Source organism: Klenkia soli (assembly GCF_900103975.1).
GTDB classification, from domain to species: domain Bacteria; phylum Actinomycetota; class Actinomycetes; order Mycobacteriales; family Geodermatophilaceae; genus Klenkia; species Klenkia soli.
Genome location: NZ_FNIR01000004.1, coordinates 228,160 through 342,486, shown reverse-complemented (window position 1 = coordinate 342,486; position 114,327 = coordinate 228,160). Strand labels below are relative to the sequence as shown.

Below are 114,327 nucleotides of genomic sequence, written 5' to 3'. Positions count from 1 at the left end.
TCGCCTTGCGCGGGATGTAGGGCTCGGCGACCTGGCCCATCGTGATGGCGGTCTGCACCCGGGTCTCGATGCCGGCCTTCTCGCAGAAGTCCTGCAGGGCCAGGCAGTTCATGACCGTGCCCAGCATGCCCATGTAGTCGGCGTGGCCGCGGTCCATGCCGGCCTGGGAGAGCTCGGCGCCGCGGAAGAAGTTGCCGCCGCCGACGACGATCGCGACCTGGGTGCCGGAACCCACCACGGTGCCCAGCTGCTCGGCGATGTCGCGGATGATGGCCGGGTCGACCCCGACGCCACCGCCGCCGAAGGCCTCGCCGGAGAGCTTGAGCAGCACCCGGTCGTAGCCACCGGGCCCGGCGGCCTTGAAGGCGGTGGGGGCCGAGAGCGGCAGTGCGGGGGTCTGGGTCACGAGGGTCCTCTCGGGGTGGTCTTCCGGTGATACTGCCCGACCGGGGCCGGACAGACCTCCGGCCCCGTCCCTCCGTGGAGAGACGGGGCCGGAGTGCGTGTCAGGACTGACCGACCTCGAAGCGGGCGAAGCGGTCGACGGTCAGGCCGGCCTCGTCGATGACCTGCTTCACCGTGCGCTTGGGCTCGGTGATCGAGGGCTGCTCGAGGAGCACGAAGTCCTTGAAGTAGGAGTTGACCCGACCCTCGACGATCTTGGTGATCGCCTGCTCGGGCTTGCCCTCCTCCTTCGCGGTCTGCTCGGCGACGCGGCGCTCGGTCTCGATGGTCTCGGCCGGCACCTCGTCCCGGGTGAGGAAGCGCGGACGGGCGGCGGCGATGTGCATCGCCAGCGACCGAGCGGCGTCCTCGGAACCGGCCGAGTACTGCACCGCGACACCGATGGCCGGGGGCAGGTCGGTGGACCGCTTGTGCAGGTAGGTCGCGGTCGGGCCGTCGAAGGACGTGAACCGGGACAGCACCAGCTTCTCGCCGATGCGGGCGGACTCGCCCTCGACCAGCTTCTCGACGGTCTGGCCGTCGACCTCGGTGGCCAGCAGCGCGGCGGCGTCGGCCGGCTTGGTCTCCAGCGCGATGTCCATGAGCCGCTCGGCCAGGGCCGAGAAGTCCTTGTTCTTCGCGACGAAGTCGGTCTCGCAGTCGAGCTCGAGCAGCGCGCGGTCGCGGCTGACGACCAGGCCGTTGGTCGTGGAGCGCTCCAGGCGCTTGCCGACGTCCTTGGCGCCCTTGACGCGCAGGATCTCGATGGCCTTGTCGTAGTCGCCGTCGGACTCGGTCAGGGCCTTCTTGCAGTCCATCATGCCGGCGCCGGTGGCGTCGCGCAGACGCTTGACGTCGGTCGCTGTGACAGCAGCCATGTCAGTTCCTCTTCTCTGGGAATGGTGGGGACACGCCGCGGCGCCGCCGTCCGACCCCGGGGGACGGACGGCGGCGCCGTCGGGTCACGCCTGGGTGGTGCTGGTCTCCGCGGGGGCCTCGGCGGCAGGGGCCTCGGCAGCGGGAGCCTCGGCAGCGGGGGCCTCGGCCGGGACCGAGCTGTCGGCCGGCGCGGCGGCGTCGGCGCCCTGACCACCGGTCAGCAGCTCCTTCTCCCAGTCGGCCAGCGGCTCGGCGTCGGCGGCGGCCGGCGCAGCGCCGTCCTCACCGCGACCGGCGTTGGCCTGCGCGGCCGAGCGGGCCATGAGGCCCTCGGCGACGGCGTCGGCGATGACCCGGGTCAGCAGGGCGGCGCTGCGGATGGCGTCGTCGTTGCCCGGGATCTTGTAGTCGACCTCGTCGGGGTCGCAGTTGGTGTCCAGGATCGCGACGACGGGGATGCCCAGCTTGCGGGCCTCGCCGACGGCGATGTGCTCCTTCTTGGTGTCCACGACCCAGACGGCGCTGGGGACCTTCTTCATGTCGCGGATACCGCCGAGGGAGCGCTCCAGCTTGGCCTTCTCGCGGGAGAGGACCAGCTGCTCCTTCTTGGACAGGCTGACCAGCGAACCGGTCTGCTCGAGGTCCTCGAGCTCCTTGAGGCGCTCCAGCCGCTTGTAGACGGTCTGGAAGTTGGTGAGCATGCCGCCCAGCCAGCGCTGGTTCACGTAGGGCATGCCGACACGGGTCGCCTGCTCGGCGATGACCTCCTGCGCCTGGCGCTTGGTCCCGATGAACATGATCGAACCGCCGTGGGCGACGGTCTGCTTCACGAACTCGTAGGCCTGGTCGATGTAGCCCAGCGTCTGCTGGATGTCGATGATGTAGATGCCGTTGCGCTCGGTGAAGATGAAGCGCTTCATCTTCGGGTTCCAGCGACGGGTCTGGTGCCCGAAGTGGACCCCGCTGTCGAGCAGGTTCTTCATGCTGACGACTGCCACGTGGCGCCGCCTCTCTGTGTGCACGCGCGGCACCCGGCCGAGGCCGGTCCACCACGCTGTCTCGGTTGTCGCGGGCACCGGGTGGTGCACCGCCCTGGCGTCCTGAACGGGCCACTCCCCCGCCGGAGCGGGACCGAGGTGGCATCCGCCCCACCGCGTGGCGGTGGGAGGAGGACGCGCGAAGTCGACCGGTCGCGAGACCGGTCGCGGGCACGAGCATACGCGCCCGTCGGGACCGGCCGACCGCGGTCCTCCACAACCCGGCCTCCGTCCACAGATCGCCCCGGTGGCCACCGTCGGGGCCGGGCCGGCGGCAGGGTGCGGGGATGACCGTGCTGCGCTTGTTTCTGCTGGCCGTGCTCACCGGTGCTGCGCTCACCGGCGCCGCTCCTCCGGCCGTCGCCACGCCGGCCGCCCCCGTCGGGCTGTACGACTGGCCGCTGACGGGTACGCCGCCGGTGACCCGCGCGTTCGACCCGCCGGACACCGTCTACGGCCCGGGGCACCGGGGCGTCGACCTGGCCGGGTCGGCCGGAGCACCCGTGCTCGCCGCCGGCACCGGTGTGGTGGCCTTCGCCGGCCTGGTCGCCGGCCGGCCGGTGGTGAGCGTCGACCACCCCGACGGCGTGCGGACGACCTACGAGCCCGTGCAGTCCGCGGTCGCGGCGGGGCAGGCGGTGGCGCGGGGCACGCCGGTCGGGGTGCTGCTCGCCGGGCACGGGGGCTGCCCGGCCGACGCCTGCCTGCACTGGGGCGCCCGGGTCGGGGAGACCTACCTCGACCCGCTGACCCTGCTCACTCCCCCGCGGGTGCGCCTGCTGCCGTGGAGCTGAGCGGGGTCCCCTGGTGGAACCACAGCTGCCAGCCCCCCGGCGTGCGCCGCCAGAGGGAACTGCGGAAGGCGGTGGCCCCGTCGACCGTGCTCCGGTAGGTCAGGTGGACGACGTCGCCGGCCAGGCACTCGCCCCGCACCTCGTCGACGACGACCTCGGCACCGGCCAGGGACAGGTCCTGGGCGAGCGCCTCGACCATCTCCGACCGGCTCCACCGGCGCCCGGAGCGGCCGACCTCCACGAACCCCGGGTGCAGCAACTCCTCCACCCTGGCGCGCGAGGAGCGGACCGCCGGGTCCAGCAGCGCGAGCTCGCCCTCGACCGCGGCGGTGACCCCGTCGTCGTCCGCCTCGGCCGGGACCACGGCGTCAGGCGATGTCGGCGAGCTTGGTGCGCAGGTGCAGCACGGCCTTGGTGTGCAGCTGGCAGATGCGGCTCTCGGTCACCCCGAGCACCCGGCCGATCTCGGCCAGGGTCAGGCCCTCGAAGTAGTAGAGGCTGACGACGACCTTCTCGCGGTCGGGCAGCTGCTCGACCGCGCGGGCCAGCAGCTGGCGGGCCTCGCCGTGCTCGGCCATCGCCTGCGGGTCCAGCGCGGAGGTGTCCTTGAGGGTGTCGACCAGGCGCGGGGCACCGCCCTCGTCGTCGCCCAGGAGTTCGTCGAGCGCGACCACGTTGACCAGCGACAGCTGACCGAGGAACTTGCGGATCTCCTCGACGTCGACGCCCATCGCGTCGGCGACCTCGCTGTCGGTGGGGCTGCGCTGGAGCGTGGTCTCCAAGGACGCGACCGTGCGCTCGAACTCACGGGCCTTCATGCGGACCGAGCGCGGGATCCAGTCGGTGGAGCGGAGCTCGTCGATGATCGCGCCGCGGATGCGGGCCATCGCGTAGCTCTCGAACTTGACCTCGCGAGAGGGCTCGTAGCGGCTGATCGCGTCGATCAGGCCGAAGGTGCCGTAGGAGACCAGGTCGGCCTGCTCGACGTGCGCGGGCAGGCCGGAGCCGACCCGCCCGGCCACGTACTTGACCAGCGGGGCGTAGTGCAGGATCAGCCGGTCACGCAGTCCGGCGTCCCGGTCGTCGACGTAGCGGGCCCACAGGTCGGCCACCGCCGCGTCCGCGGCGGTCTTCGCCTGGTCGGCGTCCACGTCGGCCCCTCCCACCCGGGCCTCAGCCACGCGAGCACTCCCCTGCCGTGCCGATCGTCCCCGTCACCGTGTGCTCCTCCTCAGGCCCGTGGATGGGCGGCCGCGTGGACCGCCCGGAGCCGCTCGACCGTCACGTGCGTGTAGATCTGCGTCGTCGCGAGGCTAGCGTGACCCAACAGCTCCTGGACCGAGCGCAGGTCCGCGCCGCCCTCCAGCACGTGCGTGGCGGCGGAGTGCCGCAACCCGTGCGGGCCCAGCTCGGGCGCCCCGGGCACCGCCGCGGTGGCCGCGTGCACCACCCGGCGGATCTCGCGGGGGTCGATCCGCGCCCCGCGCACGCCCAGCAGCAGGGCCGGGCCGCTGCCGGCGCGGGCCAGCACGGGGCGGCCGGCGTCCAGCCACCGCCGCAGGGCCGCCTCGGCCGGCACGCCGAAGGGCACGCTGCGCTCCTTGCGCCCCTTGCCCAGCACGCGGAGCAACCGGCGACCGTGGTCGACGTCGTCGAGGTCCAGGCCGACCAGCTCGGCCACCCGGACGCCGCTGGCGTACAGCAGGTCGACGACCAGGGCGTCGCGCAGCGCCACCGCGGCGGCCTCGGTCGACGCGTCGTCGGGGAGGGTGCGCGGCACCTCGGCGACGGACCGGGCCTGGTCGGCGGTGAGCACGTCGGGCAGCGTGCGGTGCGCGCGCGGGCTGGCCAACCGCAGGCCGACGTCCTCGGAGGTCAGCCCCGTGCGGCGCAGGTGCGCGGTGAACCCCCGCGCCGACGCCGCCCGGCGGGCGGTGGTGGACCGGCCGTCGCCACGGGTGCGCCCGAGCGCCAGCCAGCTGCGCAGGACGGCCAGGTCGAGGTCGGCCACGCGGGTGCCGCCGAGCCGGACCAGGTGGTCCAGGAGGGACACCACGTCCCCGGTGTAGGCCCGGACGGTGTGCTCGGACAGGTCGCGGCCGGCGACGAGGTGCTCCACCCACGCCTCCAGCGGCTCGGCCAGCGCCGCCGGCAGCGCCGCACGGGCCTGCGCGGTCCGGCTGGTCATGGCCCGAGACTGCGGGAGGGTGGCACAGCTGGTCAATCGTCCACGCCGGGCACGGCACCCCCTCGTGCACGAGCCACCAGGCTGCCGGGTGACCTCGCCCGCCCACGGTCACGCACCGTGCGGCTGGGGCTGCGGCCGGGCAACGCGCCAGCCCGTCGGGGTGCGCTCGACCAGGCCGTGCAGCTCCAGCACGGGGAGCACCCGCAGCGCGTCCAGCTCGGCACAGCCGGCGACGGCCGCCAGTCGTTCCGGCGGGACCCCCGTGCGCACCGGGCAGGCGTCCAGCACCCGACGCGCGACGTCGGACAGGTCGTCGCGCACGTCGGCGGGGCGGGGCGGCGGCCCGGCCAGGTCCACCCCGAACCGGCCCACCGCCTCGAGCACCTCGGCCGCCGAGGTCACCACCTGCACGTCGCGCTCGGACCGCAGGAGCTGGTGCACCCCGACGCTGGTCGCCGCGGTCACCGGACCAGGCACCGCCATGACCGGCCGACCGAGGTCGAGTGCTCGTTTCGCGGTGGCCAGGGAGCCCGAGCGGGCCGCGGCCTCCACCACCACGGTGCCCTGCGCCAACGCCGCGATGAGCCGGTTGCGCACCAGGAACCGGTGCCCCAGCGGCGCGCAGCCCGGTGGCGACTCGCTCACCACCAGACCGTCCTCGAGGATGCGGGCGATGAGCCGCGCGTTGCCCTGCGGGTAGGCCCGGTCGACGCCGCAGGCGAGCACCGCCACGGTGGGTGCACCGGCGGCGAGGGCACCGCGGTGGGCCGCGGCGTCGATGCCGGTCGCGGCGCCGGAGACCGTGGTCCACCCCCGGGTGGCCAGACCGGCGGAGAGGTCGCCCGCCACGTGGTCGCCGTACTGCGTGCTGGCCCGCGACCCCACGACGGCGACCGAGCGGTCGACCAGCTCGTCGAGGCGGGGGCCGCCGCGCACCCACAGCGCCAGCGGGGGCACGAGCGCCGTGGTGCGGTCGGTGGAGCCGTGGCGGTGCTGGGCCACGGTGAGGCAGTGCAGGGCGGCCCGCGGCCACTCGGCGTCCTCGGGCACCACGAGCCGGGCACCGGCGCGGGCCGCGACCGCGAGGTCGGCCAGGCTCTGGTCCGTGCCGGACCTCCGACCGGCACGACGGCGGACCCCGGCCGGTGCGGTGCCGGCGACCAGGGCCCGCACCGCGGCCACCGGTCCGGAGCGCTCGACCCACCGGACCACCTCGCCGTCCCCGGGTTCGAACGTGCGCGAGAGCCAGGCCCGCGCGCGACGGACCAGTTCGGGATCGGCCGGGTCGCCGGCGACGGCCGCGGCCAACGACCCGGTCGGGGCGCTCACGCGGCGGCCCCCGCCAACCGCAGTCCGAGTGCCTCGGCGACCTCCTCGGGCCCGGGGACCACGCGGCCGGCCAGGTCGGCGAGGGTCCAGGACACCCGCACCACCCGGTCCATGCCCCGCACGGACAGCGCGCCGCGTTCCAGGGCCCGCTCGGCCAGCGCCAGCGCGGCCCGGGGCACCGGCCAGCGCTCGCGCAGCAGCCGACCGGGCACCTCCGCGCTCGTGGCCAGGCCCGTGCCGGCCAACCGCTCGCCCGCGGCCGCCCGCGCCGCGCGCACCCGTTCGGCGACCACCGCCGTGGACTCCGGCACGGTGAGCCCGTCGAGCCAGGCGGCGCGGGTGACCGGGGGCAGCTGCACGCGCAGGTCGACCCGGTCGAGGAGCGGGCCCGAGAGCCGGGCCTGGTAGCGGCGGCGCTCGAGCGAGCCGCAGGTGCACGCCGCGTCACCGGCTGGTGAGGCGCACGGGCACGGGTTGGCGGCCAGCACCAGCTGAGCGCGGCACGGGAACGTCGCAGACCCGTGGGCACGGTGGATCGTCACCGTGCCCCGCTCCAGGGGCTGGCGCAGCGTGTCCAGCACGGTGCGCGGGAACTCCGGTGCCTCGTCGATGAACAGCACGCCGCCGTGAGCGCGCGACAGCGACCCCGGGCGGATCTGGCCCGAGCCGCCCCCCACCAGGCTGACCGCCGACGCGGAGTGGTGCGGGGCCTCGAACGGCGGTCGCCGGATCAGCGGTGACCCCGGCGGCAGGGCCCCGGCGACGGAGGCCACCGCGGTGACCTCGGTGGCCACCTGGTCGGTGAGCAGCGGGAGCAGACCGGGCAACCGCTCGGCCAGCATGGTCTTGCCGGCCCCGGGTGGGCCGGTGAGGAGCAGGTGGTGCCCGCCGGCGGCGGCCACCTCGATGGCCCGCCGACCGGTCGCCTGGCCCACCACGTCGGCGAGGTCGGGCCCGGGCGGGAGGGGCGGCGGCGGGCTCGGCCGGTGCGCGGACAACCTGGCCCCGGACCGCCGGAGGTGCTCGACGACGTCACCGAGGTGCTCGGCGGCCAGCACGGTCACGTCGGGCACCAGGGCCGCCTCGGCTGCGTTCGCGGCGGGCACGACGACGGTGCCGAACCCCGCGGCCCGCGCGGCCAGCACCCCGGGCAGCACCCCCCGCACGGCGCGCAGCGACCCGTCGAGCCCGACCTCGCCCAGGAAGACCGGGCGGTCCACCTCGCGCAGCGCCAGCCGACCGGTGGCGGCCAGCGCCGCGACCGCGAGGGCCAGGTCGAACCCGGCGCCCTGCTTCGGCATGGCCGCCGGGGACAGCGAGATGGTGACCCGACCGTCGGGGAAGCTCCACCCGCAGCGGCGCACCGCGGCCCGGACGCGGTCGACGGACTGCCGCACCACGGCGTCGGGCAGCCCGACGAGGGCCAGGGCCGGCGCGCCCGGGGCGTCGTCGACCGCGACCTCGACCAGCGCTCCGGTCACGCCCACGAGACCCACGGACCAGGTGCGGGCCTGCGCCATCAGAACGCCCCGCGCAGGTGCTGCACGGTCGTGTGCCCGGCCACCACGAGCACGCCGACGACGTCGAAGCGCAGCCGCGCCGCGTGCTCGTCGTGGGCGGCGAGCCACCGGCCGGCCAGCTGCCTGAGCCGGGCCTGCTTGCTCGGGGTGACCGCCTGGAGCGGGGTGCCGTAACCGGTGCCCGAGCGGGTCTTCACCTCGCAGAACACCAGCACGTCGTGCTCACGGGCGACGACGTCGAGCTCACCGCGACCCGACCGCCAGTTGCGGTCGAGCACGGTGAGCCCGGCGGCGGTGAGGTGGTCGACGGCGATCTGCTCGCCGCGGGCGCCGAGCTCGGCGCGCCGGCCGGCAGGGGTGGTGGGGGTCGGGTGCACCGCCCCACCGTGGTCCTGCGCGGCGCGATGCGGGGCTGTCGCCGTCCATCTGTGGACGGCGAGCCCCGGTGTGGACGACGACCAGCACCACCGCCGGCGACCTGCTAGGGCATCAGGTGATGCGCGGGTTCTCCGGCAGCTCGAGGTCGGGCTTGTCCAGCTCCTCGACGTTGACGTCCTTGAACGTCACGACCCGCACGTTCTTCACGAACCTGGCCGGGCGGTACATGTCCCACACCCAGGCATCGGAGAGCTTGAGCTCGAAGTAGACCTCGCCGCCGGCCTCCCGCACCTGCAGGTCGACCGAGTTGGCCAGGTAGAACCGCCGCTCGGTCTCCACCACGTAGGAGAACTGGCGGACGATGTCCTTGTACTCCCGGTAGAGCTGCAGCTCCATCTCGGTCTCGTACTTCTCGAGGTCCTCGGTGCTCATCGGGAGATCTCCACGCGCGTCGGGGACTGGTGCACGGGGCCATCATCGTCCATCCCGGCGGCGGAGACGCGCGCGGCGTGCGCGTCACGGGCGCGGGCCACGTTGACGAACCGGTGCCGGTGCTCGGGGCAGGGCCCGAAGCGGTCCAGCCGGGCGGTGTGCAGGTCGGTGATGTAGCCCTTGTGCACGTCGAAGTCGTAGTGCGGGAAGCGGCCGTGCAGGTCGACCATCATCGCGTCCCGGGTGACCTTGGCCAGCACCGACGCAGCGGCCACGCAGGCGGCCACGCGGTCGCCCTTCCACACCGCGAGGGTGGGCTGCACCAGCCCCGGCACGGGGAAACCGTCGGTGAGCACGTAGTCCGGGCTGACCTGCAGCGTGCCCACCGCCCGGCGGAGCGCCTCGATGTTCGTCACGTGCATGCCCCGCTCGTCGAGCTCGGGGACGTCGACGACCACCACCGACCACGCCACGGCCCGCTCGACCACCTCGGCGTAGACCCGCTCACGGGCGGCCGCGGTGAGCAGCTTGGAGTCGGCCAGCCCCGGCACCCTCCCCCGCCGTCCGGCCGGCAGGATGCAGGCCGCCGCCACCAGCGGACCGGCGCAGGCGCCGCGCCCGGCCTCGTCGGCACCGGCGACGGCGCTGAACCCGCGACGACGCAGCGAGCCCTCCATGGACCAGAGGGCGTCGGCGGGGCGGGACGGAGCAGGCATCGCCCGTCGAGCCTACGACGTGTCACGGGCCGGCCCCCGGACGACGGGGACCGGCCCGGGGGTCGGTGGGAGTGCGGGCGGGGCGCCGAGGAGGCGGACGCCCCGCCCGCACGGGTCGGGGGTCAGACGCCGGCGGTCTCCACCTCGGTGGCCACCTCGGCGACGTGGCCGTGGGAGCAGGTGCAGCCGCCGCCGTTGCGGGCCGAGAGGACCAGCGAGACGGCGTGCGCCCGGTCACGGGCACCCAGCTTGCGCAGGATCGCCTTGACGTGGCTCTTCACGGTGTCCTCGCTGATGAACAGGTTGCGGCCGATGGCCCGGTTGCTCTGGCCCTGGATCAGCTCGTCGAGCACGTCGGACTCGCGGCGGGTCAGCGGCACCGAGGGGGTGAGCTCCTTGGCGACGGGGACCTCGCTGGGCTCGACCCGGCGGATCTGCGGGTCGACCACGGTGCGGCCGGCGCGGGCGGCCAGCACCGACCAGCCGAGCAGGGTGGGCGAGGTGTTCATGAGCAGGTAGCCGCGGATGCCGGCGGCGAGCGCCTCGTTGACCACCGCGGGGTCCTCGGAGGTGGCCAGGGCGACGATCGCGACGCGGGGGTACCGGCGGCGGAGGTCGCGGCACACGTTGAGGGTGGCGGCGCGGCCGGCACCGAGCTCGACGACGACGGCGTCGGGGCGGGCGGACTCGACCAGGGTCAGCGCCCGGCGCAGCTCGCCGGGGACGCCGACGGCCTGCATGCCGGCGGTCTCGTTGATCATGCTGACCAGGCCACGGCGCAGGACCGGGGCGTCGGCGAGCAGCAGAACGCGGGTGACGCCGCGGGTCGTTCCGGCCGGGGTGCTGGACATTGCAGTTCCTTCGTTCGGGTTCGATGACGACAAATGCTTCATCGACTCACCCGACGGAGTGCTTGAACACTTCCTGATGATTTCTTCTGCGTCCCACCAGGAACATGCTGCGCCATTCCGGGAATGGCGCAGCGGTGTTCATCCGCGCCGGCGTCGACGCCAGGCCGTGACCGGCACGGCCCCACCCAGTCCCAGCAGGAGCGGGGCCACCGCGACGACGTCGCCCTGCAGCCCCGCCCCCTGCGCCTGCTGCGGCTGGATGTCGGGGCTGTCCAGGAAGGTGAACCGGCTGAACGGCCACACGATCACCGACGCCTTGCCGATCACGTCGTCGACCGCGATCGTGCCCGAGTACTGGTCGGACACGTGGGAGCGGGAGTCCGCGGAGGCCGACCGGTGGTCGCCCATCACCCAGAGCCGCCCCTCGGGCACGGTCACCGGCGCGAACGAGCGCGACTCCAGCGGGGTGTTCTCGTAGATGTAGGGCTCGTCGAGCGGCTGCCCGTCGACCGTGATCCGGCCCTGGTCGTCGCAGCACATGACCGTCTGGCCCCCGGTGGCGATGACCCGCTTGACGTAGTCGTCCTCGCTGGGCGGGGCGACCCCGATGGCCCGGCCGAGGAACAGGGCCGCCGAGGAGAACCAGTTGGTCGGCTCGCTGACCTCGACCTCGGGGGTCCAGGTGTCCGGCCCCTGGAACACCACGACGTCGCCGGGCTGCGGGTCGGAGAACCAGTACGGGGGCTTGGTCACCAGCACCCGGTCGCCGGTGCAGCCGGTGCACCCGTGCAGCGTCGTCTCCATCGACCCCGAGGGGATGAAGAACGCCTGCACGAGGAACGTCTTGACCAGCAGGGCCAGCACGAACGCCACCACCAGCAGGATCGGCAGCTCCTTGAGCAGCGACCCCTTCTTCTGCTCGTCGCGGTCGCGGCGGCGGGCCCGGCGGGAGAACCGGCTGACCCTGACCTCGTCGTCACCGCCCTCGGCGCGGTGCCCGGCGGTGTCGTCGTCGGCGGGCCCGGTAGGCCGGTCGGTGCTCATCGCCGGTCAGCGTACGGTCCGGCCCTGCCGCGCCCCCGGGACGCAGAACGGCCCGGCTGCGTGTCGCAACCGGGCCGTGCTGTGAGCGGTGGGTCAGCGCGAGACGGCCTCGCGGACCTCGCGCTTCTCCTTGATCTTGGCGGCCTTGCCGCGCAGGTCGCGCAGGTAGTAGAGCTTGGCCCGACGGACGTCACCGCGGGTCAGCACCTCGATCTGCTCGACGACCGGGGTGTGCACCGGGAAGGTGCGCTCCACGCCCACGCCGAAGCTGACCTTGCGCACGGTGAAGGTCTCGCGGATGCCGCCGCCCTGGCGACGCAGGATGACGCCCTGGAAGACCTGGATGCGCGAGCGGGTGCCCTCGATGACCCGCACGTGCACCTTCACGGTGTCCCCGGGGCGGAAGTCGGGGATGTCGTCGCGCAGCGACTCGGCGTCGAGGGCGTCCAGGGTGTTCATCGCAGCAGTCCTCAGTCCTAGCGGTGTCTGTTCTCGGGCTGCTCGCCGGGCGCGCAGCGGCCTCGGCAGGTGATCCGGGGAACCGCGCTCGATGCAGAGCGGCAGCAGCAGCGTCCTATCGTGCCACACCGGGCGGTGCGGGGAAGCAGCGGGCCTGTGATGTCAGCCGGCGACCACGCGCGGCGGGCCGGCCCACGGGGCGGCCAGCACGTCGGGCAGCAGGTCGGCGAGGTCTGTGGGGGCGAAGGGCACGGCCGCCCCGGCCACCTCCTCGACGCTCCACCAGCGGTGCGGCTCGTCGGCCAGCACCTCGAGCTCGGTGCGGGCACCCGGGTCGACGACGTGCTCGACGTCGCGGAGGACGAAGAACGTCTCGCGGCTGTCGATCTCCTGGTCGCCGAACCGACCCACGTGCCGGCGCAGCCACACCGGGCCCTCCAGCGCCGACGGCGGGACCACCAGGCCCACCTCCTCGGCGAGCTCGCGCGCGGCGGCCTCGCGCAGGGACTCGCCCTCCTCGACCCCGCCGCCGGGGGTGGCCCAGAACAGGACGTCGCCCGGGACGGCGTCCGGCCCCGTGAGCCTGGCACCGAGCAGCAGCACCCGGCCCTCGGGCGAGAGCACCAGCACCCGCGCCGTGGGTCGGACCCACGCCGTCACGCGTCGGCGTCCAGCGCCGCCCGGTCGGCGGCGGTCAGCTCGACCCCGGCCAGCAGGTCGGGACGACGGTCGGCCGTGCGCCGGATCGACTCGGCGCGCCGCCACCGGGCGATCGCGGCGTGGTCACCGGACAGCAGCACCGGGGGCACCTCGTGGCCCTGCCACACGGCCGGCCGGGTGTACGAGGGGCCCTCGAGCAGGCCGTCGGCGTGCGAGTCGAACTCCACGGACTCGGCGTTGCCGACGACGCCGGGGATCAGCCGGGTGACCGCCTCGACCATCACCAGGACGGCGGACTCACCGCCGGCCAGCACGTAGTCGCCGATGCTGACCTCCGACACGGGGCCGTGCTCGGCGGCCGCGTCGGCGACCCGCTGGTCGATGCCCTCGTAGCGCCCGCAGGCGAACACCAGGCCCGGTTCGGTGGCCCACCGCGCGGCGACGGCCTGCGTGAACGGGCGCCCGGCCGGGGTGGGGACGACGAGCCGGGTGCCCGGCGGGCGGACCTCGGCCAGCGCCCGACCCCAGGGCTCGGGGCGCAGCACCATGCCGGGGCCACCGCCGTAGGGGCTGTCGTCGACGGTGCGGTGCACGTCGTCGGTCCAGCGGCGGAGGTCGTGCACGCCGACCTCGACCAGCCCCTTGGCCGCGGCCTTGCCCAGCAGCGCCTGCCCCAGCGGGGTCAGGTACTCGGGGAAGATCGTGAGGACGTCGATCCTCACAGCTCGAGCAGCCCCTCGGGCGGGGTGATGACCAGGTGCCCGGCGACGAGGTCGACGGTGGGCACGATGGCGGTGACGAAGGGCACCAGCAGGTCGTGGGTGCCCGGCCGGCGCACGACCAGCAGCTCGGCGGCGTCGTGCCGGACCCCGGACACGGTGCCCACGACCGTGCCGTCGGTCAGCTGGACGGCCAGGCCGACCAGCTGGTGGTCGTAGAAGGAGTCGTCCTCGAGCTCGGGGAGATCGGCGACCTCGACCACGAGCAGGGTGTTGCGCAGGGCGTCGGCGGCCTGCCGGTCCCCGACCCCGGCGATGCGCAGGAGGAGGGTGCCCGAGTGCCACTTGACCGACTCGACGGTCAGCGGGCCGCGCTCGGCCGGCTCGGTGGCCAGCACGGCGCCCGCGGTGAAGCGGCGGTCGGGGTCGTCGGTGCGCACCTCGACGGTCACCTCACCGCGGACACCGTGGGGCCGGCCGATGCGGCCGACCACCACGGTGTCCGGTGGGGTGCCCTGCGGGCGCGGGGTGGTGCTCAGCGCCCGTCGGTGTCGACGACGTCGACCCGCAGGCCGCGTCCGCCGACACCGGTCATGACCTGGCGCAGCGCCTTGGCGGTGCGCCCGCCCCGACCGATGACCTTGCCGAGGTCCTCGGGGTTCACCCGGACCTCGAGGGTCTTGCCGCGCCGGCCCTCGATCAGGTCGACGGCGACGTCGTCGGGGTTGTCGACGATGCCCTTGACCAGGTGCTCGAGCGCCTCTTCGAGCACTGGTTACTCGGCAGCCGGGGTCTCGGCCGCGGGGGCCTCGGAGGACTCGTCGGCCTTCTCCTCGGCCTTGGGGGCGGCCTTCTTCTTCGGGGTGGTGGCACCGGCAGCCGGCTCGTCGGCGGCGGCGCGGGCGGCCTCCTCGTAGGCAGCCTTCTTGTCGGGCTTGGGGGCCGCGACCTTCATCGGGGCCGGGGCCGGCTCGCCCTTGAACTTCTGCCAGTCACCGGTCACGCGCAGGATCGCGGCGACGGCCTCGGTCGGCTGGGCGCCGACACCGAGCCAGTAGGCGGCGCGGTCGGCGTCGACCTCGATGAAGGAGGGGTCCTCCTTGGGGTGGTACTTGCCGATGGTCTCGATCGACCGGCCGTCGCGCTTGGTGCGGGCGTCGGCGACGACGATGCGGTAGTACGGCGCGCGCATCTTGCCGAGACGCATGAGCTTGATCTTGGTGGCCACGGTGTGTGGTGTGCTCCTCGTACGAGATTCGTGGGTGCCCGCCCCGACCGACGTGTGGGGTTGCGTCCGGGGGCGGTGCGGCTGGACACGCTCGTCGACGGTGAGAGGGCCGCCGGAGTCACGTGTTCGACCGCTCATCATGCCAGACGACGACAGGACGCCGGACGCTGCTGCCGGTCGCCGGCTGACCGCGGCGGCGGGCTACCCGCGGACGGCGGCGAGGACGGCGGCGGCGGCGCCGTCGACCGGGATCTCCTCGCGCTCGCCGGTGGCCCGGTCCCGCAGCTCGAGGACGCCGTCGACCAGGCCGCGGCCCACCGTGACGATGGTCGGCATGCCGAGCAGCTCGGCGTCCTTGAACTTCACGCCGGGGCTGACCTTCGGGCGGTCGTCGTAGAGCACGGTGAGCCCGGCGGCGACCAGTTCCTCGGAGAGCGCGCGGGCGGCCTCGAAGACGGCGGCGTCCTTGCCGGTGGCCACCACGTGCACGTCGGCCGGGGCGACCGCGCGCGGCCAGACCAGGCCCAGCTCGTCGTGGGTGGACTCGGCGATGGCGGCCACCGCGCGGGAGACCCCGACGCCGTAGGAGCCCATGGTCACCGTGACCAGCTTGCCGTTCTCGTCGAGCACCTTCAGGTCCAGCGCCTCGGCGAACTTGCGGCCCAGCGCGAACACGTGGCCCATCTCGACCCCGCGGGCCAGCTCCAGCGGACCCGACCCGTCCGGGGCGGGGTCACCGGCGCGCACCTCGGCGGCCTCGATGGTGCCGTCCCAGGTGAAGTCGCGCCCGGCGGTCAGGTCGAAGACGTGCTTGCCGGGCTCGTTGGCCCCCGTGATCCAGCGCGTGCCGGGCACCACGCGGGGGTCGACCAGGTACCGGATGCCCGACGCGGAGTCCGACCCCAGCGCCTGCGGCCCGATGTACCCCTTGACCAGCGCGGGGTGGGCGGCGAAGTCGGTGAAGGGCTCCACCTCCGCCGGGTGCACGACCGCCTCCAGCCGCTTGGCGTCGACCTCGCGGTCGCCGGGCAGACCGATGACCAGCGGCTCCGCGGTCCCGTCGGGGTGCCGCAGCTGGACGACGACGTTCTTCAGCGTGCTCGCCGCGGTGTAGCCGGCGTCCGGGAAGCGCTCGACGGCCACGGCCACCAGGGTGTCGATGGTCGGTGTGTCGGGGGTGTCCTCGACGTGCGCGGCGGGCAGGCCCTCGAGCGGGATCGGGTCGGGGACGACGGTGGTGACCGCCTCGACGTTGGCCGCGTAGCCGCCGGCCGAGCGCACGAAGGTGTCCTCGCCGATCGGGGTGGGGGTGAGGAACTCCTCGGACCGCGATCCGCCCATCGCCCCCGACATCGCCGAGACGATCACGTAGTCCAGGCCCAGCCGGTCGAAGATCCGGGTGTAGGCCTCGCGGTGGGCGGTGTACGAGCGCTCCTGGCCGGCGTCGTCGACGTCGAAGCTGTAGCTGTCCTTCATCACGAACTCGCGTGTGCGGAACAGCCCGGCCCGGGGCCGCGCCTCGTCCCGGTACTTGGTCTGGATCTGGTACAGCGAGAGCGGCAGGTCCTTGTACGAGCCGTAGAGGTCCTTCACCAGGAGCGTGAACATCTCCTCGTGGGTGGGGCCGAGCAGGAAGTCCGCACCCTTGCGGTCCTTGAGCCGGAAGATGTTGTCGCCGTACTCGGTCCAGCGGCCAGTCGCCTCGTAGGGCTCACGGGGCAGCAGGGCCGGGAAGTGGACCTCCTGCGCGCCCATCGCGTCCATCTCCTCGCGGACGATGCGCTCGACGTTGCGCAGCACCCGCCAGCCCAGCGGCAGCCAGGTGAAGCCACCGGGCGCGGCGCGCCGGATGTAGCCGGCGCGGGCGAGCAGGCGGTGGCTGGGGACCTCGGCGTCGGCCGGGTCGTCCCGGAGGGTGCGCACGAACAGGGTGGACATCGTCAGGAGCACGGGCGACATCCTCCCAGCCGTGGCCCGGGGGCCGGCCACCGGTTTCCCCGCCGCTCTCAGAGGTAGCGCTCCAGGAGCGCCGCGGTCCCGCGCAGCTCGTCCGCGGCCCCGGACGACCCGGCGGCGGCCAGCTGGTCGGCTGCGGCCAGCCGCTCGTCGCGCTCGGCCCGGAGGACCGCGACGACGTCGGCCGCGCTCAGCACCCGCCGCGGCGCCTCGGTTGCTCCCACCCCGGTGACCGCGCCTGCGACGGGCCCGTCAGCGGCGGGCCGACCGGCCTCCCGCACCGGGACGGACTCCGCGTTGGCCACCGCGCCCAGCGCTGCCCGCAGCACCGCCGTCGTGGTCCGGTCACGGGCCCGCATCGCGGCCGTCAGGTCCGCCCGCATCCACGCCACGAGGTCGTCCACGCCCTCACCATCGCAACGGGACGACGGGGAGGATGCCGGGATGGACCTGCCCCAGCAGCTGACCCCGGCGACGACCCTGCGCCGGGCACGGGTGGACGACGTCCCGGCCCTCGTGGCGCTGCTGGCCGACGACCCGCTGGGCAGCACCCGGGAGTCACCGGCCGACCTGCGCCCCTACCTGGACGCGTTCGCCGAGGTCGACGCCGACCCGGCGCACCTGCTGGTGGTGGTGCAGGCCGATGGCGGCGTGGTCGGCACCCTGCAGCTGACGGTGCTGCCCGGGCTGTCCCGGGGCGGCACCCGGCGGGCGCAGGTGGAGGCCGTCCGCGTGCACCGGGACCACCGGGGAGCCGGACTCGGCGCCGCCCTGGTGGGCTGGGCGGTCGAGGAGGCCGGACGGCGGGGCTGCGGCCTGGTCCAGCTGACCAGCGACGCGCAGCGGTCCGACGCCCACCGCTTCTACGAACGCCTGGGCTTCGCCCCCACCCACACCGGCTTCAAGCTCGAGCTGCCCGGTTGACCATCACCCGCGGGCGGTGACCACCCGGCCGCGGAGGAGCGTCAGCTGCGGCCGCGCCAGGGCGTCGAGGTCGGCCCGCGGGTCGGCGTCGTAGACGACCAGGTCCGCCGGGGCGCCCTCGACCAGGCCGGGCAGACCCAGCCACGCCCGTGCCGCCCACGAACCGGCGGCCAGCGCTGCCTCGCGGGGCAGACCGGCGGCGTGCAGCGCGCGGATCTCGTCGGCGATCACCCCGTGGTCGATGCCGCCGCCGGCGTCGGTGCCGGCGAACACCGGCACCCCCGCCTCGTACGCCGCGCGCACCACCGCCCCCGAGGAGGCGTGCAGGCGCCGCATCGTGGAGGCGTACTGCGGGAACTTGGCCTCGCCCGCCTCGGCGAACCCCGGGAAGTTCTCGACGTTCACCAGCGTGGGGACGACGGCGGTGCCGCGCGCCGCCATCTCGCCGACCAGCTCCTCGGTCAGGCCGGTGCCGTGCTCGACGCAGTCGATGCCCGCGCGGATCAACCCCGGCAGCGCATCGGTGCCGAAGGTGTGCGCGGTGACCCGGGCACCCTCGGCGTGCGCGGCGTCGATCGCGGCGACCAGGACGTCGTCGGGCCACAGCGGGCCGAGGTCGCCGGCACCCCGGTCGATCCAGTCGCCGACCAGCTTCACCCAGCCGTCTCCGCGGCGGGCCTGGGTGCGCACCTCGTCGACCAGGTCGGCCGGCTCGACCTCGACGGCGAGCCCGGGGATGTAGCGGCGGGTGCGGGCCACGTGCCGGCCGGCGCGCAGGATCCGCGGCAGGTCGGGCTCGTCGTCCAGGGCCCGGGTGTCGACCGGCGAGCCGCAGTCGCGCAGCAGGAGCACGCCGGCGTCGCGCTCGACGAGGGCCTGCTCGCGCGCGGCCGCGAGGTCCGCGACGTGGCCGCCGCCGCGGGCGATGCCGACGTGGCAGTGCGCGTCCACCAGCCCCGGCAGCACGAAGCCGCTGCGCGAGACCGTCTCGGCCCCCGGAACCGGTTCGAAGGTGATCCGGCCCTCGTGCACCCACAGGTCACGCTGCTCGCCGTCGGGCAGCAGCACGCCCCGCAGGTGCACGGTCAGCGGTCCTTGAACTGGCTGAAGTCCAGCTTGCTCAGGTCGGGCACGCCCTGGCCCGGCGGCAGCCCGGGGATCCCACCCGGCGGCATCCCGCCACCGATCTGCCGGCGGGCGGGAGCCTTCTTGCCCTTCTTCCCCTTGCGGGCGGCGACCTGCTGCTGGCGCCCGCGGGCCTTCTTGGACATCGGGCCCATGCCCGGCATGCCCATCGAGCCCGCCATCTGGCCCATCATCTTCTGGGCCTGCACGAAGCGCTCCAGCAACGAGTTGACCTCGGTGACGGTCACCCCGGAACCGTTGGCGATGCGCACCTTGCGGGAGGAGTTGATGATCTTGGTGTTGACCCGCTCGCCCGGGGTCATCGACCGGATGATCGCCGCGGTGCGGTCGAGGTCGCGGTCGTCGATGCTGGCCAGCTGCTCCTTCATCTGCCCGGCGCCGGGCAGCATCTTCAGCAGGTTCGCGATCGGCCCCATCCTGCGGATGGCCATCATCTGCTCGAGGAAGTCCTCGAGGGTGAAGCCGTCGCGGCTGGCGAGCTTGCCGGCCATCTTCTCGGCCTGGTCGGCGTCGAAGGCCTGCTCGGCCTGCTCGATGAGGGTGAGGACGTCGCCCATGCCCAGGATGCGCGAGGCCATGCGCTCGGGGTGGAAGACGTCGAAGTCGACGAGCTTCTCACCGGTCGAGGCGAACATGATCGGCTGCCCGGTCACCCCGCGCACCGACAGCGCGGCACCACCGCGGGCGTCGCCGTCGAGCTTGGTGAGCACGACGCCGGAGAACCCGACGCCCTCCTGGAAGGCGATCGCGGTGGTGACGGCGTCCTGGCCGATCATGGCGTCGACGACGAACAGCGTCTCGTCGGGCTGCACGGCGTCGCGGATGCCGGCGGCCTGCGCCATCAGCTCGGCGTCGATGCCCAGCCGGCCGGCGGTGTCGACCACGACGACGTCGTGCATCGTGCGGCGGGCGTGCTCGATCGACTCGCGGGCCACGGCGATCGGGTCGCCGACGCCGTTGCCCGGCTGCGGCGCGTAGACGTCCACCCCGGCCTGGCCGGCGACGATCGACAGCTGGTTCACCGCGTTGGGGCGCTGCAGGTCGCAGGCCACCAGCAGCGGGGTGTGCCCCTGCGCCTTGAGCCAGCGGCCCAGCTTGCCGGCCAGGGTCGTCTTGCCCGCGCCCTGCAGGCCGGCCAGCATGATCACCGTCGGCGAGGTCTTGGCGTAGCGGATGCGGCGGGTCTCACCGCCCAGGACGCCGACGAGCTCCTCGTTGACGATCTTGATGATCTGCTGCGCCGGGTTCAGCGCCTGGCTGACCTCGGACCCGCGGGCGCGGTCCTTGACCGCGGCGATGAACTCGCGGACCACCGGCAGGGCCACGTCGGCCTCGAGCAGGGCGATCCGGATCTCGCGGGCGGTGGCGTCGATGTCGGCGTCGGAGAGCCGACCCTTGCCGCGCAGCCCGGTGAAGACCTTGTCGAGCCGGTCGGAGAGGGTCTCGAACACAACACGTCCCTAGCAGCGGTGGATCACGGTCAGCGGTGGATCACGAGCGGTCCCCAGGGTATCCGGGGTCAGCGCGGGACCGGGTCGGGTGCCACCCCCGACGCGGCCGCGAGCAGCGCCTGCGCCGCGCGCCCCCGCTGCCCCTCGTCGACCGGCGTGCCCGACGGGTCGGCCAGGTAGAACGCGTCGACGGCGTCGGCCCCGAGCGTCTCGACCGTCGCGCCGCGGACGTCGAGCCCCTCGGCGGCCAGCGCGGCGGTCAGCCGGTACAGCAGCCCGGCGCGGTCGGCGGCCCGCACCTCGACGAGGGAGTTCGCGGCCCCGGTCGCCTCGGCGTCGAACCAGGACACCTTCGGGGGCGCCCCCCGGGAGCCGTCCTGGCGGTAGTCGCGCTCGCGCTGGGCCAACCGCTCCCCCAGCGGCAGCGTGCCCTCCATGGCCGCCCGCACGGCGTCGGCCAGGATCCCGGGCACCGGCGCCCGGCCGAACCGCGGACGGACGGCGAAGACCGACGTCGCGTAGCCGGCCTCCACGGTGACCCGCGCGGCCCGGACGTCGAGCTGGTTGAGCGCCAGCACCCCGGCGCACAGGCTGAACAACCCGGGCCGGTCGGGTGCCCCGATGGTCACCTGCTGGCCGTCGACGACGTCCTCGACGCCGACGGTGACGGGGCGGGTGGGCCCGGGGATCTCCGGGGCCGGGGTCTCGGCCTGGGGTGCGCTGGGCTCGAGCACCGGTTCGGGCACCGTGACCGACCCGAGCCGCGCGGCGACCCGGCCGACCAGCGCGGCCACCAGGTGGGCCTTCCACGGCGACCAGGCCGAGCTCGAGGTGGCCGCCCCGTCGGCCTGGGCCAGCGCGTGCAGCAGCTGCAGCAGCGCGCGGTCCCCGCCGATCGTCTCGACGACGCGGTCGATGGTGGCCGGGTCGTCGAGGTCGCGGTGGGTGGCGACGTCGGGCAGCACGAGGTGGAACCGCACCATGGCGACCAGCACCTCGACGTCGGCCGGGGGGAAGCCCATGCGCGCGGCGATGCCGCGGATCAGCACCCCGCCCACCTCGGAGTGGTCCCCCGGCCGGCCTTTGCCGATGTCGTGCAGCAGGGCGCCGACCAGCAGCAGGTCCGGGCGGTCGACGTCCCGGGTCAGCGCCGCCGCCGCGGCCGCGGCCTCGACCAGGTGCCGGTCGACGGTGAACCGGTGCCAGGGGTGCCGCTGCGGCAGGGACCGGACGTGGTCCCACTCGGGCAGCATGCGGACCAGCAGGCCCTCCTGGTCCAGCTGCTCGAGCACGGGGACGGCGCTGCGCCCGCTGGCCAGCAGCCGCAGGAACGACCAGCGCACCTCGGCCGGCCACGGCTCGGGCAACGGCGGGGCGTGCACGGCGAGCACCTTGAGCGTGTACGGCGACAGCCGCAGGTCGGCGTGGGCGGCCGCGGCGGCGCCGCGCAGCACGAGACCCGGGTCCGCGGCGGGCCGGGCGTCGCGGGCCAGCACGACCTCGTCGCCCTGGCGCACGACCCCCTCGGCCAGCGGTTCGCGGTGGACCCGGCGGTAGCGCGCCCGGGGCCGCCGCACCAAGGCGGCGTCCACCCGCCGCCAGGCCTCGTCGGCCACGAACGCCAGCCTCCGGCCGGCCAGGCTCACCCGCCGCAGCAGGACGTCGTCGTCGGCCAGGCCCAGGGCGGTGGCCACGCCGGGCTGCTCCTGCCGGACCAGGACGTCGGTGCCCCGCCGGGCGCGACGCCGCAGCTCGTCGCGGACGTCGACCAGGAGGGCGTAGGCCTCCTCGGCGTCGGCGGGCGGCTGGTCGACCAGCTGGGCCAGGGACAGCGCCCGCAGCACCTGCCCCTCGCGGAGCCCGCCGTAGGCCTCCTTGAGGTCGGGCTCCAGCAGGAAGCCCAGCTCCCCCACGGTGCGGATCCGGCCGCGCCGCAGGTCGTGCAGCTCGGGCAGCAGCCGGCTCGCCGACTGCCGCCAGCCGGCGAGGGTGGCCGAGCGCAGTGCGGTGGCCAGGTCGGCGTCGCCGGCGACCAGCCGCACGTCGAGCAGCCCCAGCCCCGCCTTGACGTCGGTGCCCGCCACCTGGACGGCCTCGGCGACCGTGCGCACCGAGTGGTCCAGCTGGTGGCCGGCGTCCCAGATCGGGTACCAGAGGGCGTCGGCGACGGCGGCGATCCCGGGCCGGCCGTCGTGCACCAGCACCAGGTCCAGGTCGCCGAGGGGGGCCGGCTCGCGGCGGCCCAGGCTGCCCACGGCGACCAGCGCGATGCCGGTCCCGGGCGCCGGGGCGGGTTGGCCCCGGCGACCCCTCGGTGCGGGGGCCGACGCCAGGGCGCCGGTCAGCAGCCCGGACAACCAGCCGTCGAGGGCGGCCACCCGGCCCGCGCGGTCCAGGGCGGCGATGTCCTCCGGCCGCGGCGCGGTGTCGGCGGCTGCGGGCGGCGGTGCGGGGTCGACCACGGGGGCACCTCTCACGGGTGGGCGGCAGCGGTGCCGCGCGACGTGTGCTGGACGCGCCGTCGGCCGGGGCGGTGGTCGTCCCACCACCCCGGCCGACGGGTCGTGCTGCGCTGCGAGGGTGGGCTAGAGCGCGTCCGCCCCGCGCTCGCCGGTGCGGACGCGCACGATCTCGTCGATCGTGGTCACCCACACCTTGCCGTCGCCGATCTGGCCGGTGGAGGCGGACTCCACGACGGCGTCGACCACGCGGGCGGCGTCGGTCTCGCTGACGACGACCTCGATGCGGACCTTGGGGACGAAGTCCACCTGGTACTCCGCACCGCGGTAGACCTCGGTGTGGCCGCGCTGGCGGCCGAAGCCCTGGACCTCGCTGACGGTCAGACCGGCGATGCCGATCAGCTCGAGGGCGTTCTTGACGTCGTCCAGCTTGAACGGCTTGACGATCGCGGTGACCAGCTTCATCAGTGCGAACCCTCCACGGTCTTGGCGGTGGTGGCCTGGTGCAGGGCGGAACCGCTGCCGCCGCTCAGGCTGGTGAAGTCGTAGCCGGACTCGGCGTGCACGACGTTGTCGATACCGGCGACCTCGTCCTCCTCGCTGATCCGGAAGCCCATCGTCTTCTCGATGGCCAACCCGATCACGTAGGTCAGGACGAAGGAGACCACGAGGACGGCGACGGCGCCCACGACCTGGCGCCACAGCTGGTCGACGCTGCCGCCGAAGAACAGGCTCTCGACGCCGGCGGGGGCGTCCGGGTCGGCCAGGAAGCCGATGGCGATGGTGCCCCAGAGACCGCCGACCAGGTGCACGCCGACCACGTCGAGGGAGTCGTCGTAGCCGAAGCGGTACTTCAGGCCGACGGCCAGGGCGCAGAGCACACCGGCGAGGGCACCCAGGATGATCGCGCCGACCGGCGAGACCGCGGAGCAGGCGGGGGTGATCGCGACCAGACCCGCGACGACGCCGGAGGCGCCACCGAGCGAGGTGGAGTGGCCGTCGCGGATCTTCTCCGTCAGCAGCCAGCCCAGGGCAGCGGCGCCGGTGGCGACCAGGGTGTTCACCCAGACCACGGCGGCGGTGTTGTTCGCGGCCAGGGCGGAACCGGCGTTGAAGCCGAACCAGCCGAACCACAGCAGCCCGGCGCCGATCATGACCAGCGGCAGGTTGTGCGGGCGCATCGCCTCGCGGCCGAAGCCGCGGCGCTTGCCCAGGACCAGGGCCAGGGCCAGGCCCGCGGCACCGGCGTTGATGTGGACGGCGGTGCCACCGGCGAAGTCGATCGCCTTGAGGTTGTTGGCGATCCAGCCGCCGACGTGGGTGACGGTGCCGTCGTCGGCGGTGATCGTGAAGTCGAAGACCCAGTGGGCGATCGGGAAGTAGACGATCGTGGCCCACACGCCCGAGAAGACCATCCAGGCGCCGAACTTGGCGCGGTCGGCGATGGCGCCGGAGATCAGCGCGACGGTGATGATCGCGAAGACGGCCTGGAAGCCGACGAAGGCCATGACCGGGTAGCCGCCGGCGTCGGTGGTGAGGTCCTCCATCAGGCCCTTGAGGCCGAAGAACTCACCGGGGTTGCCGAGCAGACCGGCGCCCACGTCGTTGCCGAAGGCCACGGAGTAGCCGTAGAGCACCCAGAGCACGCTGATCAGCGCAGCGGCTCCGAAGCTCATCATCATCATGTTGAGGACGCTCTTCGCGCGGACCATGCCGCCGTAGAAGAGCGCGAGGCCGGGGGTCATCAGCAGCACGAGCGCGGCGCTGGTGAGGATCCAGGCGGTGTCGCCGGTGTTGACCACGGCAACCTCCTGATCAGGGGTCGTCGGCCATCGGCCGCGTCGGGGGGACGCCGAAGACAGTGCCGACCCCGTGTTTCCGGGGGCGGCGCACACGTGTTTCCGGGTCGTGAACTCGCCCCCGCGTGTCGTGCCGTCGTGTTCCGGTCACGTTGCCGACCCGTACGGGTGGTGTCGCTGCACCTTGTTGCGAGGGTTGTGCAGCTGCGAGGGATCGGCATTAAGGTCCCGCCGTGACCTCCACCGTCGACACCCCCGCGACCGCGCAGCAGGGCTTCAGCACCCGCGACCGGCGCAGCATCGCCGGCACCGCCGCCGTCGTCGTCGTCCTGCACGTGCTGGGGTGGGGCGTCCTGGCGTTCGCCGTGGCCCCGCAACGGTTCGACCTGGGCAGCGCCGGGGTGCTCGGCCTCGGCGTCGGGCTCACCGCCTACCTGCTCGGGGTGCGGCACGCCTTCGACGCCGACCACATCGCCGTCATCGACAACACCACCCGCAAGCTGGTCGGCGAGGGCAAGCGCGCGGTCAGCACGGGCTTCTGGTTCTCCCTGGGCCACTCCACCGTCGTCCTGGTGGCCGGGGTGCTGCTCGCGGTCGGCGTCCGGTCCGTCGCGGGGGTCATCCAGGACGAGGACTCCGGGACGGCGGCCACCCTGGGGCTGATCGGCACCGTGGTCGCCGGGGGCTTCCTGCTGCTGATCGGGCTGACCAACCTGGTGTCGGTGATCGGCATCGCCCGGGTGTTCCGCGGCATGCGCTCGGGTGAGCTGGACGAGGCCGCCCTGGAGCACCACCTGCACAACCGCGGCCTGCTGGCCCGGCTGCTGGGCCGCGCGACCCGGCGGGTCAGCAAGGCCTGGCACCTGTACCCGGTGGGCCTGCTCATGGGCCTGGGCTTCGACACCGCCACCCAGGTCGGCCTGCTGGTCCTGATCGCGGGCTCGGCGGCGTTCGTGCTGCCCTGGTACGCGATCGTCGTGCTGCCGGTGCTGTTCATGGCCGGCATGAGCCTGTTCGACACCGCCGACGGCGTGCTCATGACCCGGGCCTACGGGTGGGCCCTGGTCAAGCCCGTGCGCAAGGTGTTCTACAACCTGACGGTCACCGTGCTGTCGGTGACCGTCGCCCTGGGCGTCGGCGGGCTGGTCCTGATCGGCCTGCTGGTCGAGCAGCTGCACATCGAGTCCGGCCCGCTGGCCTGGCTGGCCTCGTGGAACCTCGACTACGTCGGCTTCGGCATCGTCGGCCTCTTCGTGCTCACCTGGGCGGTCGCCCTCGCCGTCTGGCGGGTCGGCCGCGTGGAGGAGCGCTACTCGGCCTGACCGCCGACCAGGGCCTCGGCGAAGGCGCGGGGCTCGAAGGGGGCCAGGTCGTCGGCGCCCTCGCCCAGCCCGACCAGCTTGACCGGGATGCCCAGCTCGCGCTGCACCGAGACCACGATGCCGCCCTTGGCCGTGCCGTCGAGCTTGGTGAGCACGATGCCGGTGACGGTGACGGCCTCGGTGAACACCCGGGCCTGCACGACGCCGTTCTGGCCGGTGGTGGCGTCCAGGACCAGCAGCACCTCGTCCACCGGGCTCAGCTTCTCGACGACCCGCTTGACCTTGCCCAGCTCGTCCATCAGCCCGCTCTTGGTGTGCAGCCGCCCGGCGGTGTCCACGAGCACGGCGTCGACGTCGGCCTCGCGGCCCACCTTGACCGCCTCGTAGGCGACCGACGCCGGGTCGCCGCCCTCGGCGCCGCGCACGGTCGGGACGCCGACCCGCTCGCCCCAGGTCTCGAGCTGGTCGGCGGCGGCGGCGCGGAAGGTGTCGGCGGCACCCAGCAGGACGCTGCGGCCGTCGCCCACGAGCACCCGCGCGATCTTCCCGCAGGTGGTGGTCTTGCCGGCCCCGTTGACCCCGACGACCAGCACGACGGCGGGCCGGTCCAGCTCGCGGTCGGTGGCCAGCGTGCGGTCCAGGTCCGGGCCCAGGACGGCGGTCAGCTCGGACACCAGCAGGTCGCGCAGCGCAGCGCCGTCCCCGGTCGCGAGCACGAGGGACTGCGTGCGCAGGCGCTGCACGATCTGGGTGGTGGCGGCGACGCCGACGTCGGCGGCCAGGAGGGTCTCCTCGATCTCCTCCCAGTCGTCCTCGGTCAGCTTCTCCCGGGCCAGCACGGTGAGCAGGCCGCGGCCCAGGGAGGACTGCGACCGGGCGAGCCGGCTGCGCAGCCGCACCAGCCGGCCGGCCGAGGGCGGCGGGACGTCGAAGACCAGGCCGGGCTCGGGCTCGGCGGGGGGCAGGTCGGCAGGCGGGACGAGGGTGTCCCCGGAGACGGGCGACGCATCGGGTGCGGTGCCGACGGGGGGCACCGTCGTCGGCGCGGTGGTGACCGGGGGCGCGGGGTCGGTGGGCCGCGGCCGGGTCAGCGTCGTCCCGCGGGCCGCGTCGTCGTCCAGCCGGGTGGTGCGTCGTCCGCGGCCGACCAGGAGGCCGACCCCGACGAGCAGGGCGACGACGACGACCGCGACGGCGATGAGCACGAACTCCATGCCCAGGAGTCTCCCAGCCCGTCCTGGGCAGCACCGGGTGCGGTGCGGGAAGGTGGTGGCCGTGCCCGACGACCCCCGGCTGGTGCTCGGCCCCCTGCTGCGCCACGTCGACCCCGTGTCCGCGACCGTCTGGGTCGAGACCGACCGCCCGTGCACCGTGCGCGTCCTCGACGCCGTGGCCCGCACGTTCTGCGTGGGCGGCCACCACTTCGCCCTGCTGGTGGTCGAGGGCCTCGAGCCGGGCAGCACGACGCCCTACGAGGTGCACCTGGACGACGCGCGGGTCTGGCCGCCCCGGCACTCGCCCTTCCCGCCCAGCCGGATCCGCACCCCCGGCGGCCCGGGGCCCTTCCGGATCGCCTTCGGCTCCTGCCGCTACGCGACCCCGGCCTCGGTCGACGCCCGCGACGGCATCCCGCCCGACGCCCTGGACTGCTACGCGGTGCAGCTGGCCGGCACCGACCAGGCGCAGTGGCCCGACGCGCTGGTGCTGCTCGGCGACCAGGTCTACGCCGACGAGACGACGCCACCCACCCAGGCGTGGCTGGCCTCCCGCCGCGACCTCTCGGTGGCGCCGGGCACCCAGGTCGCCGACTTCGAGGAGTACACCCGGCTCTACCGGGAGTCGTGGGGCGACCCCGAGGTCCGCTGGCTGCTCTCGACCATCCCCTCGGCGATGATCTTCGACGACCACGAGATGATCGACGACTGGAACACCTCGGCCGCCTGGCGTGACTCCGTCGTCGAGCAACCGTGGTGGCGCCGGCGGATCACCGGCGGCCTGACCAGCTACTTCGTCTACCAGCACCTGGGCAACCTGTCGCCGGCCGAGCTGGCCGACAACGCCACCTGGCAGGCGATGCAGGGCGACGGCGACGCCCCGGTCGACGCCGAGCCGATGCTCACCGCCATGGCGCAGGCCGCCGACGGCGACCCCACCGCGTTCCGGTGGAGCTACGTGCGGCACTGGGACCACGTCCGGCTGGTGATGGTCGACAGCCGCGCCGGGCGGGTGCTCACCGAGGCCGACCGGCAGATCCTGGACGACGCCGAGTTCACCTGGGTCGAGGAGGCCGTGCGCGAGGCGGTCGCCGACGGCGTGCAGCACGTGCTGGTCGGCACCTCGCTGCCGTGGCTGCTGCCGCACGCCGTCCACGACATCGAGCGCTGGAACCAGACCCTCGCCGTCCGGCACCACGGCCGGCTCGTCGGCCGGCTGGCCGAGAAGCTGCGGCAGGCCGCCGACCTCGAGCACTGGGCAGCGTTCGGGCAGTCCTTCGAGCGGCTGGGCCGGCTGCTGGTGTCGGTGGCCGGAGGCGAGGCCGGGCCGGCGCCGGCCACCGTCCTGGTGCTCTCCGGCGACGTCCACCACGCCTACGCCGCGGAGCTGGTGCAGCCCGCCGGCCTCACCGGACGGGTGCACCAGCTGACGGTCTCGCCGCTGCACAACCAGGCGCCGCACGCCATCGAGGTCGGCTTCCGCATCGGCTGGAGCCGGTGGGCCCGGACGATCACCGGGTCGATCGCGAAGGCCGCCCGGGTCCGCCGCACCGGTCTGGAGTGGCGCAAGCAGGCCGGTCCGTTCTTCGGCAACGAGCTCGGCGAGCTGGTCCTCGACGGCCGCGACGCCCGGTTCCGGCTGTGGGCCACCAGCCGGGACGACGCCGGCGGCCCGGTGTTCACCCGGGTGCTCGACACCGAGCTGTCGTGATCCCGCGTCAGCCCAGTTCGTCTCGCCAGGAGTGCCGGGGGTCGTAGCCGAGCAGCCGGCGGGCCTTGTCGATGGAGTAGAAGGTCTCGTCGCGTCCCATCTCCCGGCGCACCTCGACCCCGGGGTAGAAGCGCTCCCGGACCTCGTCGGTGGTGAGCGAGACCGACATGTCGGCGTTCGCGACGTTGAAGACCTCGTAGCCCAGCCCGTCGGTGGTGAGGCAGCGCTGCACGATCTGCCCGAGGTCGCGGGTGTCGATGTAGGCGAACAGGTTGCGCCGGCGCAGGGCGGGGTCCTCGAGGAACGCGGGGAACAGCTCCGCGTACTCGTGCGGCTCGACCACGTTGTTGATCCGCAGCCCGTAGACGTCGGCCCCGCTGCGGGCCTGGAACGACCGCGCGGTCACCTCGCCGGCGACCTTGCTCATCGCGTAGGAGTCCTCGGGCACCGTCGGGTGCTCCTCGTCGACCGGCAGGTACTCGGGCCTCCGCTCCCCCTGGGCGAAGCACACGCCGTAGGTGGTCTCCGACGAGGCGAAGACCACCTTGGGGATGCCCAGCCGGGTGGCCGCCTCCAGGACGTTGTAGGTGCTGAGGATGTTCGTGGCGTAGGTGGTGGCGTCCGGGGCGAGCAGGATCGCCGGGATCGCGGCGAAGTGGACGACGGCGTCGTAGGCCGGCACCGCGGCGCCCTCGAGGTCGGCGCTGCGGGCGGCACCGGCGAGGGCGGAGTACGTCTGCCCGAGGTCGGTGAGGTCGACGCGCAGGTCGGCGATGCCGTCGTGGCGCAGCGGGGTCAGGTCGGCGTTGGTGACCTCGTGCCCCTGGTCGGCCAGGAACGGGGCGACGTGGTGGCCGGCCTTGCCCGAGCCGCCGGTGAAGAAGATGCGCATGCCGGCCATGCAACCCGGCCCCGCACGATCCCGCCTGGGAAGCTCGAGCGGTGACCTCCGTACGCCTGGTGACCTTCAACATCCACCACGGGGTGGGCGACGACCGCCGGCACGACCTGGCCCGGATCGCCGGGGTCCTGGCCGCGGCCGACCCCGACGTCGTCTGCCTGCAGGAGGTCGACCGGACCTTCGGCCCCCGCAGCGAGGGGGTCGACCAGGCCGAGCTGCTCGCCCGGGCCCTGGACCGCGAACTGGTGTGGGCCTCGGCGATCGAGGAGCCCCGGCGCGACGGGCCGGCCAAGCGGTACGGCAACGCGCTGCTCACGCGGTTGCCCGTGGCCAACGACGCCGCGCACCGGCTGCCCGGGCACGGCGAGCCCCGCGCCGCGGTGCGCGCCGACCTGGTCGTGGCCGGCGGCGCGCTGACCGTCGTCGCCACCCACCTGTCCAGCGACTCGGCGCGCTCGCGTGCGGCCCAGGCCGAGGCGCTGGTCGGGCTGCTGCCCCCGCCGGGCCGGGCCGCGGTGGTCGCCGGCGACCTCAACTGCGGGGCGTCGGCCACCGAGCTCACCCCGCTGCGCGGGCGGCTGGACGACGGCTGGTCCCGGGCCGGCGCCCGCCGGGACCAGGCCCGCCGGTGGCAGGTGTGGAAGCGCGACCTCGGCCTCACCCACCCGGCCCGTCGGCCGCGGCTGCGCATCGACCTGGTGTGGGTCTCCCCCGAGGTGCGGGTGACCGGGGCCGCCGTCCTCGACGGCTCGCGCTGCTCGGACCACCACCCCCTCCAGGTCGACCTCGACGTCTGACCGGGGTCAGGCGGTGGGGCGCAGCCGCTGGGAGATGACGCCGGTGATGCCGTCGCCGCGCATCGAGACGCCGTAGAGGGCGTCGGCGATCTCCATCGTGCGTTTCTGGTGGGTGATCACGATCAGCTGCGAGGTGTCCCGCAGCTGCTCGACCAGCGTGAGCAACCGGCCGAGGTTGACGTCGTCCAGGGCGGCCTCGACCTCGTCCAGGACGTAGAACGGCGAGGGTCGCGCCCGGAAGATCGCCACCAGCAGCGCCACCGCCGTCAGCGAGCGCTCGCCGCCGGACAGCAGCGACAGCCGCTTGACCTTCTTGCCGGGCGGGCGGGCCTCGACCTCGACACCGGTGGTCAGCAGGTCCTCCGGGTCGGTGAGCGTCAACCGCCCCTCGCCACCCGGGAAGAGGGTCTGGAAGACCTCGACGAACTCGCGCTGCACGTCGGCGAAGGCGGCGGCGAACACCTCGTGGATGCGGTCGTCGACCTCGCGGACGACGGTCAGCAGGTCGCGACGGGTGGCCCGGAGGTCCTCGAGCTGGGTGGTGAGGAACGCGCTGCGCTCCTCGAGCGCCGCGAACTCCTCGAGCGCCAGCGGGTTGACCCGGCCCAGCGCGGCGAGGTCCTTCTCCGCGGTGGCCGCCCGGCGCTCCTGCACCGCGCGCACGTAGGGCACCGGCTCGGGCACCGGCTCGTCCTCGGGGTGCGGCCCGGGCGCAGGCACCGGGGCGGCCGGTCCGTACTCGGCCACCAGCTGGTCCAGCTCGATGCCGTGCTCCTCCACCGCGCGGGTCTCGAGCGTCTCGATGCGCAGCCGCTGCTCGGCGCGGGCCACCTCGTCGCGGTGCACCTCACCGGTCAGCCGGTCCAGGTCCGCGGTGAGCTCGCGGACCCGGGTGCGGACGGCGAGCAGGTCGGCCTCCCGCCCCGTGCGGGCCGCGGCCAGGGCGTCGCGCTCGGCCACGGCCTGGACCAACGAGGTCTCCAGCAGCGACGACGCGTGCTCGGCCCCCGCCCGCACCTCGGCGGCGACCGCGGCGCCGCGTGCCCGGGTGCGGCGGGCCTCCTCCGCCCGCTCGCGGGTGGCTCGTTCCTGCCGGGCCTGCCGGCGCAGCGACTCCGCACGACCGTGCAGCGACCGGGCCCGCTCCTCGGCGGTGCGGACGCCGAGCCGGGCCTCGGTCTCGGTGGTGCGCAGGACGGCGACCTCGGCCCGCAGCCGGTCGCGCTCGGCCGGGGACGGCTCGTCGGCCAGGGGCTCGGCCTCGGCCTCGGCCAGCCGCGCGACCGATCCGGCCAGGGCCTCCGCCGCCTGCTCGACACCCTGCTCGGCGCGCACCCGGGCGGCGTCGGCCCGCTGGGCCTCGGCGACCGCCGAGCGCAGGTCGGCGGCCAGCCCCGCCAGCTCGCGGTCGCGGGCCGCCCGCTCGCGCTCGGCCTCGCGCCGGGCGGTGGCCGCCGCCTCGACCGCCGACCCCGCCGCCCGGTGGGCCTCCTGGGCCCGCGCGAGCTGCTCGGCGAGCTCCTGGGCGCGGGCCGTGGCCCGGCCCAGCTCGCCGTCGGCGGCGTCCACCCGGGCCCGGACCTCCAGGCCGGACGGGGCGTCGGGCTGCCCGCCGGTCGCCCGGCCCGCACCCAGCGAGTCACCGGCCGCGGTGACCGTACGGAGGTCGGGCCGGGCGGTGACGAGCGCGACCGCCGCCGCCAGGTCGGCCACGACGGCCACCCCGTCCAGCACCGCGGCCACCGCCGGCAGCAGGTCCGCCGGTACGTCCACCAGGTCCAGCGCCCACCGCGCCCCCGCGGGCAGGGCCGATCGCGGACTCCCGGCGCCCTCGCCACCGGCGACCAGGAGCCCGACCCGGCCCCCGGCGGTGTCGGCCAGGTGCTCGATCGCGTCGGCCGCCGCACGGGGTCCGGTCACCACGACCGCCTCGGCCAGACCGCCCAGCGCGGCGGCCACCGCCACCTCGTCCCCCGGGTGCACCGCCAGGCGGGCGGCGAGCGGGCCGGCCACCCCGCCCAGTGCACCGTCCGCCGCGGCGGCCAGCACCGCCGCGGCGCCGTCGGCCGGGGCCAGCCCGAGAGCCAGGGCGTCCCGCCGGGCCCGGGCCGCACCGCGGTCCCGTTCGGCCGAGCGCTCGGCGTCGGCCAGCCGGGTCACCTCTCGGGCCGCCTCGACCTGCGCGGCGCGGGCCGCCTCGTGCGCCCGCACCTGCGGGCCGGTGTCCTCGGCGCCGGACCCGTCCTCGTCGTCCTCGGGGCGGGCCGCGGACAGCCGGTCGGCCGCGGCGTCGGCCCGGGCCTGCGCCTCGCGGGCCGCCTCCACGGCCCGGGCGACCTCGGCCTCGCCGGCACTCGTGCGGGAGCGGGCCGCGGCGACCTGACCGGACAGCCGGGCCAGGCCCTCGCGCCGGTCGGCCAGCGCCCGCGCCGCGGTCACCAGCTCGCGCTCGGCGACGGCGAGGGCGGCGTCCAGGTCGGTGCGGGCCGCGGTGGCGGCCGCGAGGCGGTCGCGCTCGGCGGTCAGCTGCCCGGCCAGCTCGGTCTCGGTGGCCTCGACCCGGGCGGCCTCGTCGTCCAGCCCCTCGGGGTCACGACCGGCCGGGACGGCCACCGGTGCGGACAGGTGCCGGTGCCGCTCGCCGGCCAGCTGGGCGGTGCTGCGGAAGCGCTCGCCCAGCGTCGAGAGCCGGAACCAGGTGTCCTGGGCGGCGCTCAGCGCCGGGGCGTCGGCGGCCAGTGCGGCCTCCAGCTCGGCCTGCCGTGCCGCGGCGACGGCGAGGTCGGCCTCGACCCGGGTGCGCTGCTCGCGGGCCGCCGTCTCGTCGGCGACGTCGGCGTCCAGCGCGCCGCGCAGCGCCACGAGGTCGTCGGCGAGCAGCCGCAGCCGTGCGTCGCGCAGGTCGGCCTGGATGCCGGCGGCGCGGCGGGCCACCTCGGCCTGCCGGCCCAGCGGCTTGAGCTGGCGCCGCAGCTCGGTGGTGAGGTCGGCCAACCGGTCGAGGTTGGCCTGCATCGAGGTCAGCTTGCGGAGCGCCTTCTCCTTGCGCTTGCGGTGCTTGAGGACGCCGGCGGCCTCCTCGATGAACCCGCGGCGGTCCTCGGGACGACCCGACAGCACGGCGTCCAGCTGGCCCTGCCCGACGATGACGTGCATCTCGCGGCCGATGCCCGAGTCGCTGAGCAGCTCCTGGACGTCGAGCAGACGCACCTTGTCGCCGTTGATCTCGTACTCGCTCTCACCCGAGCGGTACATGCGCCGGGTGATGCCGACCTCGGTGTAGTCGATCGGCAGCGCGCCGTCGGCGTTGTCGATCGTGAGCGTGACCTCGGCCCGGCCCAGCGCCGGGCGGCCGGCGGTGCCGGCGAAGATGACGTCCTCCATCTTGCCGCCGCGCAGGCTCTTGGCCCCCTGCTCGCCCAGCACCCAGGCGATGGCGTCGACTACGTTGGACTTGCCCGAGCCGTTGGGCCCGACCACGGCGGTGATGCCCGGCTCGAGCCGCAGGGTCGTCGCCGCCGCGAAGGACTTGAAGCCCTTGAGCGTCAGGCTCGACAGATGCACAGGTCGGAGCTTAGGGAAGCCCGCTCGTGGCGAGCCCCCCTCAGTGCACGAGGGCGGGCTCGACCTCGGGGTGGGCCATCGTGAGCAGCTCGTGGGCGATGCGCTCGTCGCGCTCGGCGCGCAGCGCGGCGACCTCGGCCTCGAGCCGGGTGATGCGGGAGCGGAGCATCGCGATCTCCTCGGCGACGCGGAGCTCCCGGGGGGCTACGACGTGACCGAACAGGGCCTTGGCCATGGCTGAGGAGGCCTCTCGAGGTGCGGTGTGGTCCCGCGGCGACCGGGGTCGGCTCCGACGAGTGGGGCCGAGGGCGGGGCGCAGGCTGACCGACCCAGGGTGACAGCCACGGCCGCGCAGGTCAACGCGCCGGTCAGCGGCTCACCCGGACCGGACGCTGTCATCTGCGTCACGGCCGCGCCGGCGGTCAACCGGTGGTGAACCCGGATGCCCCGACGGGGTCCTCGTCGGTCGGTGCGACGTCGCGCGGGGCGCCGGGGGCGTCCGGCCCGGTCAGCGCGTCGAGGACGGCCCGGACGTCGTCCTCGGGGCCCTCGAGGACGACCTCGACGCGGCCGTCGGCCAGGTTCGTCGCCGACCCGGCCAGCCCGCGGGCGGCGGCCTGCCCCCGGACGAACCAGCGGTAGCCGACCCCCTGGACGTCGCCGGACACCAGCGCCACCACCCGGCGGGTCACGAACGCCGGGCCCGGGGTCGGGGCTGGCAGGTGGGGCAGCTGTAGCTCGACCGGTTCATGAAGGACTCCCGTCGGATCGGGGTGCCGCACCGCGGGCACGGCCGGTCCAGCTGGCCGTAGACCGCCAGGGACCGCGAGAAGTAGCCGCTCTGGCCGTTCACGTCGACGTAGAGCGAGTCGAAGGAGGTGCCGCCCTGGGCCAGGGACTCGCGCAGGACGTCCTGCACGCCCTCCACGAGGTCGGTCACCTGGGCACGGGTGAGCTTCTCGGTCGGGCGGCCCCCGTGCAGCCGGGCCCGCCACAGCGACTCGTCGGCGTAGATGTTGCCCACCCCGCCGATCAGCGTCTGGTCCAGCAGGGCCCGCTTGACCTCGGTGTGCCGGCGGCGCAGGGCGGCCGCGAAGGCGTCGACGTCGAAGTCCTCGACCAGCGGGTCGACGGCGATGTGGGCCAGCCGGCCGGGCAGACCCGCGGGGCCGGCGTCCTCGACGGCCAGGCCGCCGAAGGTGCGCTGGTCGACGAACCGCAGCTCGCGACCACCGTCGGTGAAGGTGAACCGGGCCCGCAGGTGCTTCTCCCGCGGCTCGGAGGGCTTCTCGACCAGCAGCTGACCGCTCATGCCCAGGTGCCCGACCAGCACCCGGCCGGTGGCGACGCCGTCGCGGGCCAACGGCAACCACAGGTACTTGCCGCGGCGGTGGGCGGCGGTGACGGTGGCGCCGGTCAGGTCGGCCACGAAGTGCTCGGCGCCCTCGAGGTGGCGGCGGACCGCGCGCGGGTGCAGCACCTCCGCGGTGGCGACGGTGCGGCCGGCCACCCACCGCTCGAGCCCGCGGCGGACCACCTCGACCTCGGGCAGCTCGGGCACGCCGTCAGCCCCGGGGGGTGCTGGTCGCCGACAGCGCGCGCCAGGCGTTCTGGGCGGCCATCTGCTCGGCGGCCTTCTTGGTGCGGCCGTGGCCGTCGCCGCGGGGCAGGTCGGCCAGCAGCACGGTGGCCCGGAAGGACTTCGCGTGGTCGGGGCCCTCGGACTCGATCCGGTACACCGGTGGCCCCAGCCCCTGCGCCGATCCCAGCTCCTGCAGGCTGGTCTTCCAGTCCAGGCCGGCGCCCAGCGTGGAGGACTCGACCAGCAACGGGTCGAACAGCCGGTGCACGATCGCCCCGGCCACCTCGAGCCCCAGGCCCAGGTGGACCGCCCCCAGCAACGCCTCCAGCGCGTCGGCCAGGATCGACTCCTTGTCCTGCCCGCCGGTGGTCGTCTCGCCCCGGCCCAGCAGCAGGTGCGGGCCGATGCCGCCCTCGCCCAGGGACCGGGCGACCCCGGCCAGCGAGGTCATGTTGACCACCGACGCCCGCAGCTTCGCCAACTGCCCCTCGGGGAGGTCGGGCTGGCTGCGGTACAGCTCGTCGGTGACCACCAGGCCGAGGACGGAGTCGCCGAGGAACTCCAGACGCTCGTTGGTCGGCAGGCCACCGTGCTCGTAGGCGTAGGAGCGGTGGGTCAGGGCCAACGCCAGCAGGCCGCCGGGCAGCGTGACGCCCAGGGCGTCACGCAGCCAGTCGGCGGCCCGGTCGGCGTGCTCGGTGCCCCCGGGAGGGGCGTCCGTGGTCACGTCGGGGTCGTGCTGGACGTGCAGGTCAGACCGCGATGACCTGGCGGCCGTCGTACTGGCCGCAGGTCGGGCAGGCGATGTGCGGGGGCTTGAGCTCACCGCACGCGCGGTTCGGGCACGGCGCGAGCGTGGGGGCGGTGGCCTTCCACTGCGAGCGACGCGAGCGGGTGTTCGAGCGCGACATGCGCCTCTTCGGGACAGCCACGGTCAGTTCTCCTTCGATGGGGTGAAACGGTCGGCGAGCCCGGCCCAGCGCGGGTCGAGCACCTCGTGCGAGTGGTCCGCCGGGAGGTCGTCGAGCCGCTGGCCGCAGTCGACGCACAGACCCGAGCAGTCCGGCGTGCAGGTGGGCGAGAGCGGCAGCGCCAGGACGACGGCGTCCCGGACGAGCGGCGCGAGGTCGAGGTGCTCGCCGTCGATGCGGCGGACCTCGTCCTCCTCGCTGGTGGCTTCGGTGGTGCTGCCCTCGTAGGCGAACAGCTCCTGCACGTCCAGGTGCAGGGTGTCCTCGACCGGCTCGAGGCAGCGGGCGCACTGGCCGGTGACCGGGGCGTCGACCTCGCCGGAGACGAGCACGCCCTCCATGACCGACTCCAGCCGCAGGTGCAGCTCGACGGGGGCGCCCTCGGGCACGGCGATCATCTCGATGCCCCAGCGCTCCTGCGCCGGCACCGTCTTCTCCCAGTCACGCATCGACCCGGCGCGACGACCCAGCTCGCGCAGGTCGACCTTCCAGGGGTCGCCACCGGGGCGCCGGGCGTCGGGGGACGCGGCGCCTCGGCGGGGCGAGGAGGCAGCAGGCATGACGGATTCTCTGTGCTCGGGGGCGGGTGTCACCGCAGGGCGTGCAGGGCAGCGCATGCGGGAGCAACCCAGGTTACACCGGGCCGCGGGTCGGGCGGACAGGGCGGGGTGGACGGGGTCAGGGCTGGCGGAGCTGGCTGCGCGCGGCCTCGACCGACCGCACCATGTGGCCCAGCGTGGTGCCGAAGTCGGCCAGCCGGCTGTCGACGTACTCGTCGACCTCGGTGCGCATGCGGGCCACCTCGGCCGCGGTCTGCTCGCCCAGCTCGTCGGCCCGGCCGACGGCGCCCCGGTAGACCTCGGTCTCGGTGATCAGCCGGTCGTGCTCGGCCTGGCCGGCGGCGACGAGCGCGGCCTGCTGCGTGCGGGCGTCGGCGAGCAGCTCGGCGGCCTGCTGGTCGGCCTCGGCCAGGATCCGGTCGGCCTCGGCCTCGGCGCGGGACAGCAGGTCCTCGACCTCGGCCTGGGCCTGGGTGATGAGCTCGTCGCGCTGGCGCCGGGCGGTGCCGATCAGCTCGTCGCGCTGGCGCCGGGCGGTGGTGACCACCTGCTCGGCCTCGGTGCGGGTGCGCCCGGTGAGCCGCTCGGCCTCGGCCTGGGCCTGCTCGAGGATCTCGGTGCGCTGCTCGACGATCGCGCCCGCCTGCTGCACCTCCTCGGGCAGCCCCTCGCGGAGGTCGTCCAGCAGGTCCAGCAGGTGGTCGCGCGGGACCATGCAGGAGGACGACATCGGCACGCTGCGGGCGTTCTCGATGACCGAGGCCAGTTCGTCGACGACCTCGTACAACCGGTACACGACCTCGGTCACGACTCCCCCTCCCGCTCGCGCCGGGCCACCAGCCGGCTGTTGACCCCCGGCGGCACCAGGTGCGAGACGTCCCCGCCGAAGGCGGAGATCTGCTTGACCAGGCTGGAGGACAGGTGCCCGACCTGCGGCGCGGTGGGCACGAAGAGGGTCTCGACGCCGGCCAGCTCGCGGTTCATCTGGGCCATCTGCAGCTCGTACTCGAAGTCCCCGACGGCCCGCAGGCCCTTGACGATGACCGGGACGTCGTGCGCCGTGCACCACTGCACCAGCAGCCCGGTGAAGGAGTCGACGGTGACGTTGGGCAGGTCGGCGGTGGCCTCGCGCAGCAGCGCCATGCGCTCGTCGACGTCGAACAGCCCGGCCTTGCCGGGGTTGACGAGCACCGCGACGACCAGCTCGTCGTAGAGCGCGGCGGCCCGGGTGATGACGTCGACGTGCCCGTTGGTGACCGGGTCGAAGGAACCCGGGCAGACCGCTCGTCTCATGCTGCCCTCACGCTGCGCGACCGTACCGGAGCACGGCCTCCCCGTAGCGGCGGTCGCGCAGTGCGGTCAGGGGTGTCGGCCACTCCCAGGGGGCCTCGCGGGAGGGCCGCTCGACCACCAGCACGGCCTCGGGGGCCAGCCAGCCGCCCTCGTGCAGGGCGGTGAGCACCGCCAGCACGACGGCGGGCTCGACCGCGTAGGGCGGGTCGGCCAGGACCAGGTCGAAGGGGACGGCGGCCGGGCGCGCGACCACCGCCGGCACCGAACCGGGCACGACCGTGGCCCCCGGCAGGCCCAGCGCGGCGACGTTGGCCCGCAGCACCGGCAGCACCTTCGGGCCCGACTCGACGAGCACCGCCTCGGCCGCCCCGCGGGACAGCGCCTCCAGACCCAGCGCACCGGACCCGGCGTACAGGTCGAGCACGCGGGCGCCGGGGAGGTCCAGCAGCGAGCCCAGGCTGTTGAACAGCGCCTCGCGGGCCCGGTCACCGGTGGGGCGCACCCCGCTGGCCGGCACCTTGAGCACCCGACCGCGCGCCGACCCCGCGATGATCCGCGTCATGCCCGCTCCAGCCAGTCGGCGCGGTCCCCGGCGTTCAGCGCCGCGACGGCGGCGGCCAGCTCGGGGTGCTCGGCCAGCCCGAGGTCGGTCTCGAGCAGGCCGGCGGCCTCGCTGCGGGCGGCGGCGATGAGCTCCTCGTCGTGCAGCAGCGACAGCAGCTTCACCCCGGACCGGCGTCCGGACTGCGCCGCCCCCAGGACGTCGCCCTCGCGGCGGGTCTCGAGGTCCAGCCGGGCCAGCTCGAAGCCGTCGGTGGTGGCCGCCACCTGGGCCAGCCGCACCCCGGTGGAGGAGGACACGGGGGCCTCGCTGACCAGCAGGCACAGGCCGGGGTGCTTGCCCCGGGCGACCCGGCCGCGCAGCTGGTGCAGCTGGCTGACGCCGAACCGGTCGGCGTCCATGACCACCATGACCGTGGCGTTGGGGACGTCGACGCCGACCTCGATGACCGTGGTGGCCACGAGGACGTCGACCTCGCGCTGGGCGAAGGCCCGCATGCGGGCCTCCTTCTCCTCCGCCGTGAGCCGACCGTGCAGCACCTCGACCCGCAGCCCGGCCAGCGGACCGCCGCGCAGCTGCTCGGCGACGTCCAGCACGGCCAGCGGCGGACGGCGCTCGGCGTCGCCGGCCGGTGCGCCGTCGGCGTCGTCGGGCCCCTCGCCGGCCGGTTCGTCGTCGCCGATCCGCGGGCAGACGACGTAGGCCTGCCGGCCCTGGGCGACCTCCTCGCGGACCCGCTCCCACGCCCGCCCCAGCCAGGCCGGCTTCTCGCGCACGGGCACCACCGAGCTGCTCACCCCGCCGCGGCCGGCCGGGAGCTGACGCAGGGTGAGCGTCTCGAGGTCGCCGTAGACGGTCATGGCCACCGTGCGCGGGATGGGGGTCGCGGTCATCACCAGCACGTGCGGGGGACGCTGGCCCTTGGCGCGCAACCGGTCGCGCTGCTCGACGCCGAACCGGTGCTGCTCGTCGACGACGACCAGCCCGAGGTCGGCGAACTCGACCCCCTCGCTCAACAGCGCGTGGGTGCCCACGACGATGCCGGCCCGCCCGTCGGCGACCTCGGCCAGCGCGGCCCGCCGGGCGGCCGTGCGCAGCGAGCCGGTGAGCAGGGTGACCCGGGTGCCCTCGGCGTCGCCGTCGAGCTCACCGGCCCGGCCCAGCGGCCCGAGCAGACCCGCGATGCCCCGCGCGTGCTGGGCGGCGAGCACCTCGGTGGGGGCCAGCAGGGCGGCCTGGCCGCCGGCGTCGACCACCTGGGCCATGGCCCGCAGCGCCACCACGGTCTTGCCCGACCCGACCTCGCCCTGCAGCAGGCGGTGCATCGGCTGCTCGCGACCGATCTCGGCGGCCAGGGCCTCGCCCACCTCGCGCTGGCCGTCGGTGAGGTCGAAGGGCAGCAGGCCGTCGACGGCGTCGGCCAGACCACCGGGCCGCCGGGGACGGGCGATGCCGGGCTCGAGGCTCGCGGCCCGCCGCCGCGCCGCGAGGGTGACCTGCAGGACCAGGGCCTCGTCCCACTTGAGCCGGTGGTCGGCGCGCTCGACGTCGTCGGGGGTCTCGGGGTGGTGCTTGAGCCAGATCGCCCGGGCCAGCGCCATGAGCCCGTGCCGACGGCGCACCGGCGCCGGGACCGGGTCGGCGGCCAGGAGCTGGTCGGCGGCGGCCGGGGAGTCGAGGACGAGCTTGAGCGACTTCTGCAGGACCCAGCTGGACACGCTCTTGCTGGCCGGGTAGATCGGCAGCATCGCCGTGGCCCACTCGTCGGCGTCGGTGGACTCGTCGAGCAGCTGGCAGTCGGGGTGGTTGAACTGCAGCTGGCCGTGCCAGCTGCTCACCGTGCCGGCGAACAGCCCCCAGGCGCCGACGGCGAGGCGGGCGTGCTTGTGGTTGAAGAACACCAGCCGCATCGAGCCCTCGCCGTCGCCCACCGTGACCTCGGTGATGCTGCCGCGCCGGTTCTTCATGGGCCGGGTGTCGACCTTGCGCACCTGGCCCAGCACGGTCACCCGGTCGCCCACCTGCAGGTCGGTCAGCCTGGTCATCTCACCGCGCCGGGCGTACCGGCTCGGGTAGTGCCGCACCAGGTCGCGCACCGTGTGCAGCTGCAGCTCGTCGGCCATGGCCTTCGCGGTGCGGTCGCCGACGACCTTGGTCAGCGCGGTGTCGAGGGCCAGCACTCACTCCACCCCGATCAGCAACGGCCGGGCGCCCTGACCCAGCGGGTGGAGGGCCACCTCGACCGTGGGGTGCCGCGCGGCCAGGTGCGCGGCGGCGGCCTCGGCGAGCCGCCCGCCCAGCAGCGTGACCAGCTCGCCGCCGCCGGCCAGGAGCCGGTCCAGCAGCTCGCAGGTCACGGTCAGCTGCGCGGCCCCGATCACCACGACGTCGCCCTCGACGACCCCCAGGGCGTCGCCGGGGTGGCAACGCCCGGCCGAGGTCAGCGCCTCGGTCTCGGCGAGCACGACCTCGGCCCACCGGGTCGCCGACGCCGCGTCGGTCATGGAGATGACGTCGTCGGCGAAGCGCTGCTGCGGGTCGGCCACCGCGACCGCGGCCAGGCCCTGCACGGGCGACCGCGTGGGGACGACGGCGACGTCGCGGCCCTCGCCGCGGACCCGGGCGGCGACCCGCCCCACCGGCCCCACCAGCTGCGGGTCGTCGGGCAGGAGGACGACGTCGGCCGCCCCGGAGGCCAGGACCGCCGCGGCCACGGCCTCCTCGACGGCGGTGACCGCGGCGGTGTCGTCGCGGTCGGCCGGCACCTGCACCACCAGGACCTGGACCCCCTCGCCCCCCAGCAGCTCGGCCAGCCCCTCGGCGGCCGGGCCCGCGGGGACCAGCGCGACGGTGGCCCGCACCCCGGCCACCGGGGCCGGCACCCGGACCGGGGCCAGCGCGGTGACCGCGATGTGGTGCGGGCGGCCCGCACGGATGCCGGCCTCGATCGCGGCACCGACGTCGTGGACGTGGACGTGGACGTTCCACTCGCGACCCGTGGGGGTGTCGACGCCGACGACGACCAGGCAGTCGCCCAGCCAGCCCAGCTCGGTGCGCAGCCGCTCGACGGCCTCCTCGGAGGAGTCGGCCAGCAGGAACTGCACCTCGCTGCCCGGGTCGACCGCGACCCGGTGCAGGTCGGCCGCGGGGTCGTGGCGGTGCGGCCGCAGTGCACGGCGGGCCAGCGGCGGGCGGTCGGGCTCGCTGCCGGTGACCGTGGTGACCAGGGCGTCGAGGACGACGCACCAGCCCGCCCCGCCGGCGTCGACGACCCCGGCGTCGCGGAGCGCGGCGAGCTGGTCGGTGGTGCCGTGCAGGGACCGCCGCGCACCGTCGGCCGCAGCACGCACCACCTCGGCCAGCGCGACCCGACCCTGGTCGACCGCCGCCCCGGCGGCCTCGGCCGCCGACCGGGCGACGGTCAGGAAGGTGCCCTCGGTGGGCTCGGCCACCGCGGCGTAGGCGGTGCGCGCGGCACGCAGCAGAGCCGCCGCGAACGCCGAGCCGTCGACGGGGCCGGCTCCGGCCAGGTCGTCGGCCAGCCCGCGCAGCAGCTGGGCCAGGATGGCGCCGGAGTTGCCGCGGGCGCCGAGCACCGCGCCCCGGGCCCACCGGGTCCACACCGACTCGCCGCCGTCGGGCCCCTCGGACGGTTGCGCCGCCTCGGCCGCGGCCTGCGCGGTGAGCAGCAGGTTCGTGCCGGTGTCGCCGTCGGGGACGGGGAACACGTTGAGCTCGTCGAGCCGCCCCCGGGAGGCGCGCAGCGCGTCGACGGCGGTGCGGCTCCAGCGGCCGACCGCGGCCTCGTCCAGCGCCGTGAGCACGTGCCGGAGGCTACCGGTGGCCACCGACACCCCGGGCCCGCCGACCACGCGGGTGGCCGACCGGCTACAGTGGACCAGCAATCTGCGCGGGTGGTTCGACCCCGCACCTTCTGAACGTCTTCTCTAGGAGTGATCCACCGTGGCTGCCGTGTGCGATGTGTGTGGCAAGGGGCCCGGTTTCGGCATGTCGGTGTCTCACTCGCACCGCCGGACGCCGCGCCGTTGGAACCCGAACATCCAGGCTGTCAAGGCCGTCCTCGGCAACGGCACCCGCCGTCGCGTGAACGCCTGCACCAGCTGCATCCGGGCCGGCAAGCTCACCCGCAGCAGCTGACGCACCGCCCTCCCGCAGGGCGAGGCAGCACCCCGACCCCGGTCACCCCACGGTGATCGGGGTCGATGGCGTCCGGGCCCCTGCAGGCAGGTCTCCGCACCGGAGGACTTAGCATCGCGCCGGTGCACTTCCGCCGTGATCCCGAGCCCCTCCCCGCCGGCCCCGACACCCCCGGCCGTCCCGGCCGTCGTCGTGACCCCGCCGTCGACGAGGCCGTGAAGACCGCCGTCCTCGACCTGCTGGCCGAGCGCGGGTGGGACGGCGTCTCGATGGACGCGGTGGCCGCGCGCGCCAAGGTGGGCAAGGCCAGCATCTACCGGCGCTGGTCCTCGCGGGTGCAGATGGTCGCCGAGACGATCGCGGAGCTGAACCGGGGCGAGGTCACCGCGCCGGACACCGGCACGCTGCGCGGTGACCTGCTCGAGGTGGTCGGGGCGATGGTCGCCACCCTGCGCGGTCCGCTCGGCGACGCCTCGCGGGCCGTCATCGGGGTGCTGGCGCACGAGCCGGACCTGGCCACGGCGTTCCAGGAGGGGTCGCTGGCCATCTGGCGCGAGGCGTTCGGGCAGGTCTTCGGCGCGGCGATCGCCCGCGGCGAGCTCGACCCCGCCCGGCTGGCCACCACGGCCGCCGAGGCCGGCCCCGCGGTGGTCATGCAGCGCTGGCTGGTCATGGGCCAGCCGCTCGAGGACGACCTGGTCCACGAGGTCGTCGACGACGTCATGCTCCCGCTGCTGACCCGCTGATCCCCCGGGAGAGCGCGGCGGCCACCACCAGGTCGACCACCAGGTCGTGGTCGAGCACGGTGGAGTCCAGCACCAGGTGGTAGTGCCGGGCCTCGGCCGGGTCGCAGCGGTGGTAGTGCCGCACGTAGGCCGACCGGGCCCGGTCGGCGGCCACCAGCTCGCGCCGGACGTCGTCCTCGGCGCGACCCAGGTGGGCCACCGCGGCCCGCAGCCTGCGGTCCTCGGGACCGTCGAGGCGTACGTGCAGCGCGTCGGGGCGGTCCCGCAGCACCAGGGCCGCCGCCCGCCCCAGGACGACGCCGCCGGCACCGTCGGCGATCTCGGTGACCACCTGGTCGGTCTGGGTGCGGAAGCTGCGCTCGTCCGGTGCCGAGGCCGCCGGCAGGACCCCGCCGACCGGGTCGGGCATCGTGCCCAGCGAGGCGACCACCCGCCACAGCCCGCGCACGACCACCTCGTCGTTGGCCTCGGCCTCCTCGACCGGCACCCCCAGCCGCAGTGCCACCTGCGCGGGGATGACCCGGTCGTGGAAGGGCAGCCCCAGCCGTCGGGCGACGGCCGGGGCGATCTCCGCACCCCCGCACCCGAACGTCGCCGACACCGTGACGATCCCCATCAGGACACCCCTCCCAGCTCCTTGCCGAGGAACACCGCACCGGTGGCCCCGGCGTAGACGCCGTACCCGGCGACCGGTGTGTACCCGGCCCGGGCGTACAGCGCCAGCGCCTCGGGCTGCCGGTCGCCGGTGTTGAGCACCGCGCGCCGGTGACCGGCGGCGGTCGCGGAGCGCTCGAGGTGGGCCAGCACGGTGTCCGCGATCCCCCGGCGCCGCGCGCCCGGGACCACGTACATGCGCTTGACCTCGACGGTGCCCGGCCCGTGCACGCGCCACGCCCCGCAGCCCACCGCTCGTCCCTCGACCTCGGCGACGAGCAGCAGACCACGGGGCGGCAGCACCTCGGCCGGGTCGACCTCCATCGCGTCGCGGCCGCCGTACCGGACGACGTACTCCTGCTGGACCGCCTCGACCAGCTCGCGCACCTGCGGGTCGTCGTACCCGGCCGCCCGCAGGACCACCTCGGCCCGGCCCGTGCCCGGCTCAGCCGAAGTGCACATGCCCCGGCACCTCCCCCAGCCCCTCGGCGACGTCGGCGGCCGGGATGCCGTCGACCCGCACCCCGGCCGGGCCGGCCTCCACCACCCCGATCCGCACGAACCCGGCGGGCAGGTCGGCGGCCGCGGGGAAGGTGGCCAGGATCGCGTGGTCCTCGCCGCCGGTCAGCACCCACGCCAGCGCGTTCCCACCGCCGGCCGCCGCCACCTGCGCCAGCGGACCCTCGGGCTCGACGAAGGACTGCAGCGTGCCCCGGTCGAGGTCCAGCACGACCGACGACGCCTCGGCCAGGTGGCCCGCGTCGGCCAGCAGGCCGTCGCTGACGTCGCACATGGCGGTCGCGCCGGCGTCGGCCGCGGCCGGCCCCGCCGCGTAGGGCGGGGACGGCCGGCGGTGCGCGGTCACCACCGCGTGCGGGGAGGTGAAGCCGCGGCGCAGCACCGCCCAGCCGCACGCCGACCACCCCAGCCGACCGGCGACGGCCACGACGTCCCCGGGCCGCGCGCCGTCCCTGGTCACCGGCGTCCGGCCCTGCAGGTCCCCGAGCACGGTCACCGAGAGCACGACCGCGGCGCTGTCCGGGGCGCTGGCCACGGTGTCCCCGCCGACGACCGCGGCTCCGTGCGGCGCGCACTCGGCGGCCATGCCGGCGGCCACGCCCTCCAACCAGGCGGTCGGCGTCCCCGCGGGGCAGGCCAGCCCTACCAGCAGCGCGGTGGGCACGGCGCCCATGGCGGCGACGTCGGCCAGGTTGGCCGCCGCGGCCTTGTGCCCGACGTCCTCCGCGGAGGACCAGTCCCGCCGGAAGTGCCGACCCTCGACGAGGACGTCGGTGCTGGCCACGACCCGGCCGTCGGGGGTGCGGACGACCGCGGCGTCGTCCCCGGGCCCCACGTCGGCCAGCGCAGCGGTCCCGGCGCGGGCCACCACCCGGTCGATGACGCCGAACTCGCCGACCGCCCCGACGGTGTCCGCGCCGTCCGCCGGGAGGTGGGGACGCGTCACCGGGCCCTCCCGGTCGCTGGGGTACGTTGCCGTCCTGCCCGCCGTCCGGCGGTCTCGACGCCCTGCCCGAGGAGGGTTCTCCAGTGGTCCACGCCTACATCCTGATCCAGACCGAGGTCGGCAAGGCCGCCGCGGTCGCCCAGACCATCAGCGGGATCGACGGCGTCACCAAGGCCGAGGACGTCACGGGCCCCTACGACGTGATCGTCCGCGCCGAGGCCGGCTCGGTCGACGAGCTGGGTCGCCTGGTCGTGGCGCGCGTGCAGTCCGTCGACGGCATCACCCGCACGCTGACCTGCCCCGTCGTCAACCTCTGAGGCCACTCCCCTGAGCGACGACACCGGGACCGACACCGCACCCGGCACCGCACCCGACACCGGTGCCGACACCACCCGTGCGGCCGACCCCACCCGGCGCGCGGCGATCGTGGCCACCGCGGTCGCGGTGCCGGTGGTCGTCGCCCTTCTGGTGCTGATCCGGGTGCTGGGCCCCGGTGACGACGACGCCGCGGCCGACGTGACGGGTGCGACCCCCACCCAGCGCGACGACAGCACCGTCGAGGTGCAGACCCCGCCGATCACCCCCGAGGCGGACGCCGCCTGCCCGGCGCTGATGAGCCAGCTCCCGCTGGAGCTGGCCGGCGACGACAGCCGGCGGGTGGCCTCCGACTCGCCGTACGCCTACGCGTGGGGGGACCCGGCGACGACGTTGGTCTGCGGCGTCGACCAGCCCGACTACCCCGCCGACGCCCTGCTGTTCACGATCAACGGCATCACCTGGTTCGTCGACACCGACGACCCCACGGTCAACGTCTGGACGACGGCGGACCGCACCGTGGCGGTCCAGCTCCGCATCCCGTCGAGCACCGACGGCGCTGCGGGCACCGCGCTGAGCCCGCTCATCGCCAGCGCGATCCCGGCGCGATGACCCCCACCCGCTGCCCGTGCGGCACCGGGCTCACCTACCCCGAGTGCTGCGGGCGGCTGCACGACGGGTCGGGCGCGGCCGGCACCGCCGAGCAGCTGATGCGGTCGCGGTACAGCGCGTTCGTCGTCGGCGACACCGGCTACCTGCTGACCACCTGGCACCCGGACACCCGACCGCCGTCCCTCGAGCTGGACGACCGGACCCGCTGGCTGGGCCTGGACGTCCTGGCCACCGAGGGCGGGGGGCTGCTGGCCGCCGAGGGCGTCGTGGAGTTCCGCGCCTCCTACCGGGCCGACGGGCGCCGGGGGGCGCAGCACGAGCGCAGCCGGTTCACCAGGGTCGGCGGGCGCTGGTGCTACCTGGACGGCGTCGCCCTCCCCTGAGCCGCCGGTCCGGTCACCCGCGGGGCAGCCGGTCCAGCTGCTCGTCGACGAGCTGGTCGACCTCGGCCAGCGCCGTGTCGGAGGAGTCGCCGACCACGGCCACGGCCACGGCGAACGGGCCGTGCGCGCACCAGGCGAACACCGTCGGCGCGGTCAGCCCGGACTCCTCGGCCGGGTCGTCCACCGCCAGCGTGCTGCACCCGTCGGGCAGACCGTCGGGGCTGCGGTCGGGGTTGCCGCCGTAGAGGTCCGTGTCGTTGCGGGCCAGGTCGGCCGCGTAGGACTCTGCGCCGTCCGCGCTCTCGAACTGGTCGACGAAGACCGACGTGAGGCCGCCGTCGTCGCGCCAGAACCGTTCCCAGCCCCAGCGGTAGCCGTAGTCGGTGAGCACCTGCTCCTCGCGCTCGACGTCGTCGGAGTACCCGGCGACGTCGTCGAGGGTCTTGGGCCCGGCCGGCGGTTCGAGCTCGTCGTCGGGCACCAGCGGCAGCCCGGACGGGACGTCGGTGAGCACCAGCTCGCCGAGGGCCTCGACGTCACCGGGCAGCGCACCGACCGACGCCGTGCCGGCCGGGGTGGCGGTCCCCGGGACACCGGCCGAGCAGCCGGACACCAGCAACCCGGCGAGCACCAGACCGAACCGGCGGGTCACCCCTGGGCGAGGGCGCCGGCCAGCAGCCGGTCGACCAGCTCCGGGTAGGGGACGCCCGAGGCCGCCCACATCCGCGGGAACATCGAGATCGGCGTGAAGCCGGGCATGGTGTTGACCTCGTTGACCACCAGCAGGTCGGCCCCGGTGGCGGGGTCGGTGCCCAGGAAGAAGTCCACGCGGGCCAGGCCGCGGCAGTCCAGCGCCAGGTAGGCCCGTCGGGAGACCTCCTGGACGGCGGCGGTCTGCTCGGGGGTGAGGTCGGCCGGCACGTCGAAGTCGACGGCGTCGTCGAGGTACTTGGCGTCGAAGTCGTACCAGTCGACGCCGGCCTTCAGCTTGATCTCCGCGGGGAGGCTGGTCTCGGGCAGGCCGCCCCCGACACCGGCCAGCACGCCGCACTCGACCTCGCGACCCGGGACGGCGGCCTCGACCACGACCTTGGTGTCGACGGCGGCCGCGGTGGCCACCGCGGCGTCGAAGTCGGCCCAGTCGGCGACCTTGGTGATGCCGATGCTGGACCCGGCCCGGGAGGGCTTGACGAACACCGGCAACCCCAGGCGCTCGCGCTGGGCGGCCGACAGCGCGGACGGGTCGGTGGTCAGGGCACCGTGCGCGTCGCGGAGCACCACGTGGTCGCCCTGCGCGATGCCGGCGGCGGTGAGCAGCTTCTTGGTGAACTCCTTGTCCATGGAGGCCGCCGAGGCGAAGACGCCGGAGCCCACGTAGGGCAACCCGCTCATCTCCAGCAGGCCCTGGATCGTGCCGTCCTCGCCGTAGGCGCCGTGCAGCACCGGGAACACGACGTCGACGTCGGTCAGCCGGCCGAACGCCTCGCCGGGCTCCAGCACCGACAGCCCGCGGCCGGCCGGGTCACCCACCAGCGAGACCGCCGTCCCCCCGGTGACCTCGGGCAGCCGGCCGCCCTCGATGGCCAGCGGGGCGCCGTCGTGCAGCACCCACCCGCCCTCGCGGGTGATGCCCACCGGGACCACCTCGTACCGGTCGGGGTCCATCGCGGCCATCACGCTGCCGGCGGAGACGCAGGAGATCGCGTGCTCCGCGCTCCGCCCCCCGAAGACGACGGCGACCCTGGTCCTGCGTGTCTCGGTCATCGCCCCGGACCCTATCGGCCGGGGGTCACACCAGGGTGTCCAAGGCGGTGGTCAGGTCGGCGACGAGGTCGGCGGTGTCCTCGATGCCGCAGGAGAACCGCACGAACCCGTCGGCGACGGCGTCGCCGCCCCACTGGGCGCGGCGGTCGACGGTGGAGTGCACGCCGCCGAAGCTGGTGGCCGCCAGCCAGAGCCGGCTGCTGCGGGTCAGCGCGTGCACGGCGGCCTCGTCGGCCAGGGTCGCCGAGACCACGCCGTTCATGCGCAGCATCTGCCGGGCGGCGACCTCGTACGACGGGTCGTCGGGCCGGCCGGGCCAGCGCACGCCGGTGACCGCCGGGTGGTCGACCAGCAGCTGGGCGACAGCGGCGGCGGTGCTGGCCTGGCGGGTCAGCCGGAGGTCCAGCGTGCCCATGGAGCGGTGGGCCAGCCAGGCGTCGAAGGCGCCGGGGCCGTTGCCGGTGCGGTCGCGCCAGGCCTTCAGCCGGGTCTGCAGCTCGCGGCCCCGGTCGGTGCGGGCGGTCGAGACGTGCCCCATGAGCAGGTCGCTGTGCCCGGTGAGGGCCTTGGTGTCGGCGCCGACGGTGAGGTCCGCGCCCAGCGCCAGCGGTCGCTGGCCCAGCGGGGTGGCGGTGGTGTTGTCCACGGCCAGGACGGCGCCGGTCGCCTGCGTGGCGGCGGCCACGGCGGCGATGTCGCAGACGTCCAGCTCGGGGTTGGACGGCGTCTCCAGCAGCACGAACGCCGCACCGTCGAGGTCCCCGCGGGCGGCCACGGCGGCGATCTCGAGCGTGGGTACCTGCTCGACCACGACCCCGAAGCGGGCCAGTTCGCCGTCCCCGAGCGCGCGGGTCTGGTAGTAGCCGTCGCTGGGGATGACCACCCGGTCCCCGGCCCGGACGACGGCGAAGAGCGCGGCGCTGATCGCGGCCATGCCGGTGGCGAAGGCGAGGCAGTCGCCGCCGTCGAGGTCACCGACGGCCTCCTCGAACACCCGCAGCGTCGGGTGCCCGGGGCGGGCGTAGAAGTCCGCGGCGTAGGGGTCCTCGCCCAGGTGGTACGGGGCGGCGAAGACCGGGCTGGGCCGCAACGGGGTACCCGGGACGGGGGGCTCGTCGCCGCCGCGCACGACGCGGGTGCCGTCGGACCAGCTCACTCGGACTTCCTCACTCGGACTTCGCCTCCCGGCTCATGATCTCGCGGACCATCTGCACCGGGGACTCCCCCTCGTGGCACACCCGGACGACGGCCTCGGTGATCGGCACCTCGACGCCGTGGGCGCGGGCGAGGTCCAGCACGGACCGGCAGGACTTCACGCCCTCGGCCGTCTGCCGGGTTGCGGCGACCGTCTCCTCGAGGCTCATGCCCTGGCCCAGGTGCTCGCCGAAGGTGCGGTTGCGCGACAGCGGCGAGGAGCAGGTGGCCACCAGGTCGCCCAGCCCGGCCAGCCCGGAGAACGTCAGCGGGTCGGCGCCCAGGGCCAGGCCCAGCCGCATGGTCTCGGCCAGACCGCGGGTGATGAGCGAGGCCCGGGTGTTGTCGCCGAAGCCCAGGCCCTCGGCGACGCCCGCGGCCAGCGCGATGACGTTCTTGACCGCGCCGCCCAGCTCGCAGCCCACGACGTCGGGGTTGGTGTAGGGCCGGAAGTAGCGGGTGTGGCAGGCCGCCTGCAGGGCCTCGGCGCGGTCGGTGTCGGTGCAGGCGATGACGGTGGCCGCCGGCTGCTCCCCGGCGATCTCGCGGGCCAGGTTCGGGCCGCTGAGCACGGCGACCCGGTCGGGCGACGCGCCCGTGACCTCGCAGATCACCTCGCTCATGCGCCGGGTGCTGCCCAGCTCGATGCCCTTCATCAGCGACAGCAGGGTCGCCCCGGGCGGGATGAGGGGCGCCCACCCGGAGAGGTTCTGCCGCAGGGACTGCGAGGGGATGCTCAGCACGACGACGTCGGCGCCCTCGAGGGCCTCGGCGGCGTCGTGGGTGGCGCGCAGCCGGTCCGGGAGCGCGATGCCCGGCAGGTAGTCGGCGTTCTCCCGGTCCGCGGTGATCGAGGCGGCCAGTTCCGGGCGGCGGGCGTACAGGGTGACGTCGGAGCCGGCGTCGGCGAGCACCTTGGCGAAGGTCGTCCCCCAGCTGCCCGCGCTCAGCACCGCGGCCCGGGTCACGCGGCGCCCGCCGCGCCCGGCAGGTCGCCCGGGGTGCGGCCGGGCCGGGGGTGGATCGCGGCCGGGGGCGTGGTGCCGCGGACCTCGCCCAGCTGCGCGCGCACCTGGCCCATCAGCCGGTCGGTGGTCTGGTGCAGCAGGCGGGACGACAGGGGCCCACCCGACCGTGCCTCGGCGCGGAGGTCGGACAGGTCGACCGGCTCCCCCACCAGGTAGTCGGCGCGGGTGCGCAGCCGGAGGTGGAGCTTCTTGGCGTGGTAGTCGTGCACCCGCTGCGGCCCCCACTGGGCGAGCGGGACGACGACGGCGTCGGTGGTCAGCGCGAGCCGGGCGACCCCGGTGCGCGGCTCCATGGGCCACCAGTCGGGATCACGGGTGACCGACCCCTCGGGGTAGATCACGACGACCTCGCCCGCGGCGAGGGCCTCCTCGGCGGCGTTCATCGACGACTGGGCCGCCGACGTGCCGCGGTAGACCGGGATCTGGCCGGCCGACCGCAGGATGGTGCCGGCCAGGCCCGTGAACACGGCGTGCTTGGCGAGGAACCGCGGCACCCGACCGGCGTCGTAGACCAGCATCGCGCAGGCCAGCGGATCCAGGACCGAGACGTGGTTGGCCACCAGCAGCACCCCGCCCTGGGCCGGGATCCGCTCGGCGTGCCGGAGCCGCAGGTCGTAGAGCAGCGCGCAGACCGGCCAGACGACCCACAGGCACATCGTCAGCGCCCAGTCGAGCTTCGGCCGCGGCCGCCACCGTCGCCGCGGCCAGGTGTTCCCCGGACCGGGGACGGCATCAGGACTCACCCGGTCAGTTTGCCCCGTCACACCGGGTCGGGTGGACCCGGCCGCGCTCAGCCCCCTCCGCCGCCTCCCCCGCCGCCGAGCATCCAGCTGCTCCGGTTCACCGCACCGCGGGCGTCGGTGGCGGGGACGTCGCCGACGGCGGCGTACCAACCCTCCCGCCGCCGGCGGAGCGCCCGCCGCAGGAGCAGGGCCCCCACGACCACCAGGACCAGGACGACGACACCGGTCACCACGAGTTCCCCGATCGGGATCATGGCCGCACCGTAGGGCTTCCCCACGACCACGACCAGCTGTCCCGGTGGCTCGTCACCCGCTGTTCATCTCCGGCCCGACAGCCCCGGTCAGAAGGGCGGTGGGTCCGAGTCGAGGTCGTACGGCGGGGTGGTTCGTCGAGGAGGTCGAGGACCTCGCCCATGGCTGGCGGCCTGGTGGTGCGGATGGTGCCGCCGGGTGTGGTGACGTGCAGGGTGCCGTCGGCCTCCATGGCGAACCGCCAGCCGCGGGAGTGGGTCTTCAGCCTGTGGTGTCGGCGGCAGAGCATGGCCAGGTTGCGGACGCAGGTGGGCCCGCCGCCTGCAGGGTTGTGGTGGTCGTGGGGGACGACGTGGTCGGCGTCGCAGGCTCGGGCGACCTGGCGGCAGCCGGGGAAGCGGCAGTGCCGGTCGCGGGCGCGCAGGTACCGGTACTGCGCGGCGGTCGGGGTGTAGCCCGGCGCTCCCGGTGGTGGTCCGACTCCGCGCCCGGTCTTCGCGGCGGCGACCAGCTCCTCGGGGGTGGCCACGGCCAGCAGCCGACCGCCCTGGCCGGTGATGGTGAACGCCAGCTCACCGCCGCCGTCGGGGTGGGTGAGTCCGAGGGCGTCGATACAGGTCAGGAGCGAGCGCACGGCGGCCGGGCTGACCGGCAGCCCGTCGACGTGCCCGACTCGAGCACCACCGGAAGGCACCTGCTCACCGACCCTGGCATCGGGCACACCTGTCCCCTCGTCGGCTGGACCGATCCGCGCTGAATGCGCAGCACCGCCTGGGACCTCGAAGGCTTCGCCGGCAACGGTGTCCCCGGCGTCGGCCTCGACAACGGTGTCGTCCTCGGCGTCATCCGCGCCGGAGTCGTCGTCCGCGGCGCCGGCATCGGAGTCGGTGGCGGAATCGGAGTCGGCAGTCGCGGCGGACTCACCTTCGACATCGCCCTCACCGCCCTCGGCCTCGGCCTGGGCTTGGGCGATGAGGGCGCTGAGGTCGGGCACCAGCAGGTCGGCCAGGTCGGCGTTGACCGTCAGGTGCGCGATCGCCGGGTCCAGCTGCTCCCACGGGCGGGTCAGCAGCATGACCACGAGTTCGGTCTCGATCTCCCCGGTCGAGCGGGTGTCCCCGTCGGCCTTCAGCTTCCGCACGAACGCGCCCAGCTGGGCCTTGACAAGCTTCGCGTCCGCGGCCTCCAGGTTCGTCGCGCGCAGGTCAGCGAGGCCGTCGCCGGTGCCCTGCACCCGCACCCCGGCCTCCCGCTTGCGCAGGGACTTGCGCCGGTCGGCAGCCTCGGGGTCGGCGGCGATCAGCGCGGCGTCGATCCGCTCCCGCAACGTGGTGGGCGGGCACCCGGCGGCCGCCCACTCCACCGCCCGGGCAGCGATCGCGTCGATCACGGCGTCGTCGACCGGCCCGCCCCACGACGCAGCCTGGTAGCGCAACGCCTTCACGATCACCTTCGCCCGCGCCTCGTCGATCCGGCCGTCGGCCAACGCGTGCCACACCGCAGGCAGCTGCCGCACCAGCGCCAGGTCGTCGTCCACCAGGTACCGGGCCGAAGCCACCGAGGTGTTCAGCAGGACCGCGACCTCGTCGGGCAGGAAGTCGTCGGCGGCCTGCAGCGACGGATCATCGACATCAGCATTCGGGCGGGTGTCGGTCCGAGCACCAGGAGCGAACGGCAACGGGTGCTGGGCACCGAGGGTGGCCTTGCGCTCGATCAACCCCGCTCGGTACGCGGCGAGAGCGGACATCTGCCGGTGCACCGAGGACAACTCCGCATCCAGCTCAGCGCCCTCCAGACCCGCTGCAGCAGCCAGCCCGGTCAACTGCGGCAACACCGTCGGGCCCTCCGCGCGGACGACAGCACGGCGCGGGGTGATCTCCACCCAGAACCGCTCCGCCGTCGCCGTCATGGATTCAGTCCACCAGAGGGGTACGACAGTTCTGGGCCCTCGACAGACAGCTGAGCAGGTGATTCTCCGCTGTTGGTCGATCGCGTCCGGTCGCCGCCGGGATGCGACGCGCTGCCGCGACAGGATGCTCTCCGTGAGCACCGCGGACACGCTGCAACCACGGAGGCGCTGCAACCACGGAGACGACATGACCACCGCGACGACATGAGCACCGAGACGCAGGAGCTGCTGCGCGGCTACGTCACCCAGGTCGTGGAGCCGCTGCTGCAGGCTCGCTTCCCGGAGCTCCGGTACGCGATCGGTCGGCTCGGGTCCGGGTCGGACGTGCTCGGGCTGGACGACGCCACCTCTCGGGACCACGACTGGGGGCTGCGGCTGACCCTGCTGGTGCCGGACGGGCTGCCCCGCGTCGTCGCCGAGGAGCTCGACCGCGCGCTGCCCGACAGCTTCGGCGGACTGCCCACCCGGTTCGCCACCACCGGGTCGACGACCGTGCAGCACCAGGTGCACGTCGCCACCGTCCCGCAGTTCCTGCGCGGCGGGCTCGGGTTCGACCCGCTCGACGGGATCGGCGTGACCGACTGGCTGTCCCTGTCGGGGCAGGCGGTGCTGGAGGTCGTCGCCGGCCCGGTCTTCGCCGACCGGACCGGGGAGATCGGCGCCGCCCGCGCCGCGCTCGCCTGGTACCCCGACGACGTCTGGTGCCACGTCCTGGCCTGCGACTGGCTGCGGATCGCCCAGGAGCTGCCCGCCGTGGGCCGCGCCGCCGACGTGGGCGACGACCTCGGCTCGCGCGTGGTCACCGCCCGGCTGGTCCAGGTGCTCATGCACCTGGCGTTCCTGCTCGACCAGCGGTGGGCGCCCTGGGCGAAGTGGTTCGGCACCGCGTTCGCCCGCCTCCCGCTCGCCGCACGCCTCGCCCCGGCCCTGGACGCCGCACTCCGGGGAGCCGGCCGCGAGGACCGCCAGCACGCCCTGGCCGCCGCGCTCGACGTCCTGGTCGCCCGGCATCGGGAGCTGGGGCTGACCGACGTCGCCCGGGCCGCCGTCCCGTTCTGGGACCGGCCGCACCTGCACCCCGACCCGGCCATCGCCGCACAGCTGCTGGACCGGGTCGTGGACCCCGCCGTGCGCGCCCTGCCCACGGGCCGCGGGTCCGTCGAGCAGCGCACGTCGAACGTCGACGTCCTCCTGGACCCCGCTGCCCGGCGAGCATCGGTGGCCCGCTGACCCAGGCCGGGGACAGGCAGGTGTGGCAGCGTGCAGCAGGTGCAGCACTGGTCGGTCGTGGTCCCCGCCAAGCGGCTGGCGCTGGCCAAGACCCGGCTGGGGCCGGTGGTCGACCGCGCCGAGCACGAGGACCTCGTCCTCGCGATGCTCGGCGACACGCTGGCGGCGGCCGCCCTCGCCCGGGAGGTCGGCTCCCTGTGGGTGGTCACCGCCGACCCGCGCGCCGCCGCGCTGGCCACCCAGCTGGGCGCGCGGGTGGTCCCCGACGAACCCGCAGGGGGCCTGAACGCCGCCCTGGTGCAGGGGGCCGCAGCGACCGGGGCGCGGTTCGTCGCCGTCCTCAACTCGGACCTGCCGGCCCTGCAGGCCGACGAGCTGGACCAGGCGCTGCGGGCAGCGGCCGGTGTCCCGCGGTCCTTCGTCGCCGACGCCGAGGGCACCGGGACGACGCTGCTGGCCGTCACCGGCGGTGACCTCGCGCCGGCCTTCGGCCCGGGGTCGGCCGCCGCGCACGCCGTGTCCGGCGCGGTGGCCCTGGCCGGCGACTGGCCCGGGCTGCGCCGCGACGTCGACACCGCCGAGCACCTGGCCGCAGCCCGTGCACTGGGCGCCGGGCCGCGGACGCGCGCCGTGGCGCACGAGGCCTGCGCGTGACCTGACCGGGCGTGATCACCGGCTGTTCACCGGCGTAGGCGAAGATGTCGCGGTGTCCGAGATGCAGACCGAGACGGCCCAGCACGCCGACCGCTTCCTGAACCGCGAGCTGTCCTGGTTGGACTTCAACGCGCGGGTGCTGGAGCTCGCCGAGGACGAGAACGCGCCGCTGCTCGAGCGGGTCAAGTTCCTGTCGATCTTCGCCAGCAACCTCGACGAGTTCTACATGGTGCGCATCGCCGGGCTGAAGCGCCGGCACAGCACCGGTCTGACGATGCGCTCGCCCGACGGCCTGACCATCCGCGAGCAGCTGTCCCGGATCACGGCCCGCACCCAGGAGCTCGTCGCCCGGCACGCCGCGGTCTTCGTCCAGGACGTCGCCCCCCGGCTGGAGCAGCACGGCATCCGCATCGTGCACTGGACCGAGGTCGGCGACGCCGAGTCGATGCGGCTGCGCGAGTACTTCCGCGACCAGGTCTTCCCGGTGCTCACCCCGCTGGCCGTCGACCCCGCGCACCCCTTCCCCTACATCTCGGGCCTGTCGCTGAACCTGGCCGTGTCCGTGCGCGACCCCGAGACCGGCGCCCCGCGGTTCGCCCGGGTGAAGGTGCCCGACAACGTGCCGCGCTTCGTCCCGGTGGTCACCGAGGACGACGAGTCGGTCTTCCTGCCGCTCGAGGACCTCATCTCCGCGCACCTCAACCAGCTGTTCCCCGGCCTCGAGGTCATCGACCACCACCTGTTCCGGGTCACCCGCAACGCCGACGTCGAGGTCGAGGAGGACCGCGACGAGGACCTGCTGCAGGCCCTCGAGCGCGAACTGGCCCGCCGCCGGTTCGGACCCGCGGTGCGGCTCGAGGTCACCGACACCATGGACCCGCAGATCCTCGACGTCCTGCTGCACGAGCTCGAGGTCTCCCCCAGCGACGTGCTGCACGTGCCCGGGCTGCTGGACCTCGCCGCGCTGATGGCGCTCTACGGCCTGGACCGGCCCGAGCTGAAGGACGAGCCGTTCGTGCCCGGCACGCACCCGCGGCTCTCGGACGGCGAGACCCCCAAGAGCGTCTTCGCCACGCTGCGCGAGGGCGACGTGCTGGTGCACCACCCCTACGACTCCTTCGCCACCAGCGTGCAGCGGTTCATCGAGCAGGCCGCCGCCGACCCGCTGGTGCTGGCGATCAAGCAGACGCTGTACCGCACCTCGGGTGACTCCCCCATCGTGCAGGCGCTGATCGAGGCGGCGACGGCGGGCAAGCAGGTCGTGGTGCTGGTGGAGATCAAGGCCCGCTTCGACGAGGAGGCCAACATCAGCTGGGCCCGCTCGCTGGAGCGCGCCGGCTGCCACGTCGTGTACGGCCTGGTGGGGCTGAAGACGCACTGCAAGACCGCGCTGGTGGTCCGCCGCGAGAACGGCGTCCTGCGGCGGTACTGCCACATCGGCACCGGCAACTACAACCCGAAGACGGCCCGCATCTACGAGGACCTCGGCGTTCTCACCGCCGACCCGCGGGTCGGCGCCGACCTGACCGACCTGTTCAACACCCTCACCGGGTACTCACGGCAGACCACCTACCGGTCGCTGCTGGTGGCCCCGCACGGGGTCCGCGCCGGGCTGCTGGAGAAGATCCGCCGCGAGGCCCGGCACGCCGCCGAGGGCCGCCCGTCGGGCATCCGGATCAAGGTGAACTCCCTGGTCGACGAGGAGCTCATCGACGCGCTCTACGAGGCCTCGGGCGCCGGGGTGCCGGTCGAGCTGTGGATCCGCGGCATCTGCGCCCTGCGACCCCAGGTCGCGGGGCTCAGCGAGAACATCCGGGTGCGCTCGATCGTGGGCCGGTTCCTGGAGCACTCCCGGGTGTGCAACTTCCTCAACGACGGGTCGCCCGAGTGGTGGCTGGGCAGCGCCGACCTCATGCACCGCAACCTGGACCGCCGGGTCGAGGTGCTGCTGCGGATCAGCGACGTGCACGCCACCGAGCAGCTGCAGCGGATGTTCGACGGCGCCATGGCCGACGACGTCCGCAGCTGGCAGCTGGGCGCCGACGGCAGCTGGACCCGCACGGGCGAGCGCGACTTCCAGGCGCGGGTGGTGGCCGGTGAGCTCGCTGGCTGACCGGGTGCAGCCGGCCGCCGGCGGCGCGGTCTGGCGGCGGGGTGCCGGCGGGGTGCTCGAGACCGCGGTGGTGCATCGGCCCAAGTACGACGACTGGTCGCTGCCCAAGGGCAAGCTCGACCGCGGCGAGCACCCCCTGCAGGCCGCCGTCCGCGAGGTCGGCGAGGAGACCGGGCTGACCGTGGCGGTCGGACGACGCGGGGTGCAGACCCGGTACGTGCACCGGCACGGCCCCAAGCGGGTCGACTACTGGACCATGCAGCACGTGGCCGGCGAGTTCGTGGTCAACGACGAGGTCGACGAGCTGCGCTGGCTGCCGGTGAGCGCGGCGTCGGAGCTGGTCACCCATCCGCACGACGCCGCGGTGCTGGCCGACCTCGCCCGGTCCGACGTACCGCGGACCCCGACGCTGCTGCTGGTCCGGCACGCCAGCGCCGGTGAGCGCGCCGACTTCGCCGGCCCCGACGCCGCCCGCCCGCTGGACGGCCGCGGCCGGGCGCAGGCCCGCCGGCTCGCCCAGGTGCTGACCGCCTTCGCCCCGACCGAGGTGCTGGCCGCACCGCCGGTGCGGTGCCAGCAGACGGTGACCCCGCTGGCCGAGCAGCTGGCGGTGCCGCTGGGCACCGTGCCCGAGCTGGGCGAGGACGGCTTCGGCGACGACCCGCAGGCCGGCATCGACCTGGTGGAGAGCTGGCTCGAGCCCCGGGCCGAGCCCGGGGTGACCGTGGTCTGCAGCCAGGGCGGTGCCATCCCGTCGGTGCTCATGGCCCTCGGGGTGCGCTACCCGGGGACGGCGGGCGCGCTGTGGCCGCCCTCGGCCAAGGGCAGCGTCTGGGTGCTCGGTGGCCGCCCCGGCGCGCTGCTCGCCGACTACTACCGCGACTTCCCGGCCGACCCGGACGCCCCGGCCTGACGCCGGCGCACCAGGAACACCGCACCGGCCACCACGGCCAGCACCAGGACGGCGGCGGTGCCGTTGACCAGCAGGTTGCCGCCGTCCTCCGGGGCCTCCGACGCCGCCGCGCCGGGCTGCGCCACGACCACGTCGGCCGGGGGCGCGGCCGACGAGGACGTCGCGGTCACGGACGTCGGCGCCTCGGGCACCGCGGGGACGACGACCGGGCCGGCGTGGTCGAAGCCGACCGTCCCGGTCAGGTCGTGCCCGTCCGCGGAGGTCACCGCCCAGGTCACCGTGTGCGGGCCGGTCGCCGTGGGGGTCACCGGCACCGTCACGGTGCTGCCCTCACCGGTGGCGGCGGCGGTGCTGACCACGGCGCCGTCCGGGCCGGTGACGACCACCTCCGGCCCGCGGACCGCACCGCTGAAGGTGAGGGTGACCGCGGTGAGCTGCTCGGTGACCGTGCTGCCCTCGGCCGGGGTGGTGGAGGTCAGCCCGGTGTGCGCCTGGGCGGTGCCGGCGGTGGCCAGCCACGCGGTGGCGGCCACGAGCAGGGTGAGCAGCAGCGTGGACGGGCGGGTGCGGGGCACGGCGGGCCTCCCGGTCGCGTGTCGGTGGTGTCGGGTGGTTGGTCGTCGTCCCGGCCGGCGGGGTTCCCGGTACGCCGGAGGCCGCCGTCCCCGGGTGGGGACGACGGCCTCCGGCGTGCGGTGGATCAGGCCAGCGTGCGGGGCTTCCACGCCGGGCGGGCGGCCTCGAAGGCGTCGATGTCGCCCAGGTGCCGCTCGGTGAGCCCGATGTCGTCGAGCCCCTCCAGCAGGCGCCAGCGCGTGTAGTCGTCGATCTCGAACCCGCTCACCCGGTCGGCCCAGCGGACCTCCCGGGCGACGAGGTCCACGGTCACGGCCAGCGTCGGGTCGGTCTCGCAGGCGTCCTGCAGCGCCTCGACGTCGGCGGCCGGCAGCACCACGGTGAGCAGGCCGGACTTGGTCGAGTTGTTGCGGAAGATGTCGGCGAACCGGGCGCTGATGACGACCTTGTACCCGCCGTCGAGCAGCGCCCAGTTGGCGTGCTCGCGGGAGGACCCGGTGCCGAAGTCGGGGCCGGCCACCAGGATCGAGGCGTCGGCGTACTCGGGCTTGTTGAGCACGAAGTCCGGCTCGTTGGTGCGCCACGCGACGAACAGGCCGTCCTCGAACCCGGTGCGGGTGATCCGCTTGAGGTACTCGGCCGGGATGATCTGGTCGGTGTCGACGTTGCTGCGCCGCAGCGGGGCCGCGGTGCCGGTGTGGGTGGTGAAGGCGTCCATCGTCAGGCTCCAGCGGTCTGCAGGTCGGCGGGCGCGGTCAGCCGCCCGGTGATGGCGGTGGCCGCGGCGACGGCCGGCGACACCAGGTGCGTGCGGCCCCCCTTGCCCTGCCGGCCCTGGAAGTTGCGGTTCGAGGTCGACGCCGACCGCTCGCCCGGGGCCAGCTGGTCGGGGTTCATGCCCAGGCACATCGAGCAGCCGGCCCCGCGCCACTCGGCGCCGGCGGCGGTGAAGACGGCGTCCAGGCCCTCCTCCTCGGCCTGCTGCTTCACGAACACCGAGCCGGGGACGACGAGCATGCGGGTGTCGGCGGCGACGTGGTTGCCGCGCAGCAGCTCGGCGGCCACCCGCAGGTCCTCGATCCGGCCGTTGGTGCAGGACCCCAGGAAGACGGTGTCGACGCTGATCTCGCGCAGCGGGGTACCGGCGGTCAGGCCCATGTAGGCCAGCGCGGACTCGGCCGCCGCCCGGTCGGACTCGTCGGCGAACGAGGCCGGGTCCGGCACCGCGGCGCCGATCGGCAGGCCCTGGCCCGGGTTCGTGCCCCAGGTGACGTAGGGGGTCAGCGACGCGGCGTCGATGACGACCTCGCGGTCGAACACGGCGTCGTCGTCGGTGCGCAGCTCTCGCCAGGCGGCGACGGCGGCGTCCCAGTCCTCGCCCGACGGAGCGTGGTCGCGGCCCTGCAGGTAGGCGAAGGTGGTCTCGTCGGGGGCGATCAGCCCGGCGCGGGCGCCGGCCTCGATCGACATGTTGCAGATCGTCATCCGCGACTCCATCGACAGCGCCTCGATCGCGCTGCCGCGGTACTCGATGACGTGGCCCTGCCCGCCGCCGGTGCCGATCTCGGCGATGACGGCGAGGATGACGTCCTTCGCGCTCACGCCCAGCGGGAGCTCGCCGTCGACCCGCACCGACATCTGCTTGGCGGGACGCTGGGTCAGCGTCTGGGTGGCCAGCACGTGCTCGACCTCGCTGGTGCCGATGCCGAACGCGAGCGCGCCGAAGGCGCCGTGGGTGGAGGTGTGGCTGTCGCCGCAGACGATCGTCATGCCCGGCTGGGTGAGCCCCAGCTGCGGGCCGATGACGTGCACGATGCCCTGGTCGCGGGTGCCCATCGGCGCCTGCCGGATGCCGAACTCGGCGGTGTTGGTGCGCAGCGCCTCGACCTGGGCCCGGCTGACCGGGTCGGCGATGGGGGCCAGCAGGTTCGTCGTCGGGACGTTGTGGTCCTCGGTCGACATCGTCAGGTCGGGACGGCGGACCGTCCGGCCGGCGGCCCGCAACCCGTCGAAGGCCTGCGGGCTGGTTACCTCGTGCACGAGGTGCAGGTCGATGTAGAGCAGGTCCGGCTCGCCCTCGGTGCGCCGCACCACGTGCTGCTCGTAGACCTTCTGCGCCAGGGTCTGCCCCACGGCTGTGCCTCCTCAGGCTCGGTTGCATCTCATTGAATGGGATGCAAGTATCAGCTCGTGGGACAGCCTAACCCCGTCGGCGTGCTGGACAAAGCGGTCTCGATCCTGCACGCGGTGGCGGCCGAGCCGGCCAGCCTCGCCGAGCTCGTCGAGCGCACCGGACTCCCCCGCGCGACCGCGCACCGGTTGGCCGTCGCGCTCGAGGGCCACCGCCTGGTCCGCCGGCTCCCCGACGGCTCCTGGGCCCCCGGCGCCGCGCTGGCCGAGCTCGGTCGCGGCGCACGCGACCGGTCCGACCAGCTCGCCGACGCCGCCGGGCGACACCTGGTCACCCTCCGCGACGCCAGCGGCGAGAGCGCCCAGTTCTACGTCCGCGACGGCTCGGCCCGGGTCTGCGTCGCCGCCGCCGAGCGGCTGACCGGCCTGCGCGACACCGTGCCGGTCGGCGCCCGGCTGCCCATGACCGCCGGTTCGGCTGCGCACGCCCTGCTCGCCTTCGCCCCCGCCGACGAGGTCACCCCGCTGCTGCCGGCCGCCTCGTTCACCGCCCGCACCCTGCTCGACGTCCGGCGGCGCGGGTGGGCGCACAGCGTCGCCGAGCGTGAACCCGGCGTCGCCTCGCTCTCCGCCCCCGTGCGGGACGGCTCGGGCGGGGTGCTCGGCGCCGTCTCGGTGTCCGGCCCGGTCGAGCGGCTGGGCCGCCGTCCCAGCCCCGAGGTCGTCGGCGCCGTGCTGGAGGCCGCCCACGCCATCGGCCGCTCGCTGCGCTGACCCGTCCGAGGGGGTGTTCGCGATTCGTGCCGGGTGGTGACCCGTTGCGCCGGAACCCCACCCCGGGGATCCGGCGACACCCCGGCCGAGTGCACCCAGCCCGGACGCCGGGCCCTGGGGCTCAGGTGCGCGGCGCCCGGATGTCGAACAGGTCGTCCAGACCGGCCATCCGCAGCGGGTCCAGCACGGCGCGGTGGGCGGCCCACAGCGGGACCCCGACACCGCGGGCCCGGGCGACCGCGGTCAGCAGCGCGAGCCCGGCGCCGGTCAGCAGGGTCACCCGGGGCGCGTCGATGCAGTCCACGGCATCCAGCGCCGGGCCGGCGGTCCGGAACTCGTCGCACAGGTGGTCGCCGATGTCGCCGCTGAGCACCAGAGCGCCGTCGTGCAGCTCGATCGACCCCGCCGTGGTCTCCGTGCCGAGTACGGCGCCGGGCGCCCGCCCCGCCGCCGCCGCCACACCGCTGCCCATGCCCTGTCCCTCCCCGTGTATCCGCCTCGCAATAGGGAACGTGATCGTCCGGTTGTGGTCGAGGGGTGTCCACCCGCAGGGGTGACCCCGGGGCGCCGGACCGGGCGGCACGACGGCCGGGGAGCCGGACCGACCCCCGTTCGCCCAGGGGCCGGCACTCACCCGGCCGTTCAGCCGGGCAGGTCCGCGGCCCAGGTGAGGAACGAGGCCAGCTCCGCGCCCTCCAGGACCGCGCCGGCGACGAGCGGGACACCGTCGAGGACCAGCACCCAGGCGTCGGCCGGCAGGTGGCCGAGGTCGTCGCGCACCGCCGAACCGGTGCTCGCGGCGCCCGGCTGGCACAGGAAGGCCAGCGGCGGGACGGCGGACTCGGCGGTGCTCGACCTCCCGCGCCCCACCGCACGCACATCGGAGGCGTGCAGCTGGACCCGGACCCCGCCGACGGTCAGGACCACCGAGGGGACCTCGCGCCGGCGCCGGACCGGCAGCAGGGCGAACTCTGCCCGCACCGTGCTGCCCTGCCAGGGCACGACGGACGCGCGGGGCGCAGCGCGGCCCCGACGGAACCCGAGCACGGAGAACCGCCTCAGGCGACGCGGTGCGCGCCGGTCGACGGGACGGCGACGAAGGTGCGGTAGCTGCCCCCCGCAGGCTGCACGGCAGCGGTGACCGCTTCCAGGTCGCCGGTCTCGACGAGCACGATCGCCGATCCGCCGAAGCCGCCGCCGACCATGCGGGCCCCGTGCGCGCCCGCGGCCAGCGCGGTGTCGACGACGGCGTCCAGCTCGGGCGTCGAGATCTCGAAGTCGTCGCGCAGCGACACGTGCCCGGCGGTGAGCACCGGGCCGATCGCCCGCGGGTCGCCCCCTCCGGTGAGCAGCTCGACCACCTGCAGCACGCGGGCGTTGTCGGTGACGATGTGCCGCGCACGGCGGCGCAGGACGTCGTCGGCGATGGTCTCGACCGACCCCGGCGTCGCGTCGCGCAGCGCCGGCACCCCCAGCGCGGCGGCCGCCTGCTCGCACTCCCGGCGCCGGTCGCCGTACCCGCCGTCGGCGTGGGAGTGGGTGTGCCCGGTGTCGACGACGAGCAGGGCCAGCCCGGCGGCCGCGAGGTCCAGCGGCACCTGCCGGGTGCTGCGGTCGCGGGTGTCCAGGAAGAGCGCGTGGCCGGCCTCGCAGAGCAGCGAGGCGGACTGGTCAAGGATGCCGGTGGGCGCGCCGACGAAGTCGTTCTCGGACCGGCGGGCGACGTCGACCAGATCGGTGGGCGTGAGGTCGGGGCGCAGCAGGTCGCGCAGGGCCAGGGCCACCGAGCAGGTCACCGACGCCGACGACGACAGCCCGGCACCCGACGGCACGTTCCCGTCGACGAGCACCGACAGCCCGCCGGGCAGGTCGAACTGCTCGGCCACGCCGGCGACGTACCCGGCCCAGCCTGCCGGGTTGCCCGGCCGCAGTTCGGCCATGGGCAGCTCGACCACGGCACCGGGCTGCTGCACCGACGCCACGGCCAGCATCCCGTCCGTGCGGCGGGCGACCGAGGCCAGCGCCCGGTGCGGCAGCGCGATCGGCAGCACGTAGCCGTCGTTGTAGTCGGTGTGCTCACCGATGACGTTGGCCCGGCCCGGGGCCAGCCACACGCCCTCGGGGGCGGTGCCGAAGACCTCCTCGAACGTCACGGCACGACCACCGCGCGCAGCGCCTCGGCAGCACCCTCGGGCGAGGTGTCGGACACGAAGGCACCCATGCCCGACTCCGACCCGGCCAGGTACTTCAGCTTGCCCGGGGCCCGCTGGAAGCTGAACAGCTGCAGGTGCAGCCACCACTCGTCGCGTCCGGCGTGCACCGGGGCCTGGTTCCACGAGGAGATGTAGTTCATCGGCTCGTCGAAGCGGTGCGCGAACCGGCCCAGCACGTCCAGGTACACCTCGACGAAGGCGTCGCGCTCGGCGTCGGTGAGCGCCGCGACGTCGGGCACCCGGCGGTGCGGGAACAGCTGCACCTCGTAGGGCCAGCGCGCCGCGGCCGGCACGAACGCCGTCCAGTGCTCGTTGGCCGCGACCACCCGGGGGCCCGTGCGCTCGGCGGCGAGGACGTCGGCGAAGAGGTCCCCCTCGTACCCGGCGACCTGGCCCAGGATCCGCTGCACGCGCGGGGCGAGGAACGGGTAGGCGTAGACCTGCCCGTGCGGGTGCGACAGGGTCACCCCGATCTCCTCGCCGTGGTTCTCGAAGAGGAACACCTGCTCGACACCGGGCAGTGCGGACAGCGCCTCGGTGCGGTGCGCCCAGGCGTCCACGACCAGCCGGGCGCGGGCACGCCCCAGGTCCGCGAACGAGCGGTCGTGGTCGCTGGTGAACACGATGACCTCGCAGCGACCCTCACCCGGGCGCAGCGTCACCAGCGGGTTGCCCTCGGCGTGCGTCGGGACCTCGCGGTCGACCTCCGTGGACAGCGAGGGGAAGCGGTTCTCGAACACCGCGACCTCGTAGTCGGCCTCGGGCACCTCGGTGGCCCGGGCCGGCGTCGAGGCGCACAGCGGGCACTGGTCGGCCGGCGGCAGGAAGGTGCGGGTCTGCCGGTGGGCGGCGATGACCACCCACTCCCCCAGCAGCGGGTCCCAGCGCACCTGCGACTTGGTCGCGACCTCGGGGAGGTCCCGCGGATCCACCGCCTCGCGCGCGGTCGGGGTGGAGTCGAAGTAGACGATCTCGCGGCCGTCGGCGAGGTGGCGAGTGGTGCTGATCACGATTGTGAACGTTAACACCGGAGGCTTTCGCGGCGGAACCCCGACGTGCTGTGACGTCGGGGACCCGCCGGCCCGCTCAGATCGTGGCCACGCTGCCGGCGTCGACCCGGTAGTTGCTGCCGTTGACGAAGCTGGCCCGCTCGGAGCACAGGAAGGCGATCACGCTCGCGACCTCCTCGACCTGGCCGCGACGGCCCAGCTCCATGCCGGGCCGCTCCTCCTCGAGGAAGGACTCCACGGCCTCGTCGAAGGAGGTGCCGTTCTCGTCGGCCCGCTTCTCCATCATCGCGTCGGTCATCGGGCTCTCGATGAAGGCCGGCGACACCGCGTTGACCAGCACGCCCTCGGAGCCGTAGCTCTTGGACAGGCCCTTGGTCAGGCTGAGAACGGCGGCCTTGGCGGCGCAGTAGGGCAGCTCGTCGACGTAGGGCTGGACGGCGTCCTCGCTGGCCAGCAGGACGATCCGGCCCCAGCCGGCCGAGCGCATGCCGTCGACGAAGGCCCGCACCACCCGGACGACGGCGAAGAAGTCGATCTCCAGCGTCGAGCGCCAGCCCTCCTCGTCGATCTCGTGGAACAGGCCCTGTGCGCCGGTGATCCCGGCGGCGTTGACCAGGATCTGCGGGTCGCCGATGGCCGCGACCACCTCGCGCTGCAACCGGGCGACGTCCGCGGCGTCGGTCAGGTCGGCGGCCACCGCGGTGACGCCTTTGCCCAGCTCGGCGGCCGCGGCGGCCAGCGCCTCGGCGTCCACGTCGGTGATCACCACGCGCACCCCCTCGGCGGCCAGGATGCGAGCGGTCTCCTTGCCGATGCCGGAGTCCGCTCCGGTGACGAGGGCGGTGCGTCCGCTGATGCCGAGGTCCATGGGTCTCCGTCCGTCGTGCACCCGGGCCGGGCGCGTCCGGAACCCCTTGTCCCCGCCCGGCGGGGGGCTCAACCCTTCCCCGGCGCCGCCGGGTCAGCCCTTCGCCGCGACCTCGGCGGCGTACCGCTCGGTCATCGTGGCCACCGCCTGGAGCTGGGCGGCGGCGTAGCCCTCGCGCTTGGCCGCGGCGGCCTCCTTCGCCGACAGGGTGGCCTGGGCGTGGGTGACCTGCCCACCCTGGAAGTGCGGGAAGACGTGCTGGGCGATGAGCTCGTAGGAACGCCGGGTCGCCTCGGGGTTGGCCCACTCGTGGGCCAGCAGCAGCATGGCGCCGAAGCCGCCGGACTGGTCCCAGAGCTTCTGCACTTGGGCGCGGGCGTCCTCGACCGTGCCGATGGCGCCGATGCCGGCGTCGTTGATGAAGTCGATCATCTCCTTGACGTCGCCGCCCTCGACCGCCATCTGCGGGAACGCCGCCGTCTGCTGGAAGTACCGGAACCACTGCTCGATGCCGAACTGGACGTCGGCGTAGGCCTGCTCGCGGGTCTCGGCGACGTGCATGAGCCCGACCAGCCGCCAGTCCGACCGCGACACGGTCTTCCCGCTCACCTGGGCCCGTTCCTCGAGGACCCCCCAGTGGTGGGCAAGGGCGTCGAACCCGTCGGCCGTGAGCGTCGCGCCGATGGACAGCAGCCCGATGCCGTGGGTGCCGGCCTGCTTGGGGCCGGTGGGCGAGGCCACCGCCGCCACGACCATGTCGAACAGCGGCTCGCTGTAGGGGCGCAGGTGCAGCCGGGCGTCGACCAGGGTGTGCGTGCGGGTGGTGGCGGTGACCGTCTCGCCGTGCAGCAGCCGCATGATGATGTCGAGGTTCTCGGCCAGCAGCTCCCGGGTCTGCGTGGGGTCCAGGCCCAGCATCATGGAGTCGGTCGGCAGCGAACCGGGTCCGCAGCCCAGCATGACCCGACCCCGGGTCAGGTGGTCCAGCAGCACCATGCGCTCGGCCACCCAGAGCGGGTTGTGGTAGCTGATCGAGGTCACCCCGGTGCCCAGCTTGATGCGCCTGGTGCGCTCCGCCGCGGCGGCGATGAAGATCTCCGGCGACGCGATGATCTCGCTGCCGGCGGAGTGGTGCTCACCGATCCAGGCCTCGTCGTAGTCCAGCCGGTCCAGGTGGGCGACCAGCTCCAGGTCGCGCTGCAGCGCGGTCGTGGGGTTCTCCCCCGCCGGGTGGAACGGGGCCAGGAAGATGCCGAACCGGAGCCTGCTCATGGGGTGCCTCCGCGCCGAGGGGTGAGACCCCGATCACACAGCACCCCGCACCGGCCGTCAACGACGGCCCTCAGTGGGCGCGGAACGCCTCCTCGAGCCACCAGGACGGCTCGGTGTCCACGACCTTCGCGTCGACCAGGAACGGCCGCGTGCGGGGACCGGCCACCCAGTCGGCCACCGGCGCGAGGTCGGCGACGGTGCGCACCGTGGCGGCCTCGTAACCCAGCCCCCGGGCCAGGGCGGCCAGGTCGGTGTCGGGGAAGCGGGCGATGCCGACGTCGTGGCCGTCCGGCCCGAAGTGGTGCACCTCGGCCCCGTAGGCGGCGGCGTCGTAGACGACCACCAGCATCGGCAGGCCCAGCCGGACGACGGTCTCCAGCTCGCTGGCCCCCATCAGCGCCCCGCCGTCGCCCAGCGCGGCCACGGGCAGCCGGTGGAGTTGGGCGAGCGCGGCGCCGATCGTGGTGGCCAACCCGAGGCCCACGGACTGGAAGGCCTGGGTGAAGCAGAACCCGCGTTCGTCGGGCACCGCGAGGTACATCGACGGGTAGCCCATGAAGTTGCCGGAGTCCACGCCCACGACCCGCTCGGCGGGCAGCAGGGCGTCCAGGGCGCCGCTGAGCACCCTTGGGTCGACCCGGTCGCCCGTGGAGGTGTCCTGGACCGGGGCGTCGGTCCAGCGGCCCTCGGCGGCGATCCGCGCCCCGACGGGCCCGACCCGCCACCCCGCGCGAGGGGCGCCCCACGCGGCCGCGACGGCGGTGGCGGTCACGGCGACGTCGCCCACCACCGCGACGTCCACCGGCCGGTGCCGACCCAGGGCCGAGGCGTCGACGTCGACCTGCGCGAGGACGGCGTCGGGGTGCAGCAACCGGCCGTGCCGGGTGGTCCAGCCGTTGAGCGCGCAGCCCCAGCCGACGACGAGGTCGGCGTCGCCGATCAGCTCGGCGGCGAGGTCGGTCGCGAACCCGCCGGAGACGTCCAGCGACCAGGGATCGCCCGCGAACAGCCCGCGCGCGACCGCGCTGGTGGCCAGCAGTGCACCGCACCGCTCCGCGAGCCCGCGCAGGGCATCGCGGGCGGCGGCCGAGCGCGAACCCCGGCCGGCGACGAACACCGGACGGCGAGCGGTGCGGACGGCGGCGACCAGCGCCTGCACGTCGGCGTCCCCGGGCTGCACCACCACGACCGGCACCGGCGCGGGCAGCACCGGGTCGGCCGGGGCGGGGGCCGCCTGGACGCCCAGCGGCAGGTCGAGCACCACTGCCCGGCGCTCGTCGCGGGCCAGCCGGTAGGCGGCCACCGCCTCCCCGACCGCCGTCGCGGGCGAGGTGACCGTGCGCGGGAGCGCCCCCACCGCGCTGGCCAGCGCCGGCTGGTCGACGGCGAAGTTCGAGGTCGGGTCGGTGACCGCGGCGGCCAGCACCAGCAGGGGCGTGCGGCTCTTGGCGGCCTCGGCGAGCCCGGTCAGGGTGTTGGTGAACCCGCAGCCCTGGTGGACGGTGACCACGCCGACCTCGTCGGTCGTGCGGGCCCAGGCGTCGGCCATGGTGGTCGCGCCGGCCTCGTGCCGGGCGGCGGTGAAGGTGGCCCCGGCGGCCACGACGGCGTTGGTCAGGTGGAAGTTGCCGGACCCGACGAGGCCGAAGACCTGCCGCACGCCCTCGGCGACCAGTGCGCGCCCGACCGCCTCGGCGACGTCCACGGCAACCCCTCCCGGAGCAGGAACGACGAGACCCCCGGCCCTGGTGGGCCGGGGGTCTCGATGGTGTAGCCCCGAAGGGATTCGAACCCTCGCTACCGCCGTGAGAGGGCGGCGTCCTGGGCCGCTAGACGACGGGGCCAGAACAGTGCTGCAGATGTTACCTGAGGAGATGGAGCGTTCCTCGCTGGGGTACCAGGACTCGAACCTAGACTAACGGAACCAGAAACCGTCGGGCTGCCAATTACCCCATACCCCATGGGCTGTGCTGTTGTGCGCGCCTTGCGGCGCCGTCGAAGACAGTACCCGATGGGTCACGGGCCTTCACGCACCCCCCTGCCGGGACCACCGCGCGTCGGGCTCGGGCACCGTCGCGGACGGGCCCGGCGGCGGGAGCGGCGGGGCCGGAACCCAGGTCGGCTGCCACCCCGGCTGGCCCGGCTGCCGGTCCGCACCGGCTGCGCCGCGGAGGTCCACCGCGGGGCTGACCAGCTCGGGGGCCAGCGTGCGCCGCGCCGCGGCGACCAGGGCCACGTAGGCGCCCATGAACACCACGTCGAGCAGCACCACGAGCAGGAAGACCCCGACCGGCGGCATCGCGGTGGTCACTCCCCCACCCACCGCGCCGGCGAGCACGAAGACCACCACGTTGTTCACCGCGTGCAGCACGATCGCGGCCTCCAGCCCACCGGTGAGCCGGGTGACCCACGAGGCGGCCAGCCCGAAGACGAACCTGTCCGCGAAGGTCAGGACGTCGGGTGGGGCATGGGCCGCGGAGAACAGCGCCGCGGTGAGGACGGCGGCCACCACCGCGCCGGTGCGCTCGGTGCGGCACCACGCGGCGATCGTCTGGCTCAGGTAGCCGCGGAACACGTACTCCTCGGCGGCCGACTGCAGCGGTGTGGTCAGCAGCACGACGACGAGCAGCCACCCGTAGCCGGGGACCGGCCCGGTGGTCGTCGTCCCGGGCTCCAGCAGCGTGAGGCCGATCGTCACGGCCGCGCCCACCCCGATGGTGGCCAGCGCCCGCCACGTGAAGGGCAGCAGCAGTCGCCGGCGCAGCGCCTTCGTGACCGAGGAGGACCAGCCGCGGCCGGACCCGTGCGCGACGGCCCACGCGGCCCAGACGATCGGGATGGCCACGACGAGGGACAGGTTGGTCAGCAGCAGCACGCCGGGGTCGGTGAGCTCCAGCAGGTCGGCCACCGGCACCAGGCCGGTCAGCAGCGCCGCGACCACGACCACGACCGACGCCACCGCGTACAGCACGACGAACATCAGCAGGCCCAGCAGCGGCCGCCACCACGCCCAGTCGCGGGCGCGCATCAGCCGGGCGTAGGGCTGCGGGGTGTCGAACGGCGGCAGCCCCGGTGGGGTGACCGGCCGGCCCCGCACCGGCGACGACGGCTGCGGGGCCCGCTGGGCCGGCCGAACCGGCGGGGCCGGGACGGGTACCCACGACCGCGGCACCTGGGGCTCGGCGCCCCAGGGACCGGTGGCCGGCGGACCCGTGTACGACCACCCCGGATCCCTCACGCCCCCGCGACCTCCCGGGCCGCCGCCAGCCGGCGGAGCGTGACGTCGCGGCCCAGCAGCTCCATCGACTCGTAGAGCGGCGGGCTGACCGTGCGGCCGCTGATCGCCACCCGGACCGGCCCGAAGGCCTGCCGCGGCTTGCGGCCGAGCTCCTCGACCAACGCCTGCTTGAGCGCCGCCTCGAGCGCGGGGGTGGTCCACTCGGACAGTCCGGTGAGCGCGGCGGCGGCGGCGTCGAGGACCTCGACGGCGTCGGGCCCGGTGAGCTGCTTGGCCACCGCGGCCTCGTCGAACTCGACCTCGTCGCGGAACAGGAACCCGAGCAGGCCGACGGCCTCCGACAGGACGACCATCCGCTCCTGCGCCAGCGGCGCCACGGCGTCGAGCACCCGCTGCTGGTCCGCCGACGGGGTGGCGTCGACGAGCCCCGCGTCGGCCAGGTACGGGGTGACCCGGGTGACGAACTCGGCCACCGGCAGCGCCCGCAGGTGCGTGGCGTTGATCGCCTCGGCCTTCTTCAGGTCGAAGCGCGCGGCGTTGGGGCTGACCCGGGTGACCTCGAATGCCTCGACCAGCTCGGCCGGGGAGAACACGTCGCGGTCCTCGGCGATCGCCCAGCCCAGCAGGGCCAGGTAGTTCACCAGCCCCTCGGGCAGGAAGCCGCGCTCGCGGTAGAGGTCCAGGTTCGACGTGGGGTCGCGCTTGGACAGCTTCTTGTTGCCCTCGCCCATCACCAGGGGCAGGTGCCCGAACCGGGGTGCGCCGGTGGCGACCCCGACGTCGGTGAGCGCCGCGTAGAGCGCCAGCTGGCGGGGGGTGGAGGAGAGCAGGTCCTCGCCGCGGAGCACGTCGGTGATGCCCATGAGGGCGTCGTCGACCGGGTTCACCAGCGGGTACAGCGGCTGGCCGCCGGCCCGCGCGAGCACGAAGTCGGGGACGGCGCCGGCGGCGAAGACGACCTCGCCGCGGACGAGGTCGGTCCAGGACAGGTCGTGGTCGGGCATGCGCAGGCGGAGCACCGGCTGGCGCCCCTCGGCGCGGAAGGTGGCCTTCTGCGCCTCGGTGGTCTCGCGGTCGGCGCCGTCGTAGCCCTGCTTGGGGTCCTGCCCGGCGGCCACCCTGCGGGCGGTGACCTCCTCGGGCGTGGAGAAGGACTCGTAGGCGTGCCCGCCCTCGACCAGCTTCGCCAGGACGTCGGCGTAGATCTCCCCGCGCTCGGACTGCCGGTAGGGCCCGTGGGGGCCGCCGACCTCGGGCCCCTCGTCCCACTCCAGGCCCAGCCAGCGGAGGCTGTCGAGCAGGTGCCGGTAGGACTCCTCGGTGTTGCGCGCGGCGTCGGTGTCCTCGATGCGGAAGACGAACTGCCCGCCCGTGTGCTTGGCGTAGGCCCAGTTGAACAGGGCGGCCCGCATCACCCCGACGTGCACCGTGCCGGTCGGCGAGGGGCAGAACCGGGTGCGGACCGGCGTCGTCACCGGGCTGGCGGTGGGGGCGGTCACGACGCGGTGGAGGTGGTGTCGGCGCCGGTGACCGAGTTGGTCAGCTCGCCCAGGCCCTCGATCGCGCAGGTGACCGACCCACCGGCCCGCAGCGGGCCGACCCCGGCCGGGGTGCCGGTGAGCACCACGTCGCCGGGCAGCAGGGTCATGACCTGCGAGATGTAGGAGATCAGCGTCGGGATGCCGAACAGCAGCTGGCTGGTGCGGCCGTCCTGGCGGAGCTCGCCGTCGACGGTGCAGGTGACGCCCAGGTCGGCGGGGTCCTTGCCGATGCCGGCCAGGTCGGTCTCGATCCACGGGCCGATCGGGCAGAAGGAGTCGAAGCCCTTGGCCCGGGTCCACTGGTTGTCGGCGCGCTGCATGTCGCGCTCGGTGACGTCGTTGCCGATCGTGTAGCCGAAGATGCTGGCCGCGGCCTGCTCCTCGGTGACGTGCCGGGCGCCGCGGGCGCCGATCACGACGGCCAGCTCGGCCTCGTGGTGCACGTTGGTGCTGCCCGGCGGGATGCGGATCGCGTCGCCGGGGCCGATCACCGAGGTGGAGGGCTTGAGGAACAGCAGCGGCTCCTTCGGCGCATCGCCGGTCTTCATCTCGGCGACGTGGTCGGCGTAGTTCTTGCCGACGCACACCACCTTGCTGGGCAGGATCGGCGAGAGCAGCCGCACGTCGGCGGCGGCGTGCCGCTGGCCGGTGAAGTTGATCTGGCCGAACGGGTGGCCCTCGATCTGGGCGACCTGGCCGTCGCCGTCGAGGACGCCGAAGGACATGCCGGTGGGTGAGGCGTAACGGACGATGCGCACGGGTCGAGGCTACTGACCTGGCGGGCCGGCACCCGCTGCGGCCAGGATCGGGTCATGGCAGCCCGGATCACCTCGATCGCCGTGAACTGCTCCGACCCCGCCGCGCTCGCCGCGTTCTGGTCCCAGGTGCTCGGCTGGGAGGTGCACGAGGCCGACGACGAGCTGGTCACGCTGGGGCCACCCGGTCGGCCGGAGGCCCGCCCGGTCATGGACCTCATCCGGGTGCCCGACCCCACGCCGGGCCGTCGGCGGCTGCACCTGGACCTCAACGCCACCGACCGGGACCAGGACGCCGAGCTCGTGCGGTTGCTGGAGCTCGGCGCCACCAGGGTGGACGTCGGCCAGGGGGACGTCGAGTGGGTGGTGCTGGCCGACCCGGAGGGCAACGAGTTCTGCCTGCTCCGCTCCCGCGTCAGCGCCGGGTGACGGCGTACGAGAGGGCGTCGACGAGGGCCAGCCAGGATGCCTCGACGACGTTCTCGTGGACCCCGACCGTCGTCCACTCCCCCGTCTTGTCCGCGGTGTCCACCAGCACCCGCGTGGTCGCGCTGGTGCCTCCGGTCCAGCCCAGGATGCGCACCTTGTAGTCGGCCAGCTCGACGTCGGCCAGCTGCGGCCAGCGGCCCACCAGCGCCGAGCGCAGCGCGGTGTCCAGGGCGTTGACCGGGCCGTTGCCCTCCCCGACGGTGACCACCCGCTCGGTGCCGCCGTGGCCGTCGGGCAGCGCCAGCTTGACCACGGCCTCGCTGACCACCTGGCCGTCGGCCCGGTGCTCGACGGTGGTCCGCCAGCTCTCCAGCTCGAACAGCGGCGCGGGCGCGTCGGGCAGCTCGCCGCGCAGCAGCAGCTCGAAGGAGGCGTCGGCGGCCTCGTAGGACCAGCCGCGCGCCTCGCGCTCCTTGACCGCGGTGACCACCCGGCCGACGGCGTCGCCCTGCCCGGCGAGGTCGACGCCGAGCTCGCGCCCCTTGAGCTCGATCGAGGCGCGGCCGGCCATCTCGGTGACCAGGATGCGCATGTCGTTGCCCACCAGCGCCGGGTCCAGGTGGTTGTACAGCTCGGGGCTGACCTTGATGGCGCTGGCGTGCAGGCCGGCCTTGTGCGCGAACGCCGACGCGCCCACGAACGGCTGGTGGTCGTCGGGGGTGAGGTTGGCCAGCTCGGCGATCGCGTGGCTGACCCGGCTCAGCTCGGCCAGGCACCCCTCGGGGACGACGGGCAGCCCCATCTTCGTGACCAGGTTGCCGATCAGCGTGAACGTGTTCGCGTTGCCTGCGCGCTCGCCGTAGCCGTTCGCCGTCCCCTGGACCTGGGTGACGCCGGCGTCGACCGCGGCGAGGGAGTTGGCGACGGCGCAGCCCGTGTCGTCCTGGCAGTGGATGCCCAGCTGGCCGTCGACCCGGGCCCGCACGTCGGTGACCACGCGGGTGACGTCGCCGGGCAGCATGCCGCCGTTGGTGTCGCACAGGACGCCGACCTCGGCGCCGGCGCCGAAGGCGGCCCGCAGGACGGCGACGCCGTGGTCGGGGTCGGCCGCGTACCCGTCGAAGAAGTGCTCGCAGTCGACGAACACGCGCCGTCCGTGGCCGACCAGGAAGGCGACGGTGTCGGCCACCATCGCCAGGTTCTCCTCCGGCGTGGTGCGCAGCGCGTCGCGCACGTGCCGCAGGTCGGACTTCGCGACCAGGCACACCACCGGCGCGCCGGAGTCCAGCAGCGCGCGGACCTGGGCGTCGTCCTCGACCGCGACACCGGCCTTGCGGGTGGCCCCGAAGGCGACCAGGACGGCGTGCCGCAGCTGCAGCTCGGTGCGCGCCCGGGCGAAGAACTCGGTGTCCTTGGGCAGGGCACCGGGCCAGCCGCCCTCGATGTAGGAGACCCCGACGTCGTCCAGCAGCCGGGCGACGGCGAGCTTGTCGGCCACCGAGTAGGTGATGCCCTCGCGCTGGGCGCCGTCGCGCAGGGTGGTGTCGAAGACCTCGACGACGGTGCTGACGGGGGTGCGGCTCACGGGGTTCTCCTGGGGACTCGGGCCCGGACACGAAAAAACCCCCCGGGGTACGGAGGGTTCGCGCGCAGTCGGGGAGGTGACTGCGCGCTAGGTGATGACGATCGTGCCGACGGTGTGCATCCCCGTCATTGGACCACGGCGGCCGCCCCGGGTGAAGGGGCGGCCGCCGGTGCTCAGCCCGAGGCGAGGGCGGCGAGGCGGTCGCCGACGTCGCTGGTGCGGATCGGCTGGGCCGCGTCGCGGGTGGACAGGTCGAAGGCGACGGCGGCGTTGACCTTGCGGGCCTGCTCGGTGCGGCCCAGGTGGTCCAGCAGCAGCCCGACCGACAGCACGGTGGCGGTGGGGTCGGCCTTGCCCTGCCCGGCGATGTCGGGTGCCGAGCCGTGCACCGGCTCGAACATCGAGGGGTTGGTGCCCGAGGCGTCCAGGTTGCCGCTGGCGGCCAGCCCGATGCCGCCGGTCACCGCGGCCGCGATGTCGGTGACGATGTCGCCGAACAGGTTGTCGGTGACGATCACGTCGTACCGGCCGGGGTCGGTGACGAAGAACATCGAGGCGGCGTCGACGTGCTGGTAGGCGACGGTGACCTCGGGGAACTCGGTGGCCACCTCCTCGACCGTGCGCGACCACAGCGACCCGGCGAAGGTCAGCACGTTGGTCTTGTGCACCAGGGTCAGGTGCTTGCGGGGCCGGGCCACGGCCCGCTCGAAGGCGTAGCGGACCACGCGCTCGGCACCGAAGGCGGTGTTGATGCTGACCTCGGTGGCCACCTCGTGCGGGGTGTCCCGGCGCAGCACGCCGCCGTTGCCGGTGTAGGGGCCCTCGGTGCCCTCGCGGATGCAGAGCATGTCGATGGGCCCGGGGTTGGCCAGCGGGCTGGTCACGCCGTCGTAGAGCTTGGCCGGGCGCAGGTTCACGTGGTGGTCGAGCTCGAAGCGCAGCTTGAGCAGCAGGCCCCGCTCGAGGATGCCGGCGGGCACGCTGGGGTCGCCGATCGCGCCGAGCAGGATCGCGTCGTGCTGGCGCAGCTCGTCGAGCACCGTGTCCGGCAGCAGCTCACCGGTGCGCTGCCACCGGGCCGCGCCCAGGTCGTAGTGGGTGGTCTCGACGTCGTGGGCGACCTCGCCCAGGACCTTGAGGCCCTCGGCCACCACCTCGGGGCCGATGCCGTCTCCAGGGATCACTGCCAGGCGCATGGGGTCAGAGGTTAGTGCCCGCCGCGCGGGGCTCCGGCACCCGGACGCACCGGCACCCCCCGCAGGTGGTGCTCGCGGGGGGTGCCGGTGCGTGCGCCGCGGTCAGCCGGTCGGCGCGTCCGAGGCCGGGGCGTCGGACACCGGGGCGTCCGACGCCGGGGGCGCCGGCGGTTCGGTGACCTGGCTGTCGGGCGCGGGCTCCACCGGGGTGGTGTCCGCCGGCGGGACCGTCGTGGTCACGACGTCCCCGCCCGTGCCGGCGATCGGCACCGACTGGGTGCGGCCGACCGCGCCCGAGTTCTGGCTCAGCACGACCATGGCCCCCTTGTCACCACCCACCGCGGTGTCCGCGGCGTAGGACTCGGCGTCCTGGGTGACCGCCAGCTCCGTGCCGTCGGTGGCCGGCACCACGATCGCCGTCTCGCCGTCGGCGGTGAAGGACAACCCCGGTGCGGTCGGGTCGAAGCTCATCGCCTGCGGCGCGAGCTCGGTCCCGGTCGGGGTGGACACCGTGCCGACGCCGTCGACGGTGCCGGCGTAGCTGGCCGTCTGGACGCCGAAGGTGACCCGGCCGGTGACCTCGGGGATGGCCGACAGCGGGACGCCGAGCACCTGGACGTCGGTGTCGAACGCGTTGGTGTCGACCAGTCCGTCGTACAGGTTCACCGGCGCGTACCAGGGCGCACCGTCACCGCCGGTGAGCTGCCCCTCCCGGTCGGCCAGGAAGGTGATCGGCAGGTCGACGTCGGGCACGCGGGCGGTGTAGAGCTCGTAGTCCCACAGCCCGTCGCCGGTCGCGTCGATGTAGACGCTGGTGAAGGTGAACGTCGCGAGGGACGTGGCCTTCCCGTGCGACGCCACCGCGAAGTAGAGCCCGGGGTCGTCGCCGTACTGCCCGACGTCGGAGGCGACACCGACCGCGGAGAGGTCGACCGACCGCTCCAGCTCGGACTTGTAGCAGTCCGCCGACGCCGTGGTGGTGCACCGCGGCATCTCCGGGCTGGTGCCCAGCTGCTCGAACCCGCTGACCAGCGAGGTGTAGCTGGTCGGGTCGAGCAGGTCGCCGTTGGCCACGCCCTCACCGGCCAGGGTGATGGTCGACCCGTCGTCGGACGGGGTCGCCTGCAGCGTGGACGACGGCTTCGGGTTGGCGTGCACCGGCACCCGCAGCACCTCGCCGCGGTTGTTGGTCGGGGTGAGGAGCACCCGGCCGCTGGCCTCGCCGAGGAACTGCCGGCCGTCGTCGGTGACCACCGTCGGGTCGGCGACCTTGAGCAGGTCGTCCTGGGTGGCGGTCATCGTGACGGTCACCGTGCGGGTCTGGCCCGGCGGCACGGTCAGCCGCTGAGCGGAGAGCGCGTAGCGGACGCCGGGCTGCTGCACGAGGGCGTCGTAGGTGACGCGGTAGACCGCGGCCCGGTCGCCCTTGTTGGACACGGTGATCGTCTTGGTCGCCGACACCTGCTCCTGGTCGACCTCGACGACGCCGAAGGACGCGGTGACCACGCCGGAGCCGGCCTCGGCGTAGGCCAGCACCGTGTTGTTCAGCGCGGCCTCGGCGTCGATGCGACCGGAACCGACCCGGTTGGGCCCGTACACGTCACCGGTCTGCCCCGGCCCGGTGTGCAGGTCGTGGCCGGCCGTGTTCATCAGGTCGGCCTTGATCTCCTCGGTGGTCCAGTCCGGGTGCGCCGCGCGGATGAGCGCGGTGACCCCGGCGGTGGTCGGGGTGGCCATCGACGTGCCGGACTCGGTGACGCCGCCGCTGCCCGAGCCGACACCGGCCGAGAACAGCGTGACGCCGGGCGCGGTCACGTCGGGCTTGGCGCCGTCCTCCTGGCGGGTGCCGCGGGAGCTGAAGGAGGCCAGCAGGTCGACCTGGTCGGGGTCGGTGTAGGTCGAGGCGTCCTTCAGGCTCGGCCCGAAGGTGACGGTGACCGTCTGCCCACCGGCGACGGCGTCGCGCAGCGCGGCCCCGTCGGTGGCGGTGACCAGGATCCCGGGGATCTGGGCGACGCCGGTGATGCCGGTCTCGAGCAGGTCGTCGTCCCCGATGATCATGAAGCCGGCGGCGCCGGCGTTCACCGCGGCGGTGCCCTTGGCGACCGAGCCGCAGGCGAAGCCGTCGGCCTCGATCAGCAGGATCTTCCCCGTCGCGTAGCCGGCCGGCAGCGGTGCGCAGGCCGACTCGTTCCCGGCCGTGGCCAGGACGAGGTCGCCGGTCACGTCGGGCTTGGTCGCGCCGGAGTCGTCGGTGTCGCTGTAGGCGATCGACCGCAGCCCCGGGCGGGTGCCGTCGACGAGGCCCTCGGACGAGGTGACCTGCCAACCGTCGAAGACGCCGTAGCCGTCGTTGCTCGCGGCCACGCCGATGCCCCGGGGGGCGTTGCCCGGCGAACCGCCGATGTCGTAGCTGTCGCCGGCGTTGCCCGCGGCCAGCACGGTCAGCATGCCCAGCTGCATGGCCCGGTCGACGGCCATGGAGTCGGCGTCGTCGGCCAGGCCGTAGTCCGAGCCCAGCGACAGGTTGACGACGTCGAGGTGGTCGCTGGGGTCGCCGTCCTGGTCGGGGTCCAGCGCCCACTCGATGGCCTGCATGGTGACGTCGGTGGAACCGTCGCAGCCGAAGACCTTCAGCGCGTAGAGGTCCGCACCGGGCGCCATGCCGGGGCCGATGCGCAGGTCCGCGGGGACGCCGTCGTCGTAGCCGCCGGTGTAGGTGCTGCCGTCGGCGTTCACGCCGTACCCGGCGGAGGTGCCGGCGACGTGGGTGCCGTGGCCGTTGCAGTCCAGCGGGTTCGGGTCGGGCATCGCGACCGGCTGGTAGGTCGGGCTGCTCGGGTCGGCGTTGTAGCTGTCGCCGACGAAGTCCTGGCCGCCGACCACCTTGGCGTTGGGGTAGACGGTCGCCGGGGCGGGCTGGGCCTCGTAGGCCTGCAGGGTGTCGTACTGGTCGACGCTGCCCGAGCCGCCGAAGTCGGTGTGGGTGTAGTCGATGCCGGTGTCGATGATGCCGATCGAGACGCCCTCCCCGGTGTTGCCGAGGTCCTGCCACGCCTGCACGGCCTGCACGACGGCCGCCGCACCGGTGTTGCTGACCTGCTTCGGGGTGATCGGGTGGACGGCGACGACGTCGGGCAGCGCGGTGAGCGCCTCGTAGTCGGCGGCGTCGGCACGCACGGCCACGCCGGAGAGCACCGTCGAGGTGGTGTAGAGCACCTGGGCGTCGGGGACCGCCGCCGGCAGGTCGGCCGCCACCTGGGCGGCGGCGGCCTCCGCGGCGGGCTGGGCCGCGGCGGCCGCGGCACCCGCTGCGGCCTCGCCGGACCCCGGCAGGGCGTCGGTGTAGACCTCCGAGGTGGACGGGGTCGCCGTCTCCACGAAGAACGACGCCGGCCCGCTGGCGGGCAGCCCGGCCGGCCGGCCGGCGTCGCGCCGGGCGGTGAGGGAGTCCTGGACCTGCTGCAGCTGGTCGGGGGTGAGCGAGATGCGCTCCTGCCCGGCCCGGGCCGCGATGTCGGTCGGCGAGGCCGACGCGAGGCCGGCCCCTCCGGTCATGGTGAGGGCCGCCGCGATCGCGACGATCCCGCTCCGGGCGAGGACGCGGTGGCGTCCGTCCCCGGCGGTGGTTGTCCTGGGAACCACGTGCACCCCTGTCGGCGTTGAAGGTGATCTACGGGCTCCGGCGCCAGCTCCCCGCCGCGCGTGCGGCACCGGTGTGCGTCCACCGTGGTCGTGAGCGGTGCTCAGGACCATGACCCGTTCGGCCCAGTGCGCGCAGCTCTGCCGCGGCAGATGGCCCAACGCGCGCACCGGGTCGGCTCGCGACCGCGGGACCTGCGCCGTACGGCCGCGCGGCCCGGCATCCGGACGACGGACGTTGGGCTGGATGCCGAGTGACCCAGCGTTCAACCATGCCCGGCTGGCAGTCGCCTGGCAGCCACCTGCCCCCGGGACGACGAACGGCGCCAACCCCTCGGGGGGGTCGGCGCCGTCGGCGGTGGTGCTGCGCGGTGCGCTCAGATCGGGTTGAGGTCGGCCGCCCGGGCCTCGCGGGCGCCGATCTGCGCGGCGATGTCGGCCAGCAGCTCGCCGCTCACCTCGCTGTCGACCGTGACGGCCATCAGGGCGTCGCCGCCCTGCGTGGTGCGGCTGACCTGGGCCCCGGCGATGTTGATGCCGGCGGCGCCCAGCGCGGCCCCGACCGTGCCCACGACGCCGGGACGGTCGGCGTAGGTGAAGAACAGCAGGTAGCCCTTGGCCTCCAGGTCGATCTCGAAGCCGCCGACCTCGGTCAGCTTGGGCACCTGGTTCTTCCCGTACAGCGTGCCCGAGACCGTGACCTCGGTGCCGTCGGCCATCGCACCCTGCACCGCGATGAGGTTGCGGTAGTGCGGGCTCTCGACGTCGGAGGTGAGCGACACCTCCAGGCCGCGGGCCTCGGCCAGCAGCGGGGCGTTGACGTAGGTGACCTGCTCCTCCACGACGTCGGCGAACACCCCGCGGAGCACGGCCAGCTGCACGACGGAGACGTCGTACTCGGCGATCTTGCCCAGCACGCGGACCTCGACGGACTGCGCGAGCCCGCCGGCGACCGCGGTGAAGACCCGGCCCAGCTTCTCGGCCAGCGGCAGACCCGGCCGCACGTCCTCGGCGACGATCCCGCCGGCCTGCACGTTCACCGCGTCGGGCACGAAGTCGCCCTGCAGCGCCAGCCGGACGCTGCGGGCGACCGCCGTCCCGGCCTTGTCCTGGGCCTCGGTGGTCGAGGCGCCCAGGTGCGGGGTGACCACGACGTTGGGCAGCGCGAACAGCGGGCTGTCGGTGCACGGCTCCTTGGCGTAGACGTCGATGCCGGCGGCGCCCACCTGGCCCGAGCGCAGCGCGTCGGCCAGGGCGGCCTCCTCGACCAGCCCACCGCGCGCGGCGTTGACGATGATCACGCCCTTCTTCGTCATCGCCAGCTGCTCTGCGCCGATCATCCCGAGGGTCTCGGGGGTCTTGGGCAGGTGGATGGTGATGAAGTCCGACTCCCGCAGGAGCTCGTCGAGGGACACCAGCCGGACGCCGAGCTGCGCCGCGCGGCCGGGCTGGATGTAGGGGTCGTAGGCGATCAGCGTGACGCCGAAGGCGGCCAGCCGCTGCGCGACCAGGACGCCGATGCGGCCCAGGCCGACCACGCCCACGGTCTTCTCGGTGACCTCGACGCCGCTGAACTTCGACCGCTTCCAGGTGCCCTCGCGCAACGACGCGTCGGCGGCGGGGATGTGCCGGGCGGCGGCCAGCAGCAGCGCGATGGCGTGCTCGGCGGCGCTGACGATGTTGGAGGTGGGGGCGTTGACCACCATGACGCCGCGGGCGGTGGCGGCCGGGACGTCGACGTTGTCCAGCCCGATGCCGGCGCGGGCGACGACCTTGAGGTTGGGCGCGGCGGCCAGGGCCTCGGCGTCGATCGTGGTGGCGCTGCGCACCATGACGGCCGCCGCGTCGGCCAGGGCCGGCAGCAGCGCGGCGCGGTCGGCGCCGTCGACGTGCCGGACGTCGAACTCGGAGCCGAGCACCTCCAGGGCGCTGGGGGCGAGCTCCTCGGCGATCAGGACGACGGGCGCAGGGGTGGTCACGGGTGGACAGCCTAGGACCCGCAGGTGGGGGGCGTGCTTGCCCCTCCCCCCGCTGCCCGCCATCCTGACTCCTCATGACCGGTCGCCCGACAGCGCGGCCGGCCTCGCACGGAGGAGAGCAGTGAGCGAGCACCAGGGAGACCAGGGCCGGTCGGAGACGACCCCGTTCGGCGACGGCAGCCAGGGGCAGGGCGGCTACACCCCCGACCAGACCCCCGACCGGAGTGCTCAGGAGCAGGGCGGGTACCAGCAGGGCGGCTACGGCCAGGGGTACGGCAGCAGCGCGTACGGGCAGGGCGGGTACGGGCAGAGCTACGGCAGCGGCTCGTACGGGCAGAGCGGGTACGGGCAGAGCAGCTACGGCCAGAGCAGCTACGGGCAGCCCGACCCCTACGCCCAGCCGCAGCCCTACGCCGGGTACGACCAGTCCGCCGCCCACCAGCAGCAGGGCTACCAGCCCGCCGGCTACGGCCAGCAGCCCTACGGCTACGGACCGGCCGCACCGGCCAAGCCCGGCGCCGTCATCACCGCGGCGGTGTTCGGGTTCGTCTTCGGCGCGTTCGGCGTGCTGGCGTCCCTCGGGCTGCTCGTCTTCGTGGCCTTCGCGATCGGCGCGGGAGCGGGGAGCCTCGACGACCTCAACGACATCGCGCCGGGGTTGGGCAACGTCGTCGGGGCAGCGGTCGGCATCGGCGTCGTCGTCACCCTGGTCGTCGTGGCGTGGACCGTGATCACGATCTGGGGCTCGGTCTGGGCGTTGACCGGGCGCAGCCGGGTGATGCTCGTCGTGGCCGGGTCGATCTCCATCGTGACGACCGGCTTCGGGTTGGTGGGCAACCTGGCCAACCTCGGCGACGGCTTCGGCAGCACCAGCGGCGGTGACGTCGTCCTCAGCCTGGTGTTCTTCGGGGTGGCGGTCGCCATCGTGGTGCTCCTGTGCCTGGCGCCCTCCGCGCAGTTCTTCGCCGCCCACCGCGCCCGCCGCGGCCGCTGAGGTGACCGGCCCGGTGGACAAGCCGCCCGGCCGGCCGCCGACCACCGTGGTGGCCGCCGTGGCCCTGGCCGGCATCCAGGCCCTGTTCTGCCTGCCGGCCTGACTTCAGGGGCCCGCCGCGAGCGTGCGAGTGGTGGGGGGAAGTCAGGTCCTTCTGCTGGTGCTGGCCGTCGCCGTCGTGGGCTCCCTCGACGTGCTGTCGGTGCTGCTGCTCGTGCTGGCCGCGGGGGTGGCCGTCACGACCCGCCGTCCCGAGGTCCGGGAGTGGGCGGCCTGAACGCAGGACGGCCCCGCACCCGTCGGGGTGCGGGGCCGTCGTGCGTCCGGCTCAGCGCTGGGCGGTGCCGGTGTAGTCGTCCGACGCCGAGACCCAGCTCATCAGCCCGCGCAGCTGGCGGCCGGTCTCCTCGATCGGGTGCGCCTCGGCGGCGGCCCGCTTGGCCCTGAAGTCCGGGGCGCCGGCGTCCTGGTCGGCGATGAACTTGGCGGCCCAGGTGCCGTCCTGGATGTCCTTGAGCACCTCGCCCATCGTCTCCTTGACGCGGGCGTCGACCACGCGCGGGCCGGAGGTGTAGTCGCCGTACTCGGCGGTGTCCGACACCGACCAGCGCTGCTTGGCGATGCCGCCCTCGTACATGAGGTCGACGATCAGCTTCAGCTCGTGCAGGCACTCGAAGTAGGCGATCTCGGGCTGGTAGCCGGCCTCGGTGAGGGTCTCGAACCCGGCCTGCACCAGCGCCGACATGCCGCCGCACAGCACGGCCTGCTCGCCGAACAGGTCGGTCTCGGTCTCCTCGGCGAAGGTCGTCTTGATGACGCCGGCGCGGGCACCGCCGATGGCCTTGGCGTAGCTCAGCGCCAGCGCCTGGGCCGAGCCGGAGGCGTCCTGCTCGACGGCGATGAGGCAGGGCACGCCCTTGCCGTCGCTGAACTCGCGGCGCACGAGGTGACCCGGGCCCTTGGGGGCGACCATGGCGACGTCGACGCCGGCCGGGGGCTTGATGTAGCCGAAGCGGATGTTGAAGCCGTGGCCGAAGAACAGCGCGTCGCCGTCCTGCAGGTTGGGCTCGATCGACTCGGCGTACAGCTTCCGCTGCACGTGGTCCGGGGCCAGGATCATGATCAGGTCGGCCTCGGCGGCGGCCTCGGCGGGGGTGACCACGCGCAGGCCCTCGGCCTCGGCCTTGGCGCGGGACTTGCTGCCCTCGGGCAGGCCGACGCGGACGTCGACGCCGGAGTCGCGCAGCGACAGCGAGTGGGCGTGGCCCTGGCTGCCGTAGCCGATGACGGCGACGGTGCGCCCCTGGATGATCGAGAGGTCGGCGTCGTCGTCGTAGAAGATCTCGGCGGCCATGTGCGGTGGAGCTCCTTCGGTAGATGGGTGGAACAGCTGTCAGGCGGAGCGTTCGACCGGGCGCAACGTACCGGCGCCGCTCATCGAGCGCGGGCCCCGGGCCAGGGCGACGGTGCCCGACTGGGCCATCTCCTTGATCCCGAGGGGGGCGAGGACGGCGAGCAGGGCCTGCAGCTTCTCGGGGGTGCCGGTGGACTCGACGGTCACCGTGTCGGTGTTGACGTCGATGACCTTGGCCCGGAAGAGCTCGACGGTCTGCAGCACCTGGGCGCGGTCGGCCAGCGGCGCGCGCACCTTGACCATGAGCAGCTCGCGCTGCACCGAGGCGCCGTCCAGCTCGACGATCTTGATGACCTCGATCAGCTTGTTCAGCTGCTTGGTGATCTGCTCGAGCGGCTGGCTCTCGACGTCCACCACGATCGTCATGCGGGAGAGGTCGGGGTTCTCGGTCGGGCCGACGGCCAGGGACTCGATGTTGTAGCCGCGGCGGCTGAACAGCGCCGAGACGCGGGCCAGCACACCGGACTTGTTCTCGACCAGGACCGACAGGGTGTGCCTGGGCATCAGACGGGGCCTTCCGTGAAGACCGGGCGGACGTCCCGCGCGGCGAGGATGTCGTCGTTGCTGGCGCCGGCGGCCACCATCGGCCAGACCTGGGCGTCCGAGCCCACGACGAAGTCGATGACCACCGGGCGGTCGGTGATCTCCATGGCGGCGGCGATGGTGGCGTCGACGTCCTCGGGACGCTCGCAGCGCAGGCCGACGCAGCCCAGGGCCTCCCCCAGCTTCACGAAGTCCGGGATGCGGATCGGCTCGATCTCGCCACCGCCGGAGCCGCGGTTGTGCAGCCGGGTGTTGGAGTAGCGGCCCTCGTAGAACAGGGTCTGCCACTGCCGGACCATGCCCAGGTTGCCGTTGTTGATCACGGCGACCTTGATCGGGATGCCCTCGATGGCGCAGGTGGCCAGCTCCTGGTTGGTCATCTGGAAGCAGCCGTCGCCGTCGATGGCCCACACGGTGGCCTCGGGGCGGCCGGCCTTGGCGCCCATGGCCGCGGGGACGGCGTAGCCCATCGTGCCCAGGCCGCCGCTGTTGAGCCAGGTGCCCGGCTTCTCGTACTTCACGAACTGCGCGGCCCACATCTGGTGCTGGCCGACCCCGGCGCAGTAGACCGCGTCGGGCCCGGCGATGGCGCCCAGCCGCTCGATGACGTACTGCGGCGACAGGGCGCCGTCCTCGGGCAGGTCGTAGCCCAGCGGGTAGGTCTCGCGCCACCGGTCGAGCTGGGCCCACCAGCCGGAGAGGTCGGGCCGGCCGTGCTCGCCCTGCAGGGTGGTCAGCGCGGCGACCAGCTCGGTGATGGTCTCCTTCGCGTCGCCCACGATCGGGACGTCGGCCTTGCGGTTCTTGCCGATCTCGGCCGGGTCGATGTCGGCGTGCACGATGGTGGCGTCCGGGGCGAAGCTCTCGAGCTTGCCGGTGACGCGGTCGTCGAAGCGGGCGCCCAGGGCCACCAGGAGGTCGGCCTTCTGCAGCGCGGCGACGGCGGTGACGGTGCCGTGCATGCCGGGCATGCCCAGGTGCTGGGCGTGGCTGTCGGGGAATGCGCCGCGCGCCATCAACGTGGTGACGACCGGCGCCCCGGTCAGCTCGGCCAGCTCGGCCAGCACCTCGCTGGCACCGGCCTTGAGCACGCCGCCGCCGACGTAGAGCACCGGCTGCTTCGCGGCCTGGATGACGGCGGCGGCCTCCCGGACCTGCTTGCCGTGCGGGCGGGTGGTCGGCTTGTAGCCGGGCAGGTCGATCCGCGGCGGCCAGACGAAGTCCGTCGTCGCCTGCAGGACGTCCTTGGGGACGTCGACCAGGACCGGGCCGGGGCGGCCGGTGGAGGCCAGGTGGAACGCCTCGGCGATCCGCTGCGGGATCTCGTCGGCGTGGGTGACCAGGAAGTTGTGCTTGGTGATCGGCATCGTGATGCCCCGGATGTCGGCCTCCTGGAACGCATCGGTGCCGATGAAGCCGCTGGCCACCTGCCCGGTGATGGCCACGAGCGGGACGGAGTCCATGTAGGCGTCGGCCAGCGGGGTGACCAGGTTGGTGGCACCGGGCCCCGAGGTGGCCATGCAGACGCCGACCCGACCGGTGGCCTGCGCGTACCCGGTGGCCGCGTGGCCGGCGCCCTGCTCGTGCCGGACCAGGACGTGCCGGACCGAGGAGTCGAAGAGCGGGTCGTACAGCGGGAGGATCGCCCCGCCGGGCAGGCCGAAGACCAGGTCGACGCCGACGGCCTCGAGCGAGCGCACGAGGCTCTGCGCGCCGGTGATGCCGCGGGCCGGCGAGCTCGGGTCCACGACCGAGCCGTCGGTGGTCTCGACCCCCACGGTGGCCTCAGCGGCGACCTGGGTGGGGGTCTCGCGGGCGGGGGCGGTGGTGGTGCTCATCTCGGGTGGGTCTCCCTGGGCGCGGGGGTGGGTGTGCGGTCGGACGCGGCCAACAAAAAACCCCTCGTGCCAGGAGGCACGGAGGGGTGAGCGCGACGGTCGGTGGACCGGCGCGCTAGTCGATGACTACGAGGAGGGCAGGACGCAGCACGCCAGTACTGTGCGCCCGGGCACCGCCCTGCGTCAACCACCGCTTCCCATCCACTGGGATGGGCCGGTCCGCTCCGTGGGACGGCGGCGTCCGGCCGTCAGCCGGCGTCGGCCCGCGCGACGTCGACCCGCCCGACCTGCCCGGGCCAGAGGTGACCACCGCCGGCGTCCAGGCAGGCGACGAGGGCGGGCAGCGTCAGCGGCCGGGAGAGCAGGAAGCCCTGCGCGAACCCGCACCCCAGGGTGCGCAGCACCGTCAGCTGGCTGGGGGTCTCGACCCCCTCGGCGACCACGTCGATGCCCAGGTCGCCGCCGATCCCGATGACCGAGGCGCACAGCGCGCGGGTCTGCTTCTCCTTGTCCACGCGGGCGAGGAAGGTGCGGTCGAGCTTGACGACGTCGACCGGCAACCGGGTCAGGTGGTCCAGCGTCGAGGACGGCGCGCCGAAGTCGTCCAGGGCCAGGTGCACGCCCATCAGCCGCAGCGCGGCGAAGTCCGACGCCACCGACGGGTCCTCCAGCAGCGTCGTGCTGCCGGCGACCTCGACGACCAGCCGCTGGGCGGGGAACCCGGCGGCCCGCAGGGCGCTCGACACGTCGCCGACGACGGTGCCGCTGGCCAGGTGCACCGCGGAGACGTTGATGCCCAGCCGCAGCGGCGCGCCGTGCTCGGGCAGGGCGGCAGCGGCGAGGAGTGCCTCGTGGAGCACCCAGCGCTGCACGTCGCCGACCAGCCCGGCGCGCTCGGCGACCGGGATGAACTCCTCGGGCTCCAGCTCGCCGAACACGGGGTGGTTCCAGCGCACCAGCGCCTCGACGCCGGTGACCCGCTGCTCGGCCAGCGAGACGATGGGCTGCCACACCAGGCCGAGCTCGCCGCGCGCCCGGGCACCGACCAGGTCGGCCCGCAGTCGTTCCCGGCGGTCCCGGACGGCCCCCAGGGCGGGGTCGTACCGGCGCACCGACCCGGTCCCGGACCGCCGCGCCTCCCGGACGGCCAGCTCGGCCCGGTCCAGCACGGTCTCGGGGCCGAGCCCTCCCACCAGCGGGACCAGGCCGACGGCTGCGCTGAGGTCGACGAGCCCCAGGGGGGTCACGACCGGCTGCTCGACGACGGACAGGCAGCGGGCGGCGACCCGGTCGGGTTCGTCCCCCTCGCCGTGCGCCAGGACGGCGAACACCTCGGGCCCGACGCGGGCGACCAGGTCGTCGCCGCGCACCGTGGCCCGCAGGCGGCGGCCGATCTCGACCACGGAGAGCTCGACGACGTCGCGACCGACGTTCTCCCTCGCCTCGTCCAGGCCCTCGACCTCGAACAGCAGCAGGGCCACCTGCGGCGCGTCGTCGGCCGCGGCCAGCTCCTCGGCCAGCGCGATCACGTGCGCCGCGCGGTTGGGCAGGCCGGTGGCCGGGTCGGTGAAGGCCAGCGAGCGCAGCTCGTCCTCGGCGTGCAGCCGCACGGTGACGTCCCGGCAGTGCAGCACGAGGGCACCCACGGCGGCGTCGGCCCGCAGGTCGGTGACGCCCGCCTCCCAGACCCGCCAGCTGCCGTCCTCGGCCGGCAGCCGGAAGCTGCACAAGCCGTCGAGGGCGACCTCGGGGCCGTCCGCGTCCCCGAGCCAGGCGCGCACGGTCTCGACGTCCTGCGGGTGCACGCGGTCGACCAGCGGGACCCCGAGCAGGGGGCGGCCGGCGGCCTCCGCGGGGTCGGCCAGGACGGAGGCCGCCCAGGTGACGGCCCGGTCGTCGTCGAGCACGAGGACGGCGTCGCTGCTGGCCCGGACCACCCGGCGGAACCAGGCCTCGCTGCGCGCGAGCCCGCCGGCGTAGCGCATCTCGTCACCGACGACGACCACCCGGTGCACGCCGGTGAGCAGCAACCCGAGGGCGACCGCCACCAGGGCCGCCGCGGTGGGGGTCGCCATGAACAGCGCGGAGCCCAGCAGCAGGACGGCGGCCAGCACCATCACGCCGTGCGGGAGCAGCTGGCCGGCCAGGGTGATGCCGTGGGTCAACCGGCGTCCGGGCGCGCGCTCGGCCGGCCCGTCGCCGGGGTCCTGCTGGGCGGCCAGGCAGAGCAGCACCAACCCGACCAGGTAGAGCGCGCGGCTGCCGGTGCCCAGCAGGCCGAAGGGGCCGGCGGACCCCAGCACGGACAGGCAGTCGGCCACCGCGACGGCGGCCAACCCGGCGAGGGTCACGCCGCCGGTGGTCCGCCGGGCCGGGCCGGCCGCGGTGACGAAGGTGAGGCCGGAGCCGAGCAGCAGGGTCGCGGCCAGGCAGCTGGCCTCCAGCGCCGCCCGCGCGGGGCCGCTGAGCACCAGGTCGCGCACCAGCGGTCCGACGACGAGCAGCTGGGCCAGCACGAACGCCGCGGTGCAGAACAGGGCGCTCTCGACCAGCAACCGCGCTCCCCCGGCCCGCAGCCGCGACCGGCCGAGCAGGGTCAGGACGGCCACGGCGCCCAGGAGGTGCGGCAGCACCGAGGCCGCCGTGCGCGGCGGGTCGACCGGACCGTGGACGGCGGAGAGCAGCTCGGCCGACGAGGCCAGGACGACCCCGGCGACCAGGGAGAGCGAGACCAGGTGCCACCCGCGGGCCCGGGCGCAGGTGCGGCGCCCGGCCCGGGCGACGACCACGGCGGTGACGACGGCGGCCACCACGACCACGGCGTCGGAGGCCAACCGGCGCTGGCCCGGCGGGAGCAGCGCAGCACCACCGAGCAGGGTCAGGTACGCCAGCCCCGCGAACGGGGTCCAGCGCCGGGTGCGGTCCACGTGATCGACATCGGCAGACCGGGGCCGGCCGACGAGGCCGACCCGGGCGGACTCACCCCTTCGGGGCCTACCCGCAGATGGCGCCCTGCGCAGCCGAGCCCACGAGCTTGGCGTACTTGCCCAGCACGCCGCGGGTGTACCGCGGGGCGGGCGGGGCCCAGCCCTCGCGGCGACGGGCCAGCTCCTCGGCGTCCACGTGCAGGTCCAGGGTGCGGGCGGCGAGGTCGAGCACGATCCGGTCGCCGTCGCGGACGAAGGCGATGGGCCCGGCGTCGGCCGCCTCGGGGGCGATGTGGCCCACGCACAGGCCCGTCGTCCCGCCGGAGAAGCGGCCGTCGGTGAGCAGCAGGACGTCCTTGCCGAGCCCGGCGCCCTTGATGGCGCCGGTGACGGCGAGCATCTCGCGCATGCCCGGGCCGCCGCGCGGGCCCTCGTACCGGATGACGACGACGTCGCCGGCCTTGAGGGTGCCCTCGGTGACGGCCTCCATGGCCCCGGCCTCGCCGTCGAACACCCGGGCCGTCCCGTCGAAGACCTCTGCGTCGAACCCGGCGCTCTTCACGACGGCGCCGTCGGGCGACAGCGAGCCGCGCAGGATCGTCAGCCCGCCGGTCCTGTGGATCGGGTCGTCCATCGCGCGGATGATCGCGCCGTCGGGGTCCTGCGGGCCGATGTGCGCCAGGTTCTCGGCCATGGTCTTGCCGGTGACGGTCAGGCAGTCGCCGTGCAGCAGGCCGGCGTCCAGCAGCGCCTTCATGACCACCGGCACCCCGCCGATGCGGTCGATGTCGGTCATGACGAACCGGCCGAAGGGCTTCACGTCGGCCAGGTGGGGCGTCTTGTCGCCGATCCGGTTGAAGTCGTCGAGGGTGAGGTCGACGCCGGCCTCGTGCGCGATGGCCAGCAGGTGCAGCACCGCGTTGGTCGAGCCGCCGAGGGCCATGACGACGGTGATGGCGTTCTCGAACGCCTCCTTGGTCATGATGTCGCGCGCGGTGATGCCCCGGCGCAGCAGCTCGACGACGGCCTTGCCGGACTCCACCGCGAAGCCGTCCCGGCGCTTGTCCGGAGCCGGCGGGGCGGCGCTGCCGGGCAGGCTCATGCCCAGCGCCTCGGCGGCGCTGGCCATCGTGTTGGCGGTGTACATGCCACCGCAGGCACCCTCGCCCGGGCAGGTGGCCTTCTCGATCTCGGTCAGCTGCTCGCGGGTGATCTTGCCCGCGGCGCACGCGCCCACGCCCTCGAAGACGTCGATGATCGTGAGGTCGCGGTCGCCGAGCTTGCCGGGCATCGTGGCGCCGGCGTAGAGGAACACGGCGGCGAGGTCCAGGCGGGCGGCGGCCATGAGCATGCCGGGCAGGGACTTGTCGCAGCCGGCGAGCAGCACCGAGCCGTCCAGCCGCTCGGCGAACACGACCGTCTCGACCGAGTCGGCGATGACCTCGCGGGAGACCAGCGAGGCGCGCATGCCCTCGTGGCCCATGGAGATGCCGTCGGAGACCGAGATGGTGCCGAACTCCAGCGGGAACCCGCCGCCCTCGTGCACACCGGTCTTCACGGCCTTGGCCAGCCGGTCCAGGCTCAGGTTGCAGGGGGTGATCTCGTTCCAGGACGACGCCACGCCGATCTGCGGCTTCACCCAGTCGTCGTCGCCCATGCCGACCGCGCGGAGCATGGCGCGGGCCGGGGCCCGGTTGTCGCCGTCGGTCACCTCGAAGGACCGGGGCTTCATGGTGGAGGTGCGGGTGTCGTCGGCGGTCGTCACGACCCCGGATGGTAGGCCGCCCGCGTCTGGGAGCATCGCCTGCGTGGCTGTCGCGCGGATGAGGATGAGCCGGGTCGCCCTGCTGCCCGTGCTGGTGCTGGCGGCGTGCACGCTGCCGGTGGCCGGCGCCGCCTGGTGGGGGTTGCCCGTGCTGCTGGTCCCCCTGCTGGCGGCGGCGTGGGTGCTGCGGGTCGGGGTCGACGTCGGCCCCGCCGGCATCACCCCGCGCACGCTGCTCGTCGGCCGCACCGTGCCCTGGGAGGACGTCGCCGGCCTGCGGGTGGGCGAGGACCAGGAGCTCTGGCTGGTGCGGGCGAGCGGCACCGAGGTCCGGCTGCCCGTCGTCCGGGCCCGCGACCTCCCCCGCCTGGCCGCGGTCTCCGCCGGCCGCATCCCCGACCCCGCGGCCTGACCCCCCGCCCCCGCAGCCCGGCCCGACAGGCAGAGGGGGGCGGGTCAGTAGGCGTCGACGACGTTCGCCAGCGGCTCCCCCGCCAGGACCCGTCGCAGCTGGTCGGCGACCGCGGCGGCCGCCCGCTCGTTCGTGTCGGGCACGGCGCCGGCGACGTGCGGGGTCAGCAGCAGCCCGGGGGCCGAGTACAGCGGGTGGCCCGCGGGCAGCGGCTCGGGGTCGGTGACGTCCAGCGCCGCGCGCAACCGGCCGGCGGTGAGCTCGGCCAGCAGCGCGTCGGTGTCGACCACGACCCCGCGGGCGGCGTTGACCAGCAGGGCGTCGTCCTTCATCGCCGCCAGGAAGGCGGCGTCGACCATGCCGGTCGTCTCGTCGGTCACCGGCACGATGAGGACGACGACGTCGGCGGTCGGCAGCAGCTCGGGCAGCTCCGACGTCGGGCGGACGCCGTCCCGGGCGGTGCGGGCGACGTAGGTGAGGTCGACGTCGAACCCGGCCAGCATGCGACCGATCAGCCGGCCGATGTCCCCGGCCCCGACGACCAGCACGTTCGCACCGACCATCGAGTGCTCGGTGCCGAAGGACCAGCGACCGGCGTCCTGCTCGCGGGTGAAGTGCGGGATGCCGCGCTGGGCGGCCAGGGCGGCGGCGACCGCCCACTCCGCGGTGGCCGGGGTGTGCGCGCCACGGGCGTTGCAGAGCACGACGCCCTCGGGCAGCGCCCCCACGAACTTCTCCGCACCGGCGCTCATCAGCTGCACCAGGCGCAGGTCGGGCAGCCCGTCGAGGAAGCCGTCGGGGATGGCCGACCCGCCCGCCGGCACCCAGATGCGGGCGCGCGCGGCGTCACCGGTGGGCGGGCCGTCGGCGGGGTCGACGCGGTGCGCACGGATGCGCGGATCCAGCTGCTCGAGGTGCGCCCCGAGCGCGCGGGAGGGCACCAGGACGTGCAGGTCCTCGTCGGCGGGCAGGTCGATGGTCAGGCTGTCGGGCACGTCCGCAGACGTTAGGGGCCGCCCCGTCGGACGGCGATCCGGGACGCCCCCGGTGCGTACCCTGGCCAGGGTGACCCGGGGAGCCCGCGCGGTGGTGGCCGTGACCGCCTGCCTCGTGCTGGCCGGCTGCGGCGGCGGTGGCTACACCCCCGCCGGCCCGTTCCGCGCGGTGCAGGAGGAGCCCGGCCCCCAGGTCGGGCCGCCGACCGACAGCGTGCCGGCGCCCGCGCCCGGTGACCCCTCCACGCCCGGCGCCGACGAGGAGGACCCCGGCGACCCGAACGTGCTGGCCACCGACCTCGCCGTCCCGACCGGGCTGGTGCTGCTGCCCGACGGCACCGGGGTGGTCGCCGAGCGCGAGACCGGCCGGCTGCTGCAGGTCTTCCCCGACCGCTCGCCCGCGCGCGAGCTGATGGTCGTGCCCGGCGTCGACACCACCGGGGACGGCGGCCTCCTCGGCCTGGCGCTGTCGCCCACCTTCGCCCAGGACGGGCTGTTCTACGCCTACCTGTCCACGGCGACCGACAACCGGGTGGTCCGCTTCCCGCTGGGCGGCACCCCGAACCCGGTGGTCACCGGCATCCCCCGCGGTGAGACCCGCAACGGCGGCGGCCTCGTGTTCGGCGTCGACGGCACCCTCTACGTGGGCACCGGCGACACCGGGGTCGCCACGCTCGCCCAGGACCCCGCGTCGCTGGCCGGCAAGGTCCTCGCCTACGACGTCTTCGGGCAGCCCGTCGGCACCGGGCCCGTCTACAGCTCGGGGCTGTCGAACGTGCAGGGGTTGTGCGTCGGTGCCGACGGCACCGTGTACGCCACCGACGACGCCGCGACCGGCCCCGACGAGCTCGACCGGCTGGTGCCCGGCGGTGACTACGGCTCCCCCGTCGCCGTCCCCGGCGCGAACCCCGCGGTGCTGACCGTCCCCGCCGAGACCGGTGGACTCGCCGGGTGCGCGATCTCCGGCAGCTTCGTCTTCCTCGGTGCCCTCGACGGCGAGCAGGTCGTGCTGGCCACCCTCGGCCCCGACGGTGCCCCGGTCGACGAACCGCAGCCGTTCCTGGCCGACGAGTACGGCCGGCTGCGCACCGTGGTCGTCGACGCCGACGGCGCCCTGTGGATCACCACGTCCAACACCGACGGCCTCGGCACCCCCGCCGAGGACGACGACAAGGTGCTCCGCATCCAGCCGCCGGCGTCGGACCAGACCAGCCCGCTGTGATGACTGTCGCCCTCCGGGCTCCCACCGCGATCAGGTGCCGTCCCGGCTGGCGTTGAGCCACTCCCCCGCCATCCTCGGCGACCCTGCGGGCCGCCTCGTCAGCCGGACGTCGCGCGGCGTCTGCGGTGGACGACGTGGTCCCTCGTGTCCTGCGGGTTGTCCGGTTCCAGCTCACCCTCGGCGACCTGGGTGAAGCCGGCCTTCTCCAGGGCTCGGCGGGAGGCGTGGTTCTCGGCGTGCACGGGGACGAGGACGTCGTGGGCGTCGGGGTGGTCGGCGAAGCCGCGGTCGACCGCGGCGCGGATGAGCGCGGTGCCCAGACCTCGACCGCGCGCGTCGGGTGACCCGACCAGGTAGTCGATGCTGAGCGCACCCGCCGGCACGGGGCAGACCTCGGACAGCTCCGTCGTGTACCCCGGCTCGTCGGCGAAGCGGTAGACCTGGACGAAGCCGAACGGCACGCCGTCCTCGAGGCCCAGGTACAGGGCGGTCGGGTCGTCGCCGTCGATCGCCGGCCCGTACCGGGCCTCGACCCCGGCCGGGTCCTCGGCCCACCACCGGTGGACCAGCGGCTCGGCGAGCCACGCAGCGAGCAGACCGAGGTCGGCTCGCTGCAGTGGCTGCACCGAGATCACCCGCCGAGCACCCGCTCCTCGAGCATGCGGCGGACGGTCGCTGCATCGGCCTTGCCGCGGGTCTCCTTCATGACGGCGCCGACCAGCGCACCGAGGGCCGCGGTCTTGCCACCGCGCACCTTCTCCACGACGTCGGGCGCCCCGGCGATGGCCGCGTCGACGGCGGCGCCGAGCTCGTCGGACTCCCCCATCACCGCCAGCCCACGGGACTCCACGACCTGCTGCGGCGAGCCCTCGCCGGCCAGCACGCCGTCGAGCACCTGCCGGGCCAGCTGGTCGTTGACCGTGCCGGCGGCGACCAGCCCGCACAGCTCCGCGACCTGCGCCGGGGTGACGGCGAGGTCGGCGAGCTCGACGCCGTCGTCCTTCGCCCGGCGGGACAGCTCGCCCAACCACCACTTGCGGGCGTCGGCCGGGTCGGCCCCGGCCGCGACGGTGTCGGTGACCAGCCCGAGAGCGCCGGCGTTGACCAACCAGGCCATCTCGGAGTCGGCGATGCCCCACTCCTCGCGCAGGCGGGTCCGGCGGGCAGCCGGCAGCTCGGGGAGGTCGGACTGCAGCTGGGCGACCCAGTCGGCGTCGGGGGCCATGGGCACCAGGTCGGGCTCGGGGAAGTACCGGTAGTCGGTGGCCTCCTCCTTGCTCCGCCCTGCAGAGGTCGAGCCGGTGTCCTCGTGGAAGTGCCGGGTCTCCTGCATGATCCGCACGCCGTCGTCCAGCAGGGCGGCCTGGCGGCGCATCTCGTAGCGCACCGACCGCTCGACCGAGCGCAACGAGTTCACGTTCTTGGTCTCGGTGCGGGTGCCCCACTCCAGCGAGCCGGTCGGGGCGAGCGAGGTGTTGACGTCGCAGCGCAGGTTGCCCTGCTCCATGCGGACCTCGGAGACCCCGAGGGCCAGCAGGATCTCGCGCAGCTCGGCGACGTACGCGCGGGCGACCTCGGGGGCCTTGGCGCCGACGCCGGGGACCGGCCGGGTGACGATCTCGACCAGCGGGATGCCGGCCCGGTTGAAGTCGACCAGCGAGTGGTCGGCCCCGTGGATGCGCCCGGTGGCCCCGCCGACGTGCAGGTTCTTGCCGGTGTCCTCCTCGAGGTGCACCCGCTCGATCTCCACGCGGTAGGTCTCGCCGTCGACCTCGACGTCCAGGTGGCCGGCGGTGCACAGCGGCTCGTCGTACTGCGACGTCTGGAAGCCCTTGGGGATGTCGGGGTAGAAGTAGTTCTTGCGCGCGAAGCGGCACCAGGTGGCGATGCGGCAGCCCAGCGCGAGGCCGATCCGGATGGTGGCCTCGATCGCGGCGGCGTTGGCCACCGGGAGTGCGCCGGGCAGGGCCAGGCAGACCGGGCAGGTGTGCGTGTTGGGCTCGGCGCCGAAGGTGGTGGCGCAGCCGCAGAACATCTTGGAGGCGGTGCCCAGCTCGACGTGGGTCTCCAGGCCGAAGACCGGCTCGTACCGGGCGACGACGTCGTCGAACTCGAGCAGACGGTCGGTGCTCACGGGTTGTCCTGCTTCCTGAGGGCTTCGCGGGTCTCGGCGCGGCCGGTGACCACGGCACCGACGGCGGTGAGGACCCCGAGGACGATGAAGACGGCGAACACGGGCCGGCCGCTGAGCACCCAGCCCAGGATGCCGGCGAGGACCACGAAGGCGGTCAAGCCCCACGCGGCCTTGAGGGCGGTGCTCATGCCCGGGCCGCCAGCTGGCCCAGGAAGGTGCCACCGCGGGCGGCGTCCTGCGCGGCCTCCAGCGCGGCGGCGACCCGGTAGCAGCGGTCGTCGGCCAGCGCGGGCGCCATGACCTGCAGACCGACGGGCAGGCCCTCGCTGAGCCCGCACGGCACCGAGATGGCCGGGAGGCCGGCCAGGCTCGCGGGCAGCGTGCAGAGGTCGGCGGCGTACATCGACAGCGGGTCGCCGACCCGCTGCCCGATGGGGAAGGCCACGATCGGCGAGGTCGGGGACACCAGGACGTCGACGTCGGCGAACGCCGCGGCGAAGTCCCGCCCGATCAGGGTGCGGACCTTCTGCGCCTGCCCGTAGTAGGCCTCGTAGTAGCCCGACGACAGGGCGTAGGTGCCCAGGATGATCCGGCGCTTGACCTCGGCGCCGAAGCCCTGCGCGCGGGTCATGGCCATGACCTCGTCGAGGTCACGGCTGCCGTCGTCGCCCACCCGCAGGCCGTAGCGGACGCCGTCGAACCGCGACAGGTTGGACGACGCCTCGCTCGGCGCGATCAGGTAGTAGGCGGCCAGCGCCAGGTCGAAGCTGGTGCACGACACCTCGCGCACCTCGGCGCCCAGCGCGCGCAGCTGGTCGACCCCGGCCTGGAACGCAGCCAGGACGCCGGGCTCGTAGCCTTCCGCGTGGCCCTCGCCGCCCAGCTCGCGGACGACGCCGACCGTGACCCCGGACAGGTCGCCGGTGGCGCCCTGCCGGGCGGCCTCGACGAACGGCGCGGCCGGGGCGTCGATCGAGGTGGAGTCGCGCGGGTCGTGCCCGCCGATGACCTCGTGCATCAGCGCGGCGTCGGCGACCGTGCGCGCCATCGGGCCGGCCTGGTCGAGGCTGGAGGAGAACGCGATCAGCCCGTACCGGGACACCGAGCCGTAGGTGGGCTTGTGCCCGACCAGCCCGGTGACGGCGGCCGGCTGCCGGATCGATCCACCGGTGTCGGTGCCGATCGACCAGGGGGCGAGGAACCCGGCGACGGCCGCGGACGAGCCGCCCGAGGAACCGCCGGGGATGCGGTCGTGGTCCCACGGGTTGCGGGTGGGGCCGTAGGCGGAGTTCTCGGTGGAGGAGCCCATCGCGAACTCGTCCATGTTGGTCTTGCCCAGCAGCACGGTGCCGGCGGCCTTGAGCCGGGCGGCGACGGTGGCGTCGTAGGGCGGCAACCAGCCCTCGAGGATCCTGGACCCGCTGGTGGTGGGCACGCCCTGGGTGACGACGACGTCCTTGAGCGCGACGGGGACACCGGCGAGCCGGCCCAGCTCCTCGCCGGCGGCCCGGCGCCGGTCGACGTCGGCGGCCGTGGCCAGCGCGGTCAGCGCGTCGACGTGCAGGTAGGAGTTCAGCCCGCCGTCGGCGGCGGCGATCGCGTCGAGGTGGGCCTGGGTCACCTCGACGGCGCTGGCGCTGCCGTCGGCGAGGGCGGCCTGCAGCGCGGTGACGTCGAGGTGGGTGAGGTCGGTGCTCATGCTTCTTCCTGCAGGATCCGCGGCACCCGGAAGCGGTCGTCCTCGGCGGCCGGCGCACCGGCGAGCACCTGCTCGCGGGGCAGGCTGGGCGCGACGACGTCGGGGCGGTACACGTTGGTCAGCGGCACGGCGTGCGTCGTGGGGGCGACGTCGGCGGTGGGGGCGTCCTGCACCCGGGCCACGGCGCCGAGCACGACGCCGAGCTGGCCGGCGTAGAGGTCCAGCTCCTCGTCGGTGACGGCGAGCCGGGACAGCTGCGCGAGGTGCGCGACGTCGTCCCGGGAGAGGCTGCTGCTGTCCGTGCTCATGCGGTGGTGGGCCCCACTGTCGGTCTGCTGCGGGTCGGTGGACGGCGGGAGCGCGGTGGATCGACGTGGCTCCCGACCCTGCGAGTCTACGTGGGGCGGCCCACGGGCCTGGTCCGCGAGCCGGGTTGGCCCTGGCGGGGGGCCATGGGGCAGGCTGGCCGCTGCCCACGATCGACGGAGATCGACACCCGGCGGTCCTGCGGAGGTGCCCGTGTCCTACCTGCTCCGGCTCGTCGTCCCCGATCGGCCCGGCATCCTGGGGGCCGTGGCCACCGCGCTGGGCCTCGCGGGCATCGACATCGTCTCGGTCGACGTGCTCGAGCGCGGCGGCGGCGTGGCCGTCGACGACATCGTGGTCGAGCTGCCCGAGGACCGGGTGGCCGACGGCCTGATCACCGCGGTGATGACCGTGCCCGGCGTGCAGGTCGAGTCGCTGCGCCCCTTCTCCGGTCAGCTGGACACCCACCGCGAGCTGGAGCTGCTGGAGTCCCTCGGCCGCGCGGGCGGGGGGACGGCGACGCTGCTCGCCGACGAGCTGCCCCGCGTGCTGCACGGCGGGTGGGCGGTCGTGCTGGGCGGCACCCCGGACGACGTCACCGTGCACGCCGCCTCCGAGGCCGCCCCCGAGCTGACCGGCCTGGTGCTGCCCTGGTTGCCGCTGCACGCCCCCGTGCTGCTGCCCAGCGAGGACGACTGGGTGCCCACGATGTGGCAGGAGATGGCCGTCGAGATGATGGCGGCCCCGTTCGACGGCGGTACCGCGGTGCTGCTGGGCCGATCGGGAGGCCCGGCGTTCCGCCGCTCCGAGCTGCTGCGGCTGGCGCACCTGACCGGCATCGCCGCCACCGTCGCCCAGCTGCCCCCCGCCTGAGGGCCGGCCCTAGGACGGGGCCGGCTCGCCCTCGTCGTCGGCGGGGGCCTCCTTCTTCCGGGAGGCGCGCTTCTTCGGGGCGGGCTGGTCGCCCTCGGTCGGCTCGGGGACCGGCTCGGGCTCGCTGCCGTCGCCGATCGTGGCCACGGCACGGGCGGCCTCGGGGCCCTGCTCGAGCAGGACGGCGAAACCGTCGTCGTCGAGCACCGGCGCCTTGACCTGCACGGCCTTGTCGTACTTGCTGCCCGGGTCGGCGCCCACGACCACGAACCCGGTCTTCTTCGACACCGAGCCGGTGACCTTCCCGCCGCGCTCCTGGATCGCGGCGATGGCCTGGTCACGGCTGTGGTCGCGCAGGGAACCGGTCACCACCACGGTCACGCCGGTCAACGGACCGGGGCCGGCGTCGGACGCCTCGTCCTCCATCCGCACGCCGTCACGGCGCCACTTCTCGACCACGCCCAGGTGCCAGTCGACGGCGAACCAGTCGCGGACGGCGGTGGCGATGGTCGGGCCGACGCCGTCGGCGGCGGCCAGCTCCTCCTCGGTGGCGGCCATCAGCCGGTCCATCGAGCGGAACTCGCGCGCCAGCGCCTGAGCAGCAGTGGGGCCGACGTGCCGGATGGACAACCCCACCAGCACCCGCCAGAGCGGGACGTCCTTGCGGGTCTGCAGGTTGGTGAGCAGCCGCTGGCCGTTGGCCGACAGGGTGCCGTCCTTCTTGGTGAAGAAGTCGGCGGTCTGCAGCTGCTCGGCCGTGAGGGCGAAGACGTCGCCCTCGTCGGTGAGCAGGCCGCTCTCGAGCAGGGAGGTGGACGCCTCGTAGCCGAGCACCTCGATGTCGAAGGCGCCCCGACCGGCGACGTGGAAGACCCGCTCCCGCAGCTGGGCCGGGCACGAGCGGGCGTTGGGGCAGCGGATGTCGGCGTCGCCCTCCTTCTCGTGCCGCAGCTCGGTACCGCACTCGGGGCACTCGGCCGGCATGACGAAGGGCACCTCGTCGCCGGTGCGCACGTCGACGACCGGCCCGAGGATCTCGGGGATGACGTCGCCGGCCTTGCGGATGACCACGGTGTCGCCGATCAGCACGCCCTTGCGCACGACCTCGCTGGCGTTGTGCAGGGTGGCCAGCTGCACCGTGGAGCCGGCCACCTTCACCGGCTCCATGTAGCCGAACGGGGTGACCCGGCCGGTGCGCCCGACGTTGACCCGGATGTCGAGGAGCTTGGTGGTGGCCTCCTCGGGCGGGTACTTGAACGCGATGGCCCACCGGGGGGCGCGGCTGGTCGACCCGAGCCGGCGCTGCAGCGCGACCTGGTCGATCTTGACCACGACCCCGTCGATCTCGTGCTCGACCGAGTGCCGCTGCTCGCGGTAGCGCTCGATGTAGGCCCAGACCGCCTCGAGGTCGGGCACCACCTCGTACCGGGTGCTGGTGGGCAGACCGAAGGACTTCAGCTTCTCGTAGGCCTGCGACTGCCGCTCGAGGTCGAAGCCGGTGCGGGCGCCGATGCCGTGCACCAGCAGGCGCAGCGGGCGGGTGGCGGTGACCTTGGGGTCCTTCTGGCGAAGCGACCCGGCGGCGGCGTTGCGGGGGTTGGCGAACGGGGCCTTGCCGGCCTCGACCTGGGCGGCGTTGACCTCGGCGAACGCGGCGACCGGGAAGTAGACCTCGCCGCGCACCTCGACCAGCTCCGGGACGTCGTCACCGGCCAGCTGCTGCGGCACGTCGGCCATGGTGGCCACGTTGGCGGTGACGTCCTCACCGGTGACCCCGTCGCCGCGGGTGGCCGCGCGCACCAGCCGGCCGCGCTCGTACACCAGGTCGATCGCCAGACCGTCGATCTTCAGCTCGCAGAGGTAGCCGGCCCCGGCCGCACCGTCGCGGTCGGCCCGGGCGGCCCACGCCGACAGCTCGTCGGAGTCGAAGGCGTTGTCCAGGCTCTGCATGCGCTCGAGGTGGGTGACCGGGGAGAACGTGGCCCCGAAGCCGCCGTTGACCTTCTGGCTGGGCGACTCCGGTGTGACCAGCGCCGGGTGCTCGGCCTCGAGGGCCTTGAGCTCGCCCATCAGCTCGTCGTACTGACCGTCGCTGACCTGCGGGGCGTCCTTCACGTAGTAGGCGAAGGCGAGCCGGTCGAGCTCCTCGGACAGCTCGGCGTGCCGGCTGCGGGCGGTCTCGGGGACCTCGGTGACGTCGGCGCGCTCGGGGGCGGTTCCGACCTGGGGGGTGGCGACGTCGTCCTCACTGCTCACGGCCCGAACGCTAGTCGGCACCACCGACATCCTCAGTCGGGCAGCAGGTACTTCGCGGCCTCCCGGACGTGCGCCAGCGCGGCGCGGGCGTAGGCCGGGCTCGCGCCGGCGAGCCCGCAGGACGGCGTGAGGGTGACCGCCGCGTGCAGCGTCTCGGCCGGGAAGCCGAGCTCGTTCCACCAGGCCCGGAGGCGGGTGGCGGTCGCCTTCGGGGCCCGCAGCTGCTGGTCGGTGCCGGGGACGACGCCCAGCAGCAGGTGGGTGCCGGCGTCGACGGCGGTGCCGACGGCGTCGAGGTCCTGCACCAGGCCGTGGTCGAACGAGACCGCGTCGGCACCGGCGGCCCGCAGCAGGCCCAGCGGGACCCGGGGGGCGCAGCAGTGCACGACGGTGCGGCGGCCCAGCGTCGCGAGGAAGGCGGTCAGCTCCTCCTGCACGACCTGCTCCTCGACGGCGGCCAGCTTGCCGAAGCCGCTGGCCGTGGGGAGGCCGCCCATCAGGACGGCGGGCAGCGAGGGTTCGTCGAGCTGGACGACGACGTCGGCGCCGGGCAGCCGCGCGGCGACGGCGTCGGCGTGCGCGCGCAGCCCCTCGGCGAGGGACTGGGCGAGGTCGCGGCGGGCACCGGCGTCGACGACGGCGCGGTCGCCCCGGCTGCGCTCGAGCCCGGCGGCCAGCGTCCACGGACCGGTGGCCTGCACCTTGAACGGCCCGGTCCAGTCGCCGGCGACGTCGTGCAGGGCGTCGAGGTCGCGCTCGAGGAACTCGTGCGCCCGCTGGAGGTCGCGGCCGGGGCGGGGCACCAGGCGCCAGCCCGCGGGGGTGAGGTCGACGAACACGTCGACCAGCAGGGCGGCGCTGCGACCCAGCATGTCCGCCCCGGGCCCGCGGGCGGGGAGCTCGGGCAGGTGGGCGAAGTCCGGGAGCTCCCCCACGACCAGCCGCACGGCCTCGGCCGGGTCGGTGCCGGGCAGCGACCCGACGCCGGAGGCCGGCCCCCACGCTGTCGCGGGAGCCGGCCTCGGGTCGTCGGTGCCGTCGTGCTCGGGACTACTCGGTGAGGCCACGCCCGCGACGGTAGCCCGCAGCGGTGGCGACACCCCCGGCCAGCAGCAGGCCGACGCCGAGCGCGGTCAGCTGCCCGGTGGCCGCACCCGTGTTGGCCAGCTGCCCGGCCGCGATCCCGTTGCCGGGGTGGGCGATCGGCTGGGCACCGGGGGCCGGCGTGCCGGGCTCGGCCGGCGGCGTCGGGCAGGGGTACCCGGCGGCAGCGGTGCCGGTGGTGCCGGTCGGGCCGGAGGCGACCGCGTTGCCGCCGTTCTCCCCCGCCCCGGTGCCGCCGCCGGCCGGCGGGGTGGCCGGGTTCGCCGCGCGGGTGTCGGTCACCGCCACGCCGTGGCCGATGGCCGGCGCGGTGTAGGGGTTGTTCGCGGTGAAGAAGGCGATGGCGGTGTCGACGTCGACCGGCCCGGTGACCTGGGCGGTGCCGTTGCGGAAGGCGGTGAAGCTGTCGCCCCCACCGCTCAGGAACGAGTTGGCCACGACCCGGTACCGGGTGGTGGGCACGACGGCCTGCGGGTCGACCGCCGGGGTGGTCGGGTCGTCGATGGTGATCGATGCCGGGTCGACCCGGTCGTAGGCCGGCCGGGACAGGTCGTAGGTGTAGCGGAAGCCCTCCGAGGTACCCAGCCACAGCTGCGACGTGCGGCCGGGGGTGGAGAACTGCTGCTCGAGCAGCAGCCGGATGTCGGCACCGGTCAGCGTGATCGCGTTGGCGTAGTTGCCGAACGGCTGCACCGCGAACGCCTCGGCGTAGGTGATGGGGCCGGCGTCGATGTTGGCCCGCAGCCCGCCCGGGTTCATGAACGCGACCGCGGGGCGGCCGCCGAAGGCCGCGGCGGGGTCGGCGTACGTGGACCCGCTCTGGAGACCGGCGAGCTGCGCCTGCGCGACGGTGTTGCCCAGGTTCGACTCGGCCCCCCGGTTCTCGCTGCCGGCGGAGTTGGTGGCGCGGACCAGCGGCGTCGTCGTGCTGCCGACGGTGCGGCTGCCGTTGGCGGTGGCCTGCGCGGCCCAGTAGGAGACGATCGAGGCGGTGGCGGCGTCCGGGGTCCGGGCCGCGCGGTCGGTCGGCACGTTGGTGACCGAGTAGGTGCCGCAGAGCCGGTCGACGTCACCGGTCGCACCGTCGATGACGAAGCGCACGTCGCCGACCAGTCGCCCGTAGTACCCGGACTGGGCGACCAGGCGCGGCTGCCCGGCCGGGTCGGTCAGGTAGCAGCTGTAGTTCTGGTGGGTGTGGGCCGACAGCACGACGTCGACGGCGGGGTCGGTGCGGTCGTTGATGTCGACGATCGAGCCCGACAGCTGCCCGCAGCCGTTGACGTCCGCGGGGGTGGACGGCGTGCCGCCCTCGTGGACCAGGGCGACGATGGCCTGCACGCCCTGCGCCTGCAGCTCGGGGACGTAGCGGTTGATGGCGTCGGCCTCGTCCACGAACTCGACGTCGGCGATGCCGGTGGGCGCCACGATGCCGGCGGTGGTCTCGGTCACCACCCCGATGAACCCGATGCGCTGGCCGCCGACCTCCTGGATGGCGTAGGGCGGCAGCATCGGGGTGTCGGTGCCGGCCAGCACGACGTTGGCGGCCAGGTAGGGGTAGTCGGTGCCGGCGAAGGGCTGCCCGGTGCTGTCCAGGAAGCAGCCGTCGACCCCGGCGGTCACACCCTGGCAGGCAGTGCGGTTGTCGGAGAACTGGCGGTCGGTGGCCCCCGAGATGCGCCGCAGCTCGGTGGTGCCGCGGTCGAACTCGTGGTTGCCCACCACGCTGACGGCCATGTCCAAGGAGTTGAGCACCTCGACGGTCGACTCGTCGCGGAACCCCGCGGAGTCGAAGGGCGACGCCCCGACCAGGTCACCCAGGCCGATGAACAACGAGTTCTCGGCGGGCGCGCCACCGGCCACGAAGGACTGCCGGGTGGCCGCGACGGTGCTCGCCACGTTGGCCGCCCCGCCCACGGTCGTCGTGCCCACGGTGGCGTCGGCGCCGGTCGTGTCGCTGATCCGGCCGTGGAAGTCGTTGATCGTCAGGAGCTGGACCGGGACGTCGGCGGGCGCGGCGGCCGGGGCGGCGCCCGGGATGCCCACGAGCCCGGCGGAGGCGACGAGGGTCGCGGCGATGGTGAGGCGCGTTCGGCGCAAAGGTCCTCCAGGGACGGGCCGGACAGTGCGTGACTGACCGGTCACAGAGCATGACTAAGTAGCACGGCGAACCTTCTCGCCCCGCGAAACCTAGCCCGCGCCGGTGACGAAACCAAGGGTCGGCTGTGAACCGACGCCCACCGTTCACCGCCCCGAAACGCGACGGGGTACCGGCCGGCCCACGCTCAGCGGGCGGGGTGACGCTCCCCCGCGCGGACCACCGCGGCCTGGCCCAGCACCCGGTCGCCCCGCTCGGCGTCCGGCTCGTAGAGCACCGCCGACTGACCGGGGGCCACCCCGCGCTGCACCTCGTGCAGGGCGACCGCGAGCCCGCCGTCGCGCGCGCTCACCGTGCACGGCACGGCCGCCCCGTGCGCCCGCAGCTGGACCACGGCGTCGAACGGGAGGGCGGGCACCGGCCCGGTCCAGGTGGGCGCGCCCGTGAGCACCTCGTCCACCCCGGTCTGCTCGGCGGTGCCCACGGTGACCGTGCGGGTCACCGGCTCGATGCCCAGCACGTAGCGCGGCCGCTGGTCGCCGACCGTGATGCCCAGGCCCTTGCGCTGCCCGACGGTGAACCCGTGGGTGCCCTGGTGCTCCCCCACCGTCGCCCCCGTGGCGGCGTCGACGACCGGACCCGGTGCGGTGCCCAGCCGGCGGTCCAGGAAGCCGCGGGTGTCGCCGTCGGGGATGAAGCAGATGTCGTGGCTGTCGGGCTTGGTGGCCACGGCGTAGCCCCGCTCGGCCGCGATCTCCCGCACCCGCTCCTTGGTCATCGACCCCAGGGGCAGCACCGTGCCGGCCAGCTGCTGCGCGGTCAGGACGCCGAGCACGTAGCTCTGGTCCTTCGCGGCGTCCACCGACCGGCGCAGCTGACCGTCGGCCAACCGCGCGTGGTGACCGGTGACGACCGCGTCGAAGCCCAGCGCCACCGCGCGGTCCAGGACGGCGGCGAACTTGATCTTCTCGTTGCACCGCAGGCAGGGGTTCGGCGTCCGACCCGCGGCGTACTCGGCGACGAAGTCGTCGACGACGTCCTCGGCGAACCGCTCGGCCATGTCCCACACGTAGAACGGGATCCCCAGCTCCCCGGCCACCCGGCGCGCGTCGTCGGCGTCCTCGACGCTGCAGCACCCGCGGGAGCCGCTGCGCATCTGCTGCCGGTGCTGGGACAGCGCCAGGTGCACCCCGGTGACGTCGTGCCCGGCCTCGACCGCCAGGGCCGCCGCGACCGCGGAGTCGACGCCGCCGCTCATCGCGGCGATCACCCTCATGCCGACCGTCGTCCCAGACCCGCCCGCCGGGCCCGCTCGACGACCGGACCGACCACGGCCAGGACGGCGTCCACGTCGGCGTCGGTGGAGGTGTGGCCCAGGCTGAACCGCAGCGAGCTGCGGGCCCGGTCGGGGTCGGCGCCGGTCGCCAGCAGCACGTGGCTGGGGCGGGCCACCCCGGCGGAGCAGGCCGACCCGGTCGAGCACTCGATGCCGTTGGCGTCCAGCAGCATGAGCAGGGCGTCGCCCTCGGCGCCGGGGAAGGACAGGTGCGCGTTGCCCGGCAGCCGGCCCGGCCCGCCGGCGACGACGGCGTCCAGCGGTGGTCCGTTGAGCTGCACGTCGGGCACCAGCTCGACCACCCCGGCGACCAACCGGTCGCGCAGCGCGGCGACCCGGGCGGCGCGCTCGACGCGGTTGGTCGTGCTCGCGACCGTGGCGACGGCCAGGCCCACGATGGCGGCGACGTCGAGGGTGCCGGAGCGGACGTCGCGCTCCTGGCCGCCGCCGTGCAGCAGCGGGGTGCACTCGGCGTCCCGGCGCAGCACCAGCAACCCGGCGCCCATCGGTCCACCGAGCTTGTGGCCGGTCATGGTGAGCGCGTCCACGCCGCTGGCCGCGAAGTCCACCGGGACCTGGCCGACCGCCTGCACGGCGTCGGTGTGCAGCGGCACGCCGACGGCGTGGGCGACCCGGGCGAGCCCGGCGAGGTCGCTGACCGCGCCGACCTCGTTGTTGGCCCACATCACGCTGGCGACCGCGACGTCGGTGCCGTCGCCCAGCGCGGCGGCCAGGGCGTCGGCGGTGACCTCACCGGTGGGCGCGACGTCCACCCAGGTGACCTGCGCGCCGTCGTGCTCGACCAGCCACTCGACGCTGTCCAGCACGGCGTGGTGCTCGGCCGGGCTGACCACGACGCGGGTGCGCCGCGGGTCGGCGTCGCGGCGGGCCCAGAACAGGCCCTTGACCGCGAGGTTGTCGCTCTCGGTGCCGCCGCCGGTGAAGAGCACCTCGGAGGGCCGGGCGCCGAGGGCCTCGGCCAGCCGCTCGCGGGACTGCTCGGCCGTGCGCCGCGCCTCGCGGCCGCTGGCGTGCAGCGACGAGGCGTTGCCGACCCGCGCCAGCTGCTCGGTCATCGCCGCGACGGCCTCGGGGATCATCGGCGTGGTCGCCGCGTGGTCGAGGTACGTCATGACCGTGCCAGCGTAGGCGCGGCGCCGTCGACGGACGGCGTCGGGACCCGGGCGCGACCGCAGATCGCCCAGCCCACGGCGCCGACGGCGGTGCACCCCGCGACGCCGACGAGCAGCACCGCCGGCAGCGGGAGCACCCCCGCGGTGGAGGCGCTGACCAGGACCCCGACCGCGCCGATGCACAGCGCGGACCCGGTGACGTCGGCGATCTGCAGGGACGCGGAGTCGGTGCCGCGGCGGTGCTCGGGGGACTGCTCGAGCAGCAGCACGCTGACGCTGGACATGCCCAGGCCCATGCCGAGGCCCGCGACGGCCCAGGTGGCGTACACCGGCCACCCGCCGAGCCCGCCGACGGCGACCGACGCCGTCCCCGCGACGCCGATGACCACGAAGCCGAAGCCGACCCTGAGCAGCCGGACCCGGCTGAGGTCGGGACGACGCCCCTGGAGCCCGCTGGCCACCGACCACCCGACGGCGCCCGCGGTGAGCGGGATCCCGGCCGCGGTCGGCGAGAAGCCGTGCAGCTGCGCCAGCGAGAGCGGGATGAGCGACTCGACGCCGAAGAACGCCCCGGCGAGCAACCCGCGCGAGGCGACGACGGTGGGCAGCCCGCGGGCCGCGCGGGCGGTCCCGCGGGGAAGGAGGTGGCCCAGGCCGAGCACCAGCGCGACGAGGCCGAGGGCCGCGATCGGGACGGCCACGAGGTCCAGGCGCTGCCCGGCGTACTGCAGCGCGGCGACGCCGGTACCGGACAGCAGCGCCCACCACCGGCGTCGTCCGTCGACGGCGGCGCGGCCGTCGGGGACCGACAGCCGCCGCAGGGCCGGCAGCACCAGCACCAGCCCGGCCGCGACCAGCGGCAGGATGCCCAGGAACACCAGCCGCCAGCTGACCGCCGACGTCAGCACACCGGCGAGCAGCGGCCCGACCAGCGCGGGCACCACCCAGGCCGCGGCGAGCGCGCCGAACAGGGCCGGCCGCAGTCGCGGCTCGAACGCGGCGCCGGCCACGACGTAGATGGCGACGGAGATGAAGCCGCCCCCCAGCCCCTGCACGGCCCGGCCGACGACGAACAGCGCCATGTCGACGGCCAGCCCGGCCGCGACCAGCCCGACGGCGAACACTGCGACGCCCCAGAGCAGGGCCACCCGGGCCCCGCGGCGGTCGCCGAGGTCGCCGCCGATCACCATGCCGACGACCTGGGCGACCAGGAACGCGGTGAACGGCCAGCCGTACCAGGCCAACCCGTCGAGCTCGGCGACGGCGGTGGGCAGGACGGTGGCGACGGCCATCGCCTCGAACGCGACGAAGGTGACCAGCGTGACCAGGCCGACCGTCGTCAGCCGGTGCCGGCCGTCGAGGACCGTGGGTGCCGTCACTCGGGGGGCAACCCGGAACCGGCGACGGGTCTTCCCGGCAGCAGCGACCGGACGACCTCGACCGTGTCGGCGTCGGCGGCCTCCTTGTCCGGGCGGTAGCGCAGCACCCGGGCGAAGCGCAGGGCGACCCCGCCCGGGTAGCGGGTGCTGCGCTGCACGCCGTCCAGCTCGATCTCGACCACCAGCTCGGGTCGCAGCAGCACCGCGCCGCCCTCCTCGGCCGTGACCAGGGCGGGGAAGGTGCGGGTCTGCCAGGCGAGCAGCTCGTCGGTCATGCCCTTGAAGGTCTTGCCCACCATCACCGGTGGCCCGCCGTCGGGGTCGCGGGCACCGAGGTGGATGTTGGACAGCGACCCGGTGCGCCGGCCGTAGCCCCACTCGGCCCCGATGACCACCAGGTCCAGGGTGTGCACCGGCTTCACCTTGCGCCAGGCACTCCCCCGACGTCCGGCGGCGTACGGGCTGCCGAGGACCTTGACGACGACCCCCTCGTGCCCCGCGGCGAGGGTCTCCGCCTGGAAGGCGGCCGCCTCGCCGGGCGTCGGCCGCACCACGCCGGGCATCCGGTGCGCCGGCGCCACCCGGGCCAGGGCCACCAGCCGGTCCGCCAGCGGCTCGTCCACCAGGTCGGTGCCGTCGACGTGCAGGCAGTCGAAGAAGAACGGCCGGAGCAGCAGCTCACCGGCGTCGGCGCCGAAGCGGGCGGCGGTCTCCTGGAACGGACGCGGCCGGCCGTCGTCGGTGAGGGCCAGGGTCTCGCCGTCGAGCACCAGCCGCTGCGCGGCCAACCCGCGGACGACGGCCACCAGCTCGGGCACCCGGGCGGTGATCTCCTTCAGGCTGCGGGTCCACACCCGGACGTCGTCGCCGTCCTTGTGCACCTGGATGCGGGCGCCGTCCATCTTCTGCTCGACCACCACCTCGCCGTCCCCGAGCGCGGCGGCCAGGTCGTCGGCGGGCGAGGCCAGCATCGGGCGCAGCGGCCGGCCGACCTCCAGCCGCACGGCCTCGAGCGCCGGCACCCCCGCAGTCATCGCCAGCTCGGCCACCGCGGGCAGCTCACCGGACAGGAAGAAGGCCCGCCGGACGACCGCGGCCTGCGCATCGGCGGCTGCGGCGACGGCGTCCAGGACGACGCCCTCCAGCGCACCGTGCCGCAGCTCGCCGGCCAGCAGCCGCAGCAGGAACGACTGCTCGTCGGCGGTGGCGTCGCCCAGCAGCCCGCCGAGCAGCTCGGCCCGGCGGGCGGTGGAGCCGGCACCGGCCACCCCGGCGAGCTCGTCGAGGGCCGACTCGACCGCGGTGACGGTGAGGGTCGGCTCGTCGGCGGGCGGGGCCTGCACCCCGGAGAGGGTGCGCCAGCCCGCCCCCAGCTTGCCCTGCCGGGGCGCGCCGGACAGCCAGGCCGTGACCGGACCGATCTCGTCGGAGCCTGCGGCGCGGAGCAGCGCGGCGACCGCGGCGCTCTTCGCCGTGCGGGCCCGGGTGGCGCCGACGGCGGCGGAGGTGGTCACGACGTCGGCGAGGAGCACGACCCATCCTGACGCCGCGGCGCCGTGCCCGCTGCCGGACGGCCTGGACCCGGCCGCCCCTCGGTCCTCCTCCTACGTGAAAATCCGTCCTCCCCCACCAACTCTGGTGGAGGAGGACGGACTTCGATCAGGGGACCTGATCCACGCTGGGCGCGGACGCTACCTGCGGGCGGTGATCTGCTCCGTCGCGGCGGGGACGACGGTGTTCAGGTCGCCGACGACGCCGAAGTCGGCCAGCTCGAAGATCGGGGCCTCGGGGTCCTTGTTGACCGCGACGATCGTCTTGCTGGTCTGCATGCCGGCCCGGTGCTGGATGGCCCCGGAGATGCCGACGGCGATGTAGAGCTGCGGCGACACCGTCTTGCCGGTCTGCCCCACCTGGAACGAATGCGGGTAGAAGCCGGAGTCGACCGCGGCGCGGGAGGCACCGACGGCGGCACCCAGGGAGTCGGCCAGGCCCTCGATGACGGAGAAGTTCTCCGCCGAGGCCACGCCACGACCACCGGAGACGATGATCGAGGCCTCGGTGAGCTCGGGGCGGTCGGACTTCTGCTCGACCACCCGGTCGGTCACCTTCGTCAGCTTCGCGGCGTCGGAGATCGAGACGGTGACCGCCTCCTCCTCGGCTGCACCGGCCGCAGGCTCGGGGGTGACCGAGTTGCCGCGCAGCGTGTAGATCGGGGTGCCGGTGGTGACCTTCGAGTGCACGATCGTCGCGCCGGCGAAGGCCACCTGCGTGGCGGTGCCGTCGGCGGCGATCTCGGTGACGTCGGTCAGGAAGCCCGAGCCGGTCTTGATCGCGAGGCGACCGGCGATCTCCTTGCCCTCGGACGACGACGGGATGACGACGGCGGCCGGGGACTTGTCGGCGACCAGCTGGGCGAGCACCTCGGCCTTGGGGGCCACCAGGTAGGCGTCGATGTCGTCGGACTCGCCGACGTAGACCTTGGCGGCGCCGTACTCGGCGAGGGCGTCCTTCACCGACGCGGCGGTGCCGGCCGCACCGAGCACGACGGCCGAGGGCTCGCCGAGCGCACGGGCGGCGGTGAGCGCCTCGAGGGTGGTCTTGCGGACGCCGGACCCGTCGGGGGCGACCTCGACCAGAACCAGAACTTCAGCCATGACTGCTTCTCTCTCCTTCGACTCTGGTCCGGGTCAGACGATCTTCTGGGCGGCCAGGTAGCCGACGAGCTTCTCGGCGCCGTCGCCCTCGTCGGTCACCTTCACGCCCTCGCCCTTGGGCGGGCGCCCGGCGAAGTCCAGCACCTGGCTGGTCGCGCTGGCCAGGCCCACCGAGCCGGCGTCGACGCCCAGGTCGGCCAGCGACTTGGTCTCGACCGGCTTCTTCTTGGCGGCCATGATCCCCTTGAAGGAGGGGTAGCGGGGCTCGTTGATGGTGTCCCAGGTGGACACGATGGCCGGGGTCTGGGCCTCCAGGGCCCAGAAGCCGCCGTCGGTCTGCCGCTCCACCTTCAGCGTGGAGCCGTCGACGGTGAGCTTGCGGGCACCGGACAGGTGCGGGACGCCGAGCCGCTCGGACAGCAGGGCCGGCATGACCGAGACCTGGCCGTCGGTGGACTCGGCACCGCAGATCACCAGGTCGTACTCGAGCTGGGACAGCGCCGCGGCGATGACCGCCGAGGTCTGCACCGCGCACGAGCCGTGGATCGCGTCGTCGGTGACGTGCACGGCCTTGTCGGCGCCCATGGACAGCGCCTTGCGGATCGCGTCGGTGGCACCGGCCGGGCCGACGGTCAGCACGGTGACCTCACCGCCCTGGGACTCCTTGACCGTCAGCGCCTCCTCGATGGCGTACTCGTCCATCTCGTTGATCACGTTGTCGGCGCTGGCGCGGGCGACGGTGTTGTCCGAGCTGTCCAGCGCACGCTCGCTGCCGGAGTCGGGGACCTGCTTCACAAGAACGACGATGTTCATCGCACCTCCGCGGGTGAGTTCGAGGGTTGCGGGCGCGAGCCCGCACACGCACTGATGATCCAGGTTACTCGTGGGTAACGTCTGGGCGTCAGACGGCCCGGGGGTGACTCCAGTCACCGCTGACTGCGAACCGTCGCAGCGTGGCCGTGTGCGGGGCCAGGTCCATGCCCTGCGCGGCGATCCAGTCGTCGGAGTAGTAGGTGTGCGCGTACCGCTCGCCGCCGTCGCACAGCAGGGTGACCACGCTGCCGGTCCGACCGGCCGCGACCATCTCGGCCACCAGCTGGAAGGCCCCCCACAGGTTGGTCCCCGTCGAGCCGCCGGCCCGCCGTCCCATGACCTGCTCGAGGTGCCGCACCGCCGCCAGCGACGCGGCGTCGGGCACGCAGAACATGCGGTCGACGATGGTCGGCACGAACGACGGCTCCACGCGGGGTCGGCCGATGCCCTCGATGCGCGACGGGCGTCCGGTGGCCGTCGGGTCGCCGTCCCGCCAGCCGGGGAAGAACGCCGACCCCTCGGGGTCGACGACCGCCAGCCGGGTGGGCAGCCGGCGGTACCGCAGATACCGGCCGATGGTCGCGCTGGTGCCCCCCGTGCCGGCGCCGACGACGACCCACTCCGGCACCGGGTTCTGCTCAGCGGCGAGCTGCTCGAAGACCGACTCGGCGATGTTGTTGTTCCCGCGCCAGTCGGTGGCCCGCTCGGCGTGGGTGAACTGGTCCAGGTAGTGCCCGCCGGTCTCGGCGGCGATGCGGCGGGCCTCGTCGTAGACCGTGCCGGGGTCGGTGACCAGGTGGCAGCGGCCGCCGTGGAACTCGATGAGCGCGATCTTCTCGCGGCTGGTCGAGGACGGCATGACCGCGACGAACGGCAGGCCCAGCATGCGGGCGAAGTAGGCCTCGCTCACCGCCGTCGACCCGCTCGAGGCCTCGACGACGGTGCCGCCCTCGCGGATCCAGCCCGAGCACAGGGCGTGCAGGAACAGCGAGCGCGCCAGCCGGTGCTTGAGGCTGCCCGTGGGGTGCGTGGACTCGTCCTTGAGGTAGAGCTGCACGCCCCACTCCGGCGGCAGCGGGTACACCAGCAGGTGGGTGTCCGCGCTGCGCCGGGCGTCGGCCTCGACCAGCGCGATCGACCGCTCGACCCAGGCCCGCCCGGCGTCGTCGCAGCGGTCGAGGTGTGCGGGGCGGTCGGGGGCGCTCACCCGTGCATCCTCACACCGCGCCGACGAGCACCGGCCGCTCGGCCGGGGTCACCGTCACCGCGGTGCCCGGGGTGAGCTGCTGGCTGTCGGCGCTGGCCACGTCGACGACCACCTCGGCGCCGTCGGGCAGCGCCACCGCCAACCGGGTGGAGGCGCCGGAGAACGTCCGGGTCACCACCCGGCCCGCCCCGGCGGCGTCCGCCCGGACCAGCAGGGACTCCGGCCGCACCAGGGCCACGACGTCGCCGCTGACGGGCACGTCGCCCACGGCCGGCCGCCGGACGCCCATGAGCTCGACCCCGCCCTCGGTGCGCGTCGCGGGGATCCGGTTCATCGTGCCGACGAACTCGGCCACGAACGCCGTCGCGGGCCGCTCGTAGAGCTCGTCGGGGCTGGCCACCTGCTCCAGCCGCCCGGCCCGCAGCACGCCCACCCGGTCGGCCACCGAGAGCGCCTCGGCCTGGTCGTGGGTGACGAAGACGGTGGTGATGCCCAGCTCGAGCTGGATCCGCCGGATCTCCTCGCGCAGCTGCACCCGCACCTGGGCGTCCAGCGCGGAGAGCGGTTCGTCCAGCAGCAGCACCTTCGGGGCGACGGCGAGCGCCCGGGCCAGCGCGACCCGCTGCTGCTGACCGCCGGAGAGCTGGTGCGGGTAGCGGCCGGCGTTCGCGGCCAGCCCGACCAGCTCCAGCAGCTCCGCCGCCCGGGCCTTCCGCTCCTTGGCCGGTCGCCGCCGCACCTGCAGGCCGTAGCCGACGTTCTCGGCGACGGTCAGGTTCGGGAAGAGGCTGTAGGCCTGGAAGACCATGCCCATGTCCCGCTTGGCCGGCGGGGTGCCGGTGACGTCCCGGCCGTCGACGAGCACCTGGCCGTCGTCCGGGCGCTCGAAGCCCGCGATCGCCCGCAGCGCGGTGGTCTTGCCGCAACCCGAGGGCCCCAGCAGGGCCAGGAACTCGCCCCCGGCGATGTCCAGGTCCAGCCCGTCGAGCGCGAGCAC

The 114,327-nt window shown here is 74.6% G+C and carries 110 protein-coding genes and 2 tRNA genes (2 of these 112 cut by a window edge); 21 read left to right on the top strand and 91 right to left on the bottom strand.

Annotated features, from left to right (window positions below; all coding sequences use genetic code 11):
* The 3 genes from pyrH to rpsB all read right to left on the bottom strand — a co-directional run.
* Positions 1-406 carry the 5' portion of a UMP kinase gene (pyrH, locus tag BLS67_RS08400; protein ID WP_207500414.1) on the bottom strand. It extends 368 nt beyond the left edge of the window, so 406 of the gene's 774 nt are visible here — the first part of the coding sequence; its start codon is at positions 404-406; the stop codon falls past the left edge of the window.
* Positions 407-506: 100 nt separating this feature from the next.
* Positions 507-1,322 carry a translation elongation factor Ts gene (gene tsf / locus BLS67_RS08395; RefSeq protein WP_091242896.1) on the bottom strand — a complete coding sequence of 272 codons (816 nt, stop codon included), beginning with the start codon at positions 1,320-1,322 and terminating at the stop codon, positions 507-509.
* 84 nt (positions 1,323-1,406) lie between these two features.
* Positions 1,407-2,321: a 30S ribosomal protein S2 gene (gene rpsB / locus BLS67_RS08390; RefSeq protein ID WP_091242894.1), complete on the bottom strand. Its 915-nt coding sequence runs from the start codon at positions 2,319-2,321 to the stop codon at positions 1,407-1,409.
* Between the two features lie 326 nt (positions 2,322-2,647).
* Here rpsB and BLS67_RS08385 point away from each other — a divergent pair, with 326 nt between their 5' ends.
* Positions 2,648-3,154, top strand: coding sequence for a M23 family metallopeptidase (locus tag BLS67_RS08385; protein WP_091242891.1), 507 nt, complete (start codon positions 2,648-2,650; stop codon positions 3,152-3,154).
* Here the strand turns inward: BLS67_RS08385 and BLS67_RS08380 are convergent.
* The 18 genes from BLS67_RS08380 to BLS67_RS23730 all read right to left on the bottom strand — a co-directional run bounded on the left by BLS67_RS08380 (position 3,117) and on the right by BLS67_RS23730 (position 17,038).
* Positions 3,117-3,518, bottom strand: coding sequence for a nuclear transport factor 2 family protein (locus BLS67_RS08380; protein ID WP_091242888.1), 402 nt, complete (start codon positions 3,516-3,518; stop codon positions 3,117-3,119). The genes BLS67_RS08385 and BLS67_RS08380 overlap by 38 nt on opposite strands.
* 4 nt (positions 3,519-3,522) lie before the next feature.
* Positions 3,523-4,335 (bottom strand): RNA polymerase sigma factor WhiG, encoded by an 813-nt coding sequence (gene whiG, locus BLS67_RS08375; RefSeq protein WP_242653925.1) that lies wholly within the window; start codon positions 4,333-4,335, stop codon positions 3,523-3,525.
* 50 nt (positions 4,336-4,385) lie between these two features.
* The gene (locus BLS67_RS08370; protein ID WP_091242885.1) at positions 4,386-5,342 is read right to left on the bottom strand and encodes a tyrosine recombinase XerC; all 957 of its coding nucleotides are present in this window, start codon (positions 5,340-5,342) and stop codon (positions 4,386-4,388) included.
* Positions 5,343-5,450: 108 nt separating this feature from the next.
* Positions 5,451-6,671 (bottom strand): DNA-processing protein DprA, encoded by a 1,221-nt coding sequence (gene dprA / locus BLS67_RS08365; RefSeq protein ID WP_091242881.1) that lies wholly within the window; start codon positions 6,669-6,671, stop codon positions 5,451-5,453.
* Positions 6,668-8,191, bottom strand: coding sequence for a YifB family Mg chelatase-like AAA ATPase (locus tag BLS67_RS08360; RefSeq protein ID WP_091242877.1), 1,524 nt, complete (start codon positions 8,189-8,191; stop codon positions 6,668-6,670). Before BLS67_RS08360 ends, dprA begins: the two co-directional genes overlap by 4 nt.
* Positions 8,191-8,568, bottom strand: a complete 378-nt coding sequence (locus BLS67_RS08355) for a YraN family protein (protein ID WP_091242874.1) — start codon at positions 8,566-8,568, stop codon at positions 8,191-8,193. The genes BLS67_RS08360 and BLS67_RS08355 overlap by 1 nt, the downstream gene beginning before the upstream one ends.
* A 112-nt stretch (positions 8,569-8,680) precedes the next feature.
* The gene (locus BLS67_RS08350; protein WP_091242871.1) at positions 8,681-9,001 is read right to left on the bottom strand and encodes a DUF2469 domain-containing protein; all 321 of its coding nucleotides are present in this window, start codon (positions 8,999-9,001) and stop codon (positions 8,681-8,683) included.
* Entirely contained in the window at positions 8,998-9,717 is a 720-nt protein-coding gene (locus tag BLS67_RS08345) for a ribonuclease HII (protein ID WP_091242867.1), read from the bottom strand. Before BLS67_RS08345 ends, BLS67_RS08350 begins: the two co-directional genes overlap by 4 nt.
* A gap of 122 nt (positions 9,718-9,839) precedes the next feature.
* Positions 9,840-10,568 (bottom strand): LuxR C-terminal-related transcriptional regulator, encoded by a 729-nt coding sequence (locus BLS67_RS08340; RefSeq protein ID WP_091242865.1) that lies wholly within the window; start codon positions 10,566-10,568, stop codon positions 9,840-9,842.
* Positions 10,569-10,706: 138 nt separating this feature from the next.
* The gene (gene lepB / locus BLS67_RS08335; RefSeq protein WP_091242862.1) at positions 10,707-11,612 is read right to left on the bottom strand and encodes a signal peptidase I; all 906 of its coding nucleotides are present in this window, start codon (positions 11,610-11,612) and stop codon (positions 10,707-10,709) included.
* Positions 11,613-11,705: 93 nt separating this feature from the next.
* Entirely contained in the window at positions 11,706-12,071 is a 366-nt protein-coding gene (rplS, locus tag BLS67_RS08330; protein ID WP_091242859.1) for a 50S ribosomal protein L19, read from the bottom strand.
* A 162-nt stretch (positions 12,072-12,233) separates the two neighbouring features.
* Positions 12,234-12,731: an NUDIX hydrolase gene (locus BLS67_RS08325; protein WP_091242856.1), complete on the bottom strand. Its 498-nt coding sequence runs from the start codon at positions 12,729-12,731 to the stop codon at positions 12,234-12,236.
* Positions 12,728-13,453 carry a tRNA (guanosine(37)-N1)-methyltransferase TrmD gene (gene trmD / locus BLS67_RS08320; protein ID WP_091242852.1) on the bottom strand — a complete coding sequence of 242 codons (726 nt, stop codon included), beginning with the start codon at positions 13,451-13,453 and terminating at the stop codon, positions 12,728-12,730. Before trmD ends, BLS67_RS08325 begins: the two co-directional genes overlap by 4 nt.
* Positions 13,450-13,944 carry a ribosome maturation factor RimM gene (rimM, locus tag BLS67_RS08315; protein WP_278247119.1) on the bottom strand — a complete coding sequence of 165 codons (495 nt, stop codon included), beginning with the start codon at positions 13,942-13,944 and terminating at the stop codon, positions 13,450-13,452. Before rimM ends, trmD begins: the two co-directional genes overlap by 4 nt.
* 41 nt (positions 13,945-13,985) lie before the next feature.
* Entirely contained in the window at positions 13,986-14,222 is a 237-nt protein-coding gene (locus BLS67_RS08310; RefSeq protein WP_091242846.1) for an RNA-binding protein, read from the bottom strand.
* A 3-nt stretch (positions 14,223-14,225) separates the two neighbouring features.
* Entirely contained in the window at positions 14,226-14,678 is a 453-nt protein-coding gene (gene rpsP / locus BLS67_RS08305) for a 30S ribosomal protein S16 (RefSeq protein WP_091242842.1), read from the bottom strand.
* Positions 14,679-14,879: 201 nt separating this feature from the next.
* On the bottom strand, positions 14,880-16,637 hold the full coding sequence (locus BLS67_RS08300) for a proline--tRNA ligase (RefSeq protein ID WP_242653922.1): 1,758 nt from the start codon (positions 16,635-16,637) through the stop codon (positions 14,880-14,882).
* Positions 16,638-16,684: 47 nt separating this feature from the next.
* On the bottom strand, positions 16,685-17,038 hold the full coding sequence (locus BLS67_RS23730; RefSeq protein ID WP_091242835.1) for a GatB/YqeY domain-containing protein: 354 nt from the start codon (positions 17,036-17,038) through the stop codon (positions 16,685-16,687).
* A 40-nt stretch (positions 17,039-17,078) separates the two neighbouring features.
* Between BLS67_RS23730 and BLS67_RS08290 the strand changes: the two genes are divergently transcribed.
* On the top strand, positions 17,079-17,558 hold the full coding sequence (locus BLS67_RS08290) for a GNAT family N-acetyltransferase (protein ID WP_091242831.1): 480 nt from the start codon (positions 17,079-17,081) through the stop codon (positions 17,556-17,558).
* A gap of 3 nt (positions 17,559-17,561) precedes the next feature.
* On the opposite strand, the gene BLS67_RS08285 is transcribed toward BLS67_RS08290, so the two are convergent.
* The 5 genes from BLS67_RS08285 to BLS67_RS08265 all read right to left on the bottom strand — a co-directional run bounded on the left by BLS67_RS08285 (position 17,562) and on the right by BLS67_RS08265 (position 24,416).
* Positions 17,562-18,641, bottom strand: coding sequence for an amidohydrolase family protein (locus BLS67_RS08285; RefSeq protein WP_091242828.1), 1,080 nt, complete (start codon positions 18,639-18,641; stop codon positions 17,562-17,564).
* Positions 18,642-18,643: 2 nt separating this feature from the next.
* The gene (gene ffh / locus BLS67_RS08280) at positions 18,644-20,155 is read right to left on the bottom strand and encodes a signal recognition particle protein (protein WP_091242825.1); all 1,512 of its coding nucleotides are present in this window, start codon (positions 20,153-20,155) and stop codon (positions 18,644-18,646) included.
* 68 nt (positions 20,156-20,223) lie between these two features.
* Positions 20,224-22,617 (bottom strand): [protein-PII] uridylyltransferase, encoded by a 2,394-nt coding sequence (locus BLS67_RS08275; RefSeq protein WP_242653921.1) that lies wholly within the window; start codon positions 22,615-22,617, stop codon positions 20,224-20,226.
* 123 nt (positions 22,618-22,740) lie between these two features.
* Positions 22,741-23,079, bottom strand: a complete 339-nt coding sequence (locus BLS67_RS08270) for a P-II family nitrogen regulator (protein ID WP_056288122.1) — start codon at positions 23,077-23,079, stop codon at positions 22,741-22,743.
* Positions 23,079-24,416, bottom strand: a complete 1,338-nt coding sequence (locus BLS67_RS08265; protein ID WP_091242822.1) for an ammonium transporter — start codon at positions 24,414-24,416, stop codon at positions 23,079-23,081. Before BLS67_RS08265 ends, BLS67_RS08270 begins: the two co-directional genes overlap by 1 nt.
* A gap of 230 nt (positions 24,417-24,646) precedes the next feature.
* On the opposite strand from BLS67_RS08265, the gene nicT reads away from it, so the two are divergent.
* On the top strand, positions 24,647-25,735 hold the full coding sequence (gene nicT / locus BLS67_RS08260; RefSeq protein ID WP_091242819.1) for a Nickel transporter NicT: 1,089 nt from the start codon (positions 24,647-24,649) through the stop codon (positions 25,733-25,735).
* Here the strand turns inward: nicT and ftsY are convergent.
* Positions 25,723-26,949: a signal recognition particle-docking protein FtsY gene (gene ftsY / locus BLS67_RS08255; RefSeq protein ID WP_091242816.1), complete on the bottom strand. Its 1,227-nt coding sequence runs from the start codon at positions 26,947-26,949 to the stop codon at positions 25,723-25,725. The genes nicT and ftsY overlap by 13 nt on opposite strands.
* 61 nt (positions 26,950-27,010) lie before the next feature.
* Between ftsY and BLS67_RS08250 the strand changes: the two genes are divergently transcribed.
* Complete coding sequence (locus tag BLS67_RS08250) at positions 27,011-28,660, top strand: alkaline phosphatase D family protein (RefSeq protein WP_242653920.1); 1,650 nt, start codon at positions 27,011-27,013, stop codon at positions 28,658-28,660.
* A 7-nt stretch (positions 28,661-28,667) separates the two neighbouring features.
* On the opposite strand, the gene BLS67_RS08245 is transcribed toward BLS67_RS08250, so the two are convergent.
* The gene (locus tag BLS67_RS08245) at positions 28,668-29,552 is read right to left on the bottom strand and encodes an NAD-dependent epimerase/dehydratase family protein (protein WP_091243177.1); all 885 of its coding nucleotides are present in this window, start codon (positions 29,550-29,552) and stop codon (positions 28,668-28,670) included.
* A 50-nt stretch (positions 29,553-29,602) separates the two neighbouring features.
* On the opposite strand from BLS67_RS08245, the gene BLS67_RS08240 reads away from it, so the two are divergent.
* A complete protein-coding gene (locus tag BLS67_RS08240) occupies positions 29,603-30,358 on the top strand; it encodes an endonuclease/exonuclease/phosphatase family protein (RefSeq protein ID WP_091242810.1) in 756 nt (251 codons plus the stop codon).
* Positions 30,359-30,364: 6 nt separating this feature from the next.
* Here BLS67_RS08240 and smc read toward each other — a convergent pair whose 3' ends face one another.
* From smc to BLS67_RS08180, 12 genes are all read right to left on the bottom strand, one after another.
* Positions 30,365-33,922, bottom strand: a complete 3,558-nt coding sequence (gene smc / locus BLS67_RS08235; RefSeq protein ID WP_091242807.1) for a chromosome segregation protein SMC — start codon at positions 33,920-33,922, stop codon at positions 30,365-30,367.
* 40 nt (positions 33,923-33,962) lie between these two features.
* Complete coding sequence (locus tag BLS67_RS08230) at positions 33,963-34,157, bottom strand: hypothetical protein (RefSeq protein ID WP_091242803.1); 195 nt, start codon at positions 34,155-34,157, stop codon at positions 33,963-33,965.
* A gap of 187 nt (positions 34,158-34,344) precedes the next feature.
* Complete coding sequence (locus BLS67_RS08225) at positions 34,345-34,590, bottom strand: acylphosphatase (RefSeq protein WP_242653919.1); 246 nt, start codon at positions 34,588-34,590, stop codon at positions 34,345-34,347.
* A gap of 20 nt (positions 34,591-34,610) precedes the next feature.
* Positions 34,611-35,483, bottom strand: a complete 873-nt coding sequence (gene mutM, locus BLS67_RS08220; protein WP_091242795.1) for a bifunctional DNA-formamidopyrimidine glycosylase/DNA-(apurinic or apyrimidinic site) lyase — start codon at positions 35,481-35,483, stop codon at positions 34,611-34,613.
* A gap of 4 nt (positions 35,484-35,487) precedes the next feature.
* The gene (gene rnc / locus BLS67_RS08215) at positions 35,488-36,231 is read right to left on the bottom strand and encodes a ribonuclease III (protein WP_091242792.1); all 744 of its coding nucleotides are present in this window, start codon (positions 36,229-36,231) and stop codon (positions 35,488-35,490) included.
* A 25-nt stretch (positions 36,232-36,256) separates the two neighbouring features.
* Positions 36,257-36,436, bottom strand: coding sequence for a 50S ribosomal protein L32 (rpmF, locus tag BLS67_RS08210; RefSeq protein WP_091242789.1), 180 nt, complete (start codon positions 36,434-36,436; stop codon positions 36,257-36,259).
* A gap of 2 nt (positions 36,437-36,438) precedes the next feature.
* Positions 36,439-37,035, bottom strand: coding sequence for a YceD family protein (locus tag BLS67_RS08205; RefSeq protein ID WP_091242785.1), 597 nt, complete (start codon positions 37,033-37,035; stop codon positions 36,439-36,441).
* 118 nt (positions 37,036-37,153) lie between these two features.
* Positions 37,154-37,843 (bottom strand): hypothetical protein, encoded by a 690-nt coding sequence (locus BLS67_RS08200; protein ID WP_091242782.1) that lies wholly within the window; start codon positions 37,841-37,843, stop codon positions 37,154-37,156.
* Complete coding sequence (coaD, locus tag BLS67_RS08195; protein ID WP_091242778.1) at positions 37,840-38,328, bottom strand: pantetheine-phosphate adenylyltransferase; 489 nt, start codon at positions 38,326-38,328, stop codon at positions 37,840-37,842. The genes BLS67_RS08200 and coaD overlap by 4 nt, the downstream gene beginning before the upstream one ends.
* 7 nt (positions 38,329-38,335) lie before the next feature.
* Positions 38,336-38,890: a 16S rRNA (guanine(966)-N(2))-methyltransferase RsmD gene (gene rsmD, locus BLS67_RS08190; protein ID WP_091242775.1), complete on the bottom strand. Its 555-nt coding sequence runs from the start codon at positions 38,888-38,890 to the stop codon at positions 38,336-38,338.
* Entirely contained in the window at positions 38,887-41,070 is a 2,184-nt protein-coding gene (recG, locus tag BLS67_RS08185; RefSeq protein ID WP_242653918.1) for an ATP-dependent DNA helicase RecG, read from the bottom strand. Before recG ends, rsmD begins: the two co-directional genes overlap by 4 nt.
* Positions 41,071-42,714 carry a DAK2 domain-containing protein gene (locus BLS67_RS08180; RefSeq protein ID WP_091243174.1) on the bottom strand — a complete coding sequence of 548 codons (1,644 nt, stop codon included), beginning with the start codon at positions 42,712-42,714 and terminating at the stop codon, positions 41,071-41,073.
* A gap of 139 nt (positions 42,715-42,853) precedes the next feature.
* Between BLS67_RS08180 and rpmB the strand changes: the two genes are divergently transcribed.
* Together rpmB and BLS67_RS08170 are read left to right on the top strand one after the other, a co-directional pair.
* Entirely contained in the window at positions 42,854-43,048 is a 195-nt protein-coding gene (gene rpmB / locus BLS67_RS08175) for a 50S ribosomal protein L28 (RefSeq protein ID WP_091242771.1), read from the top strand.
* A gap of 122 nt (positions 43,049-43,170) precedes the next feature.
* Positions 43,171-43,794, top strand: a complete 624-nt coding sequence (locus BLS67_RS08170; protein ID WP_165617514.1) for a TetR/AcrR family transcriptional regulator — start codon at positions 43,171-43,173, stop codon at positions 43,792-43,794.
* Here BLS67_RS08170 and BLS67_RS08165 read toward each other — a convergent pair.
* From BLS67_RS08165 to BLS67_RS08155, 3 genes are read right to left on the bottom strand one after another with little or no spacing between them, the layout of a single operon-like run.
* On the bottom strand, positions 43,769-44,410 hold the full coding sequence (locus BLS67_RS08165; RefSeq protein ID WP_207500413.1) for a cytidylate kinase-like family protein: 642 nt from the start codon (positions 44,408-44,410) through the stop codon (positions 43,769-43,771). The genes BLS67_RS08170 and BLS67_RS08165 overlap by 26 nt on opposite strands.
* Positions 44,410-44,910, bottom strand: a complete 501-nt coding sequence (locus BLS67_RS08160; RefSeq protein ID WP_091242764.1) for a GNAT family N-acetyltransferase — start codon at positions 44,908-44,910, stop codon at positions 44,410-44,412. Before BLS67_RS08160 ends, BLS67_RS08165 begins: the two co-directional genes overlap by 1 nt.
* Positions 44,894-45,913, bottom strand: a complete 1,020-nt coding sequence (locus BLS67_RS08155) for a thiamine-phosphate kinase (RefSeq protein WP_091242762.1) — start codon at positions 45,911-45,913, stop codon at positions 44,894-44,896. Before BLS67_RS08155 ends, BLS67_RS08160 begins: the two co-directional genes overlap by 17 nt.
* Positions 45,914-45,996: 83 nt before the next feature.
* On the opposite strand from BLS67_RS08155, the gene BLS67_RS08150 reads away from it, so the two are divergent.
* The 3 genes from BLS67_RS08150 to BLS67_RS08140 all read left to right on the top strand — a co-directional run bounded on the left by BLS67_RS08150 (position 45,997) and on the right by BLS67_RS08140 (position 47,223).
* A complete protein-coding gene (locus BLS67_RS08150; RefSeq protein WP_091242759.1) occupies positions 45,997-46,230 on the top strand; it encodes an Lrp/AsnC family transcriptional regulator in 234 nt (77 codons plus the stop codon).
* Between the two features lie 109 nt (positions 46,231-46,339).
* Positions 46,340-46,840 (top strand): DUF3515 family protein, encoded by a 501-nt coding sequence (locus BLS67_RS08145; protein WP_242653917.1) that lies wholly within the window; start codon positions 46,340-46,342, stop codon positions 46,838-46,840.
* Entirely contained in the window at positions 46,837-47,223 is a 387-nt protein-coding gene (locus tag BLS67_RS08140) for a YchJ family protein (RefSeq protein WP_091242752.1), read from the top strand. Before BLS67_RS08145 ends, BLS67_RS08140 begins: the two co-directional genes overlap by 4 nt.
* A 13-nt stretch (positions 47,224-47,236) precedes the next feature.
* Here the strand turns inward: BLS67_RS08140 and BLS67_RS08135 are convergent, their stop codons facing one another.
* From BLS67_RS08135 to BLS67_RS08105, 7 genes are read right to left on the bottom strand one after another with little or no spacing between them, the layout of a single operon-like run.
* Positions 47,237-47,875: a DUF7373 family lipoprotein gene (locus BLS67_RS08135; protein WP_091242748.1), complete on the bottom strand. Its 639-nt coding sequence runs from the start codon at positions 47,873-47,875 to the stop codon at positions 47,237-47,239.
* Positions 47,872-48,987, bottom strand: a complete 1,116-nt coding sequence (locus tag BLS67_RS08130) for a D-alanine--D-alanine ligase family protein (RefSeq protein WP_091242745.1) — start codon at positions 48,985-48,987, stop codon at positions 47,872-47,874. The genes BLS67_RS08135 and BLS67_RS08130 overlap by 4 nt, the downstream gene beginning before the upstream one ends.
* Before the next feature lie 25 nt (positions 48,988-49,012).
* Positions 49,013-50,143 carry a cystathionine gamma-lyase gene (locus tag BLS67_RS08125; protein ID WP_091242741.1) on the bottom strand — a complete coding sequence of 377 codons (1,131 nt, stop codon included), beginning with the start codon at positions 50,141-50,143 and terminating at the stop codon, positions 49,013-49,015.
* A 10-nt stretch (positions 50,144-50,153) separates the two neighbouring features.
* Complete coding sequence (locus BLS67_RS08120; RefSeq protein ID WP_091242738.1) at positions 50,154-51,149, bottom strand: NAD(P)H-dependent glycerol-3-phosphate dehydrogenase; 996 nt, start codon at positions 51,147-51,149, stop codon at positions 50,154-50,156.
* Complete coding sequence (locus tag BLS67_RS08115; RefSeq protein WP_242653916.1) at positions 51,146-51,952, bottom strand: lysophospholipid acyltransferase family protein; 807 nt, start codon at positions 51,950-51,952, stop codon at positions 51,146-51,148. The genes BLS67_RS08120 and BLS67_RS08115 overlap by 4 nt, the downstream gene beginning before the upstream one ends.
* 47 nt (positions 51,953-51,999) lie before the next feature.
* Entirely contained in the window at positions 52,000-52,206 is a 207-nt protein-coding gene (locus BLS67_RS08110; protein WP_131801695.1) for a hypothetical protein, read from the bottom strand.
* On the bottom strand, positions 52,203-54,113 hold the full coding sequence (locus BLS67_RS08105; protein ID WP_165617513.1) for an HNH endonuclease signature motif containing protein: 1,911 nt from the start codon (positions 54,111-54,113) through the stop codon (positions 52,203-52,205). The genes BLS67_RS08110 and BLS67_RS08105 overlap by 4 nt, the downstream gene beginning before the upstream one ends.
* A gap of 204 nt (positions 54,114-54,317) precedes the next feature.
* Here BLS67_RS08105 and BLS67_RS08100 point away from each other — a divergent pair, with 204 nt between their 5' ends.
* The 4 genes from BLS67_RS08100 to BLS67_RS08085 all read left to right on the top strand — a co-directional run bounded on the left by BLS67_RS08100 (position 54,318) and on the right by BLS67_RS08085 (position 59,023).
* Complete coding sequence (locus BLS67_RS08100; RefSeq protein ID WP_091242726.1) at positions 54,318-55,343, top strand: DUF4037 domain-containing protein; 1,026 nt, start codon at positions 54,318-54,320, stop codon at positions 55,341-55,343.
* A 30-nt stretch (positions 55,344-55,373) separates the two neighbouring features.
* Positions 55,374-55,997 carry a 2-phospho-L-lactate guanylyltransferase gene (cofC, locus tag BLS67_RS08095; RefSeq protein WP_242653915.1) on the top strand — a complete coding sequence of 208 codons (624 nt, stop codon included), beginning with the start codon at positions 55,374-55,376 and terminating at the stop codon, positions 55,995-55,997.
* A 61-nt stretch (positions 55,998-56,058) separates the two neighbouring features.
* Complete coding sequence (locus BLS67_RS08090; protein WP_091243161.1) at positions 56,059-58,110, top strand: RNA degradosome polyphosphate kinase; 2,052 nt, start codon at positions 56,059-56,061, stop codon at positions 58,108-58,110.
* Positions 58,094-59,023: an NUDIX hydrolase gene (locus BLS67_RS08085; protein ID WP_091242722.1), complete on the top strand. Its 930-nt coding sequence runs from the start codon at positions 58,094-58,096 to the stop codon at positions 59,021-59,023. Before BLS67_RS08090 ends, BLS67_RS08085 begins: the two co-directional genes overlap by 17 nt.
* Here BLS67_RS08085 and BLS67_RS24050 read toward each other — a convergent pair.
* The 3 genes from BLS67_RS24050 to leuC form a co-directional block, all read right to left on the bottom strand.
* Positions 58,984-59,598: a copper resistance CopC family protein gene (locus tag BLS67_RS24050; RefSeq protein WP_207500412.1), complete on the bottom strand. Its 615-nt coding sequence runs from the start codon at positions 59,596-59,598 to the stop codon at positions 58,984-58,986. The two genes, BLS67_RS08085 and BLS67_RS24050, sit on opposite strands and share 40 nt — an antisense overlap.
* Positions 59,599-59,723: 125 nt before the next feature.
* The gene (gene leuD / locus BLS67_RS08075; RefSeq protein WP_091242719.1) at positions 59,724-60,317 is read right to left on the bottom strand and encodes a 3-isopropylmalate dehydratase small subunit; all 594 of its coding nucleotides are present in this window, start codon (positions 60,315-60,317) and stop codon (positions 59,724-59,726) included.
* 2 nt (positions 60,318-60,319) lie between these two features.
* Entirely contained in the window at positions 60,320-61,732 is a 1,413-nt protein-coding gene (gene leuC / locus BLS67_RS08070; protein WP_091242715.1) for a 3-isopropylmalate dehydratase large subunit, read from the bottom strand.
* A gap of 81 nt (positions 61,733-61,813) precedes the next feature.
* Between leuC and BLS67_RS08065 the strand changes: the two genes are divergently transcribed.
* Positions 61,814-62,503: an IclR family transcriptional regulator gene (locus BLS67_RS08065; protein WP_242653914.1), complete on the top strand. Its 690-nt coding sequence runs from the start codon at positions 61,814-61,816 to the stop codon at positions 62,501-62,503.
* A gap of 121 nt (positions 62,504-62,624) precedes the next feature.
* Here the strand turns inward: BLS67_RS08065 and BLS67_RS08060 are convergent, their stop codons facing one another.
* The 12 genes from BLS67_RS08060 to BLS67_RS08005 all read right to left on the bottom strand — a co-directional run bounded on the left by BLS67_RS08060 (position 62,625) and on the right by BLS67_RS08005 (position 73,403).
* Positions 62,625-62,975: a hypothetical protein gene (locus BLS67_RS08060; protein WP_091242709.1), complete on the bottom strand. Its 351-nt coding sequence runs from the start codon at positions 62,973-62,975 to the stop codon at positions 62,625-62,627.
* 170 nt (positions 62,976-63,145) lie between these two features.
* Entirely contained in the window at positions 63,146-63,484 is a 339-nt protein-coding gene (locus tag BLS67_RS08055; protein WP_131801693.1) for a hypothetical protein, read from the bottom strand.
* A 77-nt stretch (positions 63,485-63,561) separates the two neighbouring features.
* A complete protein-coding gene (gene galK, locus BLS67_RS08050) occupies positions 63,562-64,656 on the bottom strand; it encodes a galactokinase (RefSeq protein WP_091242704.1) in 1,095 nt (364 codons plus the stop codon).
* On the bottom strand, positions 64,653-65,726 hold the full coding sequence (galT, locus tag BLS67_RS08045) for a galactose-1-phosphate uridylyltransferase (protein ID WP_091242699.1): 1,074 nt from the start codon (positions 65,724-65,726) through the stop codon (positions 64,653-64,655). Before galT ends, galK begins: the two co-directional genes overlap by 4 nt.
* Before the next feature lie 76 nt (positions 65,727-65,802).
* On the bottom strand, positions 65,803-66,594 hold the full coding sequence (locus tag BLS67_RS08040) for an SDR family NAD(P)-dependent oxidoreductase (RefSeq protein ID WP_091242696.1): 792 nt from the start codon (positions 66,592-66,594) through the stop codon (positions 65,803-65,805).
* A 93-nt stretch (positions 66,595-66,687) separates the two neighbouring features.
* The gene (locus BLS67_RS08035) at positions 66,688-67,866 is read right to left on the bottom strand and encodes an LLM class flavin-dependent oxidoreductase (protein WP_091242693.1); all 1,179 of its coding nucleotides are present in this window, start codon (positions 67,864-67,866) and stop codon (positions 66,688-66,690) included.
* 70 nt (positions 67,867-67,936) lie between these two features.
* Positions 67,937-69,571 carry a thiamine pyrophosphate-binding protein gene (locus tag BLS67_RS08030; RefSeq protein ID WP_091242691.1) on the bottom strand — a complete coding sequence of 545 codons (1,635 nt, stop codon included), beginning with the start codon at positions 69,569-69,571 and terminating at the stop codon, positions 67,937-67,939.
* Between the two features lie 66 nt (positions 69,572-69,637).
* Positions 69,638-69,710, bottom strand: a tRNA-Glu gene (locus BLS67_RS08025).
* Between the two features lie 45 nt (positions 69,711-69,755).
* Positions 69,756-69,827, bottom strand: a tRNA-Gln gene (locus tag BLS67_RS08020).
* Positions 69,828-69,892: 65 nt separating this feature from the next.
* Positions 69,893-71,104 (bottom strand): CPBP family intramembrane glutamic endopeptidase, encoded by a 1,212-nt coding sequence (locus BLS67_RS08015; protein ID WP_131801692.1) that lies wholly within the window; start codon positions 71,102-71,104, stop codon positions 69,893-69,895.
* Positions 71,101-72,603 (bottom strand): glutamate--tRNA ligase, encoded by a 1,503-nt coding sequence (gltX, locus tag BLS67_RS08010; RefSeq protein WP_091242684.1) that lies wholly within the window; start codon positions 72,601-72,603, stop codon positions 71,101-71,103. The genes BLS67_RS08015 and gltX overlap by 4 nt, the downstream gene beginning before the upstream one ends.
* Complete coding sequence (locus BLS67_RS08005; protein WP_091242680.1) at positions 72,600-73,403, bottom strand: fumarylacetoacetate hydrolase family protein; 804 nt, start codon at positions 73,401-73,403, stop codon at positions 72,600-72,602. Before BLS67_RS08005 ends, gltX begins: the two co-directional genes overlap by 4 nt.
* A 54-nt stretch (positions 73,404-73,457) precedes the next feature.
* Between BLS67_RS08005 and BLS67_RS08000 the strand changes: the two genes are divergently transcribed.
* Positions 73,458-73,829 (top strand): VOC family protein, encoded by a 372-nt coding sequence (locus tag BLS67_RS08000; RefSeq protein WP_091242676.1) that lies wholly within the window; start codon positions 73,458-73,460, stop codon positions 73,827-73,829.
* On the opposite strand, the gene cimA is transcribed toward BLS67_RS08000, so the two are convergent.
* The 4 genes from cimA to serA all read right to left on the bottom strand — a co-directional run bounded on the left by cimA (position 73,816) and on the right by serA (position 82,231).
* A complete protein-coding gene (gene cimA, locus BLS67_RS07995) occupies positions 73,816-75,414 on the bottom strand; it encodes a citramalate synthase (protein ID WP_091242672.1) in 1,599 nt (532 codons plus the stop codon). The two genes, BLS67_RS08000 and cimA, sit on opposite strands and share 14 nt — an antisense overlap.
* Positions 75,415-75,587: 173 nt before the next feature.
* Positions 75,588-76,610 (bottom strand): 3-isopropylmalate dehydrogenase, encoded by a 1,023-nt coding sequence (locus BLS67_RS07990; protein ID WP_091242669.1) that lies wholly within the window; start codon positions 76,608-76,610, stop codon positions 75,588-75,590.
* A 102-nt stretch (positions 76,611-76,712) separates the two neighbouring features.
* Positions 76,713-80,168 carry a S8 family serine peptidase gene (locus BLS67_RS07985; RefSeq protein WP_109504729.1) on the bottom strand — a complete coding sequence of 1,152 codons (3,456 nt, stop codon included), beginning with the start codon at positions 80,166-80,168 and terminating at the stop codon, positions 76,713-76,715.
* Between the two features lie 461 nt (positions 80,169-80,629).
* Entirely contained in the window at positions 80,630-82,231 is a 1,602-nt protein-coding gene (serA, locus tag BLS67_RS07980) for a phosphoglycerate dehydrogenase (protein WP_242653913.1), read from the bottom strand.
* A gap of 121 nt (positions 82,232-82,352) precedes the next feature.
* Here serA and BLS67_RS07975 point away from each other — a divergent pair, with 121 nt between their 5' ends.
* The gene (locus tag BLS67_RS07975; RefSeq protein ID WP_091242660.1) at positions 82,353-83,225 is read left to right on the top strand and encodes a hypothetical protein; all 873 of its coding nucleotides are present in this window, start codon (positions 82,353-82,355) and stop codon (positions 83,223-83,225) included.
* 133 nt (positions 83,226-83,358) lie between these two features.
* Entirely contained in the window at positions 83,359-83,502 is a 144-nt protein-coding gene (locus tag BLS67_RS23725) for a hypothetical protein (protein ID WP_165617511.1), read from the top strand.
* 51 nt (positions 83,503-83,553) lie between these two features.
* Here BLS67_RS23725 and ilvC read toward each other — a convergent pair whose 3' ends face one another.
* From ilvC to ilvD, 5 genes are all read right to left on the bottom strand, one after another.
* Positions 83,554-84,579 carry a ketol-acid reductoisomerase gene (gene ilvC, locus BLS67_RS07970; RefSeq protein ID WP_091242656.1) on the bottom strand — a complete coding sequence of 342 codons (1,026 nt, stop codon included), beginning with the start codon at positions 84,577-84,579 and terminating at the stop codon, positions 83,554-83,556.
* A gap of 39 nt (positions 84,580-84,618) precedes the next feature.
* A complete protein-coding gene (gene ilvN, locus BLS67_RS07965) occupies positions 84,619-85,143 on the bottom strand; it encodes an acetolactate synthase small subunit (RefSeq protein WP_091242652.1) in 525 nt (174 codons plus the stop codon).
* Positions 85,143-87,020 (bottom strand): acetolactate synthase large subunit, encoded by a 1,878-nt coding sequence (locus tag BLS67_RS07960; protein WP_091242648.1) that lies wholly within the window; start codon positions 87,018-87,020, stop codon positions 85,143-85,145. Before BLS67_RS07960 ends, ilvN begins: the two co-directional genes overlap by 1 nt.
* Before the next feature lie 248 nt (positions 87,021-87,268).
* Entirely contained in the window at positions 87,269-89,947 is a 2,679-nt protein-coding gene (locus BLS67_RS07955) for a putative bifunctional diguanylate cyclase/phosphodiesterase (protein WP_091242644.1), read from the bottom strand.
* Positions 89,948-90,014: 67 nt separating this feature from the next.
* Positions 90,015-91,712, bottom strand: coding sequence for a dihydroxy-acid dehydratase (gene ilvD / locus BLS67_RS07950; RefSeq protein ID WP_242653912.1), 1,698 nt, complete (start codon positions 91,710-91,712; stop codon positions 90,015-90,017).
* Positions 91,713-91,755: 43 nt separating this feature from the next.
* On the opposite strand from ilvD, the gene BLS67_RS07945 reads away from it, so the two are divergent.
* The gene (locus BLS67_RS07945) at positions 91,756-92,124 is read left to right on the top strand and encodes a PH domain-containing protein (protein WP_242653911.1); all 369 of its coding nucleotides are present in this window, start codon (positions 91,756-91,758) and stop codon (positions 92,122-92,124) included.
* 44 nt (positions 92,125-92,168) lie between these two features.
* On the opposite strand, the gene BLS67_RS07940 is transcribed toward BLS67_RS07945, so the two are convergent.
* Entirely contained in the window at positions 92,169-93,119 is a 951-nt protein-coding gene (locus BLS67_RS07940) for a 2-hydroxyacid dehydrogenase (RefSeq protein ID WP_207500411.1), read from the bottom strand.
* A 70-nt stretch (positions 93,120-93,189) separates the two neighbouring features.
* On the opposite strand from BLS67_RS07940, the gene BLS67_RS07935 reads away from it, so the two are divergent.
* The gene (locus tag BLS67_RS07935; protein ID WP_242653910.1) at positions 93,190-94,341 is read left to right on the top strand and encodes a PQQ-dependent sugar dehydrogenase; all 1,152 of its coding nucleotides are present in this window, start codon (positions 93,190-93,192) and stop codon (positions 94,339-94,341) included.
* A 98-nt stretch (positions 94,342-94,439) separates the two neighbouring features.
* Here the strand turns inward: BLS67_RS07935 and BLS67_RS07930 are convergent, their stop codons facing one another.
* The 5 genes from BLS67_RS07930 to gatC are packed head-to-tail and all read right to left on the bottom strand — an operon-like array spanning position 94,440 to position 98,482.
* Entirely contained in the window at positions 94,440-94,967 is a 528-nt protein-coding gene (locus tag BLS67_RS07930; RefSeq protein ID WP_242653909.1) for a GNAT family N-acetyltransferase, read from the bottom strand.
* 5 nt (positions 94,968-94,972) lie between these two features.
* Positions 94,973-96,475: an Asp-tRNA(Asn)/Glu-tRNA(Gln) amidotransferase subunit GatB gene (gene gatB / locus BLS67_RS07925; RefSeq protein ID WP_091242627.1), complete on the bottom strand. Its 1,503-nt coding sequence runs from the start codon at positions 96,473-96,475 to the stop codon at positions 94,973-94,975.
* Positions 96,472-96,663, bottom strand: coding sequence for a hypothetical protein (locus tag BLS67_RS07920; RefSeq protein WP_091242624.1), 192 nt, complete (start codon positions 96,661-96,663; stop codon positions 96,472-96,474). The genes gatB and BLS67_RS07920 overlap by 4 nt, the downstream gene beginning before the upstream one ends.
* Complete coding sequence (gene gatA, locus BLS67_RS07915; protein WP_091242621.1) at positions 96,660-98,174, bottom strand: Asp-tRNA(Asn)/Glu-tRNA(Gln) amidotransferase subunit GatA; 1,515 nt, start codon at positions 98,172-98,174, stop codon at positions 96,660-96,662. The genes BLS67_RS07920 and gatA overlap by 4 nt, the downstream gene beginning before the upstream one ends.
* Positions 98,171-98,482: an Asp-tRNA(Asn)/Glu-tRNA(Gln) amidotransferase subunit GatC gene (gatC, locus tag BLS67_RS07910; protein ID WP_091242615.1), complete on the bottom strand. Its 312-nt coding sequence runs from the start codon at positions 98,480-98,482 to the stop codon at positions 98,171-98,173. Before gatC ends, gatA begins: the two co-directional genes overlap by 4 nt.
* A 211-nt stretch (positions 98,483-98,693) precedes the next feature.
* Here gatC and BLS67_RS07905 point away from each other — a divergent pair, with 211 nt between their 5' ends.
* Positions 98,694-99,353 (top strand): ACT domain-containing protein, encoded by a 660-nt coding sequence (locus BLS67_RS07905; RefSeq protein WP_091242613.1) that lies wholly within the window; start codon positions 98,694-98,696, stop codon positions 99,351-99,353.
* A 9-nt stretch (positions 99,354-99,362) separates the two neighbouring features.
* Here the strand turns inward: BLS67_RS07905 and ligA are convergent, their stop codons facing one another.
* The 11 genes from ligA to BLS67_RS07850 all read right to left on the bottom strand — a co-directional run.
* Complete coding sequence (ligA, locus tag BLS67_RS07900) at positions 99,363-101,609, bottom strand: NAD-dependent DNA ligase LigA (protein ID WP_242653908.1); 2,247 nt, start codon at positions 101,607-101,609, stop codon at positions 99,363-99,365.
* Between the two features lie 32 nt (positions 101,610-101,641).
* Positions 101,642-102,676 carry a methionine synthase gene (locus tag BLS67_RS07895; protein WP_242653907.1) on the bottom strand — a complete coding sequence of 345 codons (1,035 nt, stop codon included), beginning with the start codon at positions 102,674-102,676 and terminating at the stop codon, positions 101,642-101,644.
* Positions 102,660-104,810: a bifunctional metallophosphatase/5'-nucleotidase gene (locus BLS67_RS07890; RefSeq protein WP_207500410.1), complete on the bottom strand. Its 2,151-nt coding sequence runs from the start codon at positions 104,808-104,810 to the stop codon at positions 102,660-102,662. The genes BLS67_RS07895 and BLS67_RS07890 overlap by 17 nt, the downstream gene beginning before the upstream one ends.
* 185 nt (positions 104,811-104,995) lie before the next feature.
* The gene (mnmA, locus tag BLS67_RS07885; protein WP_091242607.1) at positions 104,996-106,084 is read right to left on the bottom strand and encodes a tRNA 2-thiouridine(34) synthase MnmA; all 1,089 of its coding nucleotides are present in this window, start codon (positions 106,082-106,084) and stop codon (positions 104,996-104,998) included.
* Positions 106,081-107,277 (bottom strand): cysteine desulfurase family protein, encoded by a 1,197-nt coding sequence (locus tag BLS67_RS07880; protein WP_091242604.1) that lies wholly within the window; start codon positions 107,275-107,277, stop codon positions 106,081-106,083. Before BLS67_RS07880 ends, mnmA begins: the two co-directional genes overlap by 4 nt.
* Positions 107,274-108,656 carry an MFS transporter gene (locus BLS67_RS07875; RefSeq protein WP_242653906.1) on the bottom strand — a complete coding sequence of 461 codons (1,383 nt, stop codon included), beginning with the start codon at positions 108,654-108,656 and terminating at the stop codon, positions 107,274-107,276. Before BLS67_RS07875 ends, BLS67_RS07880 begins: the two co-directional genes overlap by 4 nt.
* Complete coding sequence (locus tag BLS67_RS07870) at positions 108,653-110,188, bottom strand: ATP-dependent DNA ligase (protein WP_091242602.1); 1,536 nt, start codon at positions 110,186-110,188, stop codon at positions 108,653-108,655. Before BLS67_RS07870 ends, BLS67_RS07875 begins: the two co-directional genes overlap by 4 nt.
* Before the next feature lie 159 nt (positions 110,189-110,347).
* Positions 110,348-111,310, bottom strand: coding sequence for an electron transfer flavoprotein subunit alpha/FixB family protein (locus BLS67_RS07865; protein WP_091242599.1), 963 nt, complete (start codon positions 111,308-111,310; stop codon positions 110,348-110,350).
* A gap of 33 nt (positions 111,311-111,343) precedes the next feature.
* Positions 111,344-112,123, bottom strand: a complete 780-nt coding sequence (locus BLS67_RS07860; RefSeq protein ID WP_091242596.1) for an electron transfer flavoprotein subunit beta/FixA family protein — start codon at positions 112,121-112,123, stop codon at positions 111,344-111,346.
* An 88-nt stretch (positions 112,124-112,211) separates the two neighbouring features.
* The gene (gene cds1, locus BLS67_RS07855) at positions 112,212-113,330 is read right to left on the bottom strand and encodes an L-cysteine desulfhydrase Cds1 (RefSeq protein ID WP_091242593.1); all 1,119 of its coding nucleotides are present in this window, start codon (positions 113,328-113,330) and stop codon (positions 112,212-112,214) included.
* 10 nt (positions 113,331-113,340) lie between these two features.
* Positions 113,341-114,327, bottom strand: the 3' portion of a protein-coding gene (locus BLS67_RS07850) for an ABC transporter ATP-binding protein (protein WP_091242590.1). It continues 99 nt past the right edge of the window; 987 of the gene's 1,086 nt are visible here — the last part of the coding sequence; the start codon falls outside the window, past its right edge; its stop codon occupies positions 113,341-113,343.

What these genes read in the sequence shown, in the direction of transcription:
- tsf (WP_091242896.1), bottom strand. Translation starts at nt 1,322, where the DNA reads ATGGCTGCTGTCACAGCGACCGACGTCAAGCGTCTGCGCGACGCCACC.
- BLS67_RS08385 (WP_091242891.1), top strand. Translation starts at nt 2,648, where the DNA reads ATGACCGTGCTGCGCTTGTTTCTGCTGGCCGTGCTCACCGGTGCTGCG.
- BLS67_RS08370 (WP_091242885.1), bottom strand. Translation starts at nt 5,342, where the DNA reads ATGACCAGCCGGACCGCGCAGGCCCGTGCGGCGCTGCCGGCGGCGCTG.
- BLS67_RS08360 (WP_091242877.1), bottom strand. Translation starts at nt 8,191, where the DNA reads ATGGCGCAGGCCCGCACCTGGTCCGTGGGTCTCGTGGGCGTGACCGGA.
- BLS67_RS08350 (WP_091242871.1), bottom strand. Translation starts at nt 9,001, where the DNA reads ATGAGCACCGAGGACCTCGAGAAGTACGAGACCGAGATGGAGCTGCAG.
- BLS67_RS08345 (WP_091242867.1), bottom strand. Translation starts at nt 9,717, where the DNA reads ATGCCTGCTCCGTCCCGCCCCGCCGACGCCCTCTGGTCCATGGAGGGC.
- BLS67_RS08340 (WP_091242865.1), bottom strand. Translation starts at nt 10,568, where the DNA reads ATGTCCAGCACCCCGGCCGGAACGACCCGCGGCGTCACCCGCGTTCTG.
- lepB (WP_091242862.1), bottom strand. Translation starts at nt 11,612, where the DNA reads ATGAGCACCGACCGGCCTACCGGGCCCGCCGACGACGACACCGCCGGG.
- rplS (WP_091242859.1), bottom strand. Translation starts at nt 12,071, where the DNA reads ATGAACACCCTGGACGCCCTCGACGCCGAGTCGCTGCGCGACGACATC.
- BLS67_RS08300 (WP_242653922.1), bottom strand. Translation starts at nt 16,637, where the DNA reads ATGTCGCCCGTGCTCCTGACGATGTCCACCCTGTTCGTGCGCACCCTC.
- BLS67_RS08290 (WP_091242831.1), top strand. Translation starts at nt 17,079, where the DNA reads ATGGACCTGCCCCAGCAGCTGACCCCGGCGACGACCCTGCGCCGGGCA.
- BLS67_RS08270 (WP_056288122.1), bottom strand. Translation starts at nt 23,079, where the DNA reads ATGAAGCTGGTCACCGCGATCGTCAAGCCGTTCAAGCTGGACGACGTC.
- ftsY (WP_091242816.1), bottom strand. Translation starts at nt 26,949, where the DNA reads ATGGAGTTCGTGCTCATCGCCGTCGCGGTCGTCGTCGTCGCCCTGCTC.
- BLS67_RS08245 (WP_091243177.1), bottom strand. Translation starts at nt 29,552, where the DNA reads ATGCGCATCTTCTTCACCGGCGGCTCGGGCAAGGCCGGCCACCACGTC.
- BLS67_RS08230 (WP_091242803.1), bottom strand. Translation starts at nt 34,157, where the DNA reads ATGGCCAAGGCCCTGTTCGGTCACGTCGTAGCCCCCCGGGAGCTCCGC.
- BLS67_RS08205 (WP_091242785.1), bottom strand. Translation starts at nt 37,035, where the DNA reads ATGCCTGCTGCCTCCTCGCCCCGCCGAGGCGCCGCGTCCCCCGACGCC.
- coaD (WP_091242778.1), bottom strand. Translation starts at nt 38,328, where the DNA reads ATGAGACGAGCGGTCTGCCCGGGTTCCTTCGACCCGGTCACCAACGGG.
- rsmD (WP_091242775.1), bottom strand. Translation starts at nt 38,890, where the DNA reads ATGACGCGGATCATCGCGGGGTCGGCGCGCGGTCGGGTGCTCAAGGTG.
- BLS67_RS08165 (WP_207500413.1), bottom strand. Translation starts at nt 44,410, where the DNA reads ATGGGGATCGTCACGGTGTCGGCGACGTTCGGGTGCGGGGGTGCGGAG.
- BLS67_RS08160 (WP_091242764.1), bottom strand. Translation starts at nt 44,910, where the DNA reads ATGTGCACTTCGGCTGAGCCGGGCACGGGCCGGGCCGAGGTGGTCCTG.
- BLS67_RS08140 (WP_091242752.1), top strand. Translation starts at nt 46,837, where the DNA reads ATGACCCCCACCCGCTGCCCGTGCGGCACCGGGCTCACCTACCCCGAG.
- BLS67_RS08130 (WP_091242745.1), bottom strand. Translation starts at nt 48,987, where the DNA reads ATGACCGAGACACGCAGGACCAGGGTCGCCGTCGTCTTCGGGGGGCGG.
- BLS67_RS08110 (WP_131801695.1), bottom strand. Translation starts at nt 52,206, where the DNA reads ATGATCCCGATCGGGGAACTCGTGGTGACCGGTGTCGTCGTCCTGGTC.
- BLS67_RS08105 (WP_165617513.1), bottom strand. Translation starts at nt 54,113, where the DNA reads ATGACGGCGACGGCGGAGCGGTTCTGGGTGGAGATCACCCCGCGCCGT.
- BLS67_RS08100 (WP_091242726.1), top strand. Translation starts at nt 54,318, where the DNA reads ATGAGCACCGAGACGCAGGAGCTGCTGCGCGGCTACGTCACCCAGGTC.
- BLS67_RS08090 (WP_091243161.1), top strand. Translation starts at nt 56,059, where the DNA reads ATGCAGACCGAGACGGCCCAGCACGCCGACCGCTTCCTGAACCGCGAG.
- leuD (WP_091242719.1), bottom strand. Translation starts at nt 60,317, where the DNA reads ATGGACGCCTTCACCACCCACACCGGCACCGCGGCCCCGCTGCGGCGC.
- BLS67_RS08060 (WP_091242709.1), bottom strand. Translation starts at nt 62,975, where the DNA reads ATGGGCAGCGGTGTGGCGGCGGCGGCGGGGCGGGCGCCCGGCGCCGTA.
- BLS67_RS08040 (WP_091242696.1), bottom strand. Translation starts at nt 66,594, where the DNA reads ATGGACCTCGGCATCAGCGGACGCACCGCCCTCGTCACCGGAGCGGAC.
- BLS67_RS08035 (WP_091242693.1), bottom strand. Translation starts at nt 67,866, where the DNA reads ATGAGCAGGCTCCGGTTCGGCATCTTCCTGGCCCCGTTCCACCCGGCG.
- BLS67_RS08000 (WP_091242676.1), top strand. Translation starts at nt 73,458, where the DNA reads ATGGCAGCCCGGATCACCTCGATCGCCGTGAACTGCTCCGACCCCGCC.
- BLS67_RS07990 (WP_091242669.1), bottom strand. Translation starts at nt 76,610, where the DNA reads ATGCGCCTGGCAGTGATCCCTGGAGACGGCATCGGCCCCGAGGTGGTG.
- BLS67_RS07985 (WP_109504729.1), bottom strand. Translation starts at nt 80,168, where the DNA reads ATGACCGGAGGGGCCGGCCTCGCGTCGGCCTCGCCGACCGACATCGCG.
- ilvC (WP_091242656.1), bottom strand. Translation starts at nt 84,579, where the DNA reads ATGGCCGCCGAGATCTTCTACGACGACGACGCCGACCTCTCGATCATC.
- ilvN (WP_091242652.1), bottom strand. Translation starts at nt 85,143, where the DNA reads ATGCCCAGGCACACCCTGTCGGTCCTGGTCGAGAACAAGTCCGGTGTG.
- BLS67_RS07960 (WP_091242648.1), bottom strand. Translation starts at nt 87,020, where the DNA reads ATGAGCACCACCACCGCCCCCGCCCGCGAGACCCCCACCCAGGTCGCC.
- BLS67_RS07920 (WP_091242624.1), bottom strand. Translation starts at nt 96,663, where the DNA reads ATGAGCACCGCCCTCAAGGCCGCGTGGGGCTTGACCGCCTTCGTGGTC.
- gatA (WP_091242621.1), bottom strand. Translation starts at nt 98,174, where the DNA reads ATGAGCACCGACCTCACCCACCTCGACGTCACCGCGCTGCAGGCCGCC.
- gatC (WP_091242615.1), bottom strand. Translation starts at nt 98,482, where the DNA reads ATGAGCACGGACAGCAGCAGCCTCTCCCGGGACGACGTCGCGCACCTC.
- mnmA (WP_091242607.1), bottom strand. Translation starts at nt 106,084, where the DNA reads ATGAGGGTGATCGCCGCGATGAGCGGCGGCGTCGACTCCGCGGTCGCG.
- BLS67_RS07880 (WP_091242604.1), bottom strand. Translation starts at nt 107,277, where the DNA reads ATGACGTACCTCGACCACGCGGCGACCACGCCGATGATCCCCGAGGCC.
- BLS67_RS07865 (WP_091242599.1), bottom strand. Translation starts at nt 111,310, where the DNA reads ATGGCTGAAGTTCTGGTTCTGGTCGAGGTCGCCCCCGACGGGTCCGGC.
- BLS67_RS07860 (WP_091242596.1), bottom strand. Translation starts at nt 112,123, where the DNA reads ATGAACATCGTCGTTCTTGTGAAGCAGGTCCCCGACTCCGGCAGCGAG.